A 114,178-nucleotide genomic window follows, 5' to 3' on the forward strand; every position below is an offset into this window, starting at 1 on the left:
CGCCCTTTACAGGGCGGCCCGCACCGGAAGGACAATGGGCTGCCGGGACACCCCCCGCACCCACCGACCCCGAGTCGACGGCTCCCGCCCTCCCCACGCCACCGGTGCGCCCTCCGCCCCGGCCTGCCGGTTCCCGCCGCCCCCCGCTCCCGCCGTCGCCTCTCCGCCCCGACCCGCCGGCTCCCGCCGCCCCCCTCCCCGCCGTCGCCTCTCCGCCCCGACCCGCCGGCTCCCGCCTACCCCCTCCCCGCCGTGCCTCTCCGCCCCCGGGTGCGGGCCTCCTACTCCCCGCCCCCGGGTGCGGGCCTCCTACTCCCCCGCCCCCAGCCGCTCCTCCGCCTCCGCCAGGAGTTCCGTCAGGCGGAGTCCGAAGCGTGCGTCGCACGCGTCCGGTGTGCCGGTTTCGGCTGCCGTCAGCAGCGCATCCACGGCGCGGCCGTAGGCGGCCGGCACGTCCGTCCAGTTGGGGAGCGAGTGAATGCCCTCAGCGCCGCGGAGTTCCAGGCCCACCCCCGCTGCCGCGACGGGGGCGCCCAGGCTGAGGACCGCGGTGCTCGCCGCGCCGGAGGCGTGGCGGAGTGCCAGTTGGACCACGTCGGACGGTCCACGGGACGCCGTGACGGCGGTGACGTCGCCCAGGACCGGGATGAGGACGGACAGGACGTGCGGGCCGACGTCCCACAGCCCGCCCTTGTCCTTGCGCCAGGGCGAGGCCGCGTACGCGCTGGGCGCGCCGTCCGGCGGGAAGACGGCGCCCAGCCAGTGCGCGGCCGCGGTGAACCACCCGTCACGGCCGGTCTGCTCGCGCACCCAGGACGCGGCCGGCTCGGCGAAGCGGAGGGTGAGGAAGACGACGGAGGCGACGCCGTGCCGCTCGGCCGCGTCGGCGACGGCGCGCGCGTCGGCGACGGTCGTGGCGACGGGCTTGTCGAGCAGCAGGTGGCAGCCGGCCGCGGCGGCGCGGACGGCGAGGGGGGCCTGGACGTCGGGCGGGAGGGCGAAGGCGGCGACGTCGCAGTCGGCGAAGAGCGCGTCCGGATCGTCGTACACCTTCACGCCGTACGTGTCGGCGATCTCGGCGGCGGCTTCGGGCCGGCGGCCCCAGACGCCGGCGAAGTCGGTGCCCGCGTGGGCGGCGAGGGCGGGGGCGTGGGTGCGGTGCGCCCAGGGGCCGGTGCCCAGCAGGCCGACACGGGGGCGGACGGGCGGAGGGGTGGGGTCCGCGGGGTCGCCTGCGGCGATCAAATCGTACGAAATGCTCACCCGGCCAGTGTGCCGCACCCGGGCGGCGGCACGGCATGCGACCCGCACGAGCGGCCCGACCAGGGGCGTAAACGCCGGTAACACGGGGTTCACAGTCGGGCAACGGCCGGGAAATCGCGACCGGGCACGCTGCGGTCTGAACCACAGCACAGATCGCAGCACGCAGACGCAGCACGCAGACGCAGCACGCAGACGCGGCACGCCGATCGCGGCACGCCGATCGCACCACACCCGCAGCACCCGCAGCACCCCCGCAGCCCCCGCCGGGTCTGCGCCGGAGCGACGCACCGAAGGATGGGTCCCGTGAGCTACAAGGCCGAGTACATCTGGATCGACGGCACCGAGCCGACGGCGAAGCTGCGCTCCAAGACGAAGATCCTCGCGGACGGCGCCGAGCTGCCGGTCTGGGGCTTCGACGGGTCGAGCACGAACCAGGCCGAGGGCCACGCGTCCGACCGCGTCCTCCAGCCGGTGTTCTCCTGCCCGGACCCGATCCGCGGCGGGAGCAACGTCCTCGTCCTGTGCGAGGTCCTGAACATCGACATGACCCCGCACGAGTCGAACACCCGCGCCCTGCTCCGCCCGGTCGCCGAGAAGTACGCGGCCCAGGAGCCGATCTTCGGCATCGAGCAGGAGTACACGTTCTTCGACGGTCAGCGCCCGCTCGGCTTCCCGGTCGGCGGCTTCCCCGCCGCGCAGGGCGGCTACTACTGCGGTGTCGGCTCGGACGAGATCTTCGGCCGCGACATCGTCGAGAAGCACCTCGACCACTGCCTGGCGGCGGGTCTGGACATCTCCGGCATCAACGCCGAGGTGATGCCCGGCCAGTGGGAGTTCCAGGTGGGCCCGCTCGGCCCGCTGGAGGTCGCGGACCAGCTGTGGGTGGCGCGCTGGCTGCTGTACCGGACCGCGGAGGACTTCAACGTGTCGGCGACGCTGAACCCGAAGCCGGTGAAGGGCGACTGGAACGGCGCGGGCGCGCACACGAACTTCTCCACGAAGGCGATGCGCGAGGACTACCGCGCGATCATCTCCGCGTGCGAGGCGCTGGGCGAGGGCAGCAAGCCGCTCGACCACGTGAAGAACTACGGTGCCGGCATCGACGAGCGCCTGACGGGTCTCCACGAGACGGCGCCGTGGAACGAGTTCAGCTACGGCGTCTCCGACCGCGGCGCGTCGGTGCGCATCCCGTGGCAGGTGGAGAAGGACGGCAAGGGCTACATCGAGGACCGCCGCCCGAACGCCAACGTGGACCCGTACGTGGTGACGCGCCTGATCACGGACACCTGCTGCGCCGGTCTGGAGAAGGACGGCCTGGTCTGACCGGCTCGCACCCGTCGCCCGCCGAACCCCTCGGGGTCCGGCGGGCGTTCGCGTTCCGCCGGGGTGTTGGGACGGGACGCATGCGTCCACCATGCGATACGGCAGCGAGATCCCTGCCACGACCGCCACCTCCCTATGGGCCCGTTTGTCACGATTGAACGCCCCTGTCATCCCGCCCGGTTTGCTGAATATGGGATTCCGCTCCACGAAGTGGGACGCACCCTGCCCGGCCCGGGGTGCGTCTGCTTCAATGGGCCCATGGCCAGCCACTCGCACACCTCGACCGGTCGCAGCGACCTCGAGCCGTTCTGGCCCTCCCGTCAGGACCACGATTTCGACCGGGTGTGTTGCCGCGCGGTGAACGCGCCGGCCCTTTAAAGCCTTCCGGGACCGCCCTGCGCGGCTGCCCTTCCCCGAGGCCTTCGGTCTGCGCGCGGAACGAGGACGTACGCACGTCTCCTGCCGACCACTCGCGTGAAAGAGCCGACCACCCATGTCTCAGACCCGTTCCCTGACGCCCGCCACATCCGCCGCCTCTGCCGCGTCCGCTGCGACCGCCTCCACCCCCGCCTTCCCGCCGCCCGGTGCCCGCCACCGGCTGCGGGCCGTTTCCGCCGACGAGCCGGTCGACGTCGCCGGCCTGCTCCCGCCCGGTGCCACCTGGCTGCCGGCGCCGCAGCACGCGCTGCCGGTGCTGCCGGGGCGGCCGCCGATGGTCGGCTACCTGGTGCTGGTGCCCGCCGACCAGCAGCCCGTGGCGTTCGCCCCGCAGTCCGTCCCGCCCGCCGCCGCGGCCGCCCCGGCGCCGGCCCGCACCGCCGCCCCGGCCGCCTCCCCCGCCACCGGCGACGGCCTCGTCCGCATCGACCCCGCGCGGCGCACCGCCGAGGTCGGGGGACGCGTACTCGACCTGACGTACCTGGAGTTCGAGCTGCTGGCGCACCTGGTGGCGCACCCGTACCGCGTGCACACCCGGGACCAGCTGGTGACGACGGTGTGGGGGTACGGGCACGTCGGCGACGGCCGGACCGTCGACGTGCACGTGGCCCGCCTGCGCCGCAAGCTGGGCGCCGCCCACCGGGGCGCGATCCAGACGGTGCGCCGCGTCGGCTACAAGTACGCCCCCTGACCGACGGCTGCGGGCCCGCACTCCCCCCTGTGGAGTACGGGCCCGCACGGTGCCGGGGCGGCGCGCGGCTAGCCGGCGGCCCCGGCCTCCGCCTTGGCGCGGCGGCCGGCGAGGGCGCCGAGCAGCATGTCGACCGCGAGGAACGCGACGAGGCTGAGGCCGAGCAGCGGCACGAACCAGCCGACGGCTGCGGTCGCGGCGGCGAGCGGCAGCAGCAGCGTCACGGGCAGCTTGCGCCAGGCGCCGCGCGGCTGGGCGCGCCCGGCCGACAGGACGCGGTCCTTGGTGGGCCGGCGCAGCCACCACATGCGGTAGCCCCAGAAGACCAGCAGCATGACCGCGACGGCGAGGGCCGCGAGGACGATCTGGTTGGCGAGCCCGAAGGTCTGGCCCATGTGGAGGTCGATGCCGAAGCGGGTCAGCTTGGCGAGGAGCGGGTAGTCGGAGAAGCGCAGGACGTCCATGACGCGCCCGTCGGCGGGGTCGACGGCGACGGTGTCGAAGTGGACCGGGAACTCCCTGTCCTTCTCCTTGACGACGTAGCCGTGGCCCTTCGCCGGCAGGGTGACCTGGAGGGACTCGGTGGCGCCCGCCTCGCGTGCGGCGGCGACGGCCCGGTCGATGCCGATGTCGGCGGTCGGCGCTGCCGGGGGCATCTCCATGTCCTCGGTCATGACGTGCCCGGCGTGTTCGTCTTCGCCGGCGGCCTGGCCGGGGGTGAGGGAGGCGGAGACGGACGGGGTGGCTCCGCCGAGGCGGTCCTGGAGCTGCCCGATGTTCTCGCCGGCGTACTTCGACCAGGTGAGGCCGGTCGCGGAGAGGGCGACGAGGCCGAGGGCGGCCCAGAGGCCGACGATGCCGTGCCAGGAGAGGGTGCGGCGGCGGCCGGTGGCCTTGCGGTCGGGCAGGACGAGGCGGGCCTTGCTCGTGCGGCGGCGGCCGATCCAGAGGGCGGCGCCGCCGAGGGCGACCACCCACAGCCAGCTCGCGGCGAGTTCGCTGTAGTTCCGGCCGAACTCGCCGAGCTGGAGGCTGGCGTGGAACTCGCTGAGCCAGGCGCGCAGCGGCAGGGCGTCGCCGTTCGTGGTCAGTGCGCCGTCGACCTGGGCGGTGTACGGGTCGACGAAGACGGTGCGGGTCTCGCCCTCGGCGAGGCCCGGCGCCTCCATGATCACGCGCGTGGTGGCCTCGGCGTCGGGCGCGGGCCACACGGCGACGACCTTGCCCTCGGGTTCGGCGTGCCGGGCGGCGGCGACCTGGGTGCTGAGCGGTACGGCGGCCTCGCCGACGCGGTCGACGGTCAGCTCGTCCGCGTAGAGGATCTTCTCGGCCTGCCAGGAGCCCGCGTACAGCAGTCCGGTGGCGGCGGCGAGGAAGAGCAGCGGGGCTATGAGGAGGCCCGCGTAGAAGTGCAGGCGCAGCAGGAGCGGCCGCAGGGCCGCCCAGCCGCCGGCCTTGGCCTCGGGGCCGGGCCGGTCGCCGGTCGGCCGGTCGGCGGCCGGTGCGGGCGGGGGTACGGGGTTTTCGGTGTCGGCGGCGTCCGCGGGGCGGACGGCGGCGCCTTGGGCCTCGTCGAGAGACATGGGTGTCCTGTCGTGTGGGCGAAGACATGGGGGAACCGGCCCCCTGTCCCGCCCGCCCCGCCTCCCGGCATGCGGGAGGCGCGCTGGTCAGGCGCGGGCGGTACGGCCGGGGGCCGTGAAGGTGGTGCTGCGGGCACTGCCGGGCCGGCGGGGCGGTCCGCGGCGTACGAGGGCGTGGGCGTGGACGGCGCCGCGCAGCCGGCGCGGCGGCGCGTGCGCGGGCCTGCGGGGTGCGGGCGGCCGCGGGGTCAGGGCGGCGCGTGCCCGTACGAGGGCGAGGGCGCGGGCGAGCGGGCGGGCCGCGTGCACGGCGGCCGCGCCGAGGGCTGCGGCGAGCCGGAAGACGGCGGCCTCGCCGCGGGCGAGCCAGGCGGCGCACAGGAGCGCGGCGAGCAGGTGGGCGGCGACCATGCCGGGGCCGCCGTGCCCGGCGGTGTCGGCCAGCCGGCCGGCGGTGTCGGCGAGGGAGGCCCCGCCGGCGGCGAGGGCGTCGGCGCCCGCGGCGGCGTGCGGGTCGGCGGCTCCGGCGGGCAGCACCGTGCCGTGGAGGTGGTGGTGGCCGGGCATCGGCTCGGCGGGGGCGGGCGCGGCGGCGTGGTGGTGGCCGGCGGCGGTGCCGGAGAAGGCGAGGTGCAGTGCTCCCTGGGCGGCGAGCAGGGCCGCGCCGATCGGGAGGGGGCCGCGGCGGCGTCCGGCGGCGAGCCAGGCGAGGGCGCCGGTCGCGGCGAAGGCCGCCAGGAGCCCCCGGGGCGGGATGTCGGAGCCGGACATCAGGGCGTGCCCGGCGGCGCCCAGCGCGGTGCACACCGCCGCGAAGAGCGCAGCTCGGGCGGCGCGCAAAGGCGCGGGTTCACCTGACATGGCCGGAACATGTTCGCACAGGCCGCTGCGAGGCGGAACGTCAGCTACCGGACCCGGCGGGGCGCGCCGCGGGCCGTTGGCCGATCATGGGCGGATGAATCCGACGCCTTTGCCGGGGCCGGTGCCGGCGCGGGGGCCGCGCCCCGCGCCCGGGCCGTTGCCGGCCGCCGCCCGGCCCGCCCCCGCCCCGCGCCCGGCGGTGTCCCCGTCCGGCCCGCCGCCCGCCGGGGCGCCGGGCCCGTGGGCACGGCCGCTGCCCGAGGCGTGGCGGTGGCGTCTGCCGGTCCCCACCCCCCTGCCGCTGGGCGGGGCCGCGTACACGGTCGGCGTGCAGCTCGGGGCGTACGCGCTGGCCGCGCTGGAGGCCCCGGGGCGGGAGCGGCTGCTGCGCGGCTGCTCGACGAACGTCGACAACCTCGCCGCGGGCCGCTGGGAGACGCTGCTGAGCAGCGCCCTGGTGGTAGAGGAGCCGCTGCCGCTCCCGTACGCGCTCCTGCTCGTCGCGGTGCTCGGGTACGCGGAGTACGCGTACGGGGCCTGGTGGACGGCGGGGGTGTTCCTGTTCGGGCACGTCACGGCGACGCTGCTGGTGTACGGGGCGCTGCGGGGCCGGGCCGGCCCGGAGACCCGGCGGGCCCTGGACGTGGGGACCAGCTACGGGTTCAACGCCGTGCTCGGCGCGCTGACGTCGGTGCTGCCGCGCGGGCCGGTCCGCACGGCGACCAGGGTGGGGCTGCTGGCGGCCGCCGCGCAGCCGGTGCTGCGGCGCGGGCGGACGTTCACGGACGCCGGGCACCTGGCGGCGCTCGGGATCGGGGTCGGGCTGTCGCTCGCCTTCGATTACCTCTCCACCCGAAAAGCACTGAAAATCGGATGAACCAGCACAGGCAAGCCCCAGCCCCGTCCACTCACCGCCCCCGCCGACCGATTCCCGGAGCCGCCCGATGACCGCCACCGCAACGCCCTCCACCACCGTCGCCAACCTCCGCGACCTCGGCGGCACCCCGCTGGCCGGCGGCCGCACCGTGCGGCCGGGCCTGGTGCTGCGCTCCGGCCAGCTCGACCGGATGGACGCGGCCTCGGACCCGGCGGTGGCCGCCCTCGGCCTGCGCACGGTCATCGACTTCCGGACGGCCGTGGAGCGCGCGGATTACCCGGACCGGATACCGCCGGGCGTGCGCCTGGTGGTGGAGGACGTCCTGGCGGACAAGGTGAGCGCGGGGCGGATGCCGGCCGCGTCGCAGCTGAAGGACCTGCTGGCGGATCCGGTGCTGGCGGAGGAGCACCTGGGCGGCGGCAAGGTGACGGTGCTGTTCGCCGACATCTACCGGTCGCTGGTGAGCCTGCCGTCGGCGCAGGCCGCGTACCGGACGCTGCTGACGGAGCTGGCGGACCCGGAGGCGGGCCCGCTGCTGTTCCACTGCACGGCGGGGAAGGACCGTACGGGCTGGGGTGCGACGGTGGTGCTCGCGCTGCTCGGCGCCGACGACGACACCCTGATGGCCGAGTACCTGTCGGTGAATCCGGCGGTCCGGCAGGCTTTCGCCCGGATGATCGAGGGCTTCACCGTCTCGGGCGGCGACCCGGACATCGCGCTGGGCCTGATCGGGGTGTTCCCCTCCTACCTGCAGGCGGCGCTCGACGAGGTGAGCACGCGGTACGGCTCGATGGAGAAGTACGTGCGCGAGGGGCTCGGAGTCCCGGACGAGACGGTGGAGGCGCTGAGGGCCCGCCTCATCCACTGAGCAAAACGATTCAGCAGCCGGCCCCGCCCCACCCCGTCCCCCCGCCGCCCGGCCGGACGGGTGAGGCGGGAGCGGTGACCATCCGACCATTCGCTCGTTCTGCTGAACGTGACTGCGCCGGACACCGCCACCCGCCACCCGTCCCCCGCGCCGCTCGGCGTCGACGAGGCCGAGGCCGCGATCGTCGAGCACTACCCGCGGCTGGTGCGGCTCGCCTACCTGGTGCTGCCGCCCTCGCTGGGCCGCCACCGGCGCGTGTTCACCGCCCATGCCCTGGCCCAGCGGGCCCTGCCGCGCGGCCCCCGGCGCCCCGCCCGCCGCGGAGGCCGGCGGGGGCGGCAGGGCCTCCCCGGGCAGCGCGCCGGGGCCGCGGCCGGCGGGGCGGGGTACGCGTACGTCCGGCTGCGCGTCCTGCGCTCCGCCCTGGAGGCCGGGGTTCCGCTGACGTTCCGGGCGCTGCCGAAGCGGGCGCAGCTGCCCGGCCTGCTCCCGCAGGTGTGGGGGCTGCGGCTGTTCCCCCGCGCGGGCGGGGCCGAGGAGCTGGCGCTGGACCAGTGGCTGGCCACCCTCGACGGGCCGGGCCGGGCCGCGTGCGTGCTGCGTGCGCTGGAGGGCCTGCCGGAGCCGGAGGTGCTGCGGGTCCTCGCCGAGGCGGGGGTCGCCGATCCGGCCGCGGCGGTCGCGGAGTCGGGGGATCCGGTCCACGACGCGCTGTTCGCCTCCCCCGAGTTCGATCCGTGCGTGCTCCAGGCGCGCCCCACCGACCTGCTGCGCCGGCGCCGCCTCGGGCGGGCCGCGGTGGCGGCCGGCGCCGCGCTCGCGGTGTGCGGGGCGCTGTTCGCCCTGCCCGGCGGCGGGTGGGGCGCGGACGGGGCCGCGGCCCCGCCGTACGCGAAGAACGCCGCGGCCGAGCAGGCCCTGGATCCCGGCAAGCTGATCCGGGTCGTCCCGTCACTGTGGCGTACGTCGTCCCGTACGGGCTTCTCGACCTGGCCGGCCCGCGGCGACCGCATCGGCGACTCCGCGCTGCTGCGCCGCGCGCTGGCCGTCTGGGCGCGGCCCGGCGCGTCCGTCGCCGCGTCGGCGACGCCCGGCACCCCGCCCGGCCCGCCGATGGGCCCGGCACAGCTGCTGTTCGCGGGGACCGTCGACCAGGCGGTCGTGGTGCTGCTGTACGACGGCCTGCGCGTGGTCCGGTACGCGGAGCCGGTCGCGGGGACCTCCGCGGCGGCCCTCGACTTCGCCCGTGCCGACGGCGCGTCCGCGGAGACGGCGTCGGCGCTGGTGCTGGGCCGGGTCGACGGCAACGTCCGCTACCTGACGGCCCCGTGGGCGACCGGTGCGGCGGTACGGGACCTGCTGAAGCCGGACGAGCGTCCGACGGCGCTGAAGCCGGACGCCCACGGCGTCACCCCGCCGGTCCCGAGCCCCGCCCCCGGCGGCACCTGCACCTCCTGGAACGCGCTCGCCGTCACCGGCGAGGGGGGAACCCGGCTGGTCACCGACCTCGGCGAGCTGGTCCCGGCCCGGCTCACCTCGGGCGCGCCGGGCGCCGAGCGGGACGTGGCGCAGGCCGGGGAGCTCGGCGAGTGGTCGAGGATCGCCTGCCTGCTGCCGTCGTTCCGCTCGAACGGGGTCCGGTCGGTGAACGCCTGGGAGTACGCCCGGCAGTCCCTGCCGGAGGGCGGGGGCACGGCGTCGTGGCTGTGCACGCGGGCCGAGACCTGGGCGGGGGTGCGGGACCGGGTGCAGGCGCAGTTCCTGGCGCCGGGCCAGGAGGTGGCTGCTCAGGCCGCGCAGGCGGAGGGGTCGCCGGCCTGCGGCCCGCGGGAGCCGCGCGTCCTGGCGGGCGTGCAGTGGAAGTCGAAGGCGGGCCAGTGGTACGTGCTGGCGGCGGGCAGCGGCCAGTTCGCCTCGCTGTCGGTGTCGGGCGGCGGGGTGAGCGGGGCGTCCGCGAGCAGCCGGCTGGCGGTGAAGGCGCCGGCGGGCGCGCAGGTCACCCTGTCGGGCAAGCTCACGGACGGGACGAAGGCGGCCCCGCTGGGCGGGGCGCCGCAGCACTGACGGCGCGGGCCGTCGCCGGGTCGTCCCCGGGCCCGCGCCTCCCTGCGGGGGCGGTGGCGGTCGCGGCGGTGTGACGCGGGAGAATGCCTGCGGGCTGTGTGCAGCCGTCGCGGGGGTTTTCCCGTCCCGCACCCGCCAGTACATTGACGCCATGTCTAACAAGCCGCTCGCCCCTGCCCGCGTGGCGTCGGAGCACACGGAGCTCAAGGCGCGGAACGTGTCCTTCGGCTGGGAGGACACCCCGCTCCACTGGCTGCCCGGCGACCCCTTCGCCACGCACACCATCAACGTGCTGCACCTGCTCCTGCCCGCGGGCGAGCGCTGGTTCGTGCACGTCTTCAAGCAGGCGCTCCCCCACATCCGGGACGAGCGGCTGCGCGCGGACGTCATCGGGTTCATCGGGCAGGAGGCCGTGCACGCCGCCGCGCACGACGACGTGCTGCCGCACCTGCGGCGGCAGGGCCTGGACCCCACCCCGTACACCGCCCAGGTCGACTGGGTCTTCGAGAGGCTGCTGGGCGACCGGGCCCTGCCGCCCGGCAGGGCCCGGCACTGGTGGCTCATGGAGCGGGTCGCGATGATCGCGGCGATCGAGCACTACACGGCGTTCCTCGGCGACTGGATCCTCAACGCGGACGAGTTGGACCGCCGCGGCGCCGACCCCGTGATGCTGGACCTGCTGCGCTGGCACGGCGCCGAGGAGGTCGAGCACCGCTCGGTGGCCTTCGACCTCTTCCTGCACGTCGACGGCGGCTACCGGCGGCGCGTGCGGACCTGGGCGACCGCGTTCGCGTCGCTGGTGTGGCTGTGGCAGCGCGGCGTCCGCTTCTTCATGGACAACGACCCCGAGCTGGTCGGAGCCAAGGCTTCGCTGGGGCAATTCGTCCGGGCCGGCCGGCAGGGGGTCCTGCCCTCCACCGGGGCGATGCTGAAGTCCATACCGACCTACCTGTCCCGTACGTACCACCCGTCGCAGGAGGGCTCCACGGCCCAGGCGGCGGCCTACCTGGCCTCCTCCCCCGGTGCGAACGGCGGTGCCCGGCCGTGACGCGGGCCCTGAAGGCGGCCGCGGTGGCCGGCGCGGTCCTCGTCGCCCGCCGCGCCCTGCGTGCCCGCATCTCCCGCTCGCCGCTGTGGCCGCTGCCCGCCCTGGCGGAGCCGGTGTCCGGGCACGCACCGCGGCGCCGGCTGCGCGCGCGGATCGCCTCCCGCACCGAGCCCGCCCAGGGCGTGGTGCGGCTGGTGCTGGAGTCACCCGAGCTGCCGGAGTGGACCCCGGGGGCGCATGTGGACGTCCTGCTGCCGTCCGGGCTGGTCCGCCAGTACAGCCTGTGCGGGGACCCGGCCGACCGCGGCCGCTACACGATCGCTGTCCGGCTGGTGGAGGACGGCCGGGGCGGCTCCCGCGAGGTGCACGACCGGCTCGCCGAGGGCGGCGTGCTGGAACTGCGGCCGCCGCGCAACCGGTTCGCGCTGGAGCCGGCCGCCTCGTACGTGTTGGTCGCCGGCGGCATCGGCATCACCCCCCTCCTGCCGATGGTCCGTGCGGCCGCCGCGGCCGGCGCCGACTGGACGCTGCTGTACGGGGGCCGCAGCCGCGCCACGATGCCGTTCCTGCCGGAGCTCGCCGCACTCGCCGCCTCCGCCGGTCGGCCCGACGCCCTCCGCGTCGTCCCCGAGGACGAGGCGGGCCTGCCTGACCTGGCCGCCCTGCTCGCCGCGGCCGCCCCCGGCGCGCTCGTGTACGCCTGCGGCCCCGAGCCGCTGGCGGCCGCCGTCCTCGCCGCCGCCCCCGACCCCTCCCGCGTACGGCTTGAGCGTTTCGCCCCGGCGTCCTCCGGCGGGGCCGGCGACCGGCCGTTCACCGTCGAACTGCGCCGCTCGGGCCGCACGGTCGAGGTCGCGGCCGGCGAGACGGCACTGGCCGCCGTCCGCCGCGAGCTGCCCGACACCCCGTACTCCTGCGGCCAGGGCTTCTGCGGCACCTGCCGGCAGCGGGTCCTGGCGGGCCCCGTGGACCACCGCGACGGACTCCTCACCGACGCCGAGCAGGCGGACTCGATGCTGCTGTGCGTCTCCCGCGCCCGGGAGGAACGCCTGGTCCTGGACCTCTGACCGGCAGGACGGCACCCCAAGGACCCGCGCCGGGCGGGCAGTAGGGTGTTCGGCATGACAACCGGGGTGCGGCGCAGGATGGGTGTCGAGGAGCGGCGGGAGCAGCTGATCGCAGTGGCTCTGCAGCTGTTCAGCGACAGGGCGCCCGAAGACGTGTCGATCGACGAGATCGCGGCGGCGGCCGGCATATCGCGGCCGCTCGTCTACCACTACTTCCCGGGGAAGCTGAGCCTGTACGAGGCCGCGCTGCGGCGGGCCGCCGACGAGTTGGCGCAGCGGTTCGACGAGCCGCTGGAAGGGCCGCTCGGGACACGGCTGCTGCGGGTGATGGGCCGGTTCTTCGCGTTCGTCGACGACCACGGGCCGGGCTTCTCCGCGCTGATGCGGGGCGGGCCGGCCGTCGGGTCCACGCGGGCCAACGCCCTGATCGAAGAGGTGCGGCAGGCCGCGTACGAGCAGATCCTGCGGCACCTGGGAATCGGGGAGCCGCCGGCGCGGCTGCGGCTCGTCGTCCGCTCGTGGGTCTCGCTCGCCGAGTCGACGGCGCTGCTGTGGCTGGACGGGCGGGAGATCCCGCGCGCGGAGCTGGAGCTCCAGCTCGTGCACGACTTCGCGGCACTGGCGGCCGTGAGCGCCGCGTACAACGCGGAGATGGCCGGGGTGCTGGCGCGGATCCTGGCGCACGAGCCGGCGGACGGGCCGTTCGGCGAACTGGTGGCGCGCCTGGCGTCGCTGGTCCCGGGCGACGCGGACCCCGCATCCGGGCCGACGTCCGATCCGGCACCCGAGGCGGCCCCCGAACCCCGGTGATCACCGCGTGATAATACGCGCGTGAGCGTTGACGACATGATCCTGTTCCGGCGGGCCGTGGAGACGGATGCCGGCATGCTGGCGGGCCTGTTCGACCGGGCCGCCCGCTGGATGCAGCAGAACCGCATCGAGCAGTGGAAGCCCGGGGACAGGGACGCCGCGCACTTCGCGGCGCGGATGCGCGACGGCGAGGTGTGGCTCGCGGTCGGCTCCGAGGGGCGGATCGCCGGCGCGTACGAGCTGTGGTGGTCGGACGAGGAGGCCTGGGGCGTGCAGCCCCCGGTCGCCGGGTACGTCCACCGGCTGATGGTGGAGCGCCGGACCGCGCCCGCGGGGACCGGCCGGCGGATGCTCGAACACGCCGAGCGCCGGATCGCCGGCTCGGGCCTGCCGCGGGCGCGGCTGGACTGCCTCTCCACCAACCCCCGGCTGCTCGCGTACTACCAGGACGCGGGCTACCGGGTGGTCGGGGAGTTCCCCCACAAGGAGGGCAGGGACGGCCGCGTCTACGGAGTGGTCCTCCTGGAGAAGCGGCTGGACCGGCTCAGCGTCGTGTGAACACGGCGACGGTCCTGGCCGGGACGGTGAACCCTCCCGTCTTCGCCTCGTACGCGGCCTTCCGGGCCACCGGGTCGGAGCCCGCGGCCTGCACCGGGTGGAGCCGGTAGCCGGTGCCGGCGAGGGCGGGGACGTGCTGCTCCTGTGCCTGCGGGGTGGCGTTGAAGACGACGGCGAGGTCGCCGAGCACCATCGTGATCACGCCGGGCGTCTCCTCCTTCCCGGAGAGCGGGAAGGCGAGTGCCGCCTGCACCTGTTCCGCGGTCCCGAGCCGGAAGGACGGCTCGGTGGTGCGGATGCGCAGCAGGTCGCGGTAGGCGGCCGAGGCGCCGTTGATCTCGGCGCAGCCGGGGGCGGGGCCGGTCAGCAGGGGCTTGGCGTAGGTCCACTTCGGCTTGTTGTCGGCCGCCGGGGGCAGGCCGCGGCCGAAGCCGTTGCCGGCGCGGCAGTCCCAGTGGACGGCGTTGAACCAGTCCCCGCTGTCGTAGGAGTTGCGGTCGAGGGACTTGGAGCGGAGCAGGTCCGTGCCCGCCTGGGACAGGGCGGGGCCCTGGGAGAGGGCGGAGACGGCCATCGCCAGGACCTGCATGCGGGCCCGGTCGGCGGTGGTGGTGTCCTGCGGGAGCTTGAACGCCAGGGCGTCGTAGAGGGTTTCGTTGTCGTGGGCGTCGGAGTAGGCGAGGGCGTCGCCGGGGGCGGCCGCGTAGCCGGCCGGGGCGCCGTTGTAGTCGACCTCGGAGCCCTTGACGCGGCGCCCGGAGGTGTCGGTGAAGGCGTACGAGGCGAGGTTGCCGGAGAGGCCGACCTTGATCAGGTCCTGGTCGTGCAGCAGGCGGGCCCGCTGCTCGGCCGGGCTGCCGTTGGCGGGCGAGCCGTTGGGGGCGGTGAACAGGCCGGAGGCGAAGCCCTGCACGCGCGGGTCCTCGTCGAAGGGGCCGCCGCCGCGGACGGCGTCGCGGGCCCGGTCGGAGAAGGTGGCGATGCCGGTCCCCGCCATGTTGGCCTGGGTGGCCTGGACGAAGCGGGCGTCGTTCGCGACCTCGCCGAAGTTCCAGCCCTCCCCGTAGAGGACGATCCGCTTGCCGTCGACTCCGTCCTTCTCCGTCGTGAGGGCGTCGAGGGCCTTGCGGACGGCGGTGATGTTGTCCTTCGGGTGGTGGCCCATCAGGTCGAAGCGGAAGCCGTCGACCTTGTACTCCTTCGCCCAGGTGGTGATCGAGTCGACGACGAGGCGGCCCATCATGGCGTTCTCGGGCGCGGTGTTGGCGCAGCAGGTGGAGGTGGCGACGCTGCCGTCCGGCAGGAGCCGCTGGTAGTAGCCGGGGACGATCCGGTCGAGGACGGACTTGCCGTCCTGGCCGGAGGCCACGGTGTGGTTGTAGACGACGTCCATGACGGTGCGCAGGCCGGCGCCGTTCAGCGCCTGGACCATCTTGCGGAACTCGACGGTCCGGGCGGTGCCGTCCGGGTTGCTGGCGTAGCTGCCCTCCGGGACGGTGTAGTGCAGCGGGTCGTAGCCCCAGTTGTAGGAGTCCTTCGCGGCCGCGGCGGCGATGCAGGCCTGCTGCTCCTCGGAGTCCGGTGCGTACACCTTCAGGTCGCAGGCGGGTTCGGTGCGGTCGCCGGGCTTCTCGGGGATGGTGCCGATGTCGAAGGCGGGCAGGAGGTGGACGTAGGAGGTCCCGGCGGCGGCGAGGTCGCGCAGGTGCCGCATGCCCTTCGAGTCGGCGTCGGTGAAGGCCAGGTACTGGCCGGGGTGCTTGCTGGTGGGGTCGGCGACGGAGAAGTCGCGGATGTGGAGTTCCTGGATCTGCGCCGAGGTGAAGGGGACGGCGGCGGGCTTGCGCAGCTGCCGCCAGCCGGGCGGGGCGAGCTTCGGGTCGGCGAGGTCGACGGCGAGGCTCGCCGCCGAGTCCGCGGTCAGGGCGGTGGAGTAGGGGTCGGTGACCAGGTTGCGGACGATCTGCCGGGGGCCGGGCGCCCAGACCGTTACGGCGTACCGGTAGGGCTTGCCGGTCCAGGAGCGCTCGCCGCGCGCCGACCAGACGCCGGTGGCGTCGTCGCGGCGCATCGGCAGGATGCGGCCGTCGAGTTCGAGTTCGACGGTGCGGGCGGTCGGCGCCCACACGGACAGGGTGGGCCGGCCGTCCTTGAAGACGGGGCCGAGGGCGCTCTTGTTCGCGTACAGGTCGTCGAGGACTCCGGCGAGCTGAACGCCGGTGGCGGCGAGGACCGCCCCGTTGGCTGCCCGGGCGGAGGCCACGAGCTGGCCGCGCAGGGCCTCCCGGACGCGGTCGCGGTCGCGGGCGTCCACGCGGTGCGCGGTGTATCCGGCGAGGTGGGGGAACTTCTGCTTCTGCGCGTCCGTCAGGGTGCCCGGGGTGAGCCGGATCCACTGCGCCGTGCCGGTCAGGGTGCCGTTCTCGGCCTTGACCGACCCGTCGGCGGAGGCGAGGAGCTGGACGGACGCGGCGGACGCGGGGGTGTTCCAGGCGACGGTGTCCCGGTCGATCCAGACGGCGTGCGCCTTCGCGAGGTCGAGGGCGGCGGCCGAGCCCGCGGGCTGCGGCAGCAGGTAGGGGGCCCGTCCGCCGAGCATCCACACCTCGTGGCCGACGGCCTTGAGGTCGAGGGACTGGTCGGTCGGGAGGTCCTTCTCGTCGCCCTTGTGGACGATGTAGCTCAGCGACTCGGCCCCGGCGGCGAGCGGCACCTCGAAGACGGCGCCGTAGGAGTCGGTGCGGGCGGGGGCCAGCGGCTTCGACCAGTCGGTGGGGGTGGCCGCGCCGGTCCAGACGTGCAGGCCCCAGCCGTCGTGGTTGCCGTCGGCGCGCTGGTAGTGCAGGACGGCCTTGGAGCGGTCCTGGGGCGGGTACGCGGGCCGCTCGGTGCGGACGGCCTCCTGGCCCTGCTCCAGCCAGACCTCGCCGGTGCGGGTCACGTCCAGGGTGCGGTCCGCGGCGACGTCCTTGTTGCCGTCCTTGTCGATGACGAGGTAGCCGATCGAGGACGCGCCGGGCTTGAGGCGGACGTACGCGAACGCCCCGTAGGCGTCGCGGCCGGTGAAGGCGTGGCCCTCGGGCCAGGGGGTCGCCTCGCCCTCGGCGAGGTCGCCCCAGGCGTAGAGGCGCCAGTTCGTGTAGTCGCCGTCGGGGCGGCGGTAGTGGACGACGGCGTACTCGCGCTGCGTTGCGGTCGGCACGCCGACGGGCGGCAGCTGCCCGGCGGTCGATGCGGCGAGCGCGCTCGCGGTGCGCCCGGCGGCGTCGACGACGACGGCCTTGTACCGCAGCGGGGTGCCGGGCTCGGCGTCCACGTGCTGGGTGACCTTGTAGGGGGCGTGGTCGGCGGAGCCGAGGACCTGCCAGGGGCCGTTGCCGGCCTGTGCGGCGAAGACGACCCGGTTCAGGCCGCCGCCGGTGGCCTCGGCGGACACCTCGACGGTGCCGGCGGCTCCGGCGGCCGGGGCCTTCAGCGTCAGGGCCGGCTTGGCCGCCGGGGCGACGACCGGTTCGAGGGCCTTGAGGACGACCGTGCCGAGGGCGGGCAGCGGGACGGTCAGCTTGCCGTCGGCGGTGGCGCGGATGGTCGCGGTGCCGCCGTACAGCATGCGGTACTGGGCGCCCGCCGGGGCGTCGAGGCGGACGGTGCGCTCCTCGCCCGCGTTGTTCGCGGCGACGAGGTACTCGTGGCGGGGGGCGGGGCGGGCCTTGTCCTTGCCGCCCTTGCCCTTGCCGGTGGCGGCGGGGGCGTCGGTGCGGGCGAAGGCGTATACGGAGCCGTCGTTGAGGCGCTCGCTCTGGACGCCGTCGCGCAGTGCCGGATGCTCGCGGGTGAGCTTGGAGAGGGCGGCGATCTGCCGGTACAGGGGGTGGCCGGGGTCGTAGGCGTCGGCGGCGTGGGTGCGGTCGGTGCCGAGCTGGTCGTCGTCGAGGTAGTCGGCGGCCTTGGAGGCGAAGAGGGGCTGGCGGGCGTCCTTGTCGCCGCCGGCTCCGGTGAAGCCCTGCTCGTCGCCGGAGTAGACGACGGGGTTGCCGCGGTTGAGGAACATCAGCTCGTTGGCGAGCCGGTAGCGGGCCAGGAGCTCCTGCTCGCCGGCGCCGGGCCGGTCCTGGCGCAGGAAGGTGCCGAAGCGGCCCATGTCGTGGTTGCCGAGGAAGGTGACCTGCTCGTAGGCGTTCGCCTTGTCGGTGGTGTACCGGTGGTCGTCGGCGAGGACCGCGGAGAGGCGTCCGGCGCCGGCGCCCTGGGAGGCGTAGGCGCGGATGGCGTCCTGGAGCGGGAAGTCGAGGGTGGCGTCGAGGCGGCCGCGGGTCACGTAGGGGGAGGTGACGGCGGTGTCGGCGGAGTAGACCTCGCCGAACATGAAGAAGTCGTCGCGGCCCTGCTTGGCGGCGTACTTGTCGAGGGCGGTGGCCCACTGGGTCCAGAAGCCGGTGTTGACGTGCTTGACCGTGTCGATGCGGAAGCCGTCGATACGGAAGTCCTTGACCCACTTCTCGTAGATCTTCTGCATGCCGCTGACGACCTCGGGGCGCTCGGTCCACAGGTCGTCGAGGCCGAAGAAGTCGCCGTGCTCGGAGGACTCGCCGGCGAAGGTGGAGTCGCCCCGGTTGTGGTACATCGCCGGGTCGTTGAGCCAGGCCGGGACCTTCAGGTTCTTCTTGCCCTCGGGGACGAAGGGCGTGCGGGGGAACGTGGAGGCGTTGGTCGCGGGGAACTTGCGTCCGCCGGCGGCGTAGTCGGCGTCGTCGAAGGGGACGCCGTCCTTGGTGAGGTAGGGGAAGGCGCCCTTCGACAGGTAGGAGTAGGACTGCTCCTTGTAGTCGACGACGTCGGCGGTGTGGTTGGTGATGACGTCGAAGAAGACCTTCATCCCCTTGGCGTGCGCCTTGTCGATCAGCCGGGTGAGGTCGTCGTTGGTGCCGAAGTGCGGGTCGACCTGCGTGAAGTCGGTGATCCAGTAGCCGTGGTAGCCGGCGGAGACGTCGTCGCCCTTGCCCTGCACGGGCTGGTTCTTGAAGATCGGCGCCATCCAGATGGCGGTGGTGCCGAGGCCCTTGATGTAGTCGAGCCGGTCGGTGAGGCCCTTGAGGTCGCCGCCCTGGTAGAAGCCCTTGTCGGCGGGGTCGAAGCCGGTCTGCAGGCGGGTTCCCGTCAGGCCGCCGGTGTCGTTGCGGCGGTCGCCGTTGGCGAACCGGTCGGGGAGGACGAAGTAGAACTGCTCGCGGGTGAGGTCGTGCCGTGCGGGTTCGGCGGCGAGGGCCGCGTCCGACGGCGGGGCCGGCGGCCGGGCCGGTCCGGCGGCCGCGGCGGGCAGGGCGGGCAGGAGCGTCGCTGCCAGGGCGGCGGCGATGACTCCTGCGGCTGGGCGGTTCAAGGCGTCGTCTCCTCGGGTGCGGGGCAGCGGGCCGCCCGGCGCGGGCGTTCGGACCGGTGGGGTCCGGTGCGGCGCCGGGCGGCCCTGGGCCGTGGGGGTGGGTCAGTTGCGCCAGGTGTCGAACAGGGCGACCTTGCCGTCCGCGGGGACGGTGGCGGTGCGGTTGGCTCCGCTCTCCCAGGCGGTGTTCCCGGCGGCGTCGCGGCGGACGTACTTGTACGAGAACACCGTCCCGGGCGGCAGCTGCACGTCGAGCTTCCACACCGGGTAGGCGGAGGGGTCGAGCTTGGGGGCGGCGGCCGGGTTCCAGCCGCCGAGCTCGGGCCGGTCGCCGGCGACGTGGATGTTCTGGCCGGGCACGGTGGTCGCGTCGACGGCGAAGGAGGCCCCGGCGCCGCTCGACGCGGCCGTGCAGGTCCGGGCTCCGGCGTGCAGGGCGAGGGCGGTGCCCGGGGCGACGGTCGCGGTGAACCGGCCGTCGGAGCCGACGGTCACGGCGCGCCCGCTCTGCACGTCGCAGTAGGCGCCGCCGGGCAGGGAGGTCTGGAAGGTGCGGGTGAGGGGCGCGCCCTCGTGGTTCAGGGCCACGTACGCCTTGCTGCCGCGGCCGAAGGCGATCTGGTCGCCGCCGTTGTCCCACCAGTTGGTGACGGCCTGTCCGCGGGCGGTGTTGCGGAAGGCGACCATGGAGGAGATCTCGCGCCAGGCGTGCTGGCACTTCCAGCCGTCGCTGTAGCAGGCGTTGACGGTGCCGCCGTTCGGCGGACCGGCGTCCTTGTCGGTCCACTCGTAGCCGGAGTGGATGTCCGGGGAGCCGTAGGGCCAGGCCAGCATGAAGACGTTGGCGAGGGTGTAGGCGGACCCGTTCTTGTAGTTCAGGGTCTCGCCGTTGCGCTCGGTGTCGTGGTTGTCGACGAAGACGCCCGACTTGCCCGACGGCATGTGGCCCCAGGCCTCGCCGAAGTTCTTCAGGTAGGCGAGGTTCTCGCCCTGGAAGACCCGCTTGAGGTCGCGGGCGTAGCGGAACTCCTGGACGTCGCCGTTGCCGAGGTACTCGGCCGGGTCGACGGCCTCGCCGGCGCCGAAGATCGCCTCCTGCTTCCAGTAGGCGCCCGGGTTGGCCAGCCGGGACTTGATGTTCGCGAGGTCGGCGGCCGGCATGTGCTTGGCGGCGTCGATGCGGAAGCCGTCGACGCCCAGCGACAGCAGGTCGTTCAGGTAGCCGGCGATCCGCGCGCGGACGTGTTCCTCGCCCGTGTCGAGGTCGGCCAGCTTGACGAGTTCGCAGTTCTGGACGTTGCCGCGGTCGCGGTAGTTGTCGCCGATCTCGCTGCGGCAGTCGTCCATGTCGGCGCCGGAGTACAGGCCGGGGTAGTCGTACTTGCGGTAGCTGCTGCCGCCGGTGCCGGTGAGGGTGGCGTTCGGATCGGCGGGGCCGGCCATGTGGTTGATGACGGAGTCGGCGACGACCTTGACGCCGGCGGCGTGGCAGGCGTCGACCATCGCCTTGAAGGCGGCGCGGTCGCCGAGCCGTGAGGCGATCTTGTAGCTGACCGGCTGGTACGAGGTCCACCACTGGCCGCCCTGGACGTGCTCCTGGGGCGGGGAGACCTGGACGTAGCCGTATCCGGCGGGGCCCAGGGTGTTCGTGCAGGCCCGGGCGACCGAGTCGAAGCGCCACTCGAACAGGACGGCGGTGACGTCCTTGTCGCCGGGTGGTGAGGCCTGGGCGGGGGGTGCCTGTGCGGTGAGGGTCGCGGCGGCGAGGGCGGTGGCGGCGAGCAGCGCTGCGGCGCTCGCCCGGCGCGTGGGGGCGGCGGGCGGTCTGACGTCGGTGGCAGACATGCGGGGACCTCCTGGCGGGAGAGGTGGGGATTGCACGCGACCGTAGGGGCCGCCCCCGCGTGTTGCAAGACTTTGCGCAAGAGATTGCAGAATTGTTTCCGGCCAGTAGGTCCCGTGGCCCGGACCCGGGCCGCCCGAAACGGCCCCGGACATGGCGGCGCCGGGACCCCGTGATCGGGGCCCCGGCGCCGGGCGGGGTCTCGGGGGTCGGCCCCGAGCTTTCAGGTGCGCAGCGGCGGCGGGGCCGTCGAGCCCCGGACCACCAGCTCCGGTTGGAAGACGTATTCGGTTCTCTGGACGGGCGTGCCGCCGACCGCCTCCAGGAGGGCGCCGACCGCGGCGGTCGCCATGGCGCGCACCGGCTGGCGGACGGTCGTCAGCGGCGGGTCGGTGAAGGCGATCAGCGGCGAGTCGTCGAACCCGACCACCGAGACGTCCTCGGGGACGCGCAGCCCGCGCGCCCGGGCCGCCCGTATCACGCCGAGCGCCATCGGGTCGCTGCCGCAGACGATGCCCGTGCACCCGCGGTCGAGGAGGGCGACGCCGGCGGCGTGCCCGCCCTCGACCGTGAACAGGGTGCGCTGGATCAGCCCCTCGGCCTCCGCGCCCGGCACGGCCGCGGTGAAGCCCTGCTCCTTGCGGGCCGACGGCACGTACCGGGTCGGCCCGATGGCGAGGCCGATCCGCCGGTGTCCGAGGGCCTCCAGGTGCCGGACGGCCATGTCGGCCGCGGCCCGGTCGTCCGGGGAGATGAACGGGGCGTTCACCTGGTCGTTGAAGCCGTTGATCATCACGAAGGGCACGCCGCGGGAGGCGAGCCGCTGGTAGCGGGCCGGGTCGGCGTGCGAGTCGGCGTGCAGACCGGACAGGAACACGATCCCGGTGACGCCGCGCGCCTCCAGCTGCTCGACGAGCTCGTCCTCGGTGGCCCCGCCGGGCGTCTGCGTGCACAGCACCGGCGTGTACCCGTGGCCCGCCAGTGCCTGCTCGATGACCTGCGCGAACGCGGGGAAGATCGGGTTGGTCAGCTCGGGTATGAGCAGCCCGACGAGCCCGTTGCTGCGGCGCCGCAGCCGGACGGGCCGCTCGTAGCCGAGCAGGTCCATCGCGGCCAGCACCTTGTGGCGGGTGCCGGCCGCGACGCCCGCCTTGCCGTTGAGGACCCGGCTGACGGTCGCCTCGCTGACCTGGGCCTGCGCGGCGATGTCCGTCAGCCGGAGGGGTGTGTCCCCGGTGGTCACTCCTCCCACCACACCGCCGTGTCGGCGGGCAGAGTGCCCGGGCTTTCGAGGACGGCACTGGCCAGCAGCACGGTGCCCGGGGCGGGCAGTGCGACCGGCTCGGCCGTCGTGTTGACGGTGCAGACGAAGCCGCCGCGGCGGAACGCCAGGACGCCGTCGGGCGCGGGCAGCCACTCGACCGCGTCGCCCGCACCGAGGTCGGCGCGCTCGCGGCGGATCCGCAGCGCGGCCCGGTACAGCTCCAGCGTGGAGTCCGGGTCGCCGGTCTGCGCCTCGACGCTCAGCTGCGCCCACTCGGCGGGCTGGGGCAGCCAGCTGCCGCCGTCGCCGAAGCCGTACGCGGGCTCGGTGCCCGACCACGGGATCGGGACGCGGCAGCCGTCGCGGAAGCCGTCCTGGCCCGCCGCGCGGAAGAACGACGGGTCCTGGCGCACCTCGTCGGGCAGGTCGGTGACGTCGGGCAGGCCGAGCTCCTCGCCCTGGTAGACGTACGCGGAGCCGGGCAGCGCCAGCATCAGCAGCGTGGCGGCCCGGGCGCGGCGCAGGCCGAGCTCGCGGTCGCCCTGCTCGCGCAGCTGGGTGCCGAGGCCGGGCGGGTTCGCGAAGCGGGTGGCGTGCCGGGTGACGTCGTGGTTGGACAGCACCCAGGTGGTGGGGGCGCCGACGGGGCGCATCGCGGCGAGCGAGCCGTCGATGACCTTGCGGAGCTCCCCGGCGTTCCAGTCGGCCGTCAGGTACTGGAAGTTGAACGCCTGGTGCATCTCGTCCGGGCGGACGTACAGGGCGGTCCGCTCGACGGTCGGGGTCCAGGCCTCGGCGACGAGGACGCGGTCGCCCTCGTACTCGTCGAGGATCCGCCGCCAGGAGCGGTAGATCTCGTGGACGCCGTCCTGGTCGAAGAACGGCATGATGTCGTTGCCGAGGAGCTTCAGCTGGTCGCCGGAGCCGATGTCGGGCAGGCCGGGGGCCTTGACGAGGCCGTGGGCGACGTCGACGCGGAAGCCGTCGGCGCCGAGGTCCAGCCAGAAGCGGAGGATGGAGCGGAACTCGTCCTGGACGGCCGGGTGCTCCCAGTTGAAGTCGGGCTGCTCCGGAGCGAAGAGGTGCAGGTACCACTCGCCGTCCGGGACGCGGGTCCAGGCGGGGCCGCCGAAGATGGACTCCCAGTCGTTGGGCGGGAGCTCGCCGTCCTCGCCCTTGCCGGGGCGGAAGTGGAAGCGCTCGCGCAGCCGGGAGCCGGCGCCTTCGCGGACGGCCTGCTTGAACCAGTCGTGCTGGTCGGAGCAGTGGTTGGGCACGAGGTCGACGATGATCCGCAGGCCCAGTTCGTGGGCGTCGCGGATCACGGCGTCGGCGTCGTGCAGGGTGCCGAACATGGGGTCGATGGCCCGGTAGTCGGCGACGTCGTAGCCGGCGTCGGCCTGCGGGGAGGCGTAGAACGGGCTGAGCCAGACGGCGTCGACGCCCAGCTCCTTCAGGTACGGCAGTCTGCTGCGGATGCCTTCGAGGTCCCCCATGCCGTCCCCGTTGGAGTCGGCGAAGCTGCGCGGATAGACCTGGTAGATCACCGCTTCTCTCCACCAACCGGGCAGGGTGCCGGTCGGGGTGTGGAGTGTTTCGGCGAGGTGCTGGGTCATGACGTCCTTGTGGGTCGGGCCGGGGGTGTGCGGGGGCGGGTGCCGGGTGGTCAGCCCTTGGTGGCGCCCGCCGTCATCCCGGCGACGAGGTGACGCTGGGCGAAGACGAAGAAGATGGCGGCGGGGATCGCGATGAGGACCGAAGCGGCCGTCATGGGACCCCAGTTGGCGGTGTACTGCGTGACGAAGGTCTGCAGGCCGCCCGCGAGGGTGAGGTTCTCGTCGCCGACCATGAACGCGGAGGCGTACGCGACCTCTCCCCACGCGGTGATGAAGGAGTAGAAGGCGGTCACGGCGAGGCCGGGGCGGGCCAGCGGCAGGATGAGCCGCCAGAAGGTGCCGAAGGGGGTGAGCCCGTCGACGCGGCCGGATTCGTCGATCTCCGCGGGGATGGTGTCGAAGAAGCCCTTCATCATCCAGGCGCAGAAGGGCACCGCGATGGTGAGGTAGGTGATGATCAGGCCGACGGGCTGGTTGAGCAGTCCGAGCTGTCCCATGAGGTTGTAGAGCGGGACGATGAGGATGGCCATGGGGAACATCTGCGTGATGAGCAGGGTCCACATCAGGGGCTTCATGCCGGGGAACCGGAACCGGCTGACGGCGTAGCCGGTCGTCGCGGCGATGAACACGCCGAGGACGGTGGTGATGCCGGCGACGAGGAGGGAGTTGCCGAACCAGGTGAAGAAGGAGGTCTCCTCCACCAGGTAGCGGTAGTTCTCCAGGGTGGGGTCCTTGACGAAGTCGGTCGTGATCGCGTGCTGGGCGGGCTTGAGCGAGGTCAGCAGGACCCACAGCACGGGGAACACGGCGACGACGGCGGCGACGGCGAGCGTCGCGTGGAGCCCGAAGGAGGCCAGCGGCGAGCGCTGCCCGCGTGCGCGGACCTTGCCGGGGGCCTTCCCGGGGGTCGCGGCGGTCTTCCCGGCCTCGGTCGGGGCCGTGGTCGTGGAGGCGGCCATGGTCACCACACCTCTCCCTGCTTGCGCAGCGCGCGCCGGTAGACCAGCGCGAAGATCATGAGGAGGGCGAGGATGAGCACGCCCCAGGTCGCGGAGCCGGCGAAGTCGCGCGGGCTCGCCACGAAGGCCTCGCGGAAGGCCTGGGTCACCAGGATCTCGGTGGAGTCGCCCGGGCCGCCCCGCGTCAGCAGGAAGATCACCGGGAACATGTTGAAGGTCCAGATGGTGGAGAGCAGGATCACCGTCATGCTGACCGAGCGCAGTCCGGGCAGGGTGATGTGCCGGAAGCGCTGCCAGGTGGTGGCGCCGTCCATCTCGGCGGCCTCGTAGAGCTCGCCCGGGATGGACTGCAGGCCGCCGAGGAGGGCGACCATCATGAAGGGGATGCCGAGCCACACGTTGACGGTGATCACCGAGAGCTTGGCCCAGGTGGGGTCGTCGAGCCACGGGATCGCGGCGATGCCGCCGCCGTCGAGGAGCTTGTTGAGGATGCCGTTGTCGCGGTTGAAGAGGAACCGCCAGGCGAAGACCGAGACGAAGCCGGGGACGGCCCAGGGCAGGATGAGCGCCATGCGGTAGAGGGCGCGGCCCTTGAACTCGCGGTTCAGCATGTTCGCCAGGGCGAGGCCGAGCGCGAAGGTGACGGTCACGCACGCGACGGTCCACACCACCGTCCACACCAGCCGCTGCCAGAACACCGGGTCGCTCAGCACGGCCGCGTAGTTGTCGAGTCCGACGAACGCGTACGTGGCCTCGATGTGGTTGGCGCCGATCGTGCGGGCGACGTTCCGCTCGTTGGCGTCGGTCAGCGACAGGTAGACGCCGCGGACGAGCGGCCAGCCGATGATGATGCCGAGGACGAGCACGACCGGGGCGACCATCGCCCAGGCGTACCAGTGCGTGGCGAAAGCACGCTTGAGCCCGCCGCGGTTCGCGGCGCGCTGGGGCCCGTCAGTCCTGCGGCTCCGGCCGCGGGCGACGTCGGTCTCGTCGCCCGCGGCCTTCGCCACAGACTGGCTGGTGTGAGCAGCCATGGTCTTCTTTACTTCCAGCCCTTGAGGATCTTGCGGAACTCGGCGCCGGCGGCCTTGGCCGCGTCCTCGGGGCTCGAAGCCCCGGTGATCGCCTTCGTGTACTCGACCTTCAGCGGCTCGAAGAGGGAGCCGTTCTCCGGGATCCAGGCGCGCTCGACGGCCTTGTCGACGGCCGGCTTGAAGAACTGGACCATCTCGCTGGACTTGACGTCGGGCTGCTCGTAGGCGGCGGTCCGGGTCGGGAGCAGGCTGAGGTCCTTGGCGGACTGGACCTGCACGTCCTGGGAGGTCATGTACTCGACGAAGGCGTGCGCGGCGGCGCGGTTCTTGGAGCCGGCGTAGACGGCGAGGTCGTGGCCGCCCTGCGGGGCGCCGGCCTTGACGGAGCCGGCCGGGACGGCGGCGACGCCGAGGTTCGACTTGTCCTTGAACTGCTCGCCGGAGTAGCTGTCGGCGACGGCCCACGGGCCGTTGATCATCATGGCGGCCTCGCCGGACTTGAAGGCCGTCTGCATGTTGTTCCAGCCGTCGGTGGCGTTGGTGATCGCCGCGCCGGAGGTGACGAGGTCGCGGGCCGTCTTGAAGGCCTTGACGCCGGCCTCGTTGTCGACGGTGACCGTCTTGTTCTTCGCGTCGACGAGGTCGCCGCCCTCGCCGTAGATCAGCGGGAGGAACCAGTAGGAGTCGTCGCCGCGCAGGTACAGGCCGGCCTTGCCGGTCTTCGCCTTGATCGCGGCCGAGGCGGCCTTCAGCTCCTCCAGGGTCTTGGGGGGCTGGACGCCGGCGTCGGCGAGCATCTTCTTGTTGTAGAAGAGGCCGAGGGTGTCGATGACCTGCGGGACCGCGTAGGTCTTGCCCTCGTACTTGCCGCTGGCCGCGGCCTGGGGCAGGAACTCGGCGTCGATCTTCTTCGCGGTCTCGGCCGGGACCTCGTCGAGGTAGCCGAGGGAGGCGAAGTCCGCGACCCAGCCGACGTCGGCGCGGATCACGTCCGGGGCCTCGGCGCCGCTGCTGAAGGCGTTCTTCACCTTGTTCTGGGCGTCGCCGTAGGGCACGTTGACGTACTTGACGGTGACCTTGGGGTGCTTCGCGGTGAACGCCTCGGCGATCTTCTGGAAGCTGGCCTTCTCGGCATCGTTCGAGGTGTCCCACCACGTGACCGTGCCGGAGAGCTCCCCGCCCGCCTTGGTCGCGCCGCCGTCGTCCTTGGTGTCACCGCCGCAAGCCGTCGCCGCGAGCGCCAGGGTCGCGACCAGCGCGGTGGCCGCTATGCCACGCCGCATATGAACTCCTTCGATGATCCCGGCCGCGCCCTCGCGGTCCCGAGTTGCAGGGAACGTAACAAGCCTGAAAGCCGACCGAAAGAGCTTGCGGCAATTTTCTGCAAGGACGGGGGATCGTTACATCCATGTGTCCGGACGGTTGCCGCGCCTTGCTGGCCGTTCGAACGTCCTTCGGGTCGTCAGGCCCGCAACCAGGGGCGGTGTCGCCGCGTTGACCCCGTTATGACCCATGAGCTGACCGCCCCCCGGCTTGCAAGCGCTTCCAGCAAGACCACCGAAAGCGTCGGCTGGTGGCGCGATGCCGTCATCTACCAGGTGTACGTCCGCTCCTTCGCCGACAGCGACGGCGACGGCGTCGGCGACCTCCGCGGGGTCCGCTCCCGGCTGCCGCACCTGGCCCGGCTGGGCGTGGACGCGGTGTGGCTGACCCCCTTCTACGTCTCCCCCCAGGCCGACGGCGGCTACGACGTCGCCGACTACCGGACCGTCGACCCCCTCTTCGGGGACCTCTCCGACGCCGACGAGCTGGTCCGGGCCGCGCACGCGCTGGGCCTGCGGGTCATCGTCGACGTGGTGCCCAACCACACCTCCGACCGGCACCCCTGGTTCCGCGAGGCGCTCGCGGAGCCCCCCGGCGGCCCGGCCCGCGCCCGCTACCACTTCCGCCCGGGCCGCGGCCCCGGCGGAATGCTGCCGCCCAACGACTGGGAGTCCGTCTTCGGCGGCCCCGCCTGGACGCGCGCCGCCGGCGGCGAGTGGTACCTGCACCTGTTCGCCCCGCAGCAGCCCGACCTGAACTGGGAGCACCCGGAGGTCGCCGAGGAGTTCGCCTCCGTCCTGCGGTTCTGGCTCGACCTCGGCGTCGACGGCTTCCGCGTGGACGTCGCCCACGGCATGGTCAAGGCCCCCGGCCTCCCCGACATCGGCCGCGGCGCCCAGGCCACCCTGATCGGGACCGAGCCGCTGCCGTTCTTCGACCAGGACGGCGTCCACGACATCCACCGCTCCTGGCGCCGCCTCCTCGACGAGTACGGCGGCGACCGCATCGGCGTCGCCGAGGCCTGGGCGCCGACCTCGGAGCGCCTGGCCCTTTACGTCCGCCCCGACGAACTGCACCAGGCCTTCAACTTCCGGTTCCTGACCTGCCCCTGGGACCCGGCCCTGATGCGGACCGTGATCGACGAGTCGCTCGCCGCGACCGCCGCGGTCGGCGCCACCACCACCTGGGTCCTCTCCAACCACGACGTCGTCCGGCACGTCACCCGCTACGGCGGCGGCGCGCAGGGCCTGGCGCGGGCGCGGGCCGCGGCCCTGCTGATGCTGGCGCTGCCCGGGTCGGCGTACGTCTACCAGGGCGAGGAGCTCGGCCTGCCCGAGGTCGCCGACCTGCCCGCCGAGGTCCGCCAGGACCCGGCGTTCCTGCGCACCGCCGGGCAGGACGGGCTGCGCGACGGCTGCCGGATCCCGCTGCCCTGGTCGGGACAGGAGCCCCCGTACGGCTTCGGCCCGGCCGGGACCTGGCTGCCGCAGCCCCGGGACTGGGCGGGCCTGAGCGTCGCCGCGCAGACCGGCGACCCGCACTCCACGCTGGAGCTGTACCGGGCCGCCCTGGAACTGCGCCGCGCCCTGCCGGGCCTCGGCTCCCCCGACGCCGGCCCGCTGGTGTGGCAGCCGTCCCCGGAGGGGGTGCTCCTCTTCACCCGGCCCGGCTTCGCCTGCACCCTCAACGGGCGGGGCACGGTGGTGGAGCTGCCGTCGCCGGGACGCCCGGTCCTCTCCAGCGCCCCCGTCGAGACGGACGGCCGCTCGGTCCGCCTGCCGCAGGATTCGTGCACCTGGTGGGCTTTGTGACGTGCGACCGGTACAGTCCAATGCCGTGACCGCACGGCTTGCCGACATCGCAGCCCAGGCGGGGGTCAGCGAAGCCACAGTCAGCCGCGTGCTCAACGGCAAGCCCGGTGTGGCCGCAGGCACCCGCGAGTCCGTGCTGGCCGCGCTCGACGTCCTCGGGTACGAGCGGCCCGTGAAGCTGCGGCAGCGCAGCGCCGGGCTCGTCGGGCTGATAACCCCCGAGCTGGACAACCCCATCTTCCCGGCGCTGGCCCAGGTCATCGGCCAGGCGCTGACCCGCCAGGGGTACACGCCGGTCCTCGCGACGCAGACCCCCGGCGGGTCCACGGAGGACGAGCTGACCGAGATGCTCGTCGACCGCGGGGTCTCCGGGATCATCTTCGTGTCCGGCCTGCACGCCGACACCACCGCCGACACCGGCCGGTATGACCAACTTCGTGCGCAAGGCGTACCTTTCGTCCTCATCAACGGCTTCTCCGAGAAGGTCCAGGCCCCCTTCGTCTCCCCCGACGACCGGGCGGCGATGCAGCTGGCCGTGACCCACCTGACCGCGCTCGGCCACACCCGCATCGGCCTGGCCGTCGGCCCGAAGCGGTTCGTGCCCGTCCTGCGCAAGATCGAGGGCTTCCGCCTCGGGATGAAGGAGCGCCTCGGCCTCGGCGAGGACGCCGTCGAGGAGCTCGTCCAGCACTCCCTGTACTCCCTGGAGGGCGGCCAGGCCGCCGCGACCGCGCTCATCGCCCGCGGCTGCACCGCCGTCGTCTGCGCGAGCGACATGATGGCGCTCGGCGCGATCCGGGCCGCCCGCCAGCAGGGCCTGCGGGTCCCGCAGGACGTCTCCGTGGTGGGCTTCGACGACTCCCCCCTGATAGCGTTCACCGACCCGCCGCTGACGACCATCCGCCAGCCCGTACAGGCCATGGGACAGGCCGCCGTGCGCACGCTGCTGGAGGAGATCGGCGGCACCCCGGCACCCCACACCGAGTTCGTGTTCCTGCCCGAGCTGGTGGTCCGCGGGTCCACCGCGTCCGGCCCCGGGCAGACCAGGGGTCCGTCTCGTCCTCAGGGCTGAGCGGCCGCGGCAAGGATGCTCCCGCGGGATGATCGTAGGCGGGAGGGCATCTGGCAGACTCTCGTCCCATGGCTGAAGCGAGCGTGAAGACACTGGAAACCCGGACGGATGTCTCGACGCCCGCTGCCGTCGACGCGGCCCCGCCGCAGACCCGGCCCGACCTCCTCGGCCGCCTCCGGGCACCCCGCCGCCCGCGGATCTGGTTCGAGATCCTCCTGATCGCGGTCAGCTACTGGACGTACTCGCTCATCCGGAACGCGGTGCCCGAGCAGAAGGCCGTCGCCCTCGCGAACGCCGACTTCCTGTGGCGCCTGGAGCAGGCGCTCGGCATCGCCGTGGAGAAGACCGTCAACCACACCGTGAACTCGGTGACGTGGCTGATCGTCGGCATGAACTACTACTACGCCACCCTCCACTTCGTGGTGACCCTCGGCGTGCTCGCCTGGCTCTACCGCCGCCACCCCGGCCGGTACGCCCCGACCCGCCTCGTCCTCTTCGCGACGACCGGCGTGGCGCTCGTCGGCTACTACTTCTACCCGCTGGCCCCGCCGCGGCTGATGGAGACCGAGCACTTCATCGACACGGTGCTCGTCCACCACACCTGGGGCTCGATGGCCTCCGGCAACCTCAAGAACATGTCGAACCAGTACGCCGCCATGCCGTCCATGCACATAGGGTGGTCGCTCTGGTGCGGGCTGACGATCTTCGCGGTGGCGACCGTCCCGTGGGCCCGGGTGCTCGGCCTCCTCTACCCGACGGCGACCCTCGTCGTCATCGTCGCCACCGCCAACCACTTCTGGCTCGACGCGGTCGGCGGCATGATCTGTCTCGCGTTCGGCTACGCGGTCTCCCGCGCCTGGTACGGCGCCATGCCGCACCGGCTGCCCCGCCACCCCCTCCACACCGGCCCGCACCCGGCCACGGCCGCCCTGCTGAACCGGTTCCGCGGGCAGCGCACCTGACGCTGCCGGGCGCCTACTGCTGCCCGAGGGCCATCCACTTCTGCGGGAAGGCGAGCGGCTCGAAGCCCTGCCGGGCGTACACCTCGTGCGCGTCGGCGGTGGCCAGGAGGATCCTGCGCAGCCCGAACGGCTCCAGGTGCGCCCGCACCGCCCCCACCAGCGCCCCGCCGAGGCCCTTGCCGCGGACGGCCGGGTCGACGTACACGTCGCACAGCCACGCGAAGGTGGCCCGGTCGGTGACCACCCGGGCGTACGCCGCCTGCTCCCCCGAGGCGCTGTCGTACACCCCGAAGTTCAGGGAGCCGGCGATGGCGGCCTCCTGCTTCTCCCGGCTGCGGCCCAGCGCCCAATAGGCGTCCTCCGACAGCCAGCGGTGGATCCGGGGCACGTCCAGGCGGGAGGGGTCGGCGGAGATCTCGTACCCGTCGGGCAGCGGTTCAGTGCTCATCCGGCCATCCAAACAGGCCGCGCAGGCGCGGCGCAGCGGATATCCCGGGATCCGAGACGGGCACGGGCCGCCTGCCCGTGACCCAGGGGAGGACGGCCGGCGGGGTGGCGTCGGGGACGCTGCCCGTGATCCGGGTCAGGGCCTCCGCGAGGGCGCGGGTGAAGTCGTCGTCCACCAGGATCCGCTTCCGCTCCCACGGCTCCCGGACCCGCTCCTCCCGCTCCAGCAGCCGGACCAGTACCGGCACCGCCGCGGCGGCGGCCGGGCCGATCGCACCCAGGTGCCGGACCGCGGTCGGGGTGACGTCCGCGGGGTGGCCGTCGAAGTCCGGATCGACTGCCTCGAGGAGCACCGGCACGGCGGGCTCCGGATCGCCCGTGATCCGCCACCAGGCGTGCGCAGCGGCGACCCGGGTCCAGGCGCCCGGCGAACCCGTCAGGCCGCGCACCGCGTCGGCGTGCCCGGCGGCGGCCGGGCCGAGGTCCGCGAGGTAGGGCAGGACCCGGCTGCCGCGCCCCGCCGCCAGGTCGGCGGTGCAGGCCCGTCGGAGGAGGGTGTCGTCGCCGGTGGTGCGCCAGTGCGCCCAGGCGGCCATGCGGACCCCGTGCCAGGCGCCGGCGGCCTCCCGGCCGTACGGGCCCTCCGGGCGCGCGGCGCCCGTCGCGAACTTCGCCAGCCGGCCCGCGGCCGCGGCGGCGGGCGGCCCGATCCGGCCGAGGACGCGCGCGGCGTCGTAGGCGCGCTCCTGCTCCAGGTGCGGGACCACCTCGGGCAGGGCCGGGGCGGCGGTCGCGCCCAGGTCGGCGAGGACGCGGAGCAAGTCGGAGGTCGACAGGCGGGTGTGCCGCAGCTCGGCCCGCACCAGCGGGAGCAGGTCGGCGGCGGGCAGCACGGCGAGGGGGCGTGCGTCGATGAGGAACCAGTCCGCCGCGGACAGGTTCCTCAGGGCCGGCATGGCTCGCACATCGCCCGTCCCGGCCAGGGCGAGGGCCAGCATCTGGACGTCCCACTGGGATTCGTTGCCGGCCCCGAGGTGGCCTCGGCCGAGGCGGCGGGCCAGGCGGTCGGTGTGCGGGGCGAGTGCGAACCGGCCCTGCATGACCGCGTCCCCGGCCCTCCACCGGTCCTCGGGCGGGCCGCAGGCCGCCTCGGCGACCGCCGCCCAGGCGGCCGGATCCGGCCGCCGCTCGCGGAGGACGGCCTGCACGGCCGCCTCCGCGCCGCGGGGCTCGCGCAGGCGTCTAAGCAACGGCGGACGCCAGGAACCCGGCCCAGGCGGCCGGAGCCACGGCGAGCCGACCGCCGTCGGGGACCTTGGAGTCCCGGACGAGGACGGTGCCGGTGAGGTGGGCTACCTCTACGCAATCGGGGCCGTCGTTGGTGCTGTAGCTGCTCTTGATCCAGGCGACTTCGACACACTCGTTGCTGTCGCTCGCGCTGTAGCTGCTCTTGACCCACACCAACGCAGCGGGGTCCGCTGCAGAGCGTTTGATGCTCATGTCTCTCCCAGCGCTTTCTCGATGAAGGCTCGTGACTCCCGGGGACTGAGAGCCTGGGAACGGATGATCCCATAGCGCAGTTCGAGGAGTTGGATGTCCCTGGGATCAGTGATCAAGCGGCTTGCCACTTGCGACTCGCAGTAGGCAGCCGCAGAGCCGTCCTCCAGCTTCACGACCTGAATGTGACCCCCCATCCCCGCGTGGTCCTCGCACTGAGTAGGCATGACCTGAATCTCGACGTTGCGCAGGGCACCCACCTCCAGCAGGCGCTTCAACTGGCCTTGCAGCACACCGGGACCTCCGATCGGCCGCTCAAGCGTGACCTGCTCCAAAACGAACGTCAGCGCAGGAGCCGGCTGGCGGTGGAAGATCTCTTGACGCGACATGCGTGCGGCGACATGGCGGTCCACCTCGTCCACGGAGTAGGCCGGACGCCGAATCTCATACAGTGCCCGCGCGTACGCCTCGGTCTGAAGCAGTCCGTGCAGGTTGTGGTTCCCGTATGCCCCCAGCTCAACCGCTCTCGCCTCCAATTCGGCGAGATCCCGTACCTTCTTGGGGTAGCGGGCCTTTTCCACATCGGCCTTCATCGCCGCGATTTTCCCGCCCGCCTCAAGGACCTCGTCCGCCTTGTCCAGGAACTCCGGGCGGGGAATGCGGGTGCCGCGTTCGATCTTGTAGATGAGGTTCGGGCCGTAACCCATCCGCTGGCCGAACTTGGCGCGGTCGAGGCCCGCGGCCTCGCGCCACATTTTCAACTGGCGTCCCACCGCGGCGATCACCGCCCCCGATTCGTCCTCCGGGTCGAGTTCCCAACTCGACTCGTCGGCGCCGTCTGTGTTCACTTCCCACCTCCGCGGGGACCGTCAGGACAGCACGCAACCGCCGTGGACAGCAGCCGTACACAGCCGCCTCGGCACTGTTCAGGTTACGCAGGGGCGGCCACGCTGAGTCACGTGAATCAGGAAATCTCCCTCGTCGCGACCCTCCCCGCGACCCCGCGCGGCGCTCGCGCCGCACGTTCCCTCACCGTCTCCCAACTGGTGGAACATCGACTTCCGTTCGCGGACGCGGCGCAGGTCGTCGCCGAGCTGGCCGCGAACGCGGTGACGCACGGGAGGGTGCCGGGGCGCGGGTTCCGGCTGCGGCTGCGGACGGGGCCCGGGCCTACGCTCCGTATCGAGGTGTCGGACACGCGCGCCGAGGCGGGCCCGCCCTGCGAGCCGGCCGTTCCCGACCCGGCGGCGGAATGCGGGCGGGGGCTGCTGCTGGTGTCCGCGCTCGCCTCGCGGTGGGGAATCGACCGTGGGCCGGTTCCCCTGAAAACGGTCTGGGCGGAAATGGATTTCGTGAATCCGTTTTCACCGGATCGAGGTTCTCACGACCCGGTGGACCGCGTTCCGGCGACGCACGACGCCTAATGACATAACCGGGGGTACAACGACCTCACCCAACCTCCCCCCTCCCCCTCTCACCCGGTCGGGTGAATGGCGCCAACGCCACTGGCGGGTACGCCAATTCCCGGTGCACGATTTCCCCACAACCCCAGAAACGCGAACGGCCCTCGACCGGGACTGCCATCCCGAACCGAGGGCCTGACCACAGTGGAAGTGAGCCCCTTCCCCATGGCTGACCAGCAGCCTAGCGCGCCCGCGTGCCCCATGCCGGGCATCCGGCACATCAACCGCGACCACCACCGGCGGTACGTCAAAGTCGGCAACCACCTCGCCCAGCACCGCGAGTTGAGCCTGACGGCGATCGGTCTCGCCGTGCACATCCAGTCGCTTCCCAGCGGCGCGCGCGTCACCATCAAGAGCCTGGCCGGGCGCTTCCCGGAGGGCGAGGTGCGCATCGCCGCCGCCATGCGGGAGTTGGAGCACCACGGCTACCTGCGCCGCCACCAGCAGCGCGCGGCGTCGGGGCGGGTCGTGACCTGCACGGAGTCGTACAACAACCCGCCCGCCCTGTGGGCGGAGGCCCGCGCCGCCCGCGAGGCCGCACCCCTGGAGCCCGCCGCAGCCCGCCCGCAGGAGGCCGCCCCGGGACCGGATCCGGCCCCCACCTCCGACGAGGAGGAGCCCGACCCGGAACCGGCCCCCGGGAACGCCGAACAGAAGGCGCCCGCACGGCCGGAGGCGTACGACCTGCTGGCCCGGCTCCGCCTGCGCGACCCGCGACTGGTCCTCTCGAAGCGGGACGTGGAACGCCTCGCGCCCGCCGTGTCGGAGTGGCTGGACCAGGGGCTCCCCGTGGCCGCCGTCAGCGCCTCGCTGACCAACGGGCTGCCGCTCGCGCCGATCCACTCCCCGTACGGGCTGCTGCTCCACCGCATCCGCGAACTGGCCCCCGCCCGCCTGCCCGCGATCCTGCCGGTCGGCGCGGCCCGCCCCGACCGGGTGGTACACCCCCTCCGCACCTGCCCGACCTGCGACAAGGCCCACCGCTCCCCCACCCCGGGCGAGTGCCCGCCCTGCACCCGCCGCCGAGCGGCCGCCTGACGCGTCAGGCTCCGGCCGGCCGGACGGCCGCAGTCGCCGCCGCGCGCTCGTCGGCCGCGGCGAGCCAGAACCAGAGGGGCGGCAGCACCAGCTCGATCACCGTCAGCACGAGCTGGAACCAGTGCGGCCGGCCGTGCACCGCCAGGGACAGCAGCCGCCCCGCACCACCGAGCAGGAACACCGCGGCCAGCCACCGCACCGCGGCCGCCGGGACCGGCGACTGCCGGGCCGCCCAGATCCAGGCGAGCCCGTACCCGGCGAAGACCGCACCGAGGAAGCGTCCCAGACTGTCGACGGTGGCACCGGCGTCCCCCTCGCCCGGAATGGCGGCGTTGCCGCCGACCACGTGCAGCAGCCCGATCGCCACGCACGCGATCCCCATCACCCACGCGGATCCCCGCAGTACCCCGGCCATGCGCAAGCCACCCCGCCCCGCTGTTGGTTGACATCCGTCTACCAACGATGAGAAGCCACCAGTAGACACATGTCAACTAATCTGGGGGGCGTGCCTCCCCACTCCCTCCCCCGCCGGCGCCTCGACCCGGCCGAGCGCCGGGCCCAGCTCCTCGCCGTCGGCGCCCGCTCCTTCGCGGCCCACCCGTACGACGACGTCACGATGGAGGAAGTCGCCCGCGAGGCAGGCGTCTCGCGCGCCCTCCTGTACCGCCACTTCCCGAGCAAGCACGCCCTCTTCGCCGCCGTCTACCGGCAGGCCGCCGACCAGCTCCTCGCGGCCACGCGCCTCGACCCCGGGGCCACCCTCGTCGAGCAGCTCGCCCAGGGCCTCGACGCCCACCTCGACTACTTCATCGCCAACCGCCACGCCGTACTCGCCGCGAACCGCGTGCTCGCCGGCGACCCGGTCATCCAGACGATCATGACGAACGAGCTCGACGCCCTCCGCTCGCGCCTGCTCGACGTCCTCCCCCTGGCCGACGACCGCACCCGCGACGCCGTCTCCGCCGTGCTCAAGGCGTGGCTGGTGTTCGTCCAAGTCCTCTGCGTGGACTGGCTCGACCGGGAGACCTGCCACCGCACCGAACTGCGGGACGCCTGCATCGGCGCCGTCGTCGGTGCGCTCCGCCCCCTCCTTCCCTCCGCACTGCCCGGCGCGGACGCCTCCTAGCGGGGCGGCGCCGGGCGGTGCGAGCCTGGCCCGTATGGCCGTCGACATCGTCTACGAGACCCACGCGCTCACCGAGGACAACGAGAACGGGATCGCCACCGGATGGCTGCCCGGCCGGCTCTCCCCGCAGGGCCGGCAGCTCGCGGCCCGCCTCGGCGAACGCCGCCGCGGCGACGGCATCGCCGCCGTATTCACCTCCGACCTGCACCGGGCCGTGGAGACCGCCCGCATCGCCTTCGCGGGGACGGACGTCCCCCTCCACGAGGACCCGCGCCTGCGGGAATGCGACTACGGCACCCTCAACGGCACCCCGGTCGCCTCCCTGGCCCGGCTCCGCTCCCGCCACATCGACACCCCGTTCCCGGGCGGCGGCCAGAGCTACCGCGAGGTCATCGCGAACACCGCGGCCTTCCTCACCGACCTGTCCGCCGCCTGGGACGGCCACCGCGTCCTGCTGATCGCCCACTCGGCGAACAAATGGGCGCTGGACTGCCTCCTGACCTGCGCGGCGATCGAATCCCTCGTCGACGCCCCCTTCGCCTGGCAGGAGGGCTGGCACTACACCCTCCCCACCCGGGCGGGCACGCCCTGAGCCGACTGCGCCGCTCGGGACTTCCTTGAGCGGCAGGACGCGGGACCGTACTCCCCCCTGTGCCCGATCGCGCACGGCACGCTGCCCGCCCGCCCCTGGTGCCGGCAGCCGCGACCGCATATCCAGGAGCAGTCGCTACCTCCGCATCTCGGGAAGGCCGCCGTGCACGAACACGACCACGCCCACCGCGCCGGGCCGGACGCCGGCAGCCGCCTTCCCCAGCGCGCGCCGGCACCGCCTCCCGCGCGGCCCGGCGGCCTGCCCGGGCTGCAGGCCGCGGCGGGAAACACCGCAGTCGTCCAGATGCTCCGCCACGCCGGCCACACCTGGGCCCAGCCCGAGCAGCACCAGCACACCGCCGACTGCGGCCACCAGCAGACCGGCCTGCCCCCGGTCCAGCGCTCCGCCGTCCACGACGTCCTCCAGAGCCCCGGACGCCCGATGGACGAGGCCACCCGCACCGACATGGAATACCGGCTCGGCGCCGACTTCTCCGACGTCCGCATCCACGACGACGGCGCGGCGAAAGCCTCCGCCGCAGAGGTCGGCGCCCGCGCCTACACCAGCGGCAACCACATCGTCATCGGCGACGGCGGCGACGACCTGCACACCCTGGCCCACGAGCTGACCCACGTCATCCAGCAGCGTCGCGGTCCCGTCGCCGGCACCGACAACGGCGCCGGCCTCAAGGTCTCCGACCCCTCCGACCAGTTCGAGCGCGAAGCCGAAGCCAACGCCACCCGGGCACTGCAGCGGGCACCCGCACCGGCGCCCGTCGAAAAGCAGGCGCCGCCGCACCCTGGCGGGACGGAACACCACGGGGTGCCGATTCAGCGCATCCTCCACCGAAAGGACTTCAACGCCACCACCAAGCAGGTCGTGGCCGTCGCCCCGGGACAACACCGGCGCCATGTGATCGACCACGCTCTGATGAGGGACGCCCTGGCCAACTGGTGGACCGCGCACAGCGCCAACGCGGCCGCCCACACGTACCTCCAGTCCGTCAACCACGTGCAGCAGATGCTGAACGACATGAACAACAACCCCAACAACCTCTGGCCCGGTGACGGCCCCGACAACAGCGCGATCGGCATGCTGTCCCATCACATGACCGCGCGCATCAATACGATCCAGGCCCAAGGGCTCACCGGCCAGGCAGCCTTCGACACCATCAACCAGTTCCACGGATTCGAGCAGATCCGGCAGGCGCAACTGGCGCGCCCCTTCTACGAAGCGGTCAGGGGAATGACCAACACCGGCGAAATCGTGCGCTACCTCCGCGATGTCCAGTCGAACGCGGGACTGGACCTCCCCTACGCGACAGGACGCGACTTCAGCGAATGGGAATTCCTCTACCAGAGGTTCGAACACCTCCGCGACAACCCGGGGGCATGGAGCGAGGCCCTGGTCCTGGAACTGTTCTCGGCGTTCATGAACTGCCCGATAGCCCAGTAGGAGCCGTGTCGCCGCCCGCCCCCCGTTGGGGCGCGGGCACAAAGGACACGATGGAATGGGTGAGGGCCGAGAGAGCCGCCGACGAGTGACCCGACCGGAGCGGGCACGGGATGTCGGGTGCGGCAGGCGGGGGCGCCCTTAGCGTGGCGGTGGAAAGGGAAGGAGGCCGGACGTGCTGGAGCGGCTGAACCAGGCCATGGGGTACATCGAGGACCACCTCGACCGAGAGGTCGACGTATCCGAACTGGCCCGGATCACGGCCACGTCGGAGTACCACTTCCGGCGGCTGTTCTCGTCGCTGGCGGGGATGCCGCTGTCGGAGTACGTCCGGCGCAGGCGGCTCACCGTCGCGGGGGCCGACGTACTGGCCGGGACGCCGTCCCTGCTGGAGATCGCCGTCCGCTGCGGCTACACCTCGGGCGAGGCGTTCGCCAGGGCGTTCCGCGCCGTGCACGGCGTCGGCCCCGGCGAGGCCCGGCGCACCGGCGCGGCCCTCAACGCCCAGCCCCGGCTCTCCTTCCGCCTCACCGTCGAAGGGAGCAGCACCATGCGGTACCGCATCGTCGAGAAGGAAGCGTTCCGGATCGTGGGCAGGAAGGCCCGCGTCCCCCTGATCCACGAGGGGGCCAACCCGCACATCGCCGAGCACATCCGCAGCATCCCGCCGGAGACGCTCCAGCGGATCGCGGCCCTGTCCGACCAGGACCCGCGGGGCGTGGTGTCGGCGACGGTCCGCGTGTCGGACGGCTTCGAGGAGGGCGCCGACCTGGACTACTACCACGCGGCGGCGACGTCGGCCGAGACCGCGCCCGAGGACCTGGACGTCCTGGAGTGCCCGGCGGGCACGTGGGCGGTCTTCGAGAACACGGGCCCGTTCCCGCAGGCGCTCCAGCAGATGTGGGCGGACGTGGCGGCCCACTGGATGCCGTCGAACCCGTACGAGTACCGCCCGGGCCCGGAAATCCTCCGCGTCACCCCGCCGGACTCCGAGCCGCCCCAGGCGACGGCCCACCTGTGGATCCCGGTGACCCGGACCACCGCGCCCTGACTCAGGCACCGCCGCCGGCGGCGGCCAGGACGACGCGGGACCGCTCCGGATCCACGGAAACGATCCGCACCTGCACGTCCTGGCCCTCGCGGACGCCCTCCGCCGAGCCGCTCACCGGAACGAGCCCTTCAACACAGTCGGCGATGCGCACGAAGTACCCGATCGACGCGATCTTCGTGACACGCCCGGCGACGGTCTGACCCACACGGTCGACGAACCCGGGCAGCAGGTCCTCGTGCTCCGCCCACTCGCGGAGCGAGATGCGCACCTGGCGGTTGTGCTCCTCGTGCCAGACGACCGTGCCGGCGACGAGCTGTCCCACCACCGGCAGTTCCATGCACCTGGGCATCCTGACGATCTCGGCCAGTCCGGCGGCTTCGGGCCGGCCGTCGATGGAGAGGAAGACCCCGAAGGGCCGCCTCCCGACGACCTCCCCGGTGATCGGAGACCCGACGGGCAGCGCCCGAACCGTCTCAGGCCAGACCGCGGCGGCGGTGAATGCCCGGTAGCCACCGCTCTCGGAAGGCCGGGAGTACTCAGTCACGCGTTGATCATCACACGGAAGCCCGCTCGGGCGGGTCTCCGCATATCTGTCTGATTCTGTGCGTGTCGGAAGAGCAAAACCGGGCGTACACCAGCGCATCATGCAGAATCACGTTCGATTGCAGAGGGCTGCGGGGGGCGCAGCCCGGTTGGTGGCGAGAAGGCTTCGGGGTGGGGGTCGACGAGGAGTGGGGCGCCCTGCGCTCCGAGGCCGCAACACGGCCTGCGACACCGGTCGTTGATGCGTACGAGGTGGCGCGAGCGGCGGCGCTGCAGCGTCTCGCGGATGACCCCACCCTCAGCCCGGAGCCAATTGCCCTAGGAGACTATGAGCGGGCCCTGAGATCACAGAACAACGAACGAGTCATACGGCGGGAGGGCGGGAGGGTGCCGCCCCCAGCTGTCTGCATTGATGGAACTGGCAAGGACCAGAAAATGGCGGTGACCAACACGGGGAATCCGATGCCGCGCTTCGAGCGAGCCAGGACCGCACTTGAGCGATTCGCGCCTTTGGCATGGCTCAAATGCACCCCCGAAATCGATCACACAGGGCGCATCCAAGCACCTTTGCCGGGTTGGCGTTTCAGCGAACCGCATCCCGAGCTCAAAGAGATGTTCATGTCGGTGGTAAAGGATGCACCACAAAACGTCACCTGGGTTTTCAAGGAGAGGCGGAATTCGCTGATCGCGCCGTCGCGGCTGACGCAACACGAGCAGGGCGGCGAAGACCACCCCGATCTCGCGATTGCCCCAAGTGGAAATGATCAGCAGTTCTGCATCGCCGCCTCCCATGACATCGACCTCATCATCCATGCGATCGCCGCACAGCCTGCATTGCCGACCGCAACACGGCTGTACGTGACCCAAATAGCCAAAGTTTCACCCGACGAGTTGGTGTGCATCGTGAAAAGCTTCACGGGTGAGGCGCGGGTTGGCATGCTGTTCCGGGCCGTCGGTGCGCCCGACATCGAGGTCCGGCTGGCCGCGCTCCACTGGTACCCGCTCAGGCCGGAAACCGTGGGGCGTGCCCCTCTCGCCAAGGTAACCCTCGTCGGCCACGGTGCTGGGCGCATCGACCCCAAAGAACTACTCGTCAGCTTTCCCGACCACTGAGGCAGGATTTTGTTCCGTGAACATGGAATTCAGCGTGCGCCCCGACCAGGGCGATCCCAGCGGGTTCAATCTCGGGGACATGCTGTGGTGTGGGGAGTTGGGGCAGGCCGGGTCGGCGGGGCATAGGCCCGATCAAGGGATGATGATCTACGTCTCGGTGACCGAACTGATGGACTGCCTCGGAGGGCTGCTCCAAGGACGTACCAGGTCTGCATCCTTCACTGGTGCCGATACGTCGTTCGGGCTGGCGTTCAGGATGACGACAAAGGGAATCCGAGTCGCATCTTCATCCGGGCCGGTCGCGGTCGTCAGTCCTGCGGCGCTTGCACTGACGGCGCTCTCCGCAGCCGAAGAGTTGGCGCGCCTCCACCTGGACGGCCTGCCTCCCGACGGGGTTGCGGACGACTACGTGGCCGCGCTGCGGAAATTCCGGCTCACCGCACACGCCTGTTGAGGGGTCGCACACGCGTCGTCCCGGCCTGTTGGTACAGCGGATGCGTGCCGGCCGTGCTGCCGGTGGAGTGGGAGGTCTGGGGTCTGCCGGTCGGCAGCATCGAGGACGATCTCACCGCGGCGATCGGCCCGAACGTCGGCCTGGTCAACTGGCAGTCCCTGCAATGGCCGGCCGCACCCGAGGCGGGCTTCCACGGCGAAGCCACGCACGCCGAGGTGACGCTCCTCTTCAACACCCGTACCCGCGAGCTCGACGGGCCCACCGGCGACCACACGGTGCTCGTCCACGTCCGCAGCATCGTCTGCGACGGCCGCCAGGCGGGAGAGCCGTACGCCCACTGGGTCGCCGCGCAGGTCGGGCTCGCGGTCACCGGGCCCGCTCAACGGTCCTGAAGGCGGTCCGCAGCCTGTACGCCGCGGCCCGCCCAGGCGGTCACTCCGCCAGGCGGAAGTGGACCACCGAGACGTCGTCGGTCGGCTTGATGTCCGGGTAGTGGAACCTCAGCCTGTCCTGCAGCTCGGCAAGGTCCCGGAAGCCGTCGGCGACGGCGTCCTCCTCGGTCAACTCGGCGACGCTCTTGGAGGTGGTCTGCGTGATGACGCCCGGCAGCACCACGTCCTCGTCCAGCTCGAACACCATGTTCACCGGGCCCGGTTCCACCGGGTCGCGGAACCGTACCGTCGACGTCTTCCGCCCGGCGCGTACGGCATCGAGGTATGTGCGGTGGAAGTACAGGATCTGCGTCGCAGCCGGGCCCGGCGCCCCGTCGGGGTCTGCCGACTGCTCCTCCCAGACATAGGCATGGGGCAGCAGGTCGGTGATCGCAACACTGCGGATGCCGTCGGCCACCGGTACGAGGACGCGGATGCCCGGGTGCTGGTCCAGCAGGATCTGCCGGTCGCGGCCGCACGGTGCGAGCACCCCGCGGCCCCTGTCGCCGACGGCGACGATCGCCGTCAGGTCGCGTGCCCCCTCGGCGCGCGCATGCCCGAGCGCGACCAACTCCGCGCAGGGGCCGCCCGTGAAGTGGTAGAGGTTGATGCCGCCGAACATCCGGCCCTGCGCGTCGCGCACGGCCGCCCCGACGGTGTGGACCTCGCCGTCGCCGTTCGCCTCGACGATGCGCCGGGCGAACTCGACCAGCTCCAGGTCTTCTTGCGGTAGATGCATCGTGTTGTCCATCCGACAGACATTACGCACAGGGCGTTAGCCGCCGTAGAAGAGGTCGTCGACGATGGCGCGGGCGCGGCGGGTGGTGCGGCGGTAGTCGTCCAGCATTTCGCCGACCGTGCCCTCCGCGTAGCCCAGGTAGCGGCCGACTGCGGCCAGTTCGCGGGCCTCGGACGGGAACGTGTCCCCGGCGCGGCCGCGGACCAGCATCACCGCGTTGCGGACGCGGGAGGCCAGCACCCACGCCTCGTCCAGGACCTGCGCCTCCTCCCTCCCGATGAGGCCGGCCGTGCGGGCCGCGGCCAGGGCTTCGCGGGTGCGGGTGGTGCGCAGGCCCGGTTCGGTCCAGGCGTGCCGCATCTGGAGCAGCTGCACCGTCCACTCGACGTCGCTGAGTCCGCCGCGGCCCAGCTTCGTGTGGAGGGTGGGGTCGGCGCCGCGCGGCAGGCGTTCGGACTCCATGCGGGCCTTCAGGCGGCGGATCTCGCGGACCGCGTCGTCGCCGAGCCCCCCGGCCGGGTAGCGCAGCGGGTCGACCAGGTCGATGAAGCGTCGGCCGAGGTCGGGGTCGCCGGCGACCGGCACGGCGCGCAGCAGGGCCTGGCTCTCCCAGGTGAGGGACCAGCGGCGGTAGTAGGCGGCGTACGAGGCGAGCGTGCGGACCAGCGGCCCGGAGCGGCCTTCGGGGCGCAGGTCGGCGTCGATGAGGAGCGGCGGGTCGGCGGTGGGGAGCTGCAGGAGCCGGCGCATCTCGGCGACGACGGCCTGGGCGGCCTTCGCGGCCTCCTGTTCGTCGACGCCTTCGCGGGGCTCGTGGACGAAGAGGACGTCGGCGTCGGAGCCGTAGCCGAGCTCGTGCCCGCCGAAGCGGCCGACGCCGATGACGGCGAACCGCGTCGGGAGGGTCTCGCCCCACTGCTCGCGGACGGCGGCGCGCAGGGCTCCGCCGATGGTGGCGGCGGTGAGGTCGGTGACGGCCCGGCCGACGCGGTCGACGAGGGCGCCGAGGTCGGTCTCCGCGGGGCTGTCCTCCGTACCGTACGAGCCGATGATGTCGGCGGCGGCGGTACGGAACAGCTCCCGCCGCCGCACCCCGCGGGCGGCCGTGACGGCGGCCTCGGCGCTGTCGGCGCGCCCGACCGCGGCCAGCACCTCCTGCTCCAGGGCGTCGGCGGTGCGCGGCTGGAGGCCCTCGGGGTCGCCGAGGAGGGCGACGGCCTCGGGGGCGCGCAGCAGCAGGTCGGGCGCGAGGCGGCCGGCGGACAGGACGCGGGCCAGGTTCTCGGCGGCGGCGCCCTCGTCGCGCAGGAGGCGCAGGTACCAGGGGGTCTTGCCGAGGGCGTCGGAGACCTTCCGGAAGTTCAGCAGGCCGGCGTCGGGGTCGGCGGAGTCGGCGAACCAGCCCAGCATGACCGGCAGCAGGGTCCGCTGGATGGCGGCCTTGCGGGTGACGCCGGAGGCGAGGGCCTCCAGGTGGCGCAGGGCGGCGGCCGGGTCGGCGTACCCGAGGGCCTCCAGGCGCTGGCCGGCGGCGCGCGGGGAGAGCCGGGTCTCGCCGGGGGTGAGCTGGGCGACGGCGTCGAGGAGCGGCCGGTAGAACAGCTTCTCGTGCAGGCGGCGGACCACGGAGGCGTGGCGGCGCCAGGCCCGGTTGAGTTCGGCGACGGGTTCGGTGCGCAGCCCGAGGGAGCGGCCGAGGCGGCGCAGGTCGGCCTCGTCCTCGGGGACGAGGTGGGTGCGGCGCAGCCGGTAAAGCTGGATCCGGTGCTCCATGGCGCGCAGGAAGCGGTAGGCGTCGCCGAGCTGGGCGGCGTCCGTACGCCCGACGTACCCGCCGGCGGCGAGGGCGTGCAGGGCGTCGAGGGTGGTGCGGGAGTGCAGGGTGGTGTCGCTGCGGCCGTGGACGAGCTGGAGCAGCTGCACCGCGAACTCGACGTCCCGGAGCCCGCCGGGGCCGAGCTTCAGCTCGCGGTCGACGTGGGCGGCGGGGATGTTGTCGACGACGCGGCGGCGCATGTGCTGCACGTCGGCGACGAAGTTCTCCCGCTCGGCGGCCTGCCACACGAGCGGCGTTATGGCCTCGACGTACTGGGCGCCGAGGTCGGGGTCGCCGGCGACGGCGCGGGCCTTGAGGAGCGCCTGGAACTCCCACGTCTTGGCCCAGCGCTGGTAGTAGGCGAGGTGGGAGGGGAGGGTGCGGACGAGGGGGCCGTTGCGGCCCTCGGGACGCAGGTTGGCGTCGACGGGCCAGATGGTGCCCTCGACGGTGGTCTCGGAGCAGATCCGCATCAGGTGGGAGGCGAGGCGGGTGGCGGCGCGGAGCGCGGCGGACTCGTCGGCGCCGTTCGCGGCGTCGCCGACGAAGATGACGTCGACGTCGGAGACGTAGTTCAGCTCGTCGCCGCCGCACTTGCCCATCGCGATGACGGCGAGGCGGCACTGCGCGGCGTCCTCGGGCGCGGCGGCGGTCGCGATGCGCAGGGCGGCGCGGAGGGTGGCGGTGGCGAGGTCGGCGAGCTCGGCGGCGGTCTCGGCGACGTCGATGGTGCCGCAGACGTCGCGGGCGGCGATCGACAGCAGGCAGCGGCGGTAGGCGACGCGCAGCCGTACGGGATCGTGGGCGTCGGCGAGGCACTGCTCGAAGTCGGCGAGGCCGGGGTGGAGGTCGGCGGGCTCGTACGTTTCGAGGGCGTGCCAGTCGGCGGAGTGGCGGGCCAGGTGGTCGGCGAGGGCTTCGGACGCGCCGAGCACGCCGAGGAGGCGGTCGCGCAGCGGCTTGGACCGCAGGAGGGTGTCGAGGAGGACGCGCCGGCCGGGCTCGTCCTCGGCCTCGGCGAGGCGGACCAGACCGCGCAGGGCCAGGTCGGGGTCGGCGGTCGCGCCGAGGGCGTCGAGGAGCACCGGGTCGTTGCGTACGGCGGCCAGCGCGTCGGAGTCGAGCAGCGCGGCAGCGGCCGACGGGTCGGTGAAGCCGCTGCGGAGCAGCCTCGTGAAGGTACTGCTCCTGCGTCCGGGGACCGTCATCCCGCTGCCTCCCGCGCACGTTCACGCCGCTGTGCCGACTGACCTCGTATGCCTTGAGGGGGAGCCTAGCCGGAGCAGGCGTTCGACTCACGGGCACCTCACGGGCACACCCGGCACGTATCATGAGGCGGAATTGTCGGGTTATCCGAGGAATGCCGCAGGCCGAACCGCCGGAAACCCGTCGAACCCCTGCACAGGCACCGCCGCCGGGCCACCGGCCCCGGCACCGCACCCGCCTGCGCGCACCCAAGCCAACCCGCCCCCGACAACCGGCCCGCCTCCGCCCGCGGAGGCGGGCACCCGCCGAACGGACCCGCCCCAGAGGACCCCCATGCCCGACCACCACCCCGGCCAGGGCCACCGCCATGCGGGCGGCACGGCGCCGGCCGGAACGGGAGCCGGGGCGGCGGAGGCGGCCGCAGCGGCCGGAACCGGGCCCGAGACCGGAATCCGGGTGACCAAAGCCACAACGCCCGGGGCAGGCACGACGGATACGGCGGATTCCAGCACTGCGGGGACGGCCGCGGCCGGCGCGACGGGGACGGCCGGGCGGCAGGTGCCACCACCCCCCGGACCCCCGATCCCGGCCCCGCGCCCGGAGGGCGGCCGAGGCCTGCCCCCGCGCCCCGGCTCCCAGCCGGGGCAGCCCACATCCCCGCGCCCCGGCCCGTACGCACACTCGGGCCCCCGCCCCGCGACCGCCCGCCCCCGGCTGCGAGCAGAATCACACCCGCAGGCCCAGCCTCTGACATCCCCGCACCCCGTCCCCGGACCGCGCCCCGAGGGCGGCCAAGGCCTGCCCCCGCAGGCCGTATCGCAGCGCGGGCCCCAGCCCCTCGCGGGCCCGCACCTGGACACCGCCCCGACCCCGGAAGCCCCCCGGCCGCGTCCCGTTCAGGGTCCGCGCCACGAGGGCGGCCAAGGCCTGCCCCCGCAGGCCGTATCGCAGCGCGGGCCGCAGCCCCTCGCGGGCCCGCACCCGGACACCGCCCCACCCCCGGAGACCCCCCGGCCCCACCCCCTCCCCGGTCCGCGCCCCGAGGGGGGCCGAAGCCTGCCCCCGAACGCCGGATCACAGCGCGGGCCGAAGGTGCAGCCGCCCGCGCCGCCGTACCCGTACGCCGTCCCGGACCGCGAGGGCGCCCGGCCGCACCCCGAGGCCGACGGCGCTCCGGGCGGGCTGCCCGGTCAGGCCCCGGCGTGGGTGCCCGGGCAGGGTCCGGGTCGGGAGGTAGGCGGGCTGCCGGGCGAGTGCGCGCCCGCGGTCGGCGAGTCCGAGGGCCGGCCCCTCGATGCCGCCCGGGTCAGGCCGGGCGACCCGGAGGGCATATCCAGCACAACGGACATACCGGGCCAGCGGGTTCCGTCGCCCGAGCACGGCTACGGGGACCCCGACGACGCGTTCGGGAGCGGGGCCGCCCCGCACCCCGACGACGCGGCGACAGACGGCGGGGGCTCCGCCTCCGCCGAGGCGGCCGACCCGGCGACGGCCGGGCCTCCCGGCATCCCCGTGCAGCGGCCCGGCAGCCGTCCCACGGGCCGGCGGCGCGGCCGAACCGTCCCCGGCCCGCGGCAGCCCGCCACCCCGGCCGCAGCCCCGGCCGCGGCCACCACCGCACCCGGCGCCGCGGCCACCGCAGACCCCGCGGCCGCGGCGACAGCAGACGCCCACGCCGAAGCCCAGTCCGAAACCCAGGCCCACGCCCAGGCTGCCGCCGCCCGCCGCCTCGCGCGCCGCGTCGTCAAGGCCGCCGGGTTCTGCGCGGCCGTCACCGCCGGCACGATGCTCCTGCTCCGCGGCAACGAAGCCCTCACCGGCCTCGCCACCGCCCCCGCCGCCCCCTCGGCGGCCAAGGCCCCGGCCATACCCGCGGCGGCCCCCGACCCCGGACGCGTCGTCCAGATCGTCGCCCACCCCGACGACGACCTGTACTTCATGAACCCGGAACTCCGGCACTCCCTGTCCGCCGGCACCGGCCACAGCGTCACGTCCGTCTACCTCACCTCCGGCGAGGCCGACGGCGTCAACGCCGGCGCCGCCGGGCGCGCGTCCGCCCGCCCCGACAAGCGCGCCTACGCCGAGGCACGCCAGAACGGCATCCGCGCCGCCTACGCCAAGATGGCCACCGGCGACCGCACCAGCGCCTGGAAGCGCACCTCCGTCCCCACCCGCGGCGGCGGCCGCGCCGAGGTCGACGTCCTCGTCGCCCGCCCCGAGGTCCACCTCGTCTGGCTGCAGCTCCGCGAGGCCGGCACCGTCCACGCCGAGGTCCCCGACAGCCTGCGCGGCCTGTGGGACGGCAAGACTCCCCGCCTGGAGTCCGTCCTCGCCTCCGGCAGCCCCGTCACCGAGCCGTACGCCTACTCGCGCGACGATCTCGTCCGCACCCTCGTCGGCGTACTCGACCACTACCGGCCGACGACCGTCCGCGTCCAGGACCCCACCCCCGGCCGAGCCCCCGCCACCGGCCGGTTCACCGACCACCAGGACCACTTCTACGGCGCCCGCTTCGCCCAGGCGGCGCTCGCCGCCTACGCGGCGCAGGTCAAGGACCGGCCGCACTTCGCCGTGCAGAACTACCTCGGCTACTCCAACGGCTCCCTGCCCGGCACCCTCGACCCGCAGACGTCCGCGGACAAGCTGGACATCATGGACGTCTACGCCTGGGTCGACCGCGAGAACCACTGCGGCAGCAGCGCCGGCTGCGGCGACCTCAAGGTCGCGGACCACCCCGCGGGCAACAACTGGACCTCCAACATCAACCACGCCCGCGGCTCCGGCACCACCTGGCTGGCCTCCGACCGCCGGCACGGCCTGTGGGCGTTCCAGGTGCTCGACGGCCAGGTCGCGCTCTGGCACCGGGCCGGCCCGATCGGCCCGTGGAGCGGGCCGCACCTGCTGCCGGGCACCGGCATCGACCCGGGCGTGTCCACGGTCACCCTCCCGGACGGGCGCATCGCGGCGTTCGCGACGCGCACCACGCTCGGCGAGCAGCCGTCGGACTACCGGCGCGAGGTCGTGTACGCCGTTCAAAGGGCCCCCGGCGCACGGGAATTCGGCGCCTGGCGATCACTGGGCACCCCGGAGGCGTCCGACGCGGACCGCACCTCCGACATCAGCGCGCCCGCGGTCTCCGTGGACGGCGCGGGCCGGCTCGCGGCGTACGTCCGCGACGGCGGCCACACCCTGCGCGGCCGCGAGCAGCGGGCGGACGGCACCTGGGGCCCCTGGGAGGCCCACGGCGGCGCCGGCCTGCTCGGCACCCCGGTGGCGGCCACCGACGCGGCGGGCCGGCGCACGGTGTTCGCCGCGGCCGCGGCCTCGGTGACGGCCTGGGCCCAGCCGGCCCCGGGCGCCCCCCTGGGCCCGGCGACCCCGACGGGCCTCCCGCAGACGGCCCTCCCCCTGACGGCGGACGCCCGCGAGGGCGGAGTCCGCCTGTGGCTCCGCAAGCCGGGCTCGGGCGACGTTCGCACCGCCCTTGCGACGACCACCCCCGACGGCACCCCGGCGGTACGGGGCCTCACGGACCTCGGCGGCCTCCAGGGCTTCGGCGCGGTCGCCGCGGGCGGCCACGTCCTGGCGGCCCGCGCGGCCGGCGGCCAACTCGGCGCGGAACTGGGCGAGGGCCGCCCCTGGGAACGCTCCCCCCTCCTCTTCGTGGGCGACCCCTCGGCCGCGCTCACGGCCAACGGCAAAACGGTCAACCTGGCGGTCATGGGCCTGGACGCCCGCCTGTACACGACGTCCTCCCCGGACACCCCGAAGGCGTACCTGACCCCCTGGCAACCAATAGGCCCGAGCAACACGGGCCGGCCGCAGCGGTAGCGCCCGCGCTCAGTACGGCGGTGCGAGCGCGACGACCCGGCACACGTGGTCGGCGTCCTCCGCCCACCCGAGCAGCGCCTTCCGGTCGACCAGCAGGATCCCGTGCCGTTCCCCCCAGGCGGCGGCGTCACGGGTGAACGACCCGTTCGTCACGACCATCGACTGCGCGGCCCCGTACACGGGCCCGGCCGTCCCGTTGATCCGGTACAGCACCTCGGCACCGACCCTGCGGCCGCCGACGGTGTGCTTGCACTGCACTGCGAGTCTGCGGCCGGCGGCGTCGACCGCGAGCACGTCGACCGCCTGGTCCCCGCGGCCGCCGACGACCTCGGCCCGCAGGCCGTCCCGCTCCAGCAGACGGCGCACGATCTCCTCGAATCCGGCGGGCGACGCCCCGTCCACCTCACGGGCGTCGGGGCTGTACTCCGCCTTGCGGGCCCTCCGGCCGGCCTCGACCCCCGCCTCCCACGCCTTCCGCTGCAGCATCAGCTGCGCCTCCTTCTCCCGCACCCGCGCACGGCGCAGCAGCTCCTTGCGCCGCCGCAGCTCGGCCTCCAGGCTCCGCTCCCGCTCCCGGAGCCGATCCGCCTCCGCACGCAGGCGGCCGGCCTCCTCCTCGTAGCGCCACACCCGGCGCCGATATGCGGCGCGGGCGGCGAACTCGACGGGCAGGGCCAGCAGCAGACCCAGCGTCAACGCGGCGGACACGTCCTGGATCCGCATCGCCCCGCCGGCCAGATTGTCGAGCACGGGCACCGCGAGCGCCCCGAGCACGATCAGCCACAGCCTCAACCCGGCGACCAACCCGTACGGAAACCCCGGCCTGCCCCGCCCCACGCCCGCCTCCCCGAAACCCCCGTCAACTCCGGGGAACCCTGAGGTCCCGCACCGACACCGTCACCGCCCGCCGGAGCGCACATCGCGGCCACCTGCCCCCCCAGCTCCCTCAAGGACCGCGATCAGCCGCGCCCGCCCTCCACGGGTCCGGTGACGCGCCGGGCGGTCACCAGGTAGCCCGCGAATCTCACGTCCGGCCTGGCCTTCGCCCACCCGTCCGCCTGCTCGACCGGAACCAGTACGGTCGTGCCCGGAACGGCACATTGCACCTTGTCCGCTGCGCCCGGTGGGACGCCGTTGCGGCAGTGCACCTCGGTGATCGACACCACCTCCACCGACGTGGGTCCATGTCCGCCCTCCTGGCCGTGGTGCTCCTCGCGGAAGTCGATCCCGTCCGCGCGCTCACGGCCGACGGTGTCGGCGTAATCCTCCGGATCGGCCTCCAGCAGCGTCCAGGAAACGACGTCCCCCCGACCGAAGCTCTCCCCACAGCACTGCATCTGCCAGTCATCGACCCAAATGGTCACCGTCATGCAGCCATTGTCCGCCGAGCGCCTTCGGAAGCGGCCTGAACAATCCACCCTCCCCCACAGGCCGCCGGCACCCGCCACCGACGACTCGGGGCCGGCGGCTGTGTGCCGCCGGCCCCGAGTGCCGGTAGTGGTGCAACCACGGATGACCTGCGGTTACAGCACCGGCAGGTTCTTCCGCAGCTCGAAGGCCGTGACCTCCGAGCGGTATTCCTCCCACTCCTGCTTCTTGTTGCGCAGGAAGTGGCGAGCCTCCACGTCGGCCTCGGGCGCCTGCTGCTGATCCAGGTCACAGCGACCGTAGATCGGTGACTGTTGGCGGGTGTTGGTCGCCCTGGGCCGCCCTCAGACGGCCCAGGGACGGCCCGACTCTCCACTGCCCGTCAGGCTTGCCGCTAGCAGTGCTTCGCCTCGACACTTCGTTCGTCAGCTTGAGTCGCATGATTTAGCAGTGGACCCATGCCGATGTTTCATCTAGATAGTCAAGCACCATGGATGATAGGGGGCCTATTTCCGGGCTCCTATCACCATTCCTGATGCAAGGTCCCACGCGCCTCGTGCCCTATAGAGAAGGTCTCTGCGTCAGGAACGGCAGGCTTGTCGGACGAATCTTTTCCAAGCCTCAGGGTGTTGCTCTCTGAAGGCACTGAAGAGCGAATCTTCTCGCCCTTCCCATCGGGCGAACCATTCTCCGATGCCGTATTCGTCTTCGCGTATCTCTCGAACAATCTTCCCTACATGGCGTTCCGGGCTTGAGCTACTCAGAACAGAATCGACGGCGTCGTAGTATCGCTTAATCACACGCCTTCGCCCCTCGATCACCGCTTCGTGATTCACGCACGGCAGTACGTCGATTGTACATTCACCCTTTGGGTCGAAATCATCTTCCAAGAACCTGGCTGCGATATAGCCGGTCTTTGTGTCAAGGATCAGAAATTCCCATGGATCCTCCAGGGTTGGGTCGATTACGAGGGGGGACCCCTGGGCATCAAGGGGAAACCGTGCCGACTTCCTCCTGTTGCACTCGGGGCAGACCAGGATGAAGTTTCTCCAGGCGAACGTCTTGGAGAAGTCAATGGCGATCGGCGTGAAGTGATCCACGTCAGCGGATCGAGAATCGCAGCAATAAACGCATCTCTGTCGCCGTCCATTCATTCCTTTTAGCGCATCAAGGACAGGTCTACTTCGCGCCGATCTGCGATAGGCGTTCCACTCGATTCGAGCGGCTTCTTTGTCGATGACTTTTTTCTGCGCTGCCGCGAGAACGCGACGGGTAGCGAGGTCGATATCCGTCCGGTGAACTCTTCGCATCGCTACTCCGCATCGGCAAAAAGAGAAAGCTGCTCCAGTTCCTTCGATTCATCCCTCGACAGCTTCCCGGCGATTTGCTTGGCGCGCAGCCTCGAATGCCGCTTATTGGCATCTACCGCCCTAGGTGACCTAGTGTGATGCATACCGAAGGCAGGGGATAGCAGAATCTGATCCGGCTTTCCGGCGATGACGCGCGCGAAGTCCGTGCGGTCTAGCTGAAACGGCTCACCCGTACCCGGTTGCGGCATGTGATAAATGCGACCACCATCGGCGGCCTGACATACGAGCGGACTGTGAGTGGTGACGATGAATTGGACCAGCGGGAAGTGCTTCTTTAGCCAGAATCCGATTTCACGTTGCCAGGCCGGGTGGAGATGCGAATCGACTTCATCGATAATAACTAGGCCGGGCCGATTGACGTAAGTACTGCCGTCTTCACGCTTCTCGATTAGATCGAAAGTTCCGTATACATCCACCATATGACGGAAGATATCAATCAGCATTGCTAGTGCCGATCGGTACCCTTCACTCATGTCGGATAGAGGCATACGGCGGCCCGCTGGATCTCTTAGCCAGATCCCTTCAGAATTGACCTCGCTTACGACTACACCTTGACGCAGGAAGTCGTCGTTGAGCAGATCGATGAGATAGTCTAGAGCGACCCGCTCGGATTCTTGCTGCTCAAGCTTCTTGTAATTCAGCTGTTTCACCCATTGTTCGCACTCCGCAAGCGTGGCGTCTTCCTTGAAGAGAGTGGCGAATCGAGGGACGCGGCCAGGAATGACCATCAGGCGCTGGGCGTCCGGGGAGCTTCCATATAGTCGACGGAAGGGGCCATAGCCGAGCGAGAACCAACCCTGCGTGCCGGGGGCCCAGGGGCCATTGAAGGCCCCTCGCTTCTTGTGTCTAAAAACGTCTACTGAACCAGAAATTACCCAGGCGTTAGCCTCTTTCGAGAACCCGATTTCTGCCCAGAATGTATTCTGGACTGGGAACCCTCCCCTCTTGGTTCGATCCAACTCCTTGTAGGGTTTAATCTCCACGGAAATTGTCCCGGAATCTTTCCCCTCTGCGACCCATCCTCGGGTATCAGTTAGCAATACCCGTGAGTCGTCTGGACCAAGGATCGCCATGCAGATTGACTTGAGGAGTGCCGTCTTTCCGGATCCGTTATCTCCAGTGATCACAGCCCAGCCGGCATGTGTCCCATCGTCGGACGAGAAGTTTAGGTCGGAGTTCTCGAACCCCTTGATGTTCTTGAGTACGACTCTTTCGATGTACAAGGTTGATCTCCATGGTGGCCGGACCCGGTGCAGGAAGACTCCTGCGAGAAGCATAGGGATGAAGCTCGTCCGGCGGCAGGAGGGCGCCGTGGACACTGGCAATCAGAGGCTGCCGAGGCGGGTTTGACTGACGGCCTGCCCGGGGCGAGGTCGAGCATGAGCAGGGGGCCGCACGCTGGTTGGTGTCTCGGCAGGCCTTGAACCTGTCCGTCATAGGCACGCGTGGCCCCCTCCCCTGGTGCTACTCAACGCGGTTCCCCGACCCTGGAGGGGACCAAGCCGTGGAGCCGGCCGCCCCAGCCGCAGAGGGGTCCTCCGCCCCTCAATCCGACCCGAAGGCCTGCGGTTGGGCTGGAACGGGCGGAGACAGGAAGTCCGGAACACCCCTCCCGGTGACCCCTCGCTCTGGCAGGCACCGGGACGAGCATCTACGGAAGCGAGAGAGCCCTATGGCTAAGTCATCTGCACTCCTCCCCCGTTACGCTGACCACCAGCAGCCGACGATCCGGGAGTGTGCGCCGAGGATGGGACCCAAGACGCAGAGGGTCTACGAGACAATCCGATCGTGGATCGAGTCGGGCCGGTATGGCCCCGGTGACAAGCTGCCGTCCGAGCGGACGCTGAGCACAGAGCTTGAGATCGGCCGTACTGCGCTGCGCCAGGTGCTCGCCCGTCTGTCGAGCGAGCACTTCATCAAGGCTCACGACCGCAGCTCCTACCGCGTCCTCGGCGGCGAGAGCGCTCCGACGCCGGCGCAGATGGAGCCGTGGAAGATCCATGGGTCCCGCCACGTGTACGAGAACCGATGGGTGACTCTGGACTTGGTCGACGTCGAGCCTCCCGGTGTCGACCGTTTCGAGCACCACGTCGTTCGGCTCTTCCGCGTAGCGGTCACCGCCGTGATCGACGACCAGGACCGCGTACTCATGCTGTGGCGGTACCGCTTCGTGCCCCAGCAGTGGGGGTGGGAGCTGCCTGGCGGGATTGTGGACGTGGGCGAGGACGCCGCCCGCACGGCAGCCCGCGAAACAGAGGAGGAAACAGGGTGGCGTCCAGGCCCTGTGGAGCACGTCGTCAGCTACCAGCCGATGATTGGCATGGTCGACTCACCGCATGAGATCTTCGTGGCGCGTGGCGCCGAGAAGGTCGGCGAGCCGACCGACGCCGAGGAAGCGGGGGAGATCGCCTGGATCCCCCTGGACGACGTCCCGCGCCTGATGGCCGAGGGCAAGCTCATGGGGTCGGGCACTCTCGTGGCCCTGCTCCACATCCTCGCGTCCCGGTCTAGAGGCGCCCGGTAAGAAGCTCAACGCGCCGGCGGTACCGCACGGATCCCGTGCGGTTCGCAAGCAAGCGCGCCTTCTGGAGATGCGTCCGCGCTTCGTCCAGCTCGCCGCGAGCGAGGTGCGCCTGGGTGAGGTCGCAGTGGATGCCGGAGTTCGCGCGTACGAAGGTCTCATCAGCGCTTCGGAGGGACGCGTACAGTTCCTCCATCGCTGCAGCGTCGCCGAGCTTGGCCAGGACGTTTCCCCTCCACCTCGACAGGTGGCCGGTGTTGAGGAAGATGCTCAGCATGTCGGCGTCGCGGACCTCTCCGTCGTCCGGAAGGAGCGCGGTCGCCCGCTCAAGCGCCGCCCTAGCGGCCGACTCCATCTCCGGGCCGCCGGCGGCAGCGCACAGCTCCGCCTCTGCCGCCGCCAGCCACGCCCTCAGGCGGGGTGACTGGCGCTCGGGGTGGGTGCACTGCGCGTCTCGCACCAGCTCGACTGCCAGCTGAGGCCGGCCGGCGTCCGCGAGAACGTACGCCTGCTCCCCCATGGCGTGCGCCAGGTACAACGGGGACTCGGCGTCTTGAGCAGCCTTCTTGGCGAGTTCGTACCGGCGCCATGCCCTATCCACGGCGCCGGCGTCCAATGCCTGCCAGGCGGCGAGGGTGGATGCTCCCGCAAGAGCGGTTGCGATAGGCCGTCGCGCCCCTGGCAGCACGGCGAAGGTCAACGCTTCCTCCATCGCCGCCAAGTGGCCGTTCATCTGGTCGACCAAGCCGGTTGCCCCCATCTGGCGGTCCATGGTCCGGAGCAACTCAGTCTGGGCAAGGAACGACGGGACCATGGACTGACTCAGGCTGCCAGATGCATCGATCCTGCTCAGGAGGTCCGCGTAGCCATCCGCCTGCGGCTCCGGGGTATCGCCCTCACCCCACAACTCGCCATCCGTGGCCCCCAGGAGTGGCCGTAGGATCGCGGCGTAGCGATCCGTGATGGTGCGTCGCCCGTTCTCCCACTCCGACACGTAGGTCTTGAGGCTGGCCGCTGAGGCGATGTCGATCAGCCGTTGTTCCGCGAACCGACGCATCTCGTGAATCAGTCGGTCCTGAGACCACCCCCGTGCGGTCCGGATCGCCCTTAACCCCTTAGCCACGCCGCCTCCGCAAATCCGCAGGTGAGAGCTGGTTAACACCTGTGAGGTTAACCCCAGTTGGCTACCGAGGTACCCCGCTTTGGCCGTTCTCTGGAGGAGCACACCGACATGCAATCCGAACCGAGGGTTGCATCTGGTGCGCACCAGATGTCAAGCTACTGGTGCGCACCAGATAGATCCCTTAGGGGGTCGGCGGTGGGCGCAGGGCGGCCCTTCTTCGGGCTGCCTTGGGGACGCCCGGAGGGCCCTCGACAGGGGCTCGATGGAAGCGCTTGGTGGCTTGAGAACTGAACAGAGGACGCACCGCAACCTGCGTTAGGGGAGAGCGGCCGTCAGCAAGGCAAGAGCCAGGCATCTGCGACAAGCCGCAGGCCCTGCCGCACGGGCAGCAAGCACCTTGCTCCGGACCGCCCTTCGGGCGGGTCGAGGAGTCCTCTAAGTGCGGTGAGACAAGGGCAGAGATCGCGATCTACGCCAGGTACCCATGTCCGTCCTCTGGGGGCGACGTGAAGCGATTAAGACCTTGGGCGCCGCCTCGCTGGACCGGCGAGGCAGGCCACGCCCACGGCGTCACCTGATCTCCGTAGCCGCTCGGCGGTTGCGGCCGGTTGCCTCCTCCGCCCGTCCGGGCCCCTCTGCGGGGTGCCGTACGGGCGGGGTCGAGGGGAGCCGGATGGTTCCAACGGCGAGAGGCCCCGGTGCGGGAACACCGGGGCCTCGGTTCGGGCCGTTCCTACCCCCTTGGTGTGAAGGGAGCACGACCCAATGAAGTCCATCGTTGCACTTCAGGCCGTTGTTACGGCCGCCCCGTTCGACGGTGAGCCGTCGGACGCGGAGCTAGTGGCGATCGAGCGGGAAATGCCGCTGATCCTGGCGGAAGTCGACCTCCTCGACGCCCGCATCATGATCCTGGACCGAGCTGTCACAGTGCTGGACGCCCGGCGGATCCGGCGGGCGCACAACCGGGTGTTGGCGGCCCGGCGGGACCTGGCCAACCGGCAGGGCCCCAAGGAGGCGGCGTGAGCACCGGCCGGGTGCTGACCCGGCCGCAGAAGCTGGTTCTGGGGGCGGCGTTCGTGCCGATGCTCGCCACCGGCGCGGCCGGCGGGGCGGGCACGTTCTCCAACATCAAGGGCGCCTACGGCTCCGGAACCGCGCTCGGCGCGGTCGCCGCGGGCGAGGGCGCGACCGCGGTGCTGGCCCTGGTGCTGCTGGGCCTGACCATGCTCGGGCAGGCGGCGCCGCTGGTGGTGCGGGCGGGGCTGTGGCTGCTGCCGGCCGCCGCCTCCGCCATGTCCGCGATGGCCGCTGACGGCCCGGGCCGCACCGTCATCTACGCGGTCACACCAATGGGCATGTGCGTGGCGGCGGAGGGCACGGCGTTCCTGGCCCGGCGGATCGTGGTCCACACCGACGGCCGTGACGCCGAAGCCGAACACCGCGCGGCCGCCGTGGTCCGCTCGTTGGCCTTCCACCGGGCCCGCGCCGCGAACCACCCCGACGCCCGAGTCCGCAGGTACTCGGAGCGGGCATCGTGGCGCCTGGCCCGGAAGGTCGGCGGCGGGGACACCGCGCTGGGAGCACGGCTGCTGCAGGTGCAGCGCCAGCGGGTGACCACCGGCGCGGAGGTCGCGCTGGCGGACATGTTCGCCGTGGCCGTCGCACCCGAGCGTCACGCCGTCACGCCGCCCGTCACACCCGCCCTCCCCCCGGCCCCCGCAACCGGCCCGGCGCCCACGGCGCCGGCCGCCACGGACACGGTGGGCGAGGCACCCCGTGACGGGGAAGACACGCAGGTCACCACCCCGATGCCCGGGGACGGGGCCGGGGGCGTCACGGACGCCGTCACACCCGTGACCCTGGCAGAAGTCGCGGCCGTCGCAGGCGTGCCCACCCCGCAGCCCGCGGAGCCGCTCACGGACGCTCAGCTTGTGGTGGTGCTGCGGCACCTGCGCTACACAGCCGACCCGCCGCTGTCCTACCGGCAGGCCGTCACGGCCTTCCGCGACGGCGGGTTCGTCGGCGGCGAGCAGCGCATCCGCACCGCCTGGAGCACCCTCATCACGCAGGAGGAGACCGCGTGATGGGCGCCGTCCCCGTCTACCGGTGGCGCCTCGCCCCCGACGGACTGGCCACCCGGCGGCAGCTCCGTGCCGCCGGGCTTCGGCCCGGCGGACAAGACGTCGTCGCACAGCTTGAGCGGCCGCGCCGTCGGCGCGGGCCGCTGGTCGCGTTCCTCTACCGGATCGACCTTGCCCTGCCGGTCCGGCCAATGACCACGGCCCGGCGGGCCGCGCTTGCCGCGGCGAACCAGGCCCGCCGCACCTGCCCCACCTGCGGGCGCGACGCCGGCTACGTCATCCCGACCCGGCTGGGCGAGTGCACGCCGTGCGCCTTCCCCAACTCCGAACAGTGCGCCGCCTGAACCCCACCGTCGTAAGGAGTTCTGCTGTGTCTCGTCGTATACGGCCTTCGGCCGGTTCGACCGTGCGCATCCCGCGGCGGCGGGGTGCCGAGCCGGTCATCCTCGTCATGAGCCACGAACCGCCCACGCTGACCGCCCGCGCCGCTACGGCGACCGGCCGGTGGGCGTGGAAGCACCGCCGCACCTGGGCCCCCACCGGCGCCGCTACCGCCCTGCTGGCCGTGACCGGGGTCGTTCACCTGATCGAGCCCCGCACGGCATGGGTGTTCGCCGCGCTCGCGCTGGCCCCGGCTGGCGTCTGGGCGTGGGGGATGCTCCGCCACCGCCCCCTCTCCCGGCAGGCCGCCCTGTGGCGTGCGCTGCTGGCCGTCTCCGCCACGGCCGGCGCGGCGTGGATCGCCGTCGCGGCCGGGTTCGGCCCGGCGCGCCCGCCGGTGTTCACCGCCTGGATCGTCCTGACCGCCGCGGCGCAGGTCGGCTGGGTCCTCGCGCGCCGCCTGACCGCCACGACCATGAAGGAGAACCGCTGATGGCCGACACGACCCCGGGCGGCAACTGGGGCGCCGGAGCCGGATGGAACCCTGCCGGCGGCCAGGCGCGCACGCAGCGGCCGCGGACGACGCCGCGGCCGGGTGCGAACGGCTCGCAGAGCAAGACGTTCAACAAGTCGTTCTCGCCCGGCTTCACCCTGAACGTCAACGCCGGCGGCGGCCGCGGCAACGGTGGCGGTGGCCGTCATGCCGCGCCCGCCGCGGGCGGGCAGGGCGGCGGCCGGTCCCTGCTGCCCGCGCCGGAGTTCACCTCCCCTGCGCAGGTCCGGCAGTACTGCAACGCCGTCCGCGCGGCCGGCGTGGCGCTGTCGATCGAAGTGGCGATGGGCGCGGAAATCCTCAAGGCCACGCTGGTGCAGGTCCCCGACCCCGACGGCCGTCTGGGCGGATCGCGGATCCGGGCGGCGAAGGTGGCGCGGAAGATGCAGCGCGCCGCGGACGCCTTGCGGGACGCGGCGAAGAACGCCGCCGCCACCTACGCCGCGTTCCAGCAGGAGTACGAGGAAGAGATCAACCGCGTCCGCCACCGCGCCCGCCGCCCGCAGGCGCCGCGCATGGACTGGGGCCAGCTCTAAAGGAGGAGTGATGGCAACAACTGAACGCACCACAGCTGAGCAACAGTACGAGGACCAGCTCCGCGGCTCCTCCGACGGCGCCGGCCTCGGCGCGTACGTGCTGCACCGGGCCAAGCCGCACCTGCCGCCGTGGCTGTGCGCGGGCGGGATCGGGCTGGCCGGCCTGCTGGGCAGCACCCAGTGGGAGGGCAGTGCCGCGGCCGGCGTCGGCCTCACCCTCGCCTCCGTCGCCCTCACTGGGGTGACGTGGTGGGCGGGCAAGAGCACCGGGCCGCAGCGCCGTCTGCACTCGGCCATCACCGTGGCGGCGGGGTCGGCGTGGCTGACCGGGGCCTGCCTCGCCGGCCCCATCACCGGCCCCCTGCCCGACCTCTACCTGATGGGCGGGCCCGCGCTCGCCCTGTCGTGGAACATCCGCATGGTCCTGCGCCGCAACGTCGACGGCACCACCGCCGGCGGGACGGACAAGGGCCTGCTGGAAAAGGTCGGCCTGGCGCGAGCGCAGATCGGGGCGACGTCGGTGGAGCCGAACCGGGTCACGGCGAAGATGGCCCTGGAAGCGGGCGAGCAGACCAACGACGACGTGGCGAAGGTGCTGCCGCGGATCGCATCCGCCCTGGACCTGCCCAAGTCCGCCGTCCGCTACCTGCCCGATGCCGACTCCGCCCGCCGCGGCGAACTCGTCATCGTCCCCGAAGACATGCTGGCGCACGTCGCCGAGTGGCAGGGGCCGTCCAACCTCGGCGGGTCGATCGCCGAACCGCTGGTCATCGGCCGCTACGACGACGGCGCCCCGCTGCTGCTGTGGCTGCCCGGCGACCCGGAGACTAAGCGGAACAGCACGCACCTGCTGATCGCGGGCGGGACCGGCTCCGGCAAGGGCGAGACCGCCCTGAACCTGATGCTGGAGATCCTCTCCCGCCGAGACGTGCTGCTGTGGGTGTCCGACCCGAAGATGTTCCAGGACTTCCGTCCCCTGCTGCCCGGCCTGGACTGGGCGGCCGAGGGCGGACCGGACACCGAAGTCATGGTGGAGGCCATCAAGGCCGTCATCCCCGCCCGCACCCGCTGGCTCGGCGCCCACGGCTACCGCCAGTGGATCCCCGAAGCCGCCGAGCAGCAGACCAACCACGAGCACACCTGCCGCCCCGACGGCGCGCCCTGCGGATGCGCGGGCATGCCGTTCCTGGTCACGTGGATGGAGGAGGCCGCGAACACGCTGCGGCTGATGGGCGACGACGCGTTCACCGGCATCGCCCAGGAAGCCCGCTCCGCCGGCGTCGCCCTGATCGTGTCCCTGCAGCGCCCCTCCTACGACCAGATGTCCACCTCCACCCGCGCATCCCTGCCGTCGGTGATCGCCCTGGGCTGTGACCCCCGCGACGAAGGGTTCTCCCTCCCCGAAGCGGTCATCGACGCGGGCGCGCACCCGGGGGCGTGGGGGAACCGGCGGCCCGGCTACTGCTACGTCGTCTCCCCCGGCATCCCGGAGGACCGCTACCCCTCCCCGGCCCGAACCTTCGCCGTCCCCCACACCGCGGTCCCGACGATGGAGGCGCTGGCCGGGTGGGCGCAGGGCAACGGCGCGGCCGCCGACCCGGTCACCGCCGGCGCGGCCCGCGCGGTGGCCGGGCAGAACTACCCCGGCCGCACCGCGGCCGGCGCCGCGCCGGCGCTGCGGCCCGTCGCCGACGAGGAGCACGCCGGAGCGGAAGCGGAATCCTTCGGGCTCCTCGTGGACCAGGAGGACGCTGGCATCGACCCTGAGGCCGACCTGCCCGACGACGAGGTGGGCGACGACATTCCGTTGTGGGAGTCGCCGGGGCACAAGCCGTCGCCGGAGGAGGCGCGGGGGCTGTTCGCGGCCGCGCTGGACGACTTCGAGGCGGCCGGGCAGATGGTGGTCGGGCCGAAGGACTTCCTCGACTGGTGCGACCGCCACCACCTCTCCCGCCCCTGGGTCTCTGCCCGACTGAAGGACGCCGCCCTGGACGGCCGGCTGGAGCCGACCTCGGTCACCGGCCGGTGGCGCATCGTCCCCACCCTCAAGATCGCCTGACACCTGACACCCCCTGACACCGTCACGCCGCCCTGACACCCAAACCCCTAGGCAAACCCGCTGTCAGACCCCGTGACACCCACCTCTGACACCCCCTGACAGTGACGCCTGACACCTCACCCTCGGGCCCGCGCCACCCACCCTCGGCGCGGGCCCGACCCACACCCGGAGGCATCGCTATGCCCCACCACCCCGTCATCCACCACCCGACCCCGACCGGCCCGACGCCCACACCGCCCGCCGTCCCGATGCCGCTGCGGCCGGCGATACCGCCGACGGCGGACATCCGGCTGGTGACCCTGCCCGACGGAACCCGCACCCTCGCCTACACCCACCCCACCCCCACCGAACCCGCCCCCAACCCGGCCCCCACGGCCGGCATCCCCGGGTGGGCGAAGACCACCGCGCTGCTCGCCCCGACCGTCGGCGGGGGCATCGGCGCGGCCGGAATCGGAATCTCCTACGCCGCCCCGGGAGTCCTCGCCATGGCCGAAGCCCTCTGGGCCCTCGTCGCCCTCCTCGCCGCCGGCGCCGCCCTCCCCCTCCTCGCCCGCACCGGCCGCCCCCGCGGCCGGACCGGCACCACCACGACCCACATCACGCAGCACGTCACCGCGACCGGCCTGTTCGGCCGCGCCACCGGCACCATCCACCACCGCTGAAAGAGAGCGCCCGATGAGCCAGCCCCTGCCCAGCCGCATCGGCGATGCGGCTGCCCTGCTGCTGGGCCAGCACACCGTCCGCTGCCCCCACCCCGGCTGCACGGTCCGCATCCGCTACCGCGCCGTCACGGCGGACGAGGCCAAGCGACTGACCGCCCTGGCCACTGACCACACCCGCCACGGACCGGAGCAGCAGAGCACGTGAAAGGGCGGCCCCCTCACGCCAATGAAACGGGGCCGCCCTGCACTCCATGGCCACTCAAGACTTGGAGGACCTCCAGCATGACCCCTCGCACCGACATCCGACGAGACCACAACCGCAACCTGCCGTTACTGCCGGCTCTCTCCCGCACCCGCGGTGGCGGCGTGACCGGGATTCTCGACACCGCTCTGGCGCTGACCACCGCGGGCGTGCCAGTGCTGCCGCTGAGCGCGGACAAGCGACCGTTCGCCAACTGCCCCGCCTGCCGGCTGAACTTCTGCGGTGGACGACCCGGGATGAAGACGCCCGGCCCGTGCGCCTGCCCGGCGCCGTGCCACGCCTGGGCCGCTGCCACCACCAACCCGACCGTCATCACCTCGCCGCTCTGGCGAAGGGCCTGGGACCGGGCCGGAGCCATCGGCTACCACCCCGGCGGCGCCGGCGTTACCGTCGTCGACCTCGACAACCCCGCCGCCGTCGACTGGGCCCGCGCCACCCTCCCGGCCACGACGACCGTGGCGACGACGCGTGGGGAGCACTGGATCTACTCCGGCACCGTCCGGTCGGTGAACCGGGTCCGTGACAGCGTGGACATCAAGTCAAGCATGTCCTACGCCCGGTGGCTCGGCCCCGGCACCGGCGCCATGGCGGCGGTGCCCTCACTCGTGCACGAGCTGGTCGAGAAGAAGCCCGCCGCCGGGCCGGCGCCCCGCCCGGTCACGGTGCCCGCTCAGGCCGGGGGCGGACGGTGCCCGCACCGCTCGCCCGTCTTCCTGGAACGGGGCATCGCGATGGCGGAGCAACGGATCACCGCCGCCACCAGCGCGGTACACAACACGGTGTACGCCACGTTCCTCGCGGTGCTGTCCGCCCACGGCCGGTGCGGCTGCCTCACCGACACCCACATCGGCCGCCTGTTCGCCGCCGCGCAGGCCAAGGGCGAGTCCCCGCGGCACTGCACGGCCGCGTGGTCCAACGCCGCCACGACGCTGGGGATGTAGCGGTGTCCGAGGACGAGAAGAACCCGGCCCGCGAGGTCATCACCGACTACGCCCAGGCCCACTTCCGGTACTTCCGCACCGTCGACGGCACCGTCTACGCCCAGCGCAACGGCCACCCCGTCGCCCGCCCCATCCGCTCCCAGGGCACCACCGGCAGCCACCGGCAGGAACTCATGGTCGGCCTGTTCCGCGACGGGCTCGGCGTCTTCAACGGAACCGCCTTGAAGGAGGCACTCGACTTGATCGAAGCACTCGCGCTCACCGAGGACGTCCAGCCCGTCCACATCCGCGTCGCCCCCGGCTTCGACGGCGCCACCTGGCTCGACCTCGGGCGCGACGACGGCCGGTCGGTCCGCATCCACCCCACCGGCTGGAACATCACCGTCCCCGACCCGCGTGAGGTCTGCTGGCGCCGCACCCAGCTCACCGGCGAACTCCCCCTGCCGGTCAAGGACACGAACGGCAAGGGCATCGACCTGCTGATGCGGCTGTGCAACTTCTCCGACGCCCGCGCCGAGTCCCTGGCCCTCGCCTGGCTCGTCGGCTGCCTCGGCCCCGACGTCCCCGTCCCCGCCCCCTTCCTCACCGGCCCCCAGGGCGCGGGCAAGTCCACCGCCGGCAAGATGCTCGTACGGATCATCGAGGGCATGAGCGGCGACCTCCGCCGGGCGCCGAAGGACGAGGAGAACCTCATCACCGCCGTCGCGGCCGGGTGGGTCACCGGCCTGGACAACCTCTCCCACCTCGGCCCCGACCTCTCCGACCTGATGTGCTGCATCGTCACCGGCGCCGAGAACATCAAGCGCGCCCTGTTCACCGACGGCGACGTCGTCCGCGCCCGCTACCGCCGGCCGATGCTGCTGACCGGCATCGACGTCGGCGTCATCCGCCCCGACCTCGCCGAACGCCTCCTCCCCCTCCGCCTGGAACGGCCCCGGGTACGGCGGACCGAAGCGGAGCTGTGGGCGGAGTTCGCACGCGACCTGCCCGTGATCCTCGGCTCCGTGCTCGACCTGGCCGTCACGGTCCGCGCCACGCAGGCCGACATCCCCACCGACCTGCGCATGGCCGACTTCGCCCACCTGTGCGCCCAGCTCGACGCCGCCCGCAGCCTCGGCGCCCTCGACGCCTACCGGGCGAGCCTGGACGACCTCAACGACGACGTCATCGAGGGCGACCTCCTCGCCCAGACCATCCTCAAGCGCGCCGTCGACATCGAGCCCGGCACCGACGTGCGGATGACGTCCGCCGAATGGCTGCACGGCCTCACCCAGCTCTACACCGGCGAGGGAGAGTTCCGGCCCCTGCCCAAGGGGTGGCCCACCACCGGCAAGGTCCTCTCCGACCGCCTCAAGCGCCTGCAGCCCGTCCTCGCCGCCCGCGGCGTTCTCGTCGACTGGGGCCGCACCCGTACCGCCCGCTACATCGAGATGGCCCGCCCCGCACCCCCGGTCGACGCGCAGCAGCAGGCGTTCTGAACCCCGCCACGCGGACCCGACCGCACAGGCAAGAAGAGCACCCCGCCCCGCGCCGGCGGTGCTCCTCTTGCACTTCGGCGGCCTCGCCGCCGCTCAAAGGGCGTGCCGCTCCGCGGCTCCCCATTCACGACTGAAGGCGCACCCAACAACAGAACACAGGCCCCTTTCCTTCCTAAGTAGGAAGACGCTGCGTCACCTGCGTCACCGGGGCCCCGCAAACCGCTCCCCACCTGCACAGACAAGGGTGACGCAGAGCCCAAATCTCTGCGTCACCCCGCGTCACCTGCGTCACCCCGTGACAGACGGCTGCGTCACCGGTGACACAGCGCCCAAGCCCGTGCGTCACCCGAACCCGCAGGTCAAGGGGCCATATGACGCGGATGACGCCGTGACGCAGAAATCCCCACCTCGGACACACGCCGCCTGCGTGACGCTCGCGGCAGACAGCACGACCAGCTGTCGCTCGAACCTAGGGAGGGCACCGAGTGAAGTCCATCTCCGACCCACAATCCGTGCTCCGGGGCGGTCTCCCCGACCGATACCTCACCCCCGAGGACATCTCCGCGATGTTCTCCGTGCCGATCGAGACCGTCTACCACTGGCGCAAGCAGCGCACCGGCCCGCCCGGCTTCCGCGTCGGCCGGCACGTCCGCTACGACCCCGAGGCCGTCCAGGCGTGGGTCGCCCAGCAGAGCGAGCTTGACGCCGCCGCTTGAACCCGCCTCTCACCGGCCGGTGCGCGCCCCGTCACGGGGCGCGCACCGGCCTTCCCCGTACACCGAAAGGAACCACAGCCACCTATGGCCGGCCACGTCCAGGACCGCTGGTACAAGACCGAGACCGACGACAACGGCAAGGAAATCCGGGTTAAGAGCGACCGCTACGGCATCGGTATGCGTTATCGGGCCCGCTACGTCGGCCCCGACGGCGCCGAGAAGTCCAAGAGCTTTCCGGACAAGCAGAAGCGGCTCGCGGAGAAGTGGCTCTCCGCCATCGAGGCCGATATGTCCCGAGGGCAGTACATCGATCCGTCCGCTGGGCGGATCACGTTCCGGCAGTACGGTGCGAAGTGGCTCGCCTCCCAGACCACGGACCCGACGACGCGCACGACGGTGGGAGTCCACCTTCGGCTGCACGCGTTCCCCTACCTCGGGACTCGGCCGATCGACTCGTTCCGGCCGGAGCACATCCGCGATTGGCTCGCGGAGCTGGAGAAGTCTCTGCCAGTGTCCTCTTACCGCCGGGTCATCTTCGCCAGCGTCTCCGCGGTGCTCGCCGCGGCCGTGGACGACGAGCTGCTCGCCAAGAACCCGTGCAAGTCCCGTTCGGTCCGGCCGCCGGCGCCGGTCGCACCGCGGGTCCGGCCATGGACGTTGGACCGGGTGTTCGCCATCCGCTCGGCGCTCCCGAAGCGCTATCAGGCGATGGTCGACATCGGAGGGGGGTGCGGTCTCCGCCAGGGCGAGATTTTCGGACTGGCGGAGGAGCACGTCAGGTTCGACACCGGATGGCTCCACATCGCGAATCAGGTGAAGGTCGTCAACGGGCATCTCGTCTTCGGGCCGCCGAAGCGCGGAAAGGAGCGGGACGTCCCGCTCCCCCGCCAGGTCGCCCGCGTGCTCCGCGAGCACGCCGAGGAATTCCCGCCCGTCGACGTCTCTCTGCCTTGGCTGAAGCCGGACGGGCCGCTCGTAACGAAGCGGCTGTACTTCTCGCTCACCGGCGGCGGCGCCGTGCGCCGGACCGACTTCAACACCCGCGTGTGGAAACCCGCCCTCGTCCAGGCCGGCGTGATTCCCGAGCCCAGGGAGGGCGCGCGTCACCAGGCAGCCCGCGAGCACGGAATGCACGCGCTGCGGCACTTCTACGCGTCCGTCCTCCTCGACGCCGGCGAGAACATCAAGGCGCTCAGCTCGTACCTCGGTCACGGCGACCCCGGGTTCACGCTCCGGGTCTACACGCACATGATGGCGAGCAGCGACGGACGGGCCCGCCGGGCCGTGGACGGGCTCTACGAGGGCCCCAGTTCAACGTCTGACGGCCCAGAGACGGCCCCGGCCGAGTAGGACGGCTGAGGGCCCACGGTTCACGACCGTCGGCCCTCAGACTCAGTTCCAGGGTCTACCTGCACTGACCTGCGCTTACAGCACCGGCAGGTTCTTCCGCAGCTCGAAGGCCGTGACCTCCGAGCGGTACTCCTCCCACTCCTGCTTCTTGTTGCGCAGGAAGAAGTCGAAGACGTGCTCGCCCAGGGTTTCGGCGACCAGTTCGCTGCGTTCCATCAGGGAGATCGCCTCGCCCAGGTTCTGCGGGAGCGGCTCGATGCCCATCGCGCGGCGTTCCGAGTCCGACAGGGCCCAGACGTCGTCGTCGGCGCCGGCCGGGAGTTCGTAGCCCTCCTCGATGCCCTTCAGGCCCGCCGCGAGCAGGACCGCGTACGTCAGGTACGGGTTGGCGCCCGAGTCGATGGAGCGGACCTCGATGCGCGAGGAGCCCATCTTGCCCGGCTTGTACATCGGGACGCGGATCAGCGCGGAGCGGTTGTTGTGCCCCCAGCAGATGTACGAGGGGGCCTCGCCGCCGGAGCCGGCCGTGCGGGTGGAGCCGCCCCAGATGCGCTTGTACGAGTTCACCCACTGGTTCGTGACCGCCGAGGTCTCCGCCGCGTGCCGGAGCAGGCCCGCGATGAAGGAGCGGCCGACCTTCGAGAGCTGGTACTCGGCGCCGGACTCGTAGAAGGCGTTGCGGTCGCCCTCGAAGAGGGACAGGTGGGTGTGCATGCCGGAGCCGGGGTACTCCGAGAACGGCTTCGGCATGAAGGTGGCCTGGACGCCCTGCTCCAGCGCGACCTGCTTCATGACCAGGCGGAACGTCATGATGTTGTCGGCGGTGGACAGCGCGTCGGCGTACCGCAGGTCGATCTCCTGCTGGCCGGGGGCGCCCTCGTGGTGGCTGAACTCGACGGAGATGCCCATCGATTCGAGCATGGTGATCGCCTGCCGGCGGAAGTCCATGCCGACGTTCTGCGGGGTGTGGTCGAAGTAGCCGGAGTTGTCCGCGGGGACGGGCCGGGAGCCGTCCAGCGGCTTGTCCTTCAGCAGGAAGAACTCGATCTCCGGGTGGGTGTAGAAGGTGAAGCCCAGGTCGGAGGTCTTGGCGAGGATCCGCTTGAGGACGAAGCGGGGGTCCGCGAAGGACGGCGACCCGTCCGGCATGAGGATGTCGCAGAACATCCGGGCCGTCCCGGGGGCCTCGGCGCGCCAGGGCAGTATCTGGAAGGTGCCCGGGTCCGGCTTGGCGATCATGTCGGATTCGTAGACCCGCGCGAAGCCCTCGATCGCCGAGCCGTCGAAGCCGATGCCCTCGTCGAAGGCCTGCTCCAGCTCGGCCGGCGCCACCGCGACGGACTTGAGGAAGCCCAGCACGTCGGTGAACCACAGGCGCACGAAGCGGATGTCGCGCTCCTCGAGCGTCCGGAGGACGAATTCCTGCTGCTTGTCCATGCCTTCATCCTCGCAGTTCAGACGGCCTGTGCACCACCGCCGTCAGGGGTGGGCGCGGGGGCGGGCGGACCCAGTATCGCCAGCCGCGGTTTCCGCCACATTACGCACCATCGAAACCTCGTGGCACCCCTGCACTGACCGCGGGGGCGTCCTGGCCACTACCATCTGCCGCCATGGGGGGCTGGGAGCACATACGGCAGGGGCGCGGCGCGGGCCGCCCGCCCCGGCGTGCCGTGTTCGCGGTGGCCCTGGCGGTGCTGCTCGGGGCGTTGCTGCTGTGCGTGCGCCCCGGTGAGCCACACGCTTCCGCCGCCTCGCCCGCCGCCGTCGCCGCACCCGTCACCGCCTCGCCCGCCGCCGTCGCCGCACCCGTCACCGCCGCGCCCGCCGCCGTCACCGCCGCGCCCGCCCCCCACGGCCCCCGGCACGCCGTGTGCGCGGATCCGGGGCACCGGCCCGGCTGCTCGCCGTTCTCGCACGTCACCCCCGCCGTCCTGCCCGCCCCGCCGCCCGCGCTGCCCGTCACGCCGGGCGCCGCGGATCCGGCAGGGCAGGCCGCCGCCGGGCGCGGGGCCCGGCCGTACGACGCCCCGGCCCGGGCCCCCGACCTGCACGCCCTCCAGGTGCTGCGGACCTGACGGGTCCCGGCGCGCCGCGTACGACGCCCCGCGCCGCCACCAGACCCACCCCACCCCCCTCACGAAGGAACCAGGTCACATGGCCGGCACCAACCCGACCCCCAACCCCTCCCGCCAGGCGCGCATAGCCGAGATGCGCCGCGCCGAACGCGCCCGCGAGCGCCGCAACAAGATCCTCGCGATCTCGGTCTCGACGGCGCTCGTCGCGGGCCTCGTCGGCTTCGGCGCGTGGGTGCTGCTGCAGCAGAAGGCCGAGGAGAAGGCGGCGGCCCGCGCGGCCGAGACCGCCCGCACCACCCCCGTGGCCGCCGAGCAGTCCTGGGACGCGAAGTCGCTCGGCCGCAACCACGTCGAGACGCCCGTCTCGTACCCGATGAACCCGCCGGTCGGCGGGGACCACCACCCGCGCTGGATGAACTGCGACGGCAACGTCTACAAGGAGCCGGTCCCGCGCGAGAACGCCGTGCACTCGCTGGAGCACGGCGCGGTGTGGGTGACGTACAACGACAAGGCCCCCGCGGCGGACGTCGCCGAGCTCGCCCGCACGGTGGAGAACACCCCGTACTCGCTGATGAGCCCGGTCGCCGACCAGCCCGGGGCGATCATGCTGAGCGCGTGGGGCAAGCAGGTCACCGTCGACAGCGCCTCCGACCCGCGCGTGAAGCAGTTCTTCACCAAGTACGTGCAGGGCCCGCAGACCCCCGAGCCGGGCGCGGCCTGCACGATGGGGGTGGCCGGCAAGTGAGGCGCACGTACTGGGCGGCCGGCTCCGCGGTGCTGCTCGCCCTGCTCTTCGCGGTGGCGGCCACGGTCGCCGCCGCGAGCGGCGGGCGCACCGCCGGCGCCGGGGCCGCCCGTACGCCCGCCCTGTACTCGCCGGACGCGGGCTTCGCCCGGGACATGGCGGTGCACCACCAGCAGGCGGTGGAGATGTCGTTCCTGGTGCGGGACCGCACGCAGGACGAGGCGGTGCGCAGCCTCGCCTACGACATCGCCAACACGCAGGCGAACCAGCGCGGCATGCTGCTGGGCTGGCTGGACCTGTGGGGGCTGCCGAAGGTGCTGGCGGGCGAGCCGCCGATGTCCTGGATGGCCCCCGGCAAGGACGCCCCCGCCGACGGCTCCCACGGCGGCCACGCCATGGACGGCGTCGCGGCCAAGCCGGGGGCGCTGATGCCCGGCATGGCCACCAAGGAGGAGATCGCCGCGCTCGGCGCCGCGCAGGGCCGGGACGCGGAGGTGCTGTTCCTCCAGCTGATGACCGACCACCACAAGGGCGGGGTGGCGATGGCCCGCGGCTGCGCCGTGCAGTGCGCGACGCCCGCCGAGCGGACGCTGGCCCAGGGCATGGTCGAGGCCCAGCAGTCCGAGCTGACGCTGATGGCGGACATGCTCCGCGCCCGCGGGGCTGCGCCGCGCGGGTGACGGGGCGCGACCGTACGGTGGGTGGGAGGGCGCCACTCGCGGCCCTCCCACCCGCCGGCCGGCCCCGCCGCAGCTCCGTGGCGGGCGGGCGACGCGCCCGCGCCGGCCGTATCAGCGGCATGCTCAGGAGGTTGACGCCATGACCACCGCGGCAGACATCATGCACCCCGGGGCCCAGTGGATCCCGGCGACGGAGACCCTGGACCGGGCCGCCGAGCTCATGCGCCGGCTGAACGTCGGCGCGCTGCCCGTCAGCGACGCGGACGAACGGCTCTGCGGCATCGTCACCGACCGCGACATCGTCGTGAAGTGCGTGGCGACCGGCCACGACCCGGCCCAGGTGACCTGCGGCGACCTGTGCGAGGGCACGCCCCGCTGGATCGCGGCGGACGCGGACGTCTCGGACGTGCTGGACGAGATGGAGTCCCACCAGATCAAGCGCCTGCCGGTCATCGAGAACAAGCGCCTCGTCGGCATGATCAGCGAGGCGGACCTCGCGCAGCACCTGTCGGACGAGCAGCTCGCGGGCTTCGTCGAGAAGGTCTACGCCCGCCGCTGACCGGCGGGGTCCCCGAGGACGGCCCGGGCCACCTGCTGCGGCCGGTCCAGCATGACCAGGTGGCCCGCGGGCTCGGCGGCCTCGAAGCGGGCGCCGAGTTCGGCGGCGAGCGCCCGCTGCCGGGCGAGCCAGCGGGCCGCGGACCGGCTGCCGGAGCCGTCGTCGCCGGCGAGGACGGTCGTCGGCGCGGCCAGCGGGTGCCGGGCGCGCAGCGCGAGGACCTCGGCGGCCATGTCCGGGTAGCGGGAGTTCTCCAGCAGCACCCCGCGCCAGACCCGGCCGGTGCGGTAGCAGCGGCGTACGAGGTCCCGGGGCGCGGGGTCGGCGCCGCCGGTCCGGGAGAGGCGTACGGCGGCCCTGCGGGCCGCGGGGCCGAGCGCGGCCGGCAGCCCGGCGGCGGTGAGGGCCCGGCCCGCGGCGCGTGCGGCGCCGGTGCGCAGGGCGGGGGGCAGGAGGGTTCGGGGGTCCTCCTCGACGCTGCCGTCGAGGAGGACGAGCGCGGCGGTGCGCAGCGGGTACAGGCGGGCGAAGGCCTCGGCGTGGAAGGCGGCGATCGAGTGTCCGGCCACGGTGGCGGGGGCGCCGCCCAGGCCGAGGGCGTCCAGCAGTCCGGCGATGCGGCGGGCTTCGCCGGCGGCGGTGGGCGGGGCGGTCGCGGGGCCGCTGAGCCCGTGGCCGGGGCGGTCGAAGCGGATGACGGTGCGGCCTGCGGCGGCGAGGAGGGCGGCGACGGGGTCCCAGTCGAACCAGGCCATGGCGAGCCCGGCGCTCAGCACGACGGGCGGCCCGGCGCCGTCGACGACGACGTGCAGTGCGGTGCCGTCGACGCGGACGAAGCGCGGCTCACGCGTCCCGTACGCCTCGTACGTCACGTACGCCGCTCCTTGTGCACCGACCAGGCCAGCAGGCCCAGCCACAGCGCGACGAGGAGCACCTGGAGGCGCTGGCCGGCGCCGAGGGCCCAGGTGCCGCGGCCGGCGGTGAACATCGCTATGGCGGTCAGCGTCCAGGCGGTGGCGATCAGCTCCAGGACCACGAGGGCGGGTCCGTGGCCGGCGAGGGGCGCGAAGATGCCGTAGCGGCGGGCGGCGACGGTGAGGGCGATGATGCCGACGAGGGCGCCGGTCATGGCGAGGCTGCTGCTGACGGCGTGGGCCTGGTGCGTGGCGGGGACGAGCCCGGCGGTCTCGCGGGCGGCGCACACCGGGTCGGCGGTGGGCGTGCAGCTCAGCGGCAGCCAGGCGTCGGCGGCGGTCGCCGCACCGAAGAGGGTGACGCCGGCCCAGCCCGTGACGGACCAGAAGCGGCGGGACTCGGGGTGGCTGCGCAGCCGGAGGAGGGCGAGCAGGCCGCCGGTGAAGGCGAGGACGCCGGCGGTGAAGTCGGTGGCGCGGAAGAGGCCGCCGAGCGGCTGGTCCTGGGCGGCGAGCTCGCTGACGTACGTCTCGATGGGGTTGAGGCCGGTGGAGAGCACCACCTCCAGCACCCAGGCCGTGTACGCGGCCGCGCCGAGCCCGATGAGGAGGGCGACGAGCCAGGTACGGCCCGACCGGGCCGCGGGGGCCGCGGCGGTCGCCGGAGCCGCGGCGGGGTCCAGGGGCCGCGCGGGGCCGGGGCGTCCCGGCCGGCCGGCCTGCCCTGCCTGCCCTGCCTGCCCGGCGTGCCGCGTGTGCCCCGTCCGTGCCGTGTGCCGCGTGTGGCCTGCGCGCCACGTGTGGCTCGTGCGTCCCGCGCGCCGGTCATGGTTCGTGCGCTTTTCAGCCCGTATGGCCATGTTTACATCATCCTCAAGACTGCGGTCCCCGTAATCTGCGCGGACGCCCGGCCCGGGTACGGGCGCGACGGGATCCGCTCCCCCTCCGCACTCCCCCGGCCACCCGGCGGCGCTGCTGCGGCGGCAGCCGCGCCGGTCATGCGCGTCGTCGCCGTGCAGGTGCCGTGTCCCTCCGGGGGTGGCTCCACGGCCTGGAAGACGTGCGCCGGGGCGAAAGCGTTGCCTGCGGTCCGCGTGCGGCGGGCCACACCGCGCCGCCCCCGTGGGGAACTCGTTTGGCGGGCATCCCGCCCCGTGGCAGTCTTTCGGATCATCAGACCGCATGACATGAGGACGACCGCCACTCCATGAGCACGCCTCCGAACCCGCCCGGCACCCCCTCGGAGCCGGAGCACGAGGGCACACCCGTTCACCGGCCGGAGGCGGAGCCGACTCCTGCACCGGCCGCGAAGCCGTCGCTCCGGAAGACCCCGGAGCCCGGGGCAGGGGCCCCGCAGCCCCCCGCCCCGACCGAGCCCGCCGGGCCGTCCCTCAGCAAGGAGCCCGCCCCGGCCGAGGCGCCCGCGCCGGAGGCGGCGGCCCCCGCCGCGCCGTCCCTCCGCAAGGAGCCCGCCCCGGCCGAGACGGCCGCGCCGGAGGCAGCGGCCTCCGCCGCGCTGCCCCTCGGCCAGGAGACCGCCGCAGGCGCAGCACCCGCGCCCAAGGCGGAAGCCCCGGACGAGCCCGCCGGGCCGTCCCTCAGCAAGGAGCCCGCCCCGACCGAGGCACCTGCCCCGGAGGCAGCGGCCTCCGCCGCGCCGTCCCTCCGCAAGGAACCCGCGCCGGCCGAGACGGCCGCGCCCGAGCCGGCCGATCCGGCCCTTGGCCAGGAGCCCGCCGCAGCCGCGGCGGCCGCGCCGGAGGCAGCGGCCCCGGGCGAGCCCGCCGGCCCCTCCCTCCGCAAGGAGCCCGCCCCGGCCGAGGCACCCGCGCCGGAGGCAGCGGCCGCCGCCGCGCCGGAGCCGACCGCGCCGTCCCTCAGCAAGGACGCTGCCCCGACCGAGGCACCTGCCCCGGAGGCAGCGGCCTCCGCCGCGCTGCCCCTCGCCCAGGACCCCGCCGCAGGCGCAGCACCCGCGCCCAAGGCGGAAGCCCCGGGCGAGCCCGCCGGGCCGTCCCTCCGCAAGGAGGCCACGCCGGCCGAGACGGCCGCGCCGGAGCCCACGGCCACCGCCGCGCCCGAGCCGGCCGATCCGGCCCTTGGCCAGGAGCCCGGCGCAGCCGCGGCGGCCGCGCCGGAGGCAGCGGCCCCGGGCGAGCCCGTCGGCCCCTCCCTCCGGAAGGAGCCCGCCCCGGCCGAGGCGCCCGCGCCGGAGGCGGCGGCCCCCGCCGCGCCGTCCCTCCGCAGGGAGACCGCCGCGCCCGAGCCCGTCTCGGGCGAGGCACCCGCGCCCGAGGCGGACGCAGCCGCCGAGCCGTCTCCGGCCCCGGCGGCGCATCCGGCCGACGCGGCCGAGGCGGCCGTCGCAAGCGCCGGATTCGCCTCGCCCGCGCCGGGCGCCGCCCTCGCCGCGGACGCGCCGCCCGCGGCGGCCGCGCCGGGCCGGACGCCGCCCGTGGGCCCGGCCCCCGGCGCCTACGCCGCCCCCGGCATGCCCGGTGGTGCCCAGCTGCCGCCCGGGCCGCCGCCCGCGTACCCCGGCGCGCCCGTTCCCCCGCCGGCCGGCAACCCGTGGGCGTACCACGGCGCCGGGGGGACGTGGGGGGCGCCCGTCCAGGAGAGCAACGAGCTCGCCGTGGCCTCCCTCGTCCTCGGCGCCTGCGCGATCTTCTTCGGCCCGGTCCCGCTCCTCTTCTGGGGCGGCGGCATCCTCGGCCTGATCGCCATCGGCACGGGCCTCGGCGGCATCAAGCGCGCCTCGGCCGGGCTCGGCCGGAAGGCCATGGCCGTCGCCGGCGCCGCCCTCGGCGTCCTCGGCCTCCTCTGCTCGGTCGGCGGGTACTTCCTGACCGAGCGGCTCGTCGACAGCGCCCGCCACGGCATCGAGCGGGAGATCGACTCCTGGCCGGAGCCCGACACGGACGGCCTGGAGATCGACCCGGAGGAGTTCGGGTCGGACGACCCGTGGCCGGCGCGCCCCGGACGGCCGACCCCCGCCCCGTCCCCGTCCCGCAGCGACGTGCCCGGCATGACGTCCCCGCTGCCGTTCGGCGAGACGTTCGCCTACCCCGACGGGATCAAGGTGAGCCTTTCGCAGCCGAAGCCGTACAAGACGAAGAACCGCTACGCCGACATCGGCAACGCGGTCCAGATGACGCTGACCATCACCAACGACTCGGCCAAGAACCACAACGTCATCTACGCCGTCCCGAACGTCCGCGACGACAAGGGCATGACCGCCAAGCTCGTCTTCGACGGCGACGTGCCGAAGCTCATCCGGGGCGACATCCTGCCGGGCCAGTCCGCCAGCGGCGTGGTCGTCTTCGAGGTCCCCGAGGGCACCACCAGCCTGAGCGCCGACATCTCCCCCGGCACCCTCATGCAGAGTGTGAAGTTCAGCGGCAAGATCGGCTGACCGGAGCCGCTGCGAACCGCCCGGGCACGGGGCCGCCACCCCATAGCGTCAGAAAGACGATTACACTGGCCCCGTGCCCCAACTTCGCCTCGCTCTCAATCAGATCGACTCGCACGTGGGCGACATCGCCGCCAACGCCGACTCGGTCGTGCACTGGACCCGGCACTCCGCCGAGCAGGGCGCCCACCTCGCGGCGTTCCCCGAGATGATGCTCACCGGCTACCCCGTGGAGGACCTCGCGCTGCGCGGCTCCTTCGTGGAGGCCTCCCGCTCCGCCCTGTCCGCGCTGGCCGGCCGACTGGCCGACGAGGGCCTCGGCGAGCTGCCGGTCGTCGTCGGCTACCTCGACCGCAGCGAGCGGGCCACCCCCCGCCTGGGCCTGCCCGCGGGCTCCCCGGAGAACGCGGCCGCCGTCCTCCACCGCGGGGAGGTCGTGCTCCGCTTCGCCAAGCACCACCTCCCGAACTACGGCGTCTTCGACGAGTTCCGCTACTTCGTGCCCGGCGACACCCAGCCGGTGGTCCGGGTCCGCGGCGTCGACGTCGCGCTCGCGATCTGCGAGGACCTCTGGCAGGAGGGCGGCCGCGTCCCCGCCACCCGCTCGGCCGGGGCCGGGCTGCTGATCTCGGTCAACGCCTCCCCGTACGAGCGGAACAAGGACGACGTCCGCCTGGAACTGGTCCGCAAGCGGGCCCGGGAGGCCGGCTGCACCCTCGCCTACCTCGCGATGATCGGCGGCCAGGACGACCTCGTCTTCGACGGCGACTCGATCGTCGTCGGCGCGGACGGCGAGGTGATCGCCCGCGCCCCGCAGTTCTCCGAGGGCTGCGTCCTGGTCGACCTCGACCTGCCGGCGGCCCGGCCCGACGCGCCCGAGGGCGTCGTCGACGACGGGCTGCGCATCGACCGCGTCGTCCTCTCCGAGGAGCCCGTGGAGCCGTACGAGCCGGTCGCGGCCGGCGGCGGCGGCGCCGAACGGCTCGACGACGACGAGGAGGTGTACGACGCGCTGGTCGTGGGCCTGCGCGCGTACGTCCGGAAGAACGGCTTCCGCTCGGTCCTGATCGGGCTGTCCGGCGGCATCGACTCCGCGCTCGTCGCCGCCATCGCCTGCGACGCCGTCGGCGCGCAGAACGTGTACGGCGTCTCCATGCCGTCGAAGTACTCCTCGGAGCACTCCCGGACGGACGCCGCCGAACTGGCCCGGCGCACCGGCCTCAACTTCCGCTCCGTCTCCATCGAGCCGATGTTCGACGCCTACACGGGATCCGTCACCCTGACCGGCCTCGCCGAGGAGAACCTCCAGTCCAGGCTGCGCGGCACCCTGCTGATGGCCCTCTCCAACCAGGAGGGCCACATCGTCCTCGCGCCGGGCAACAAGTCGGAGCTGGCCGTCGGCTACTCCACCCTGTACGGCGACTCCGTCGGCGCGTACGGCCCGATCAAGGACGTCTACAAGTCGGACGTCTTCCGCCTCGCCCGGTACCGCAACCGGGCCGCCGAGGAGCGCGGGGAGACCCCGCCGATCCCGGAGAACTCCATCGCCAAGCCGCCGAGCGCCGAGCTGCGGCCCGGCCAGGTGGACACCGACTCGCTGCCGGACTACCCGGTGCTGGACGCGGTCCTCGCCCTGTACGTGGACCGCGACCAGGGGCTGGAGGAGATCGTCGCCGCCGGCTTCGACCGCGGGCTGGTGGCCAGGACGCTGCGGATGGTGGACGCGGCGGAGTACAAGCGGCGCCAGTACCCGCCCGGTACGAAGATCTCCGCGAAGGGCTTCGGCAAGGACCGCCGCCTGCCCGTCACCAACGGCTGGCGCGAGCAGGCCTGACGGCCGCGGCGCGGGCCGCCCCTGCCCGGCGGCCCGCCCCCTCCGCCGGGCTACTTGCCGACCGTCACCCGGGCGGCCACCGGAAGGTGGTCGCTCGCGGTGCGCGGCAGCGTCCAGGAGGCCTCCGGCCTCATCCCGCGGACCATGATCTGGTCGATCCGCGCCATCGGGAACGCGGCCGGCCAGCTGAACCCGAAGCCCTCGCCGGCGGCGCCCTGCGTGGAGCGCATCTGCGAGGTGACCTCGCGCAGCGAGCGGTCGTTCATGGTGCCGTTGAGGTCGCCGAGGAGGACGACCTTCCCCAGCGGCTCGGCGGCGAGCGCCGCGCCGAGCGCCCCGGCGCTGTTGTCGCGCTGGTTCGCGGTGAAGCCGGCGTTCAGCTTCACCCGGACGGACGGCAGGTGGGCGACGTAGACGGCGATCGGGCCGCGCGGGCTCTCCACGGTGGTGCGCATGGCCCGCGTCCAGCCCATCCGGATGTCGACGGGCGCGCTGGCGGCCAGCGGGTACTTGCTCCACACTCCGACCGTGCCCTCCACGGCGTGGTACTTGTACGTCCCCGCCAGGGCCTTCTCGTACGAGGGGACGGCGCTGCCCTTGAGCTCGGTCAGGGCCAGCACGTCGGCCCCCGAGCGGGCCACCGACTCGGCGGTGGCCCGCGGGTCGGGGTTGGCGGCGTCGACGTTGTGGGTGGCGACGACGAGGTCGCCGCCGGAGCCGGACTTGCCGAAGACCAGGCCGCCGAAGAGGTTCACCCAGACGACCGCCGGCAGCAGGCAGGCGATCAGCGCGGTCGCCGAGCGGCGGAACGCGGCGCAGGCGACGAGGACGGGGACGAACAGCCCCAGCCAGGGCAGGAACGTCTCGGTGAGGCTGCCCAGGTTGCCGATGTCGTTCGGCAGCTGCGCATGGAAGATCATGACGAGGGCGAGGACGACCGCCAGGGCGGCGGTGGCGATCCCACGCCGCCAGATCCCTCTGTCGCGGCACAGTTCGGCCAGGCGGCGCCCGAGGCCGGATCCGGAGGGCTCGCGCTCCGAACCGCCGTTCCCGGTCTCCGCCATGTACGCCTGTGCCATCCCACTGCCCTCGCTGCCCTGCTCGCGCTCCGTTCCCGCACCATGACCCTAGGCGATGGACGGAGCCTTCGGTGCCGGTGTCCCGGCCGTACGTCCGGGAGGACGAACGGCCGTGCGGCGCGGGTTCCTGTTGTCACGAAACGCGCACATTCGCTCGGACGCGTGCCGTTCGCGCCCCCGAACGGACGCGCCGGAACGCTTGCGGGCGCCTCGGGGCCGCCTCGGGGCCGGCTCGCCCGCGCGGGGAGTGTGACGCACCGGTCACCCCACCACTTTCGCGGCGGCCCGGCCAGGTGCCACCATGGTGGATGAGTCCGGGGACGCCGTCAGGGCGCCTCGAGATGACACAAGGAGCAGTTGCCATGACGCATGCCGTTTCGCCTGCCCGCGAAGCAGCCTCCCCCACCCTGTACGGGGGCACGGGGACCCGGCGGATCACCGTCCGCGACCTCATGCTCGCCAAGGAGCGCGGCGAGAAGTGGCCCATGCTGACCGCGTACGACGCGATGACCGCGTCCGTGTTCGACGAGGCCGGCATCCCGGTCATCCTGGTCGGCGACTCCATGGGCAACTGCCACCTCGGCTACGAGAACACCGTGCCCGTCACGATGGACGAGATGACCCTGCTGTCCGCAGCCGTCGTGCGCGGCACCAGCCGGGCCCTCGTCGTCGGCGACCTGCCGTTCGGCTCGTACCAGGAGGGCGCTGTACAGGCGCTGCGCAGCGCGACCCGGCTCGTGAAGGAGGCGGGCGTCGGCGCGGTGAAGCTGGAGGGCGGCGAGCGCTCGCTGCACCAGACGGAGCTGATCGTGCAGGCGGGCATCCCGGTCATGTCCCACCTGGGCCTGACCCCGCAGTCCGTCAACGCGATGGGCTACCGGGTGCAGGGCCGCGGCGACGAGGCCGCGCACCAGCTGCTCCGCGACGCCAAGGCCGCGCAGGACGCGGGCGCGTTCGCCGTGGTGCTGGAGCTGGTGCCCGCCGAGCTGGCCGCCGAGGTCACCCGCTCCCTGCACATCCCGACGGTCGGCATCGGCGCGGGCGCGGACTGCGACGCGCAGGTGCTGGTGTGGACGGACATGATGGGCCTGACCGGCGGGAAGATGCCGAAGTTCGTCAAGCAGTACGCCGCCCTGCGCGCCACCATGACGGACGCGGCGAAGGCGTTCGCCGAGGACGTCGTCGGCGGGGCGTTCCCGCAGGAGCAGCACAGCTTCCACTGATCCGCCGACCGGCGCCGGACCACCGGGCCGGCAGGCCGCCGACCGCCCCGCGCGGCCGGCGGGCTGCCGGCCCGCCGGCCTCTGTCGGCCCTGCCGCCATTCGCTGTCGGCACCGCTGTCGGTGGTCTGTCGGTGATCTGTCGGTGGCCGCTGGTCCCATGGGGCCATGACGCGAACCGACAACAACCCCCAGCACGGCCCGAACGCCGTCGAGGTCCGGGGACTGGTCAAGCACTTCGGTGAGACCAAGGCCCTGGACGGAGTCGACCTGGACGTCCGCGAGGGCACCGTCCTCGGCGTCCTCGGCCCCAACGGCGCGGGCAAGACCACCCTGGTCCGCTGCCTTTCCACCCTGCTCGTCCCGGACGCCGGAACAGCCCGCGTCGCCGGGTACGACGTCGTCCGCCAGCCGCGGCAGCTGCGCCGCACCATCGGCCTGACCGGCCAGTACGCCTCGGTCGACGAGAAGCTCTCCGGCTGGGAGAACCTGTACATGATCGGCCGGCTGCTGGACCTGTCCCGCAAGGACTCCCGCGCCCGCGCCGACGAGCTGCTGGAGCGGTTCTCCCTCACGGAGGCCGCCCGCAAGCCCGCCACGACGTACTCGGGCGGCATGCGCCGCCGCCTCGACCTGGCCGCCTCCATGATCGGCCGACCGGCCGTGCTGTACCTGGACGAGCCCACCACCGGCCTCGACCCCCGCACCCGCAACGAGGTGTGGGACGAGGTGCAGCGGATGGTCGCCGAGGGCGCCACCGTCCTGCTCACCACCCAGTACATGGAGGAGGCCGAGCACCTCGCGCACGAGCTGACGGTCATCGACCGCGGGCAGGTCATAGCGGGCGGCAGGATCGACGAGCTGAAGGCCCGCGTCGGCGGCCGCACCCTGCGGATCCGGCCCGCGTCGGCCTCCGACCTGCCGGGCATGGCGCGGGCCCTCGCGGAGGCCGGCCTGGACGGCATCGCCGGCACGCAGGCCGTGCCGGACGAGGGAGTCCTGCTCGTCCCGATCCTCAGCGACGAGCAGCTGACGGCGGTGGTCGGCCTGCTGGCCGCCCGCGGCTACGCGATCGCCGACCTCGGCACCTACCTGCCGAGCCTGGACGAGGTGTTCCTCGCCATCACCGGCCACCGGACCGCCGACGCGCAGGACGCGCCGCCGGCCGACGGGCAGCAGACCGGCCGCGCGGGCCGGACCGACCGGACCGATCAGAACACGGAGGTCGCGGCATGAGCACCGCCACCACGAGCAAGCCCGCCGCGGCCGCCGCGGCCGCCGCACCGGCCGGGACGGGCCCGCTGCCCGGGGAGGGCCGCATCGGCCTGCGGGGCAACCTGCGGCACATCTCCGCCCTGGCCCGCCGCAACGTCATGCAGCTCAAGGCCGACCCGCAGTCGATGTTCGACGTCGTGTTCATGCCGATCGTGTTCGCGCTGCTGTTCGTGTTCGTCTTCGGCGGCGCCATCTCCGGCAACGGCAACCAGGACGCGTACGTCAACTACGTCATCCCCGGCCTGATGGCCATGATGGGCCTGAACGTCGCCATGGGCGTCGGCGTCGGCGTCAACGACGACTTCAAGAAGGGCGTCATGGACCGCTTCCGGTCCATGCCGATCGCCCGGTCGTCCGTCCTCCTCGCGAAGATCGTCGTCGAGCTGGGGCGGACGCTGATCGCCATCACGATCCTGCTCGGGGTCGGCTTCCTGCTGGGCCTGTCCATCGAGACGTCGTTCACCGACCTGCTGCTGGCCATCGGGCTCTCCGCCGTCTTCGGCGCCTCCCTGATGTGGATCTTCATCCTGCTGGGCCTGACCCTGCAGAACGCCCAGGCCGTCCAGGGCGTGGCGATGATGGTCCTGATGCCGCTCCAGTTCGGCAGCTCGATCTTCGCCCCGCCGTCGACGATGCCGGGCTGGCTGCAGTCCTTCACCGACTACAACCCGCTGTCCCAGCTCGCCGACGCGGCCCGCGGGCTGATCAACGGCGGACCCGTCGCCCACGCCGTGTGGGTGACCCTGGCCTGGTCGCTGGCCATCACGGTCGTCACCATGCCGCTCGCGGTGCGCAAGTTCCGCCAGAAGACCTGATCCGGCCGGACGGTCCGCTCCGGATCGCGTCCCGGACGGGCCCCCGGCGGGGGGCCGGGTCAGACGAGGGCGGCGGCCTCCTCCAGGGTGAGGCCGCCGCCCTCGGCGTACGCGGCCCCGTACGCGGCGTCGTCCAGCTCCCCCCGGACCAGCTCCTCGGCGCGTTCCCGGTCCTCCCGCTCGGTAGCCACCGGGACGTGCCCGTCCGGCAGCAGCGCCCGGTACGCGCCCAGCAGCCGGGCGGCGCGCAGCGCCTCCTCACGGCCGCCGAGCCCGGCCCGCGCGCGGGCCGCCGTCACCATGCAGACGGCGGGCAGCTGCGGGGCGACCATGTCGGCCAGCGGGTCCCGGGCGGACTCCAGGGCCTGCCGCAGCGCGCCCAGCGCCTGCTCGTGGCGGCCGTCCTGGTTGTCCAGCCAGGCCACCGTGGCGAGCAGGTAGCAGTCGAAGACGGCGTACGCGCCCATGGCGAACTCCTCGCGCAGCTGCGTGATGTGCGCGCGGGCCTCCGCGATGCGGCCCCTGCGCCCCAGGCACACCGCCATGAACAGATGGGCGGCCGGCATCGCCTCGTTGCCGTAGCCGCGGGGCACGCCGCGCAGCACGTCGGTGAGCAGCTCCTCGGCCTCGGCGTGCTGCCCGCTCTCCACCAGCACCCCGGCCATGCGCACCCGCAGCACCGTCACCTGCGAGGGCGCGCCGAGCCGCTCCGCGTACCGGATCGCCGCCCGGAAGTCCTCGGCGGCGAGCGCGTACAGGCCGCGCTTCTCGCGGGCCTCCGCGCGGGCCGACAGGGCCTCCGCGCAGCCCCAGTCGTCGCCGAGCGCGGTGAACAGCGCGAGGCTCTCCTCGGCGTCGCGGGAGGCGTCGCCCGCCCATGCGGCCCGGTTGGCGAGCACGTTCGCCCGCAGCTGCAGGGCGCCGGCGAGCTCCCAGCGGTAGTCGAGGGCGCGGGCGGTCTCGACGGTGGCGTCGATGGTCCGGCGCAGCATTTCCGGGTCCCCGCCGATCATCACCGCGTAGATCCACAGCGAGCCGGGGGCCCGGCAGGTCTGCGGCAGGCCCGGCCGGTAGGCGGCCAGGACGCCCTCGATCAGCGGGCGCACCTCCGGCGAGTTCCAGTTCTCGCTGTTCTGGTCCCGCGCGGCGAGCTGGAGGAGCCGGATGCCGCGCCAGGCCTCGGTGAGCGCCTCCCCGTGGTACGGCGGCGGCGTGTCGGCGATCCGGTCGTGCACCGGCCCGGCGGGGGCGACGGGCGCGCGGAAGGGGTCGGGGCCGAGCTCCGCGACGGCGTTCGCCCAGTGCCGGCACTCGGCGCGGAGGTCGTGCATCTGCCAGTACCAGACGAGGCAGTGCACGAGGCACAGCGCCTCCCCGGCGTCCCGGGCCGCGACGGCCCGGCGCAGCGCGCTGCGGATGTTCTCGTAGTCGGCCGCGAGCCGCTCCCCGGCCTCCCGCTGCCCCGCCCCGCGCAGCAGCGGCTCGACGGCCCGGGCGAACTCCCGGTAGTGCACGAGGTGCCGCGCCTCGGCGGCCTCCGCCTCCCCCGCCTCGGCGGAGAGCCGCTCCCCGGCGTACTCGGCGACGGTCTCCAGCATCCGGTACCGCATGCCGCCGGGCCCGGGCGCGGCGATGACGAGCGACTTGTCGACGAGCGACCCGACGACTGAGGCGACGTCCCCGGTACGGACGACGACGCGCCCCCGCCCGCCGGCACCGGCGGCGGGTGCGGCTCCGCCGGCACCGGCCGCGGGGGCCCCCGCCGGGAGCGGGCCGGCGGCACCGGGCACGGCCCGGCCGAGGGTGTGCCCGGCCGCATCCACCGGCCCCGGGACGGACGCGTCGTGGGGGGTCGCGGCCGGCGGCGGCGGGGGCTCGGGGTCGGCGCAGACGGCTTCGGCGGCGGGAAGGTCGCAGCCGCCGGCGAAGACCGACAGGCGGGCGAGGACCCGGCGTTCCGCCGCGTCGAGGAGCTCCCACGACCAGTCGACGACCGCGCGCAGCGTCTGCTGCCGCGGCAGGACGGTGCGCGCCCCGCCCGTCAGCAGCCGGAACCGGTCGTCCAGCCGGTCCGCGATCTGCCGGAGCGTCAGCAGCCGCAGCCGCGCCGCCGCCAGCTCGATCGCGAGCGGGAGGCCGTCCAGGCGCCGGCAGATCTCGGCCGCCGCGCCGGGGTCCTCGGCGACGGTGAAGCCGGGGCGGGCGGCGGCGCCGCGGTCGTCGAGGAGCCGCAGCGCGGCGGGGTCCGGCAGCGGCTCCACGGGCCGCAGGAACTCCCCCGGCACGCCGAGCGGTTCGCGGCTGGTGGCCAGGATCCGCACGCCGGGGCAGTGCGTGAGGAGCCGTTCGGCCAGCTCGGCGGCGGCCCCGACGACGTGCTCGCAGTTGTCGAGGACCAGCAGCATCGCGCGCCGGGCGCAGTGCTCGGTGAGGCGGGCGAGCGGCTCGTCGCCCGCCCGTTCGGTCAGGGCCCGCAGCTCCTCCGCGGAGGCTCCGCGGAGCTTGGTCTCGCGGGCGCCGAGCGCGGTGAGGACGGCCTCGGGGACGTCGTCCGGGTCGGTGACGGGTGCCAGTTCGGCGAACCACACGCCGTCGGGCCACCGCTCCCCGCCGGCCGCGCCCGCGGCGTGGGCCTCGGCGGCCTCCTGCGACAGGCGGGTCTTGCCGGCGCCGCCCGGCCCCAGCAGGGTGACGAGCCGGGCACGTCCGAGGTCCGCGCCGATGGCCCGGATGTCCTCCTCGCGCCCGACGAACGTCGTCAGCCGCGCCTTCAGGTTCCCGGGCCGCGCCTCCGGAACGGCCGCGGGCCCTGCGGCCCGCACGGGCTCCCCGCCCGGTACGGGCTCCCCGGCCGCCTCGCCGGGAGGCCCGGGCGGCGGCGCGAGGAGTTCGGCGTGCAGGGCGCGCAGGGCCGGCCCGGGGTCCGCGCCGAGCCGGCCGGCGAGCTCCTGCCGGACCTCCTCGTAGGCGGCGAGCGCCTGCGCCGCCCGCCCCGCGTCGCGCAGCGCGCGGATCCGCAGCGCCTGGAGCGGCTCGTCCAGCGGGTGCCGCCCGCACAGCTCGGCGAGCTCGGGCAGGACGCGCTCCGCCTCGCCGAGGGCGAGGGCCGCCGCGAGCCGCCCCCGCCGCGCGTCGGCCCGTACGGCCTCCCAGCGCGCGGCCTCCGCGCCCGGCTCGGGCAGGTCGGCCAGGGCCGGGCCGCGCCACAGCGCGAGCGCCTCGTCGTACAGGGCCGCCGCCCGCGCCGGATCCCGCTCGACGGCCGCGGCGGCGGTGCGGGCGAGCCGCTCGAAGCGGTACGCGTCGACGTCCTCGCGGGCGGCCGCGAGCGCATAACCGCCCTCCGCGGAACGCACCGCATCCGGCCCCAGCGCCCGCCGCAGCCGCCCGACCAGCGCCTGCAGCGCGGCCGGCCCGTCGGCGGGGGGCCCGCCGGCCCACACGTCGGCGACGAGCAGGTGCACCGGCACGGCCCGCCCGGCCCGCAGCGCGAGCGCGGTCAGCAGGGCGCGCAGCCGCGCCCCGCCGACGGCGACGGGCGTCCCGTCGCCCCGAACGACCTGAACGGAACCGAGGATCGCGTAGCGCACCGCCCCATTGTCCCCACCCCGGCGCCCACCCCCGCCCCGATTTTCCCGCACGGCCCCACCCCGCTCCCGGGGCCTCCTCAGCCCGTCGCGTCCCTGCGTGGAGCCCCGGGCCCCCTCCCCGGCCGCCGGCAGCGGGAGGTAGGTTTCGCGGCATGGTTCATCAGGGGACGCGCAGTGAGCGCCAGGTCAGTTCCGTTTTCCTCGGCATAGTCGCGATCATGGCGGTCACGGGGTGGGCCGTGTGGACGGGCTACTCGCAGAGCGCCGGGCTCGCGGTGTTCCTCTTCGTCACGTCGGCGTGGCTGGTCTCGCTGTGCCTGCACGAGTACGCACACGCCCGGACGGCCCTGCACGGCGGCGACCTCACCGTCGGCGCCAAGGGCTACCTGACGCTGAACCCCCTGAAGTACACGCACGTCCTGCTCAGCGTCGTCCTCCCGCTGATCTTCGTGATCATGGGCGGCATCGGCCTGCCCGGCGGCGCCGTGTTCATCGAGCGGGACCGGATCCGGGGCCGCTGGAAGCACAGCCTGATCTCGGCGGCGGGCCCGCTGACGAACGTGGCGTTCGCCGTCGTCTGCACCGCCCCGTTCTGGCTGGGCGCGCTGGACGGGGTGCCGCAGCCGTTCCGCTTCGCGCTGGCGTTCCTCGCTCTGCTGCAGGTGTCGGCGTCGATCCTGAACTTCCTGCCGGTGCCGGGCCTCGACGGCTACGGGGTCATCGAGCCCTGGCTGTCGTACCGGGTGCGCCGGGAGCTGGCGCCGCTGGCGCCGGTCGGGCTGATCGCGGTGTTCGCGCTGCTGTGGATCCCGGCCGTGAACGCGGTCTTCTTCGACGTGGTGCACGGCGCCCTGTCGGCGCTGGGCGTGCAGGACCTCGACACCTACTGCGGCTTCGAGCTGTACCGCTTCTGGGAGGACACCGAGGGCTTCTGCGCGGCACCCGAGTCCTGACGCCGGGCGGGCCGGCGGGTCAGCCGGCCTGGCGGGCGGCCTTGCGGGCCCGCTCGCGGCGGATGTAGTACCAGGCCATGTTGGAGGACAGGCCGGCCAGCAGCACCCAGACGATGCCGAGGAAGCTGCCCTCCACGAAGGCGACCACGGCCGCCGCCACGGACAGCACGCAGACGAGGAGGGCGAAGACGGCGAGGCGGGGCATGGGATACGTCTCCTAGACGGGGCACGGAACGGCATCGAGCCCCTCCAGTGTCCCCCACACCCCACCCGGCCCCGCGCCGCCACCCCCCACCCCGCCAGGGGCGCCCTCGGTCCTTTTCCCCGTTCGCCGGATCGGGGGCCTCCAGCGCCGCTAGGGTGCGCCCGACGGTGTGTCGCGCATCACGCGCCGCGAGCACAGAGGCAAAACGACAGCCCGGCCCGCTCGGCCCGCCGCAGCGGAAGCGGGCGACTGGGGGGTACGCGTGCAGGAAATCACCAAGGGCGGAAACACCAGCCTGACCGCCCTCAGCGAGGATTCCGGATCCGTGGTGGTCAGCCTGGGCTGGACGAGCGCTTCGGGGGCCGGAGACGCGGACGTCTCCGTCCTCCTCCTCGACGAGGGCGGCAGGGTCCGCAGCGACGGCGACTTCTACTTCTACAACAACCCGGCCGCCGCCGACGGCAGCGTGCAGTTGCTGGGGAAGACGCCGACGGACAGCGGCGACGAGGACCGGATCAGCCTCGACCTCACCGCCGTCCCGCAGGACGTCGTACGGATCGTCGTCGCGGCCAGCCAGTACGGCGACTCCCGCTTCGGCGACCTCGACGACCTGCGGATGACGGTCTCGGACCGGTCCGGGGAGCCGCTCGTCGGCTTCTCCATCGACGACGCCGGCGCGGAGACGGCCTTCATCTTCGGCGAGCTGTACCGACGCGGCCCGGAGTGGAAGTTCCGCGCGGTCGGCCAGGGGTACGAGACCGGCCTCGCAGGTCTGGCCACGGACTTCGGCATCACCGTCGACGACGGTGATGACGCCCCCGTCCCTCAGGCTCTCCCGGTCCCCGCCCCGGTCGGGGCCGCGGTCGCCGCAGCCCCCGCAGCCGTGCGGGCGGCGGCGCCGGCCGCGCCGGCCGCCCCTGCGGCCCCCGCCGTGCCCGCCCTGCCCGTGCAGCGAACGGCCCGCAGCCCGCGGACGACGAAGAAGAAGACCACGCTGCCGAAGGCCGCCGGGAAGTCCCTTGCCGAGGGCGACACCTGGCGGCAGGCCTGCCTGTTCCCGGCGCCGACGCTGAAGAGCGACCGCGAGCGGGAGGTCCGCGCCACCTCGATCCTGCTGTCCGTGATGGCACAGGTCCCCGAGCTGGGCCGCCGACTGACCGCCGGCTTCGGGGCGCCGGCCGGGCGGATGCAGACCTTCACCGAGGTGTCCCTGCCGCACGGCGACACCCCGCGCCGGCCCGACGGGGTGATCCGCGTGGAGCGGGCGGGCCGGATCTGGACCGCCCTGCTGGAGACGAAGACGAACGGCAACCCGCTCAAGCCGGAGCAGGTGCAGGAGTACATGGACATCGCGGCGCGCCGCGGCTACGAGGCGGTGATCACACTCTCCAACGACGTGGCGCTGGACGGCGCCCCGATCGTAGACGTCAAAATCGACGGACGGCGCAAGCACAAGGTCGGCCTGTGGCACCTCTCCTGGGCGGAGGTGGCGCACCAGGCGCAGATGCTGCTCCTGCACGAGGGCGTCGGGAACCCGGCCCACGCCTGGCTGCTGCAGGAGCTCCTCGCCTACCTCCGGCACGAGCAGTCCGGCTGCCACGGCTTCCACAACATGGGGCCGGCCTGGGTGCCCGTACGCAAGGGGGTCGAGGACGAGACGATCTCCGCGGGCGACGAGCGGGCCGTCGGCGTGGTGGAGAGCTGGGAGCGGCTGATCCGCCAGGTGTGCCTGCGCCTCGGCGGCGAGCTGGGGCAGAAGGCGCTGCCCGTGCAGCGGGCCCGGCGCGGCAGCGACCCGCACGCGCGGCGGGTCGCCGCGGCCGAGCGGCTGTGCCGGGAGGGCAGGCTCTTCGCCGAGCTGCGCATCGACGGCACGAACAGCGTGGTCGCGGTGACCGCGGACCTCCGCACGGGCCGGATCCGGACGTCGGCGGAGGTGGCGGCCCCGGAAGGCGCCTACCCGCTGCCGACGGTGAAACGGCTGGTGCGGATCCTCGCGGAGGCACCGGCGGACCTGCACGTCGAGAGCATCGTCGACGGCGACAACGGCCCCCGGGGCACGCTGGAGCGGCTGCGTCCGGAACCGGGCGACCTGCTGCCCGCGAACGGGGCGCCGATCACCGGGTTCCGGCTGACCCTGATCAAGGGCATGGGCAGCGGCCGGGGCAGCGCCGAGACCGGCTTCGTCCGCAGTGTCGACGCCGCGGTGAGCCGCTTCCACAGCGGCGTCCTCGCCCACCTGGCCGGCTTCGAAGGGCGTTCGGGCCGTCGCGGCTGACGGCCGCTGCGGCCGGGCCGGCCTCCCCGGCGGCCGGCCGGGCCGCGGCGGCCGCGGTGGGGTCGGTCAGACGTCGGTGACGCGGAGGGCGGCGTGGGCCTTGTAGCGGCGGTTCGTGGAGATGAGGTTCGCCACGAGCGCCTCGACCTGGTGCGCGTTGCGCAGCCGGCCCGCGAAGACGCCCCGCATGCCCGGGATGCGGGCGGCCAGCGCCTGGACGACGTCGGTGTCGGCGCGGGAGTCGCCGAGGACCATGACGTCCGTGTCGATCTCCGCGACGGACTCGTCCTGGAGGAGGACCGCCGACAGGTGGTGGAACGCGGCGGTGACCCGCGAGTCGGGCAGGAGGGCGGCTGCCTGCTGGGCGGCGCTGCCCTCCTCGACCCGGAGGGCGTACGCGCCCTGCTTGTCGAAGCCGAGGGGGTTGACGCAGTCCACCACGAGCTTGCCCGCGAGGTCCTCGCGGAGGGCTTCGAGGGTCTTCGCGTGCCCCTCCCACGGCACGGCGATGATCACGACGTCGCTGCGGCGGGCGGTCTCGGCGTTGTCGGCGCCCTCCACGCCGAGGCCGATCTCGGCTGCGGCCTGGCGGGCGCGGTCGGCGGCGCGGGAGCCGATGACCACCTTCTGGCCGGCCTTGGCGAACCGGTAGGCCAGGCCGCGGCCCTGGTCGCCGGTGCCGCCGAGGACGCCGACGACGAGGCCGGAGACGTCCGGCAGGTCCCACGGGTCCTTGGCGGGCGCCTTGGCGGGCGCGGGCGGCTTCTGCGTGCTGTCGCTTGAGGTCATGGGGGGAGCGTAGTGCGGGGATCCGCACGGGCGAACGGGTACCGCCCGGCGCGGCCGCCCGGCCCCGGGTCTCCCCGGCGGCCCCCGCCGCTCCCCGCCCCACCCGGACGGCCCCGCGCCGCGCCCCGCGGCCCCTCCTCCGCCCGGCGGTCCGGGGCCCGCCCGGCGGTCCGGGGCCCGTCCGGCCACCCGGGGCGAACCCGGCCGTGACCCGCCGGGCAGGCCCTACGCGCTCGGGCCGCCCCCCTCGCCCGGCTCGCCGTCGCCGGACTTGTCGTTCCACCGGGGGTCGTTCTGCCATTCGAGGTTGCGCTCCTGCGCCGTCTCCATGGCGTGGGCCGCCTCCTCGCGCGAGCCGTACGGGCCGAAACGGTCCTTCGCCGGGCAGTCGGGGCCCTCTTCGACCTTCTTGTGGACCAGGCAGTAGTACCACTCGCCCGGCTTGCCCGTCTGGCGCTTCTTGAACAGGGCCATCGTCCCCGGCTCCTTCCTCCGCGGCCGCGTGCCGCCTCCGTAGCGTCCTGTCTGCCGCCATGCTGCCCCAGGAGCGCTGGATACACTCGCTTGCATGTCTGGCCAGTCGCTGCTCGTACCCGGCGAGCTCTCTCCGACCCGTTCCGTTCCCGGCAACATCCGCCGGCCCGAGTACGTGGGCAAGCCCGCGCCCACTCCGTACACCGGGCCGGAGGTGCAGACGCCCGAGACCGTCGAGGCGATGCGCACCGCCGGCCGGATCGCCGCGCGGGCGATGGAGGAGGCCGCGAAGCTGATCGCCCCCGGTGTCACCACCGACGAGCTCGACCGCGTCGCGCACGAGTACCTGTGCGACCACGGCGCCTACCCGTCGACGCTGGGCTACCGCGGCTTCCCGAAGTCGCTGTGCACCTCCGTCAACGAGGTCATCTGCCACGGCATCCCCGACTCGACGGTGCTGCGCGACGGCGACATCGTGAACCTGGACGTCACCGCGTACATCGGCGGCGTGCACGGCGACAACAACGCCACCTACCTGTGCGGCGACGTGGACGAGGAGTCGCGCCTGCTGGTGGAGCGGACCCGGGAGGCGCTGAACCGGGCGATCAAGGCCGTCAAGCCGGGCCGGCAGATCAACGTGATCGGCCGGGTCATCGAGTCGTACGCGAAGCGTTTCGGCTACGGCGTGGTCCGGGACTTCACGGGGCACGGCATCAACTCGGCGTTCCACTCCGGCCTGATCATCCCGCACTACGACAGCCCGCACGCCACGACCGTCATGCAGCCGGGGATGACCTTCACGATCGAGCCGATGCTGACGCTGGGCACCCACGAGTACGACATGTGGGAGGACGGCTGGACGGTCGTGACCAAGGACCGGAAGCGGACCGCGCAGTTCGAGCACACACTGGTCGTGACGGACTCGGGAGCCGACATCCTCACCCTGCCGTAGCCGGTTCAGGCCTCGGGGACGTTTTACCGACAACGCGTCGGGAACACATTGACTTAGGTTTGCCTAAGCAGGAGGATCGGGCGTGGCGGCCGTGCCGCCACGCCCGGTCCGCCCGTCCCCGGAGGTCTGTCTTGGACGCCTTCTCCACTGCCATCCGCGTCGCGTCGCACGAGCAGCACACCGAGGCCGAGTCCTCCTCCTTCATGGGCGACCTGCTCGGCGGCCGGCTCGGAGTCGACGCGTACGCCCGCTACACCGAGCAGCTGTGGTTCGTGTACCGGGCCTTGGAGGACGCGGCCGAGGCCCTCGCCGACGATCCGGTGGCGGGGCCGTTCATCCGTCCGGAGCTGCTGCGCGTCGCCGAGATCGAGCTCGACCTGGCACACCTGCGCGGCCCGTCCTGGCGCGAGACGCTGGTGGCGCTGCCCGCCACTCGGGCGTACGCGGCGCGGATCGCCGAATGCGCGGCCACCTGGCCCGGCGGGTACGTCGCCCACCACTACACCCGCTACCTGGGCGACCTCTCCGGCGGCCAGATCATCCGCGACAAGGCGGAGCGGGCCTGGGGCTTCGCGCGCAAGGGCGACGGCGTCCGCTTCTACGTCTTCGCGGACATCTCCAACCCGGCCGCCTTCAAGCGCGAGTACCGCGGGCTCCTCGACGCCATCGCCGCGGACGACCTGGAGAAGCAGCGCATCATCGACGAGTGCAAGCGGGCCTTCGACTACAACGGGGCCGTCTTCCGCGAGCTGGGCGCGGAGTTCCCGCTCAGCGCCTGACCGGCTGCGGCGGGGAGTCGAAGCGGACGCGCCCGCCGATCTCGACGGTGCCGTCGGGTCCGGGCGCGGTGAGGATCTGCGAGCCCGCCCCCTGGTTGATGTTCAGGGCGCGGTTCAGCTGCGCCGTCAGCAGGGCGGCGGCCGAGCCGGTGGCCTCGTCCTCGGTGATGGCCCCGTCGGGCCGCCGGGGGAAGCCGCGGGCGCGGATGCGGCCCGCGGCCTCGTCCTCCCACGCCCACGCGTACAGCCAGCCTTCGCCGGGCGGCGGGGCGGGCAGCGCGTCGACCTCGCCGGGGCTCGCGTACTGCTCCGTGCGCTTGCCCTCGACCCACTCGGGGCGGACCGTGATCCAGGTGAACTCGCCGTCGTCGCGGGCCCACACGGTCCCGGCGGGCGGCTGGAGCTCCTCGATGTCCAGCAGCCAGGCGAGCCCGACGAGCGGGTGCCCGGCGAACGCCATGCGCGTGCCCGGGGTGCGGATGTCGACGATCCCGCGCTCGGGGTCGTCGACGAACACCGTCTCGCTGTAGCCGAGTTCGGCGGCGAGCGCCTGCCGCGACGCGTCGTCCGGGCAGGTGCGGCCGTCGCGGACGACGCCGAGCAGGTTGCCGAACCGCCCGTCGCCCGCGCAGAAGACCCTGAGTACGTCGAGATCGTTCACGCGGGCATTCAAACACGGCTCGGCCGCGGGCCGCGCGCCGCCGCCGGGCCGCCCCGGGGCCGGTCACCAGAGCCGGTCGACCGCCCCCGGGTGCAGGGCGATGCGGCTCCCCGCGAAGTCCTCGGGCCTCCCGGTGCGGCCGCCTGCGCGGGGCGGGAAGTAGCCGAGCACCTCCTTGTCGAAGCCCGGCGCGTCCGTGGCGAGGGGCTCCGCCGGCGTGCCGCCCACCAGAACCGCCCCGGGCAGGCGGGTGAACCCGGCCGCCTCGTAGAAGCCGGCGAGCGGCCGGTCGCAGCTGAACAGCACGACGTCCACGGCCGGGTCGGCGGCCAGAGCCGCCCGGGCGGCCGCGACCAGCCGGCGCCCGTACCCGCGGCCGCGCACCGACTCCCGGGTGACGACGGCGCTCAGGCCGGCCGCGCGGTAGGTCCGCCCCGCGTGCCGGAGCCGCTTGTACAGCAGCGCCAGCGACGCGAGGACCGTCCCGGACGGGTCGAGCAGCAGCAGCGCCCGCGGGGCGAGCGCCGGGTCGTGCCCGGAGGCGGCGCCCGGCCAGGCCTGCGCCTCCAGCTCGGCGACCTGAGCGGCGAGCTCCGCGGGCAGCTCGGCCTCCGGCCAGGCGGCGACCACCGCCGTCATGCGGGGATCCGGACGCCCGAGCCGCCGACCCGCACCCGGGGGTCGCCGGGCCGCAGCTCCACCGTCAGCACGCCCGGGCGGCCCATGTCCTCGCCCTGGTGGAGGGTGAGGACCGCCTCCTGCGGCACGAGCCCCAGCTCGCGGGCGTACGCGCCGAAGGCGGCCGCGGCGGCCCCGGTGGCCGGGTCCTCGACGACGCCGCCGACGGGGAAGGGGTCCCGTACGTGGAAGGTGTCCGGGCCGGCCCGGTGCACCAGCTGCACGGTGGTCAGGTCCAGGCGCTGCATCAGCGCCTCCAGCCGGGCGAAGTCGTAGTCGAGGTCGGCGAGGCGCTCGCGGGTGGCCGCGCCGAGGACGAGGTGGCGGGCCCCGGCGAAGGCGATCCGCGGCGGGAGGGCCGGGTCCAGGTCGGCCGCCGGCCAGTCCAGGGCGGCGAGCGCCTCGGCGAGGTCGGCGCCGGCGATCTCCTCGGTGTGCGGCTCGACGCTGGTCAGGACGGCCCGCAGGCCGCCGCCGGTGTCGGAGACCGAGACGGGCACGGTGCCCGCCGGGGTGGCGAAGACCAGCTCGCCCGGGCCGATCCGTTCCGCCAGCGCGACGGACGCGGCGACGGTGGCGTGCCCGCAGAAGGGGACCTCGGCCTTCGGGCTGAAGAAGCGGAGCGTGAAGGCCCGGCCGGGCGGGCCGTCGAGGCCCTGCGGCGGGCCCGTCAGGAACGCGGTCTCGCTGTAGCCCAGTTCGGCGGCGATCCGCAGCATCGCGGAGTCGTCCAGGCCGCTCGCGTCGAGCACGACACCGGCGGGGTTGCCGCCCGCCGGGTCGTCGGAGAAAGCGGTGTAGCGCAGTACCTCGGTCGTCATGCTGTGGCTCAACTGCGGTGCGCCGCGGCGCATTCCCGGCCCGCAGCGCCCCCGGCGGGGCCGACTCAGCCGCGCCCGATGTACGGCATGGCCGTCGCCATCACCGTGGCGAACTGCACGTTCGCCTCCAGCGGCAGCTCCGCCATGTGCAGCACGGTGCGGGCCACGTCGGCGGCGTCCATCACGGGCTCCACCGCGAGCTGCCCGTTGGCCTGGAGGATCCCGGTCTGCATCCGCTCGGTCATCTCGGTGGCCGCGTTGCCGATGTCGATCTGCCCGCAGGCGATCCGGTACGGGCGCCCGTCCAGGGAGAGCGACTTCGTCAGGCCGGTCATGGCGTGCTTGGTCGCCGTGTACGCGACCGAGTGGGGCCGGGGGGTGTGCGCCGAGACGGAGCCGTTGTTGATGATGCGGCCTCCCTGCGGGTCCTGCTCCTTCATCTGCCGGAAGGCGGCCTGCGCGCACAGGAAGGAGCCGGTGAGGTTGACGTCCACGACGCGCCGCCAGTCCTCGTACGCGATGTCCTCCAGGGGAACCCCGCCGGGGCCGAAGGTGCCCGCGTTGTTGAAGAGGAGGTCGAGGCGGCCGTACCGCTCTCGGACGGCCGAGAAGAGCGCGGCGACGTCCTGCGGGGAGCTCACGTCAGCGGGGACGCACAGGACGTCCGCCCCGGGCCCGGCCGCCCGCGCGGTCTCCTCAAGAGGTGCGGCCCGGCGGCCGGCCGCGGCGACGGCCCATCCGGCGCCGGCGAGGGCGAGGGCGACGGAGCGGCCGATGCCGGAGCCGGCCCCGGTGACCACGGCGATCTTCTTGCCAGGTGCGTTCATGGGGCCGCAGGGTACGGCAGGAGCCGGGCGCGCCGGAGGACGTTCCGACAGCTGAGAGCATGGACCGGTCAGGGGTGTGAAAAGACGACGAGAAGACTGGAGTCCGCATGCCGGAGACAGGCCCTGCGACGGCTGCGCACGAGCCGTCGCCGAAGACGCCGCCCGCCGAACCGACCGCTTCCGCCCCCGACACCCGCCAGGCCCCCGCCCCGGGCCCGGACTCCGGCTCCGGATCCGACGCGGCCGCCGTCCCCGCCCCGCGGACGGAAGCCGCGCCCGCGGCGCCGCGCGGCGCCGCGGCCGCCGCCCGCCGCACCGGGCTGCTCGTCATGGTCGTCCTCGGCGGGCTCAGCGCCCTCCCCCCGCTGTCCATGGACATGTACCTGCCGGCCCTGCCGGAGGTCGCGTCCGCTTTGGCCAGCCCCGCCGCCACCATCCAGCTCACCCTGACCGCCTGCCTCGCCGGCATGGCCCTCGGCCAGCTCGTCATCGGCCCGATGAGCGACAAGTGGGGCCGCCGCCGGCCGCTCCTCGCCGGCATGGCCCTGTACGTCCTCGCGACCGCCGTCTGCGCGTTCGCGCCGACCGCCGAGCTGCTGATCGGCTTCCGCCTGCTCCAGGGCCTGGCCGGGGCCGCCGGGATCGTCATCGCCCGCGCCGTCGTCCGCGACCTGTACGAGGGCGTGGAGATGGCGAAGTTCTTCTCCAGCCTGATGCTTATCTCCGGCGTGGCCCCCATCGTCGCCCCGCTCATCGGGGCCCAGGTGCTCCGCTTCGCCGACTGGCGCGGCGTGTTCGTCGTCCTCGCCGCCGTCGGCCTCGCCCTCACCCTGCTCGTGTGGCGCCGCCTCGACGAGACGCTGCCGCCGGAGCAACGGCACACCGGCGGCGTCGGCACCGCCCTGCGGACCATGCGCGGCCTGCTCGCGGACCGCGTCTTCGCCGGGTACGTGCTGGCCGGCGGCTTCGCCTTCGCGACGCTGTTCGCGTACATCGCGGCCTCCCCGTTCGTCGTCCAGGAGATCCACGGGGCCTCCGCGCAGACCTTCAGCCTGCTGTTCGGCCTGAACTCCGTCGGCCTGATCGTCGTCGGGCAGGTCAACGGCAAGCTGCTCGTCGGCCGGGTCAGCCTCGACAAGGTCCTGGCCTGCGGGATCGCCGTGGTCGCCGCCGCGTCCGCCGCGCTGCTGCTGATGTCGGCGGGCGTGTTCGGCCGCGTCGGCCTGGCGCCGGTCGCCGCCGCCCTGTTCGTGCTCATGTCCGCGATGGGCCTGGTCCTGCCGAACACCAACGCGCTGGCCCTGATGCGCACCCCGCACGCCGCCGGGTCGGCGTCGGCGCTGCTCGGCACCTCCTCGTTCCTCGTCGGCGCGGCCGCCTCGCCGCTCGTCGGCATCGCCGGCGAGGACACCGCGGTGCCGATGGCGGCCGTCCAGGTCTGCTGCTCGCTGCTCGCCGCGGGCTGCTTCCTCGGCCTGTGCCGGCCCTGGCGCGGCCGCGGGGCGGCCGCCGCGGCGTGAGCCGGGCACCGGGGGCGCCGTAAACTTCCGAGGTGAACGCCTCCGCCCCCACCACCGCCGAAACCCTCCGGTCCGCGCTGGCCGGACTCCTCGACGGGCTGCCGCCGAAGCAGGCCGCGGCCGCCGTCGAGCGGCTGATCGCCAACTACCGGGGGCGCACCCCCACCGACGCCCCCGTCCTGCGGGACCGCTCCGACGTGGCGGCGTACGCGGCGTACCGGATGCCCGCCACCTTCGAGGCGGTCCGCTCCGCGCTCGCCGGCCTCGCCGACGCCGCCCCGGACTGGACGCCCGGCTCGCACGTCGACGTCGGCGGCGGTACCGGCGCGGCGACCTGGGCGGTCGACGCCACCTGGGACGGCCCGCGCGCGACGACCGTCCTGGACTGGGCGGAGCCCGCACTCGCCCTGGGCCGCGAACTGGCCGGGGCGTCCGGCTCGCCCGTGCTGCGGGGCGCCGAGTGGCGGCGGGCCGTCATCGGCTCGGCCCTCGCCCTCCCCGCCGCGGACCTCGTGACCGTCTCGTACGTGCTCGGGGAGCTCACCCCGGAGGCCCGGCGCGCCGTCACCGCCGAGGCGGCCCGCGCCGGGCAGGCCGTCGTCCTCATCGAGCCGGGCACCCCCGAGGGCTACCTGCGCATCCGGGAGGCCCGCGACCAGCTGATCGCGGCGGGCCTGCACGTCGCCGCGCCCTGCCCGCACGACGGGACCTGCCCGATCGGCGTCGGCGAGGACTGGTGCCACTTCTCGGCGCGCGTCAGCCGCTCCTCCCTGCACCGGCAGGTCAAGGGCGGCTCGCTGCCGTACGAGGACGAGAAGTTCAGCTACGTGGCGGCGACCCGCTTCCCGGCGGAGCCGGCGGCCGCACGGATCACGCGCAAGCCGCAGATCCGCAAGGGCCTCGTCCTGCTCGACCTGTGCGGACCGGAGGGCGAGGGCCTGGTCCGGGCCACCGTGACCAAGCGGCACGGCGACCTCTACAAGCGGGCCCGGGACACCGAGTGGGGCCGGGAGTGGCCCCCGGCCACGGGCTGACGCCCGCGGCCGGGAGGCGGGGGGAGCGGCGGCCCGCGGGCGGACCGCCGCCCTGCCGCCGCCCTGACTACATCCGCAGCTCCTGGGTGCAGCACTTCACGCTGCCGCCGCCCTTGAGCAGCTCGCCCAGGTCCATCGGCACCGGCTCGAAGCCCCGGTCCCGCAGCGGGCGGAACAGTCCGGCGGCCGCCTGCGGCAGCAGGACGTGCCGGCCGTCGCTGACCGCGTTCAGCCCGAGCGCGGCCGCGTCCTCGGCGCCGGCGATCAGCGCGTCCGGGAAGAGCCGCCGCAGCACGGCCCGGCTGCCCGGCGAGAAGGCCTCCGGGTGGTACATCACCTCGTCGCCGTCCAGCACGCACAGCGCGGTGTCGAGGTGGTAGTACCGCGGGTCGACCAGGTCCAGTCCGATGACGGGCCGGCCGAAGAACTCCTGCGCCTCGTCGTGCGAGAGCGGGCTGGAGCGGAAGCCCCGCCCGGCCAGGATCCAGCTGGCCGTGACGGCGAAGTCGCCCTCGCCCTCGTTGACGTGGGCCGGCTCGTGGACGTCCCGGAAGCCGTGCGAGCGGAACCAGGCGCGGTGGATCTCCGCCTCGCCGGTGCGCTCCGCGTGCGCGAACCGGGCGCCGAGGACCCGGCCGTCGATGACGAGGGCGCCGTTCGCGGCGAAGACCATGTCGGGGAGGCCCGGGTCCGGTTCCAGGGTCTCGACGGTGTGCCCGAGGGCGAGGTAGCGGTCCCTGAGGTCTTCCCACTGGGCCATGGCCAGGGGGAGGTCCACCGGTTTCGCGGGGTCCATCCACGGGTTGATGGAGTACGTGACCTTGAAGTGTGCCGGTGGGCACATCAGGTAGCGCCGGGGTGTGGCGTCTCTGCGCAAAGAAGGCTCCTCACGACTCACGGACTGGTGGGTGAATCGTCTCTCCTCCAGGGTCACCGCGCAGTGGACTGACCGAGTGATGTGCACATTGACTGAAAGACGAGACGTTCCGGTTGGTAATTTGTCCGAATGACCAGCAAGAACCCTGACGCGAAGGCCCCCGACGCGAGCCGCCGCAGCGAGCGCTCCCGGCGGGCCATCCTCGACGCGGCGCTCGCCCTGGTCGGCGAGGTGGGCTACAACAGGCTGACCGTCGAGGCGATCGCGGCCCGCGCGGGGGTGGGCAAACAGACGATCTACCGGTGGTGGCCCTCGAAGGCGGCCGTCCTGCTCGACGCCTCGCTCGCGCTCTCCGGCGACGCCGCGGACGGGGGCGGCTGGACAGGCTTCCCCGACACCGGCGATCTCGCCGCCGACCTGAAGACCGTCATGCGGGCGACGGTCGACGAACTGTCCGACGACACGTACGCGGCCCCCGCGCGCGCCCTCGCGGCCGCCGGAGCCACCGACCCCGAGCTCGGCGCCCGCTTCACGGAGCAGCTGCTGGAACCCCAGCTCGCCCTGTACGAGGCACGACTGCGATCCGCCCTCGAATCCGGGCACATCGACCCCGGTACGGACCTCCGGGTGGCCGTCGAAATGCTGGTGGCCCCCCTCACGTACCGCTGGCTGCTGCGCACGGGCCCCCTCACCCACGCCTTCGCGGACGAGGTCGTCGACCGCGCCCTGGCGGGCATCGCCACGGCCCGGGAACCGGACTGACGGGGAGGGGGTGGCGAACGTCACCGACGCCGCCGCCCACATCCCCCGGCCTACGAATGGCCGGATTTAAGCCGCTATGTGGCGACATTCCGGGTGCCGAGCGGGGACCCGTCCTTGGGGAGAGCGGTCACCCGGACCGCAGGATGGTGGGACGATGTCAGGGTCTGCCGGGGCCAACGCTGAGGTGAGGGGATAGATGGGGTCTGAGTCCGGCCGCGTCAAACGCGGCGAGCAGAGCAGGATTTCGCAGTGGCTGCGCCGACGCCCGAAGTCCGCACCGGAGGACCCCGGCCGCGTACGCGAGGCACTCCTGCTCTCCGCGGCCGCGGCGGGCCTGCCGCTCTCCCCCGCCGCCCACCCGGTCGGCTACCGGTGCTCCTGCGACCGGATCGGCTGCCCGACCCCCGCGCGGCACCCCCTCTCCTTCGCCTGGCAGACCCAGTCGACCACCGACCGGGCACAGATCGAACGCTGGGCGCGCAACCAGCCCCAGGCCAACTTCATCACCGCGACCGGCATGGTCCACGACGTCCTGGACGTCCCCCTGGAAGCCGGCGCCAAGGCCCTCGAACGCCTCCTCGCCGCCGGCATCGACGTCGGCCCGGTCGCCGAGTCGGGCGGCACGGGCGACCAGGCCCGCATGCTCTTCTTCACCGCCACCCGCGGCACCCCCGAGGACGAGGACGAGTGGTGGCCGTGCGAACTGGACTGCCACCCGGAAACGATGGACGAACACCCGGGCCTCCGCTGGCACTGCCGCGGCAGCTACGTCCTCGTCCCCCCGGCATCTCTCCCCGGCGACCAGGCGGTCACCTGGATCCGCGGCATGGAGCACCCCCTCCCGGACCCGCTGACCCTCTTGGAAACCCTGACGGACGCCTGCGCAGAACACGCCACGACCCCGGCAACGGCCTGGCCCCTCCACCACTGACTGCCGACGGGGGCCAACCCAGCCCCGCCGGCCAATCCAGCCCCGCCGGTGTTTGAGGCGCGGGGCCCAATCCGGCCCCGCCGGCGTTCGAGACGGGGGGCCCAATCCAGCCCCGCCGGCGTTCGAGACGGGGGGCCCAATCCAGCCCCGCCGGCGTTCGAGACGGGGGGCCCAATCCAGCCCCGCCGGCGTTTGAGGCGCGGGGGTCCGGGGGCGGAGCCCCCGCAACGGGTCCGGGCAGAGCCCGGGAAACGGAGAAGGGGCGGGGCGGGGAGCCGGCTCCGCGCAGCGGCAACCCTCACCCGCCCCCCGCCCCCGGCACCGGCACCGGCACCCCGTCAGTGGATCTGCGTCACGACGACGTCGAGCGCCCACGCCCGCCCGCCCCGCGCAGGGGCCTCCCCTTCCACCACGTACCCCAACTCCCGCAGCACCTCGACCAGCTCCGCCGGCCCCGCCGGCTGAACCCCCGCGACGAGCAGATCCCGCACCAGCCTCCCTTTGGTCGCCTTGTTGAAGTGGCTCACGACAGCCCGCTTCTCCACCCCGTCCACGACCTGCGAGTGCAGCACCCGCACGGTGGCGGTCCTCTCGGCGAGCTCTCCCTTCGGCTTCCAGGCGGCCGCGTACGCCGCCGACCGCAGGTCGAGTACGAGCCCGTCCCCGGCGGCTTCCGGCATGGCCTCCGCCATCGGCTCCCGCCAGTACGCGCCGAGCGCGCCGAGCCCGGGCAGCTTGACCCCCATGGAGCACCGGTAGGACGGAATCCGGTCGCTCACCCGTACGGCCCCCCACAGCCCGGAGAAGACGAGCAGAGACCGCTCGGCCCGCGCCCGCGCCGCGGCGGGCAGTTCCCCGAGCCCGAGCGCGTCGTACAGCACCCCGGTGTAGAGCTCGCCGGCGGGCAGCGCGGCCGCGGTCCGCAGTCCGGCGTTCTTCGCGACCTCCCCGCGGAGCCCTTCGCTGAGCCCGAGCACCTCGCGCGCCTTCAGCTCGTCCCCGGCGCACAGGTCGACGAGCTCGGCGAGTACGGCTTCGCGCGCCGCGGCCAGTCCCGGCAGCGACAGCGTTCCCGCGTCCATGGGTGCGCCGGTCCCGCCGGCGGCCTTTCCCTCGGACGGCGGCAGCAACACGAGCACGGCGTATCTCCTCAGACCAAAGCGAAAAGGGGGGGTGCGGCCCCGCCCCAGCGTAGACGGCTCGCCGTGCCGCCCCCGCCGTCCGGCCCTACGCTCGATCCATGCCACGCCGTCATCTGCACATGACCGGCGCAGACGGGGCTGCCCTGCGGGCGGCGCTGCGCGACCTGCGGACCGGGCTGGACGTGCCGCGGGAGTTCCCGCCACCGGTGCTGGCCGAGGCGGAGCAGGCCGTACGGACGCCCCGGCTCCCGGACGAGGACGCAACCGACGTCCCCTTGTTCACGATCGACCCGCCGTCCTCCCGCGACCTGGACCAGGCGATGCACCTGGCGCGCCGAGCCGGCGGCGGGTACGCCGTCCACTACGCGATCGCCGACCCGGCGGCGTTCGTCACTCCGGGCGGGCCCGTCGACGCGGAGGCGCACCGCCGGGTCACGACCCTGTACTTCCCGGACGGGCGGATCCCGCTGCTTCCGCCTGCCCTGTCCGAGGGCGCGGCGAGCCTGCTGCCGGGCCAGACGTGCCCGGCACTGCTGTGGCGGCTGGACCTGGACTCGGCGGGCCGCGTGGAGCGGACGACGATCCGCCGGGCCCTGGTGCGCAGCCGGGCCCGCTACGACTACGACGGCGCCCAGCAGGCGATCGACTCCGGCACGGCCGAAGAGCCCCTGACCCTCCTCCGCGAGGTGGGCCGCCTCCGAGAGGAGCAGGAACGCGAGCGGGGCGGGGTGTCCCTGAACGTGCCCGAGCAGGAGATCGTCGCGCACGACGGCTCGTACGGCCTGGCCTACCGCGCGCCGCTGCCCGTGGACGGCTGGAACGCGCAGGTCTCCCTGATGACGGGCATGGCGGCCGCCGACCTGATGCTGGCGGCCGGGACGGGCGTCCTGCGCACCCTGCCGACGGCTCCGGACGGTGCGGTGGGCCGGCTGCGGCGCGCCGCGCAGGCGCTGGGGATCGACTGGCCGCACCACGTCCCGTACGCCGAGCTGGTCCGCTCCCTGGACGCGCACCGTCCGGCGCACGCCGCGTTCCTGCAGGAGTGCACGGCGCTGCTGCGGGGCGCCGGGTACACGGTCTTCACGGGCGGCGCGCCCGCCGGCCCGGTCGTGCACGCGGCGGTCGCGGCGCCGTACGCGCACTGCACCGCTCCCCTGCGCCGGCTCGCCGACCGCTACACGGGCGAGCTGTGCCTGGCGGCGGCGTCGGGGGCCGGGGCGCCGCAGTGGGTGCTGGCGGGGCTGGAGGAGCTGCCGCGCCGGATGGCGGGGGGCATGCGCCTGGCGAACACGGTGGAGCGGGAGTGCGTGGACCTCGTGGAGGCGGCCGTGATGAAGGACCGCGTCGGGGAGGCCTTCGACGCGGTGGTGATCGACGTCGACGACCGCGACGCCCGCTCCGGGACGGTCCACCTGGCCGAGCCGGCGGTCGTCGGCCGCGTGGAGTCCCCGACCGGCGACCTGCCGCTGGGCGACCGCATCCGCGTCCGCCTCACCCGCGCGGACCCCGGCTACTCGAAGATCCTCTTCACCCCTGACGGGGCGGCGTGACCGCGGCGCCGCGCAAGGCCGCGACGACGGCGCCAGGATCATCGGCGTGGAAGCGCAGGAGCCGGGCCTCGCCCCGTGCACCCAGCGGCCGGGTGAACCCGACGGCCCGGGAGAGTTCGACGGTCACGGTGGTCTGGCCGCCGACGATCAGGTCGAGCACCCCGTCCCCGGACAGGCTCACCAGCCGGCCCTCCGGGTAGCGGCGGTCGACGCGGGCCGAGGCGATGGCGTCCGCCGGGACGGCCAGGTCGAACAGCGCACCGTAGCGCAGCCGCAGGCTTCCGTCGGGGCGGACGACGTGCGGCCGGGTCACGCAGGCGGCGTGCATCGCCAGCAGCAGCGCCACCCCGTACACGTCGAGGACGAGCACCACGCGGTGCACGGCAGGCCAGGGGATCAGCAGGGCGAGCACCGCGGTCTCAACGACCGAGACGAACACCATGCCGTACATCATCGCGGTCTGCGGCCCCGTGTACGCGGCGGGCAGGTCGCCCGCGGCGACGCCGTGAGGCGGGCGGCGCAGCATCCACCGCACCAGGGAGGCCCCGGCCCGCAGCTCGTGCAGCAGCAGCCGGCGCGCGGCGGCGGGGACGGCGGCCCGCACCGCCGCCCGCAGGGCCTCGCCCGGTACGGCTCCGCGGGCGCGCTCGGCGGCGTACAGCGACCGCAGCACCCACGCCTCCAGCAGCAGGGCGGCGGCGACGAGGACCTCGCAAGCGGCGAGCACCGCCGCGGGCGGGCGGACCCCGGCGGCGACGACGAGGACGAGCAGCAGCTCGCCGGGTATGACGACGGCGGCCGCGAGGCGCGCGGCCCGCACCCGGCTCACCGCCGGCCCCGCCGCACGAAGGCCTCCATCACTCGCCGTACGACCTCCGCCTGGGCGGGGGCGTACTCGGCGAGCAGCGCCTCGACGACGGCGGGCGCGACGGCGCCGGTCCCCCCGTCTCCCGGGATCGCGTCGAACACGGCGTCCGGCACCGCCGCGACGAGCGCGTCGGCCAGCCCCGGGATCCGCGGGTCGTCGGGCGGGGCGTCGGCCAGCTCGTCGAGCCGCTCGTACAGCGCGAGGACGGCCGGGTCGGCGGCGATCGGCCCGAGCGCCGCGTACACGTCGGCGCCGCCCTCGCCGGCCGTGTCGAGGAGGGTGAGGAGCTCGCGGTCAAGGGCGGCGGACGGCGAACCGGTGGCCGGCGCCTTGGCGAACAGGTCGGCGAGCGCGGGCGACACGGGCTCGGTCGCGCCGGGCGGCGCGGCCCGCAGCGCGGCGAGCCGGCTGCGGCGTTCCCGGATGTCGGCCTCCTGGCGGGCGAGGTCGGCGTCGAGCTCCTCGAGCACCTCGGCGAGGTCGCGCCCGGCATCGTCCGCGAGTACGTCCCGCACTTCGTCGAGGCCGAGCCCCAGCTCGGTCAGCCGGCGTACGCGCGCCAGCAGGACGGCGTCGCGGACGGTGTAGGTCCGGTATCCGTTGGGCAGCCGCACCGGCTCCGGGAGCAGGCCGACATGGTGGTAGTGCCGGATCGCCCGGGTGGTGAGCCCGACGAGCGCGGCGATCTCTCCGATCCGCATGCCGTCCAGTAGAAACCCTGCCGTTGCGGCAAGGTCAAGCGGCGGCGCGGGGCCGGGTAGCATGGTCGGCACGGCAGACGAGCCGGCCGGACGGCCGCGTCGGGATCCCCGGATCCCGCCGAGGAACGTCCGGGCTCCACAGGGCAGGGTGGTGGGTAACGCCCACCCGGGGTGACCCGCGGGACAGTGCCACAGAAAACAGACCGCCGGGGGCTTCGGCCTCCGGTAAGGGTGAAACGGTGGTGTAAGAGACCACCAGCGCCTGGGGTGACCCAGGCGGCTAGGTAAACCCCACTCGGAGCAAGGTCAAAAGGAGTCGTCCCCGGACGGCTCTGCGCGGACGATCGAGGGCTGCCCGCCCGAGTCCGCGGGTAGACCGCACGAGGCCGGCGGCAACGCCGGTCCTAGATGGATGGCCGTCTCCCCGGCGGCCGCGAGGCCGCCGGGTGACAGAACCCGGCGTACAGGCCGACTCGTCTGCCGCCTGTGCCTCCGGCCCGGGGTGGAGCCCCGCCGGCTTCGCCTGCCCGAAACCCGGGGAGTCCCCGGGGAGCTCCGGTTCGAGGTGTCACCTGCCTGCCGCGTGCCTCCGGGCCTCGCCGCCGCTTCCCCGAATCCACGCCTTTGCCCTCCCGTTCCCCCGCCCGGCGCGCGGGTGCGCGCCGGGCGGGCGGGTCAGCGGAGGTGGGACGTGTCGTTGAGGAGGCGGAGGGAGGCGTTGCCGTCGCCGTAGTAGGCGACCGCCGAGAGGGACGCCGCCGCCAGTTCCATGCGGAACAGGGACTCCGGCGGGGCGCCGAGGGCCAGGCGGACCAGGATCTTCACCGGGGTGACGTGCGTGACCAGCAGCACGGTGCGGCCCCGGTGCGCGGCCAGCAGCCGGTCGCGGGCCGCGGAGATCCGCCGGGTGGCGGCCGCGAAGCTCTCGCCGCCGCCCGTCGGGGCGGCCTTCGGGGATTCCAGCCAGGCCTGGAGGTCGTCCGGGTGGCGTTCCTGCACCTCGCCGAAGGTCAGCCCCTCCCAGGCGCCGAAGTCGACTTCGCGCAGGCCCTCTTCGACGGTGACGCCGAGGCCGAGCCGGTCCGCGACCGTCTGCGCGGTCTCCCGGCAGCGGCGCAGCGGCGAGCTGACGACCGTCTGGATGGTGCCGCGCGCGGCCAGCGCCTCGGCCACCGCGTACGCCTGCCGGCGGCCCGCGGGGGACAGTTCGGGGTCGCTGCCGCCGCTGCCGGAGAAGCGCTTCTGCGGCGTGAGGGCCGTCTCGCCGTGCCTGAGCAGGACGAACGTCGACGGGGGGCCGAGGTCGGCGGGGCCCCAGCCCCGGCCTGCCTGCGGCGCCGCGGCGACCGGCGCGCCCTCGGCGGGAGCCGGCGCCCCTTCGGCAGCCGGGGCGGGGACCACGGCCGGTGCCGGAGTGGCCGTGGCCGGCGCGGTGGCGGCCTGTGCCTCCGCGGGCGCCGTCGCCGCTGTCGCCGCGGCAGCGGACCCCGCGGTCGCCGTCGAGGCGGCCAGGGCTGCGCGGACCGCGGCCGCGCCTGCCGCGGCGTCGCCCGGGGGGCCCGACGGCGGCGGTGCGGCCAGGGTGCGGGCCGCCGACGCGTCCAGGGCGGCCGCCGAGGCGGACGGCTCCCACTGCCGGCCGGCCCGCCCCGCGTCCATCGCCTCGTTGGCGAGCCGGTCCGCGTGCCGGTTCCGCTCGCGCGGGATCCACTCGTAGGTGACCCGGCCGCGCGGCAGGACCGCCGCCGCCTCCGCCGCGAGCGGCTTCATGTCGGGGTGCTTGATCTTCCAGCGGCCCGACATCTGCTCGACGACGAGCTTGGAGTCCATCCGGACCTCGACCGCCGCCTCGGGGTCCAGCTCGCGGGCGGCCTTCAGCCCGGCGATCAGCCCCCGGTACTCGGCCACGTTGTTCGTGGCGACGCCGATGTACTCGGCGCGCTCCGCCAGCGTCTGTCCCGTCTCCGGGTCCAGGACGACCGCGCCGTAGCCGGCGGGCCCCGGGTTGCCCCGGGATCCGCCGTCCGCCTCCACGACCAGCCGGGGCATCAGATGCCCGAGTCCGCCGTACGGACCAGGATGCGGCCGCAGTTGTCGTGCCGGACGACCCGGTTCGCGGCCGCCGCCTTGATCTCGTTGACCTCGGCCATGTCGAGCTCCAGCCGGCAGCCCTCGCAGCGGCGCTGGTACAGGCGGGCCGCGCCGACGCCGCCCTGCTTGGCGCGGATCTTCTCGTACAGGGCCACCAGGTCCGCGGGGAGGGAGGCGGCGACGAGCTCGCGCTCCTTCGTGATGCGGGCGGTCTCCGCGTCGAGCTCGCCGGTGGCGGCGTCGCGCCGGGAGGTGGCGTCCGCGAGCTTCGCCTCCAGGGCGGAGACGCGCTCGGTGAGCTCACCGACGCGCTCCTGCGCGGCCTCCAGGCGCTCCATCACCTCGAGGACGACGTCCTCCAGGTCGGCCTGGCGCTTGGCGAGCGAGACGACCTCGCTCTGCAGGTTCGCCAGGTCGCGCGGGGACATGCCGGCGCCCGAGTCGAGCCGCTGCTGGTCGCGGGCGGCCCGCTGGCGGACCTGGTCGACGTCCTGCTCGGCCTTGGCCTGCTCGCGGGCGGCGTCGCTCGCCTGCGTCTGCGCCGCCACGAGCAGGTCGCGCTGCTGGGACAGGTCCTTGGTCAGCGAATCGACCTCGGCGTGCTCCGGCAGCGACGTCCGCTTGTGGGCGAGCTGCGACAGCCGCACGTCCAGGGCCTGGACGTCGAGGAGTCGGATCTGGTCGGCGGGCTCGGCGTTCAGTTGGGGGCTCCAGGGGTAGTCGGGGAGGTTGCGGACGGCGCGTGCGCCGTCCAGGGGTCGGTGACCTTGCGGGACACGTGGGTGCGCAGGCCCCATCCGTGGCGCTCGGAGACGGCGTCGAGCTGGGCCGCGGCCTGCTCGCACCAGGGCCACTCGGTGGCCCAGTGGGCGGCGTCGACGAGCGCGAGGGGGCTCTGCTCGCGGGCCTCGGACGCCGGGTGGTGGCGCAGGTCGGCGGTGAGGAAGACGTCCACGCCGGCCGCCCGCACCTGCGCGAACAGGCTGTCGCCGGAGCCGCCGCTGACGGCGGCGGTGCGGACGGTCATGTCGGGGTCGCCGGCGACGCGGATGCCCTGCGCGGTCCGCGGCAGCCGGGCGGCGGCGCGGGCCGCGAACTCGCGGAGGGTCTCCGGGCGGTCGAGTTCGCAGATCCGGCCGAGGCCGCGGCGGCCCTGCGGGTCGGTCGGGTCCGGCACCAGCGGGCCGGTGATCCGCAGGTCGAGTGCACCGGCGAGGGCGTCGGAGACGCCGGGGTCGGCCGTGTCGGCGTTGGTGTGGGCGACGTGCAGCGCGATGTCGTTCTTGATCAGCGTGTGCACGGCGCGGCCCTTGAACGTGCCGGCGGAGACCGTGGTGGTGCCGCGGAGGTAGAGGGGGTGGTGGGTGACGAGCAGGTCGGCGCCCAGCTCCACCGCCTCGTCGACGACCTCCTGCACGGGGTCGACCGCGAACAGGACCCGCGCGACCTCGGCATCGGGGTCGCCGCAGACGGTTCCGACCGCGTCCCACTCCTCGGCCCGCGAGGGGGGCCAGAGAGCGTCCAGCGCGGCGATGACTTCAGAGAGACGTGGCACAGGCCAAGGCTACCGTCCGTACGGAATCGGAAAGCTCCGCCCGCGGCGCTCCCGCCGCGGGCACCGGGCGGGCAGCACAGGCGGCGGCGCGGCCCGGCGCGAAACGCCGCCGGGCCACCCTTAAGGGTGAAGCGTGGGAGGTCGTGTTGTTCGGCTGGAAGTGCGAAAACTAGCTTCCTCACCGGAGGTGACGCACGGATGACTGTCTGTGCCATCGAGATCACGACGGCTGCCCCGTTCACCATCGCCGCGGACGGCTCGTACGCGGCCCGGCTCGCCGGGAGCGGCGAGGCCCGCTACCCGGAGCGCTGGACGCTGGCCGGCCCCGAGCCGTACGCGGTGCCGCTGCCGCTGGCCCAGCCCGAGGAGGCCGACAGCGAGGTGCAGCCGCTCGCCGACGGGCGGGTCCTGATCCACCGGCGGGTCGCGGACCGGCACGCCTTCGCCCTGCTGTACCCGACGGGCGGCGCCGGGGCCGGGCCGCGGACGGGCGAGCTCGCCCTGGGCTCGGTGGTCCCGGGCCGGGAGGGCGTACGGGTGTCCCTGCTGCCCCCGCCGCCCGGCGGGGCGGCCGCCTACGCGCTGGCCTCCTCGGTCGGCGGCTCCGCCGTCTGGCGGGTGGCGGGCGGCCCCTTCGGGCCCGTGGCCCGGATCCCCGGCCGCTGCACCGGCGGCGTCTGGCTGGACCGCGGCGGCCGCATGCTGGCCCTGGACCGCGAGCGGGAGGGCACGGTGAAGGCCGTCGCCGTGGACCTGGGGCGCGGCGAGGCCACCCCGCTGCTGCAGATCGCGGACGGCAGCGAGGACCGGCTGCTGTTCGCCGACCCCGACAGCGGGCTGGTGCTGGTCCGGTCGGACGCGGCGGGCGAGCCCCGCCTGGGCTGGGGCGTCCTCGGCAGCGCCCGGCCGGTCCGCTTCCCGGAGTGCCTGCGCGGCCTGCCGGCGGTCCCGTTCGCGGTCCAGCCGGGCCGGGCGCTGATGCCGGAGACGTGCGGGGTCGCGTTCCGGCTGGAGGAGGGCGCGGGCGGCTGGGGCGACGTCGCCCTGTGGCGGCCCGCCGACCGGCGCGTCTTCCGTCTCGCCGCGCCGGCCGGCTGGCTCGGCACCGGCGTGTGGGGCGCCGACGGCCGCCTCCGGCTGCCGTACTCCACGTCCGAGGTGCCCTGCGGGATCGCCGGCGTGGCGATGCCCGACGCACCTCCGAGCCCGCTCCGGGTCGAGGCCCCGCCCACCGCCGCCCCGGCCGCGCCGGGGGCGGTGCCGGGGGCGGCGGCCGAGCCGGTGCCGCCCCGCCCGGTGCCGCTCCAGCAGGCCCCGCTCCGGACCGCCGCGCCCTGACCGGCCCCGCGCCCGGCCGGTCCGCTCCTACCCGGCCGCCGCCTGGCCGTGCCGCAGGCCGAACACCTCGGCCGCGGCGAAGGTCTCGCCGTCCGGGCGGCCCGCGTAGTGGGGCGTGAGGAGCGCGTCCAGCTCCTCGTACGAGAAGACGTCCTTGGCGGTGTCGAACACGGCCGCCACCCGGGGCCGCTCCATCACGGCGACGATCCCGCCGTGGACGACGAGCAGCTGCCCGTTCACCCGCCCCGCGGCCGGCGAGGCCAGGTAGCCGACGAGCGGGGCGACGTGCTCGGGGGCCAGCGGGTCGGGGCGGCCGTCGTCCGGCACGCCGAACCCGGCGAAGACGTCCTCCGTCATCCGGGTCCGCGCCCGCGGGCAGATCGCATTGGCCGTGACCCCGTACTTGGCGAGGGCGAGCGCGGTCGAGGTGGTCAGGCCGACGATGCCGCCCTTGGCCGCCGCGTAGTTCGGCTGGCCGGCCGAGCCGCCGAGGAAGGCCTCGGAGGAGGTGTTGACGATCCGCCCGAAGACCGGGCCGCCCGCCGCCTTCGACCGCTCCCGCCAGTGCGCGGCGGCGAAGCGGGTGGTGTTGAAGTGGCCCTTGAGGTGGACGCGGACCACCGAGTCCCATTCGTCCTCAGACATGGAGAACACCATCCGGTCGCGGAGGATCCCGGCGTTGTTGACCAGGACGTCCAGCTTGCCGAAGGTGTCGACGGCCAGTTCGACGAGTTCGCGGGCCTGCCCGAAGTCCGCCACGTCCCCGGCGTGCGCCACGGCCCGGCCGCCCGCCGCGCGGATCTCCTCGGCGACCTCCTGTGCCGGGCCGGCGGACGCGTCGCCCGAGCCGTCGCGGCCGGTCCGGCCCAGGTCGTTGACGACCACGGCGGCGCCGAGGCGGGCCAGTTCCAGCGCCTCGGCGCGGCCGAGGCCCCGGCCGGCGCCGGTGACGACGGCGGACAGTCCCTCAAGCGGAAGCGGCATCTGCGGGTTCCTCTCCGACGGGCGTACGGGCGTACGGGCGCGGGCGTGTGGGGAGCTAGAGCTCGATGCAGGTGCGCAGGGCCGTCCCGGTGCGCATCTGGTCCAGGGCGTCGTTGACCTCGGCGAGCTGCACCCGGTGCGTGATCAGCCCGGCGAGGTCGACACGGCCGGCCCGCCACAGGGCGATGGTGCGCTCGTAGGACCGCAGCACGTCCCCGCCGCCGTACATGGACGGCAGGATCCGCTTCTCGTCGAAGAAGAGGGAGAACATGTCGACGGAGTACTCGTCGTCGAGGGCGCCCGCGCCGACCACGACGACGGAGCCGCCGCGCCGGGTCATCTCGTACGCGGTCCGCACGGTCGCGGACCGGCCCACGACCTCGAAGACGTAGTCGAACCCCTCGCCGCCGGTGATCCGCTGCCGGGCGTCGGCGAAGGCGTCGGGTGCGACCGCCTCGGTGGCGCCGAACCGCAGCGCCGCCTCGCGCCGGGCGGCGACCGGGTCGACGGCGACGACCTGAGCGGCGCCCTGCACCTTGGCGCCCTGGACGACGGAGATGCCGACGCCGCCGCAGCCGATGACGGCGACGGACGACCCGGCCTCGACCTGCGCCGTGTTGATCGCCGCGCCGAGCCCGGTGGTGACGCCGCAGCCGATGAGCGCGGCGATGTCGTACGGCACGTCGTCGGGGATCTTCACCGCGCAGGCGGCGGGGACGACGAGCTCCTCGGCGAAGGTGCCGGTGCCGGCGAACCCGAAGACGTCGCCGCCGGCGGCGCGCCGGAAGTTCGGGGTGGCGGCGTTCCCGAAGGCCGCCAGGCACAGGTGCCCCTGGCCGCGCCGGCACGCCGGGCAGTCCCGGCAGGGCGGCAGCCAGCAGACGAGGACGCGGTCGCCGACCGCATGGGTGGTGACGCCGTCCCCGACGTCGGTGATCTCGCCCGCGCCCTCGTGCCCGGGGACGAACGGCGCGGGCTGCGGCAGCACCCCGCTCATCGCGGACAGGTCGGAGTGGCACAGGCCGGTGGCCCTGATGCGGATCCGCACCCGGCCGGGCCCGAAGCCCACGGCCTCCATGTCGTCGACGACCTCGAGCTTGTCCTGGCCTATCTCGCTCTGCAGCGCTGCGCGCACGGTGCGGCTCCTCGGCTTGGGGCTACTGGGGTGCGGGTGGCTGGGGGGGCAGGGGCGGCTGTGCGGCTAGCCGTGCTCGACGACGGTGTCGGCGAGGACGGGGGCGTCGCCCCGCTCGGCCGCGCCCACCTCGACGCGCACCCGGCCGGGCTCCTCCCACATCCGGATCCGCAGCGTCTCCCCCGGGTAGGCGACGCCGGCGAACCGGGTGCGGTAGGCGCGGACGCGGGTGACGTCCCCGCCGAGCGCGGTGTCGACGACGGCCTTGAGGGCCATCCCGTACGAGCACAGGCCGTGCAGGATCGGGCGGTCGAAGCCGGCCGTCTTGGCGAACTCGGGGTCGGCGTGCAGCGGGTTCCAGTCCCCGGAGAGCCGGTAGAGCAGCGCCTGCTCCTCGCGGACGGGGCGCTCCACGACCCGGTCGGGGGCCCGGTCGGGGGTCTCGGAGCGGGCGGAGGGGCCGCGGTCGCCGCCGAAGCCGCCCTCTCCGCGGACGAAGATCTGCGCGTCACTGGTCCACAGGGGGCCGTCGGCGTCGGCGACCTCGGAGCGGAGCACGATGACGGCGGCCTTGCCCTTGTCCCAGACGGCCGCGACCTTGGACGAGGCGGTCGCCCTGCCCGCCACGGGGATGGGCCGGTGCAGCTCGATGGAGTGGCCGCCGTGCAGGACGGCGGCGAGGTCGACCTCGATCCCCGGTGCGGAGAGCCCGCCGAGCATGGCCATGCCGGCGCCGGCGACGGTGGCGAAGCTGGGCAGGACGTGGAGCCGGGACTCCAGGGTGTAGCGGAGCTCGTCGGGGTCGGTGGCGGGGATGCCGGCGCCGAGGCCCAGGTGGTAGAGCTGGATGTCCTTGTGGTCCCAGGCGATGTCCCCGCGGCGGGGGTCGGCGGCGAGGGCCCTGGCGGCGTCGATCGGCATGGGGATGGTGCTCCTTGTCCGTGGAAGACCTCGGCGCGGTCGTCCGCACCGTCGGCCGCACCGAGGTCGCATGCGGGACCGGTTCTAGAACGCGTTCCAGTGTCCACCGGTGAGGCATGTATAACGCACGCCCCACCACATGGGAAGGCTGCTGACTGCGTGTCAGATGGACGTGTCCGGGAGCGTGTTGCAACCGCCGGCGCGAGGCTGCGCCCTACGCTGGCGGCGTGGACGAACTGCCGGCGGACCGCCGCCCCGCCGGGTCACTGCGGGTGCTCCTCTTCCCGCCGGACCCGGCGCTCGCACTGCGGCTGGGGCTCCAGCCGGACATCGAGATGGTCGCCTCCGCGACGGCCCGGCCCGCGGTGGCGCTGGTCCAGGAGCTGTCGGCCGTCACCGCGCTGCGGGAGGAGGACCCCGAGTGCCGGGTGCTGGTGATGGCCGGCTCGGCGCGCCCCGGGCTGCTGGACGCAGCCCTGGCGGCGGGGGCGGCCGGGCTGGTGGTGCGGGACGGGCCGCTGGAGGAGCTGGCGGACGCCGTCCGGCGCGCCTCCCGCGGCGAGACGGTGGTCGACCCGGCCCTGGCAGCCCCCGCCCGCCCCGACCCCGGCTCCGGCGGCCTCAGCGGCGCAGCAGGGTGACGACGGCCGCGCCGCCCAGGCCGATGTTGTGGGCCAGCCCGACCGCGGCCCCGCGGACCTGCCGGTCCCCGGCCTCCCCGCGCAGCTGCCAGACCAGTTCGGCGGTCTGTGCGAGCCCGGTGGCGCCCAGCGGGTGGCCCTTGGAGATCAGCCCGCCGGAGGGGTTGACCACCCAGCGTCCGCCGTACGTCGTCGCGCCGCTCTCCACGAGGGGGCCCGATTCCCCGTCGGCGCACATGCCGAGGGCCTCGTAGGTCAGGAGCTCGTTGACGGAGAAGCAGTCGTGGAGCTCGATGACGTCGACGTCGTCGACGCCGAGGCCGGCGGCCGCGAAGGCCTGCCGGGCCGCGGCCGCCGTCACCGGCTTGCCGACGACGTCGATGCAGGAGCCGGAGGCGAAGGTGGCCGGGGTGTCGGTGGCCATCGCCTGCCCGGCGATCTCGACGGCCTCGGCGTGCAGTCCGTGCCGTACGAGGAACCGCTCGGAGACGACGACGGCCGCGGCGGCGCCGTCCGAGGTGGGCGAGCACTGGAGCCGGGTCAGCGGTTCGTGGACGGGCTTCGCGGCGAGGACCTCCTCGACCGTGTACACGTCCCGGAACTGGGCGTACGGGTTGTCCGCGGAGTGCCGGTGGTTCTTCGCGGCGACCGCCGCGAGCTGCTCCGGGGTGGTGCCGTACCGCTCCATGTGCTCGCGGGCGGCGTTCCCGAAGAGCTGCGCGGTCGGCGGCGACTGCCCGAAGCCGTGCCGGGCGGCCATGATCCCGTAGTGCCGGGCGACCGGGGAGGCCCCGAAGTCGCCCGCGCCGGCCCCGGAGCCGAGGGAGCCCTTCTTCATCTTCTCGAAGCCGAGGGCCAGCACGCAGTCGGCGAGCCCGCCCGCGACGAGCTGCCGGGCCACCACCAGGGCGGTGGCGCCGGTCGCGCAGTTGTTGTTCACGTTGTAGACGGGGACGCCGGTCAGCCCCAGCCCGTACGCGGCACGCTGCCCGGCGGTGGAGGGCTGGAAGCAGTAGCCGACGGCGACGTGCTCGACCTGCTCGTAGCCGATCCCTGCGTCCGCGAGGGCGGCCCGGCCGGCCTCCTCGGCGAGCTCCCAGTACGGCCGGTCGGCCGTCTCGGGCTTCTCGAAGCGGGTCATCCCGACTCCGGCGACGTACGACTTCATGCCCGTCCCGTCCCTTCCTTCAGTCCCTGGGGAGGCCGAGGATCCGCTCGGCGACGACGTTCAGCTGGACCTGCGTGGTGCCCCCGGCGATGGTCAGGCAGCGGGACAGCAGCATCCCGTGGACGGCCCGCTCCCCCGGCCCCTCCCGTACGGCGCCCTCGGGGCCGAGGAGCTCCAGGGCCAGTTCGGCGACCCGCTGCTGGTGCGCGGTCTGCACGAGCTTGCGGATCGAGGCGCCGGCGCCCGGCTCCAGCCCGGAGACCTGCCGGAGCGTGGTGCGCAGCCCGATGCAGGCCAGTGCGTGGGCTTCGGCGGCCAGTGCCCCGAGGCGGGCTCGGCGGGCGCCGTCGAGTCCGGGGGCGCGGGCGAGGAGCGCCTCCAGGCCGGTGCCGAAGGCGACCTGGTCGGCCATGTGGACGCGCTCGTTGC

Annotated in this window: 101 protein-coding genes, 1 other RNA gene and 2 pseudogenes (1 of these 104 cut by a window edge); 56 read left to right on the plus strand and 48 right to left on the minus strand. The window is 73.7% G+C overall.

Annotated elements, in window-relative coordinates; translation table 11 throughout:
• Positions 1–309: 309 nt before the first annotated feature.
• Positions 310–1,257: a Gfo/Idh/MocA family protein gene (locus tag IE170_RS19685; RefSeq protein ID WP_373299024.1), complete on the minus strand. Its 948-nt coding sequence runs from the start codon at positions 1,255–1,257 to the stop codon at positions 310–312.
• Positions 1,258–1,566: 309 nt separating this feature from the next.
• Between IE170_RS19685 and glnII the strand changes: the two genes are divergently transcribed.
• Entirely contained in the window at positions 1,567–2,586 is a 1,020-nt protein-coding gene (gene glnII, locus IE170_RS19690; RefSeq protein ID WP_189810734.1) for a glutamine synthetase, read from the plus strand.
• 493 nt (positions 2,587–3,079) lie between these two features.
• Positions 3,080–3,715 (plus strand): winged helix-turn-helix domain-containing protein, encoded by a 636-nt coding sequence (locus IE170_RS19695; RefSeq protein WP_189810735.1) that lies wholly within the window; start codon positions 3,080–3,082, stop codon positions 3,713–3,715.
• Between the two features lie 68 nt (positions 3,716–3,783).
• Here the strand turns inward: IE170_RS19695 and IE170_RS19700 are convergent, their stop codons facing one another.
• Together IE170_RS19700 and IE170_RS19705 are read right to left on the minus strand one after the other, a co-directional pair.
• Positions 3,784–5,298: a PepSY-associated TM helix domain-containing protein gene (locus IE170_RS19700; RefSeq protein WP_189810736.1), complete on the minus strand. Its 1,515-nt coding sequence runs from the start codon at positions 5,296–5,298 to the stop codon at positions 3,784–3,786.
• Positions 5,299–5,385: 87 nt separating this feature from the next.
• Entirely contained in the window at positions 5,386–6,159 is a 774-nt protein-coding gene (locus IE170_RS19705) for a hypothetical protein (RefSeq protein ID WP_223856498.1), read from the minus strand.
• Between the two features lie 328 nt (positions 6,160–6,487).
• Here IE170_RS19705 and IE170_RS19710 point away from each other — a divergent pair, with 328 nt between their 5' ends.
• From IE170_RS19710 to IE170_RS19740, 7 genes are all read left to right on the plus strand, one after another.
• The gene (locus IE170_RS19710) at positions 6,488–7,036 is read left to right on the plus strand and encodes a rhomboid-like protein (RefSeq protein WP_229884980.1); all 549 of its coding nucleotides are present in this window, start codon (positions 6,488–6,490) and stop codon (positions 7,034–7,036) included.
• A 67-nt stretch (positions 7,037–7,103) separates the two neighbouring features.
• Positions 7,104–7,904 (plus strand): tyrosine-protein phosphatase, encoded by an 801-nt coding sequence (locus tag IE170_RS19715; protein ID WP_189810737.1) that lies wholly within the window; start codon positions 7,104–7,106, stop codon positions 7,902–7,904.
• A 108-nt stretch (positions 7,905–8,012) separates the two neighbouring features.
• The gene (locus IE170_RS19720; protein WP_189810738.1) at positions 8,013–9,968 is read left to right on the plus strand and encodes a hypothetical protein; all 1,956 of its coding nucleotides are present in this window, start codon (positions 8,013–8,015) and stop codon (positions 9,966–9,968) included.
• Positions 9,969–10,119: 151 nt separating this feature from the next.
• On the plus strand, positions 10,120–11,016 hold the full coding sequence (locus IE170_RS19725; protein ID WP_189810739.1) for a metal-dependent hydrolase: 897 nt from the start codon (positions 10,120–10,122) through the stop codon (positions 11,014–11,016).
• Complete coding sequence (locus IE170_RS19730) at positions 11,013–12,083, plus strand: PDR/VanB family oxidoreductase (protein WP_189810740.1); 1,071 nt, start codon at positions 11,013–11,015, stop codon at positions 12,081–12,083. The genes IE170_RS19725 and IE170_RS19730 overlap by 4 nt, the downstream gene beginning before the upstream one ends.
• A gap of 54 nt (positions 12,084–12,137) precedes the next feature.
• Complete coding sequence (locus IE170_RS19735; protein ID WP_189810741.1) at positions 12,138–12,893, plus strand: TetR/AcrR family transcriptional regulator; 756 nt, start codon at positions 12,138–12,140, stop codon at positions 12,891–12,893.
• A gap of 36 nt (positions 12,894–12,929) precedes the next feature.
• Entirely contained in the window at positions 12,930–13,451 is a 522-nt protein-coding gene (locus IE170_RS19740; RefSeq protein WP_189810897.1) for a GNAT family N-acetyltransferase, read from the plus strand.
• Here the strand turns inward: IE170_RS19740 and pulA are convergent.
• The 7 genes from pulA to IE170_RS19775 form a co-directional block, all read right to left on the minus strand.
• Positions 13,438–18,831: a pullulanase-type alpha-1,6-glucosidase gene (gene pulA / locus IE170_RS19745; RefSeq protein WP_223856499.1), complete on the minus strand. Its 5,394-nt coding sequence runs from the start codon at positions 18,829–18,831 to the stop codon at positions 13,438–13,440. The genes IE170_RS19740 and pulA overlap by 14 nt on opposite strands.
• A 102-nt stretch (positions 18,832–18,933) precedes the next feature.
• On the minus strand, positions 18,934–20,676 hold the full coding sequence (locus IE170_RS19750; protein ID WP_189810742.1) for a carbohydrate-binding module family 20 domain-containing protein: 1,743 nt from the start codon (positions 20,674–20,676) through the stop codon (positions 18,934–18,936).
• A 221-nt stretch (positions 20,677–20,897) separates the two neighbouring features.
• Positions 20,898–21,926 carry a LacI family DNA-binding transcriptional regulator gene (locus IE170_RS19755; protein ID WP_373299018.1) on the minus strand — a complete coding sequence of 343 codons (1,029 nt, stop codon included), beginning with the start codon at positions 21,924–21,926 and terminating at the stop codon, positions 20,898–20,900.
• Complete coding sequence (locus tag IE170_RS19760) at positions 21,914–23,554, minus strand: glycoside hydrolase family 13 protein (RefSeq protein WP_189810744.1); 1,641 nt, start codon at positions 23,552–23,554, stop codon at positions 21,914–21,916. The genes IE170_RS19755 and IE170_RS19760 overlap by 13 nt, the downstream gene beginning before the upstream one ends.
• Before the next feature lie 50 nt (positions 23,555–23,604).
• Complete coding sequence (locus IE170_RS19765; RefSeq protein ID WP_223856500.1) at positions 23,605–24,513, minus strand: sugar ABC transporter permease; 909 nt, start codon at positions 24,511–24,513, stop codon at positions 23,605–23,607.
• A gap of 2 nt (positions 24,514–24,515) precedes the next feature.
• On the minus strand, positions 24,516–25,547 hold the full coding sequence (locus IE170_RS19770) for a carbohydrate ABC transporter permease (protein ID WP_189810745.1): 1,032 nt from the start codon (positions 25,545–25,547) through the stop codon (positions 24,516–24,518).
• Positions 25,548–25,555: 8 nt separating this feature from the next.
• A complete protein-coding gene (locus IE170_RS19775; RefSeq protein ID WP_189810746.1) occupies positions 25,556–26,830 on the minus strand; it encodes an extracellular solute-binding protein in 1,275 nt (424 codons plus the stop codon).
• Between the two features lie 222 nt (positions 26,831–27,052).
• Here IE170_RS19775 and IE170_RS19780 point away from each other — a divergent pair, with 222 nt between their 5' ends.
• The 3 genes from IE170_RS19780 to IE170_RS19790 all read left to right on the plus strand — a co-directional run bounded on the left by IE170_RS19780 (position 27,053) and on the right by IE170_RS19790 (position 30,715).
• Complete coding sequence (locus IE170_RS19780; RefSeq protein ID WP_189810747.1) at positions 27,053–28,681, plus strand: glycoside hydrolase family 13 protein; 1,629 nt, start codon at positions 27,053–27,055, stop codon at positions 28,679–28,681.
• Between the two features lie 25 nt (positions 28,682–28,706).
• Positions 28,707–29,753 carry a LacI family DNA-binding transcriptional regulator gene (locus tag IE170_RS19785; protein WP_189810748.1) on the plus strand — a complete coding sequence of 349 codons (1,047 nt, stop codon included), beginning with the start codon at positions 28,707–28,709 and terminating at the stop codon, positions 29,751–29,753.
• 68 nt (positions 29,754–29,821) lie between these two features.
• Complete coding sequence (locus IE170_RS19790; RefSeq protein WP_189810749.1) at positions 29,822–30,715, plus strand: phosphatase PAP2 family protein; 894 nt, start codon at positions 29,822–29,824, stop codon at positions 30,713–30,715.
• A gap of 13 nt (positions 30,716–30,728) precedes the next feature.
• Here the strand turns inward: IE170_RS19790 and IE170_RS19795 are convergent, their stop codons facing one another.
• The 4 genes from IE170_RS19795 to IE170_RS19810 are packed head-to-tail and all read right to left on the minus strand — an operon-like array spanning position 30,729 to position 33,507.
• Positions 30,729–31,163: a GNAT family N-acetyltransferase gene (locus tag IE170_RS19795; protein ID WP_189810750.1), complete on the minus strand. Its 435-nt coding sequence runs from the start codon at positions 31,161–31,163 to the stop codon at positions 30,729–30,731.
• Complete coding sequence (locus IE170_RS19800) at positions 31,153–32,412, minus strand: hypothetical protein (RefSeq protein ID WP_189810751.1); 1,260 nt, start codon at positions 32,410–32,412, stop codon at positions 31,153–31,155. Before IE170_RS19800 ends, IE170_RS19795 begins: the two co-directional genes overlap by 11 nt.
• Positions 32,405–32,662: a DUF397 domain-containing protein gene (locus tag IE170_RS19805; RefSeq protein WP_189810752.1), complete on the minus strand. Its 258-nt coding sequence runs from the start codon at positions 32,660–32,662 to the stop codon at positions 32,405–32,407. Before IE170_RS19805 ends, IE170_RS19800 begins: the two co-directional genes overlap by 8 nt.
• A complete protein-coding gene (locus tag IE170_RS19810; protein WP_189810753.1) occupies positions 32,659–33,507 on the minus strand; it encodes a helix-turn-helix domain-containing protein in 849 nt (282 codons plus the stop codon). Before IE170_RS19810 ends, IE170_RS19805 begins: the two co-directional genes overlap by 4 nt.
• 111 nt (positions 33,508–33,618) lie before the next feature.
• On the opposite strand from IE170_RS19810, the gene IE170_RS19815 reads away from it, so the two are divergent.
• Positions 33,619–34,083 (plus strand): ATP-binding protein, encoded by a 465-nt coding sequence (locus IE170_RS19815; protein WP_308428419.1) that lies wholly within the window; start codon positions 33,619–33,621, stop codon positions 34,081–34,083.
• 204 nt (positions 34,084–34,287) lie between these two features.
• Positions 34,288–35,160, plus strand: a complete 873-nt coding sequence (locus IE170_RS19820) for a helix-turn-helix domain-containing protein (protein ID WP_223856501.1) — start codon at positions 34,288–34,290, stop codon at positions 35,158–35,160.
• A 4-nt stretch (positions 35,161–35,164) separates the two neighbouring features.
• On the opposite strand, the gene IE170_RS19825 is transcribed toward IE170_RS19820, so the two are convergent.
• Positions 35,165–35,575: a DUF4345 domain-containing protein gene (locus IE170_RS19825; protein ID WP_189810754.1), complete on the minus strand. Its 411-nt coding sequence runs from the start codon at positions 35,573–35,575 to the stop codon at positions 35,165–35,167.
• 90 nt (positions 35,576–35,665) lie between these two features.
• Here IE170_RS19825 and IE170_RS19830 point away from each other — a divergent pair, with 90 nt between their 5' ends.
• The 4 genes from IE170_RS19830 (at position 35,666) to IE170_RS19845 (ending at position 39,381) form a co-directional block, all read left to right on the plus strand.
• Entirely contained in the window at positions 35,666–36,286 is a 621-nt protein-coding gene (locus IE170_RS19830) for a TetR/AcrR family transcriptional regulator (protein WP_229884986.1), read from the plus strand.
• Positions 36,287–36,320: 34 nt separating this feature from the next.
• Positions 36,321–36,878 carry a histidine phosphatase family protein gene (locus IE170_RS19835; protein WP_189810756.1) on the plus strand — a complete coding sequence of 186 codons (558 nt, stop codon included), beginning with the start codon at positions 36,321–36,323 and terminating at the stop codon, positions 36,876–36,878.
• Positions 36,879–37,040: 162 nt separating this feature from the next.
• Positions 37,041–38,333 (plus strand): eCIS core domain-containing protein, encoded by a 1,293-nt coding sequence (locus IE170_RS19840; protein ID WP_373299019.1) that lies wholly within the window; start codon positions 37,041–37,043, stop codon positions 38,331–38,333.
• Between the two features lie 172 nt (positions 38,334–38,505).
• Entirely contained in the window at positions 38,506–39,381 is an 876-nt protein-coding gene (locus IE170_RS19845) for an AraC family transcriptional regulator (protein ID WP_189810757.1), read from the plus strand.
• A 1-nt stretch (position 39,382) separates the two neighbouring features.
• Here the strand turns inward: IE170_RS19845 and IE170_RS19850 are convergent, their stop codons facing one another.
• Positions 39,383–39,925 (minus strand): S1 RNA-binding domain-containing protein, encoded by a 543-nt coding sequence (locus tag IE170_RS19850; RefSeq protein WP_229884988.1) that lies wholly within the window; start codon positions 39,923–39,925, stop codon positions 39,383–39,385.
• Between the two features lie 434 nt (positions 39,926–40,359).
• Here IE170_RS19850 and IE170_RS19855 point away from each other — a divergent pair, with 434 nt between their 5' ends.
• The 3 genes from IE170_RS19855 to IE170_RS19865 are packed head-to-tail and all read left to right on the plus strand — an operon-like array spanning position 40,360 to position 41,883.
• Positions 40,360–41,037, plus strand: coding sequence for a hypothetical protein (locus IE170_RS19855; protein ID WP_189810758.1), 678 nt, complete (start codon positions 40,360–40,362; stop codon positions 41,035–41,037).
• A 16-nt stretch (positions 41,038–41,053) separates the two neighbouring features.
• Complete coding sequence (locus IE170_RS19860; protein WP_189810759.1) at positions 41,054–41,491, plus strand: hypothetical protein; 438 nt, start codon at positions 41,054–41,056, stop codon at positions 41,489–41,491.
• Between the two features lie 44 nt (positions 41,492–41,535).
• Positions 41,536–41,883: a hypothetical protein gene (locus tag IE170_RS19865; protein WP_189810760.1), complete on the plus strand. Its 348-nt coding sequence runs from the start codon at positions 41,536–41,538 to the stop codon at positions 41,881–41,883.
• A gap of 40 nt (positions 41,884–41,923) precedes the next feature.
• On the opposite strand, the gene IE170_RS19870 is transcribed toward IE170_RS19865, so the two are convergent.
• Together IE170_RS19870 and IE170_RS19875 are read right to left on the minus strand one after the other, a co-directional pair.
• Positions 41,924–42,673, minus strand: a complete 750-nt coding sequence (locus IE170_RS19870) for an ASCH domain-containing protein (protein ID WP_223856503.1) — start codon at positions 42,671–42,673, stop codon at positions 41,924–41,926.
• Between the two features lie 24 nt (positions 42,674–42,697).
• On the minus strand, positions 42,698–45,685 hold the full coding sequence (locus IE170_RS19875) for a bifunctional [glutamine synthetase] adenylyltransferase/[glutamine synthetase]-adenylyl-L-tyrosine phosphorylase (protein ID WP_189810761.1): 2,988 nt from the start codon (positions 45,683–45,685) through the stop codon (positions 42,698–42,700).
• Positions 45,686–46,775: 1,090 nt separating this feature from the next.
• On the opposite strand from IE170_RS19875, the gene IE170_RS19880 reads away from it, so the two are divergent.
• Positions 46,776–49,514 carry a PIG-L family deacetylase gene (locus IE170_RS19880; protein WP_229884990.1) on the plus strand — a complete coding sequence of 913 codons (2,739 nt, stop codon included), beginning with the start codon at positions 46,776–46,778 and terminating at the stop codon, positions 49,512–49,514.
• A gap of 9 nt (positions 49,515–49,523) precedes the next feature.
• On the opposite strand, the gene IE170_RS19885 is transcribed toward IE170_RS19880, so the two are convergent.
• From IE170_RS19885 to IE170_RS19905, 5 genes and pseudogenes are all read right to left on the minus strand, one after another.
• Entirely contained in the window at positions 49,524–50,306 is a 783-nt protein-coding gene (locus IE170_RS19885) for a restriction endonuclease (RefSeq protein ID WP_189810762.1), read from the minus strand.
• A 167-nt stretch (positions 50,307–50,473) separates the two neighbouring features.
• The gene (locus IE170_RS19890; protein WP_189810763.1) at positions 50,474–50,884 is read right to left on the minus strand and encodes a DUF6578 domain-containing protein; all 411 of its coding nucleotides are present in this window, start codon (positions 50,882–50,884) and stop codon (positions 50,474–50,476) included.
• A 153-nt stretch (positions 50,885–51,037) separates the two neighbouring features.
• A pseudogene (locus IE170_RS19895) lies at positions 51,038–51,124 on the minus strand (glutamine synthetase); the annotation flags it as partial.
• A gap of 339 nt (positions 51,125–51,463) precedes the next feature.
• A complete protein-coding gene (locus IE170_RS19900; RefSeq protein ID WP_308428420.1) occupies positions 51,464–52,192 on the minus strand; it encodes an HNH endonuclease in 729 nt (242 codons plus the stop codon).
• A gap of 2 nt (positions 52,193–52,194) precedes the next feature.
• Positions 52,195–53,475: an AAA family ATPase gene (locus IE170_RS19905; protein WP_189810766.1), complete on the minus strand. Its 1,281-nt coding sequence runs from the start codon at positions 53,473–53,475 to the stop codon at positions 52,195–52,197.
• A 524-nt stretch (positions 53,476–53,999) separates the two neighbouring features.
• Between IE170_RS19905 and IE170_RS19910 the strand changes: the two genes are divergently transcribed.
• Positions 54,000–54,776, plus strand: coding sequence for an NUDIX domain-containing protein (locus tag IE170_RS19910; protein ID WP_189810767.1), 777 nt, complete (start codon positions 54,000–54,002; stop codon positions 54,774–54,776).
• On the opposite strand, the gene IE170_RS19915 is transcribed toward IE170_RS19910, so the two are convergent.
• Positions 54,760–55,896 carry an NsdA family TPR-like regulatory protein gene (locus tag IE170_RS19915; protein WP_189810904.1) on the minus strand — a complete coding sequence of 379 codons (1,137 nt, stop codon included), beginning with the start codon at positions 55,894–55,896 and terminating at the stop codon, positions 54,760–54,762. The genes IE170_RS19910 and IE170_RS19915 overlap by 17 nt on opposite strands.
• 765 nt (positions 55,897–56,661) lie before the next feature.
• Between IE170_RS19915 and IE170_RS19920 the strand changes: the two genes are divergently transcribed.
• The 12 genes from IE170_RS19920 (at position 56,662) to IE170_RS19975 (ending at position 66,915) form a co-directional block, all read left to right on the plus strand.
• A complete protein-coding gene (locus tag IE170_RS19920; protein WP_189810768.1) occupies positions 56,662–56,919 on the plus strand; it encodes a DUF6284 family protein in 258 nt (85 codons plus the stop codon).
• Positions 56,916–57,980 (plus strand): hypothetical protein, encoded by a 1,065-nt coding sequence (locus IE170_RS19925; protein ID WP_189810769.1) that lies wholly within the window; start codon positions 56,916–56,918, stop codon positions 57,978–57,980. The genes IE170_RS19920 and IE170_RS19925 overlap by 4 nt, the downstream gene beginning before the upstream one ends.
• Positions 57,980–58,321, plus strand: a complete 342-nt coding sequence (locus IE170_RS19930; RefSeq protein WP_189810770.1) for an RRQRL motif-containing zinc-binding protein — start codon at positions 57,980–57,982, stop codon at positions 58,319–58,321. Before IE170_RS19925 ends, IE170_RS19930 begins: the two co-directional genes overlap by 1 nt.
• 107 nt (positions 58,322–58,428) lie before the next feature.
• Positions 58,429–58,851 (plus strand): hypothetical protein, encoded by a 423-nt coding sequence (locus tag IE170_RS19935; RefSeq protein ID WP_189810771.1) that lies wholly within the window; start codon positions 58,429–58,431, stop codon positions 58,849–58,851.
• Complete coding sequence (traA, locus tag IE170_RS19940; RefSeq protein ID WP_189810772.1) at positions 58,851–59,447, plus strand: plasmid transfer protein TraA; 597 nt, start codon at positions 58,851–58,853, stop codon at positions 59,445–59,447. Before IE170_RS19935 ends, traA begins: the two co-directional genes overlap by 1 nt.
• A gap of 10 nt (positions 59,448–59,457) precedes the next feature.
• On the plus strand, positions 59,458–61,506 hold the full coding sequence (traB, locus tag IE170_RS19945; protein WP_189810773.1) for a plasmid transfer protein TraB: 2,049 nt from the start codon (positions 59,458–59,460) through the stop codon (positions 61,504–61,506).
• A gap of 179 nt (positions 61,507–61,685) precedes the next feature.
• Positions 61,686–62,168 carry a hypothetical protein gene (locus IE170_RS19950; protein WP_373299020.1) on the plus strand — a complete coding sequence of 161 codons (483 nt, stop codon included), beginning with the start codon at positions 61,686–61,688 and terminating at the stop codon, positions 62,166–62,168.
• A 13-nt stretch (positions 62,169–62,181) separates the two neighbouring features.
• On the plus strand, positions 62,182–62,373 hold the full coding sequence (locus IE170_RS19955; RefSeq protein ID WP_189810774.1) for a hypothetical protein: 192 nt from the start codon (positions 62,182–62,184) through the stop codon (positions 62,371–62,373).
• Positions 62,374–62,450: 77 nt separating this feature from the next.
• Complete coding sequence (locus IE170_RS19960; RefSeq protein WP_223856504.1) at positions 62,451–63,371, plus strand: bifunctional DNA primase/polymerase; 921 nt, start codon at positions 62,451–62,453, stop codon at positions 63,369–63,371.
• 2 nt (positions 63,372–63,373) lie between these two features.
• Positions 63,374–64,849: an AICE element replication initiation protein gene (locus tag IE170_RS19965; protein ID WP_189810775.1), complete on the plus strand. Its 1,476-nt coding sequence runs from the start codon at positions 63,374–63,376 to the stop codon at positions 64,847–64,849.
• A gap of 494 nt (positions 64,850–65,343) precedes the next feature.
• Positions 65,344–65,565 carry a helix-turn-helix transcriptional regulator gene (locus IE170_RS19970; protein WP_373299025.1) on the plus strand — a complete coding sequence of 74 codons (222 nt, stop codon included), beginning with the start codon at positions 65,344–65,346 and terminating at the stop codon, positions 65,563–65,565.
• A gap of 84 nt (positions 65,566–65,649) precedes the next feature.
• A complete protein-coding gene (locus tag IE170_RS19975; RefSeq protein ID WP_189810777.1) occupies positions 65,650–66,915 on the plus strand; it encodes a tyrosine-type recombinase/integrase in 1,266 nt (421 codons plus the stop codon).
• Between the two features lie 75 nt (positions 66,916–66,990).
• Here the strand turns inward: IE170_RS19975 and glnA2 are convergent, their stop codons facing one another.
• Positions 66,991–68,352 carry a gamma-glutamylpolyamine synthetase GlnA2 gene (gene glnA2, locus IE170_RS19980; RefSeq protein ID WP_114057339.1) on the minus strand — a complete coding sequence of 454 codons (1,362 nt, stop codon included), beginning with the start codon at positions 68,350–68,352 and terminating at the stop codon, positions 66,991–66,993.
• Between the two features lie 173 nt (positions 68,353–68,525).
• Here glnA2 and IE170_RS19985 point away from each other — a divergent pair, with 173 nt between their 5' ends.
• From IE170_RS19985 to IE170_RS20000, 4 genes are all read left to right on the plus strand, one after another.
• Positions 68,526–68,990, plus strand: a complete 465-nt coding sequence (locus IE170_RS19985; RefSeq protein ID WP_189810778.1) for a hypothetical protein — start codon at positions 68,526–68,528, stop codon at positions 68,988–68,990.
• Positions 68,991–69,069: 79 nt separating this feature from the next.
• Positions 69,070–69,735: a thioredoxin-like domain-containing protein gene (locus tag IE170_RS19990; RefSeq protein WP_189810779.1), complete on the plus strand. Its 666-nt coding sequence runs from the start codon at positions 69,070–69,072 to the stop codon at positions 69,733–69,735.
• Entirely contained in the window at positions 69,732–70,415 is a 684-nt protein-coding gene (locus IE170_RS19995) for a DUF305 domain-containing protein (RefSeq protein ID WP_229884991.1), read from the plus strand. Before IE170_RS19990 ends, IE170_RS19995 begins: the two co-directional genes overlap by 4 nt.
• 139 nt (positions 70,416–70,554) lie before the next feature.
• Positions 70,555–70,974: a CBS domain-containing protein gene (locus IE170_RS20000; protein WP_189810780.1), complete on the plus strand. Its 420-nt coding sequence runs from the start codon at positions 70,555–70,557 to the stop codon at positions 70,972–70,974.
• Here IE170_RS20000 and IE170_RS20005 read toward each other — a convergent pair.
• Positions 70,959–71,846, minus strand: a complete 888-nt coding sequence (locus tag IE170_RS20005) for an alpha/beta fold hydrolase (protein WP_229884992.1) — start codon at positions 71,844–71,846, stop codon at positions 70,959–70,961. The two genes, IE170_RS20000 and IE170_RS20005, sit on opposite strands and share 16 nt — an antisense overlap.
• Entirely contained in the window at positions 71,843–72,493 is a 651-nt protein-coding gene (locus tag IE170_RS20010; RefSeq protein ID WP_229885001.1) for a DUF998 domain-containing protein, read from the minus strand. Before IE170_RS20010 ends, IE170_RS20005 begins: the two co-directional genes overlap by 4 nt.
• Positions 72,494–73,095: 602 nt before the next feature.
• On the opposite strand from IE170_RS20010, the gene IE170_RS20015 reads away from it, so the two are divergent.
• Together IE170_RS20015 and IE170_RS20020 are read left to right on the plus strand one after the other, a co-directional pair.
• A complete protein-coding gene (locus IE170_RS20015) occupies positions 73,096–75,303 on the plus strand; it encodes a DUF4190 domain-containing protein (RefSeq protein ID WP_189810781.1) in 2,208 nt (735 codons plus the stop codon).
• A gap of 73 nt (positions 75,304–75,376) precedes the next feature.
• Complete coding sequence (locus tag IE170_RS20020; RefSeq protein ID WP_189810782.1) at positions 75,377–77,134, plus strand: NAD+ synthase; 1,758 nt, start codon at positions 75,377–75,379, stop codon at positions 77,132–77,134.
• 50 nt (positions 77,135–77,184) lie between these two features.
• Here the strand turns inward: IE170_RS20020 and IE170_RS20025 are convergent, their stop codons facing one another.
• Entirely contained in the window at positions 77,185–78,213 is a 1,029-nt protein-coding gene (locus IE170_RS20025) for an endonuclease/exonuclease/phosphatase family protein (RefSeq protein ID WP_189810783.1), read from the minus strand.
• A 362-nt stretch (positions 78,214–78,575) separates the two neighbouring features.
• Here IE170_RS20025 and panB point away from each other — a divergent pair, with 362 nt between their 5' ends.
• From panB to IE170_RS20040, 3 genes are all read left to right on the plus strand, one after another.
• Complete coding sequence (gene panB / locus IE170_RS20030; RefSeq protein WP_189810784.1) at positions 78,576–79,436, plus strand: 3-methyl-2-oxobutanoate hydroxymethyltransferase; 861 nt, start codon at positions 78,576–78,578, stop codon at positions 79,434–79,436.
• 166 nt (positions 79,437–79,602) lie between these two features.
• Entirely contained in the window at positions 79,603–80,670 is a 1,068-nt protein-coding gene (locus IE170_RS20035) for an ATP-binding cassette domain-containing protein (protein WP_189810785.1), read from the plus strand.
• Positions 80,667–81,524 (plus strand): ABC transporter permease, encoded by an 858-nt coding sequence (locus IE170_RS20040; RefSeq protein WP_189810786.1) that lies wholly within the window; start codon positions 80,667–80,669, stop codon positions 81,522–81,524. Before IE170_RS20035 ends, IE170_RS20040 begins: the two co-directional genes overlap by 4 nt.
• A gap of 59 nt (positions 81,525–81,583) precedes the next feature.
• On the opposite strand, the gene IE170_RS20045 is transcribed toward IE170_RS20040, so the two are convergent.
• Positions 81,584–85,114, minus strand: a complete 3,531-nt coding sequence (locus tag IE170_RS20045) for an AfsR/SARP family transcriptional regulator (RefSeq protein ID WP_189810787.1) — start codon at positions 85,112–85,114, stop codon at positions 81,584–81,586.
• A 152-nt stretch (positions 85,115–85,266) separates the two neighbouring features.
• On the opposite strand from IE170_RS20045, the gene IE170_RS20050 reads away from it, so the two are divergent.
• Entirely contained in the window at positions 85,267–86,067 is an 801-nt protein-coding gene (locus IE170_RS20050) for a site-2 protease family protein (protein WP_189810788.1), read from the plus strand.
• Positions 86,068–86,086: 19 nt separating this feature from the next.
• Here IE170_RS20050 and IE170_RS20055 read toward each other — a convergent pair whose 3' ends face one another.
• Positions 86,087–86,272 (minus strand): hypothetical protein, encoded by a 186-nt coding sequence (locus tag IE170_RS20055; RefSeq protein ID WP_114057351.1) that lies wholly within the window; start codon positions 86,270–86,272, stop codon positions 86,087–86,089.
• 262 nt (positions 86,273–86,534) lie between these two features.
• Between IE170_RS20055 and IE170_RS20060 the strand changes: the two genes are divergently transcribed.
• Positions 86,535–88,550 carry a TerD family protein gene (locus tag IE170_RS20060; protein WP_373299021.1) on the plus strand — a complete coding sequence of 672 codons (2,016 nt, stop codon included), beginning with the start codon at positions 86,535–86,537 and terminating at the stop codon, positions 88,548–88,550.
• Between the two features lie 66 nt (positions 88,551–88,616).
• On the opposite strand, the gene npdG is transcribed toward IE170_RS20060, so the two are convergent.
• Both npdG and IE170_RS20070 read right to left on the minus strand, forming a co-directional pair.
• Positions 88,617–89,339: an NADPH-dependent F420 reductase gene (gene npdG, locus IE170_RS20065; protein ID WP_189810789.1), complete on the minus strand. Its 723-nt coding sequence runs from the start codon at positions 89,337–89,339 to the stop codon at positions 88,617–88,619.
• A gap of 225 nt (positions 89,340–89,564) precedes the next feature.
• The gene (locus tag IE170_RS20070) at positions 89,565–89,813 is read right to left on the minus strand and encodes a hypothetical protein (protein ID WP_189810790.1); all 249 of its coding nucleotides are present in this window, start codon (positions 89,811–89,813) and stop codon (positions 89,565–89,567) included.
• Positions 89,814–89,907: 94 nt separating this feature from the next.
• Between IE170_RS20070 and map the strand changes: the two genes are divergently transcribed.
• Both map and IE170_RS20080 read left to right on the plus strand, forming a co-directional pair.
• Entirely contained in the window at positions 89,908–90,765 is an 858-nt protein-coding gene (gene map, locus IE170_RS20075) for a type I methionyl aminopeptidase (protein ID WP_189810791.1), read from the plus strand.
• A gap of 131 nt (positions 90,766–90,896) precedes the next feature.
• Positions 90,897–91,544, plus strand: a complete 648-nt coding sequence (locus tag IE170_RS20080) for a biliverdin-producing heme oxygenase (RefSeq protein ID WP_189810792.1) — start codon at positions 90,897–90,899, stop codon at positions 91,542–91,544.
• Here IE170_RS20080 and IE170_RS20085 read toward each other — a convergent pair.
• From IE170_RS20085 to IE170_RS20100, 4 genes are all read right to left on the minus strand, one after another.
• Positions 91,534–92,205, minus strand: coding sequence for a PhzF family phenazine biosynthesis protein (locus IE170_RS20085; RefSeq protein WP_189810793.1), 672 nt, complete (start codon positions 92,203–92,205; stop codon positions 91,534–91,536). The two genes, IE170_RS20080 and IE170_RS20085, sit on opposite strands and share 11 nt — an antisense overlap.
• 63 nt (positions 92,206–92,268) lie before the next feature.
• Positions 92,269–92,844, minus strand: coding sequence for a GNAT family N-acetyltransferase (locus tag IE170_RS20090; protein WP_189810794.1), 576 nt, complete (start codon positions 92,842–92,844; stop codon positions 92,269–92,271).
• A complete protein-coding gene (locus IE170_RS20095; protein WP_189810795.1) occupies positions 92,841–93,704 on the minus strand; it encodes a PhzF family phenazine biosynthesis protein in 864 nt (287 codons plus the stop codon). The genes IE170_RS20090 and IE170_RS20095 overlap by 4 nt, the downstream gene beginning before the upstream one ends.
• Positions 93,705–93,769: 65 nt before the next feature.
• Complete coding sequence (locus IE170_RS20100) at positions 93,770–94,531, minus strand: SDR family oxidoreductase (RefSeq protein ID WP_189810796.1); 762 nt, start codon at positions 94,529–94,531, stop codon at positions 93,770–93,772.
• A 107-nt stretch (positions 94,532–94,638) separates the two neighbouring features.
• Between IE170_RS20100 and IE170_RS20105 the strand changes: the two genes are divergently transcribed.
• Positions 94,639–96,051, plus strand: a complete 1,413-nt coding sequence (locus IE170_RS20105; protein ID WP_189810797.1) for a multidrug effflux MFS transporter — start codon at positions 94,639–94,641, stop codon at positions 96,049–96,051.
• Positions 96,052–96,083: 32 nt separating this feature from the next.
• Positions 96,084–97,085 carry a small ribosomal subunit Rsm22 family protein gene (locus IE170_RS20110; protein ID WP_189810798.1) on the plus strand — a complete coding sequence of 334 codons (1,002 nt, stop codon included), beginning with the start codon at positions 96,084–96,086 and terminating at the stop codon, positions 97,083–97,085.
• Positions 97,086–97,152: 67 nt separating this feature from the next.
• Here the strand turns inward: IE170_RS20110 and ddaH are convergent, their stop codons facing one another.
• Positions 97,153–98,049 (minus strand): dimethylargininase, encoded by an 897-nt coding sequence (gene ddaH, locus IE170_RS20115; RefSeq protein WP_373299022.1) that lies wholly within the window; start codon positions 98,047–98,049, stop codon positions 97,153–97,155.
• 42 nt (positions 98,050–98,091) lie between these two features.
• On the opposite strand from ddaH, the gene IE170_RS20120 reads away from it, so the two are divergent.
• Both IE170_RS20120 and IE170_RS20125 read left to right on the plus strand, forming a co-directional pair.
• Positions 98,092–98,724 (plus strand): TetR/AcrR family transcriptional regulator, encoded by a 633-nt coding sequence (locus tag IE170_RS20120; RefSeq protein ID WP_189810800.1) that lies wholly within the window; start codon positions 98,092–98,094, stop codon positions 98,722–98,724.
• 196 nt (positions 98,725–98,920) lie between these two features.
• Positions 98,921–99,655, plus strand: coding sequence for a bifunctional DNA primase/polymerase (locus IE170_RS20125; protein ID WP_189810801.1), 735 nt, complete (start codon positions 98,921–98,923; stop codon positions 99,653–99,655).
• Positions 99,656–99,993: 338 nt separating this feature from the next.
• On the opposite strand, the gene yaaA is transcribed toward IE170_RS20125, so the two are convergent.
• Positions 99,994–100,794, minus strand: a complete 801-nt coding sequence (yaaA, locus tag IE170_RS20130; RefSeq protein ID WP_189810802.1) for a peroxide stress protein YaaA — start codon at positions 100,792–100,794, stop codon at positions 99,994–99,996.
• A gap of 101 nt (positions 100,795–100,895) precedes the next feature.
• Between yaaA and IE170_RS20135 the strand changes: the two genes are divergently transcribed.
• On the plus strand, positions 100,896–102,347 hold the full coding sequence (locus tag IE170_RS20135; protein WP_189810803.1) for an RNB domain-containing ribonuclease: 1,452 nt from the start codon (positions 100,896–100,898) through the stop codon (positions 102,345–102,347).
• On the opposite strand, the gene IE170_RS20140 is transcribed toward IE170_RS20135, so the two are convergent.
• Positions 102,325–103,176 (minus strand): hypothetical protein, encoded by an 852-nt coding sequence (locus tag IE170_RS20140; protein ID WP_189810804.1) that lies wholly within the window; start codon positions 103,174–103,176, stop codon positions 102,325–102,327. The genes IE170_RS20135 and IE170_RS20140 overlap by 23 nt on opposite strands.
• Positions 103,173–103,916, minus strand: coding sequence for a MerR family transcriptional regulator (locus tag IE170_RS20145; protein WP_189810805.1), 744 nt, complete (start codon positions 103,914–103,916; stop codon positions 103,173–103,175). Before IE170_RS20145 ends, IE170_RS20140 begins: the two co-directional genes overlap by 4 nt.
• A gap of 78 nt (positions 103,917–103,994) precedes the next feature.
• Here IE170_RS20145 and rnpB point away from each other — a divergent pair.
• Positions 103,995–104,396: RNase P RNA component class A (rnpB, locus tag IE170_RS20150), an RNA gene on the plus strand.
• A gap of 195 nt (positions 104,397–104,591) precedes the next feature.
• On the opposite strand, the gene IE170_RS20155 is transcribed toward rnpB, so the two are convergent.
• The 3 genes from IE170_RS20155 to IE170_RS20165 are packed head-to-tail and all read right to left on the minus strand — an operon-like array spanning position 104,592 to position 107,562.
• Positions 104,592–105,965 carry a bifunctional RNase H/acid phosphatase gene (locus tag IE170_RS20155; protein ID WP_189810806.1) on the minus strand — a complete coding sequence of 458 codons (1,374 nt, stop codon included), beginning with the start codon at positions 105,963–105,965 and terminating at the stop codon, positions 104,592–104,594.
• Positions 105,965–106,708: a zinc ribbon domain-containing protein gene (locus tag IE170_RS20160; protein WP_223856527.1), complete on the minus strand. Its 744-nt coding sequence runs from the start codon at positions 106,706–106,708 to the stop codon at positions 105,965–105,967. The genes IE170_RS20155 and IE170_RS20160 overlap by 1 nt, the downstream gene beginning before the upstream one ends.
• Complete coding sequence (locus IE170_RS20165) at positions 106,705–107,562, minus strand: Nif3-like dinuclear metal center hexameric protein (protein WP_189810808.1); 858 nt, start codon at positions 107,560–107,562, stop codon at positions 106,705–106,707. The genes IE170_RS20160 and IE170_RS20165 overlap by 4 nt, the downstream gene beginning before the upstream one ends.
• A 198-nt stretch (positions 107,563–107,760) precedes the next feature.
• Here IE170_RS20165 and IE170_RS20170 point away from each other — a divergent pair, with 198 nt between their 5' ends.
• Positions 107,761–108,900 carry a hypothetical protein gene (locus IE170_RS20170; RefSeq protein WP_189810809.1) on the plus strand — a complete coding sequence of 380 codons (1,140 nt, stop codon included), beginning with the start codon at positions 107,761–107,763 and terminating at the stop codon, positions 108,898–108,900.
• Between the two features lie 27 nt (positions 108,901–108,927).
• Here IE170_RS20170 and IE170_RS20175 read toward each other — a convergent pair whose 3' ends face one another.
• The 3 genes from IE170_RS20175 to chsH3 all read right to left on the minus strand — a co-directional run bounded on the left by IE170_RS20175 (position 108,928) and on the right by chsH3 (position 111,940).
• Entirely contained in the window at positions 108,928–109,884 is a 957-nt protein-coding gene (locus tag IE170_RS20175; RefSeq protein ID WP_189810810.1) for a 3-oxoacyl-ACP reductase, read from the minus strand.
• 55 nt (positions 109,885–109,939) lie between these two features.
• Complete coding sequence (locus IE170_RS20180) at positions 109,940–111,019, minus strand: Zn-dependent alcohol dehydrogenase (RefSeq protein WP_189810811.1); 1,080 nt, start codon at positions 111,017–111,019, stop codon at positions 109,940–109,942.
• A gap of 66 nt (positions 111,020–111,085) precedes the next feature.
• A complete protein-coding gene (gene chsH3 / locus IE170_RS20185) occupies positions 111,086–111,940 on the minus strand; it encodes an enoyl-CoA hydratase ChsH3 (protein WP_189810812.1) in 855 nt (284 codons plus the stop codon).
• 227 nt (positions 111,941–112,167) lie between these two features.
• Between chsH3 and IE170_RS20190 the strand changes: the two genes are divergently transcribed.
• The gene (locus IE170_RS20190) at positions 112,168–112,581 is read left to right on the plus strand and encodes a response regulator (RefSeq protein ID WP_189810813.1); all 414 of its coding nucleotides are present in this window, start codon (positions 112,168–112,170) and stop codon (positions 112,579–112,581) included.
• On the opposite strand, the gene IE170_RS20195 is transcribed toward IE170_RS20190, so the two are convergent.
• Both IE170_RS20195 and IE170_RS20200 read right to left on the minus strand, forming a co-directional pair.
• Complete coding sequence (locus IE170_RS20195) at positions 112,562–113,749, minus strand: thiolase C-terminal domain-containing protein (protein WP_189810814.1); 1,188 nt, start codon at positions 113,747–113,749, stop codon at positions 112,562–112,564. The two genes, IE170_RS20190 and IE170_RS20195, sit on opposite strands and share 20 nt — an antisense overlap.
• Positions 113,750–113,768: 19 nt before the next feature.
• A pseudogene (locus IE170_RS20200) lies at positions 113,769–114,178 on the minus strand (acyl-CoA dehydrogenase family protein); it runs 1,743 nt beyond the window's last position.

It is taken from the genome of Streptomyces toxytricini, from assembly GCF_014649915.1.
In the GTDB taxonomy this organism is placed as follows: domain Bacteria; phylum Actinomycetota; class Actinomycetes; order Streptomycetales; family Streptomycetaceae; genus Streptomyces; species Streptomyces toxytricini.

What these genes read in the sequence shown, in the direction of transcription:
- IE170_RS20095 (WP_189810795.1), bottom strand. Translation starts at nt 93,704, where the DNA reads ATGACGACCGAGGTACTGCGCTACACCGCTTTCTCCGACGACCCGGCG.
- IE170_RS19935 (WP_189810771.1), top strand. Translation starts at nt 58,429, where the DNA reads ATGAGCCACGAACCGCCCACGCTGACCGCCCGCGCCGCTACGGCGACC.
- IE170_RS20105 (WP_189810797.1), top strand. Translation starts at nt 94,639, where the DNA reads ATGCCGGAGACAGGCCCTGCGACGGCTGCGCACGAGCCGTCGCCGAAG.
- IE170_RS20015 (WP_189810781.1), top strand. Translation starts at nt 73,096, where the DNA reads ATGAGCACGCCTCCGAACCCGCCCGGCACCCCCTCGGAGCCGGAGCAC.
- IE170_RS19875 (WP_189810761.1), bottom strand. Translation starts at nt 45,685, where the DNA reads ATGACGGTCCCCGGACGCAGGAGCAGTACCTTCACGAGGCTGCTCCGC.
- IE170_RS19735 (WP_189810741.1), top strand. Translation starts at nt 12,138, where the DNA reads ATGACAACCGGGGTGCGGCGCAGGATGGGTGTCGAGGAGCGGCGGGAG.
- IE170_RS19985 (WP_189810778.1), top strand. Translation starts at nt 68,526, where the DNA reads ATGGGGGGCTGGGAGCACATACGGCAGGGGCGCGGCGCGGGCCGCCCG.
- chsH3 (WP_189810812.1), bottom strand. Translation starts at nt 111,940, where the DNA reads ATGCCGATCGACGCCGCCAGGGCCCTCGCCGCCGACCCCCGCCGCGGG.
- IE170_RS20040 (WP_189810786.1), top strand. Translation starts at nt 80,667, where the DNA reads ATGAGCACCGCCACCACGAGCAAGCCCGCCGCGGCCGCCGCGGCCGCC.
- IE170_RS19950 (WP_373299020.1), top strand. Translation starts at nt 61,686, where the DNA reads ATGCCCCACCACCCCGTCATCCACCACCCGACCCCGACCGGCCCGACG.
- IE170_RS20055 (WP_114057351.1), bottom strand. Translation starts at nt 86,272, where the DNA reads ATGCCCCGCCTCGCCGTCTTCGCCCTCCTCGTCTGCGTGCTGTCCGTG.
- IE170_RS19955 (WP_189810774.1), top strand. Translation starts at nt 62,182, where the DNA reads ATGAGCCAGCCCCTGCCCAGCCGCATCGGCGATGCGGCTGCCCTGCTG.
- IE170_RS20025 (WP_189810783.1), bottom strand. Translation starts at nt 78,213, where the DNA reads ATGGCACAGGCGTACATGGCGGAGACCGGGAACGGCGGTTCGGAGCGC.
- IE170_RS20100 (WP_189810796.1), bottom strand. Translation starts at nt 94,531, where the DNA reads ATGAACGCACCTGGCAAGAAGATCGCCGTGGTCACCGGGGCCGGCTCC.
- IE170_RS20000 (WP_189810780.1), top strand. Translation starts at nt 70,555, where the DNA reads ATGACCACCGCGGCAGACATCATGCACCCCGGGGCCCAGTGGATCCCG.
- traB (WP_189810773.1), top strand. Translation starts at nt 59,458, where the DNA reads ATGGCAACAACTGAACGCACCACAGCTGAGCAACAGTACGAGGACCAG.
- IE170_RS19825 (WP_189810754.1), bottom strand. Translation starts at nt 35,575, where the DNA reads ATGGCCGGGGTACTGCGGGGATCCGCGTGGGTGATGGGGATCGCGTGC.
- IE170_RS20155 (WP_189810806.1), bottom strand. Translation starts at nt 105,965, where the DNA reads ATGCCCCGGCTGGTCGTGGAGGCGGACGGCGGATCCCGGGGCAACCCG.
- traA (WP_189810772.1), top strand. Translation starts at nt 58,851, where the DNA reads ATGGCCGACACGACCCCGGGCGGCAACTGGGGCGCCGGAGCCGGATGG.
- IE170_RS19770 (WP_189810745.1), bottom strand. Translation starts at nt 25,547, where the DNA reads ATGGCTGCTCACACCAGCCAGTCTGTGGCGAAGGCCGCGGGCGACGAG.
- IE170_RS19835 (WP_189810756.1), top strand. Translation starts at nt 36,321, where the DNA reads ATGGCCGTCGACATCGTCTACGAGACCCACGCGCTCACCGAGGACAAC.
- IE170_RS19740 (WP_189810897.1), top strand. Translation starts at nt 12,930, where the DNA reads ATGATCCTGTTCCGGCGGGCCGTGGAGACGGATGCCGGCATGCTGGCG.
- IE170_RS20195 (WP_189810814.1), bottom strand. Translation starts at nt 113,749, where the DNA reads ATGAAGTCGTACGTCGCCGGAGTCGGGATGACCCGCTTCGAGAAGCCC.
- IE170_RS19960 (WP_223856504.1), top strand. Translation starts at nt 62,451, where the DNA reads ATGACCCCTCGCACCGACATCCGACGAGACCACAACCGCAACCTGCCG.
- IE170_RS19910 (WP_189810767.1), top strand. Translation starts at nt 54,000, where the DNA reads ATGGGACCCAAGACGCAGAGGGTCTACGAGACAATCCGATCGTGGATC.
- IE170_RS20175 (WP_189810810.1), bottom strand. Translation starts at nt 109,884, where the DNA reads ATGCCGCTTCCGCTTGAGGGACTGTCCGCCGTCGTCACCGGCGCCGGC.
- IE170_RS19820 (WP_223856501.1), top strand. Translation starts at nt 34,288, where the DNA reads ATGGCTGACCAGCAGCCTAGCGCGCCCGCGTGCCCCATGCCGGGCATC.
- IE170_RS19975 (WP_189810777.1), top strand. Translation starts at nt 65,650, where the DNA reads ATGGCCGGCCACGTCCAGGACCGCTGGTACAAGACCGAGACCGACGAC.
- IE170_RS19765 (WP_223856500.1), bottom strand. Translation starts at nt 24,513, where the DNA reads ATGGCCGCCTCCACGACCACGGCCCCGACCGAGGCCGGGAAGACCGCC.
- IE170_RS19930 (WP_189810770.1), top strand. Translation starts at nt 57,980, where the DNA reads ATGGGCGCCGTCCCCGTCTACCGGTGGCGCCTCGCCCCCGACGGACTG.
- IE170_RS20035 (WP_189810785.1), top strand. Translation starts at nt 79,603, where the DNA reads ATGACGCGAACCGACAACAACCCCCAGCACGGCCCGAACGCCGTCGAG.
- IE170_RS19805 (WP_189810752.1), bottom strand. Translation starts at nt 32,662, where the DNA reads ATGAGCATCAAACGCTCTGCAGCGGACCCCGCTGCGTTGGTGTGGGTC.
- IE170_RS19855 (WP_189810758.1), top strand. Translation starts at nt 40,360, where the DNA reads ATGGCGGTGACCAACACGGGGAATCCGATGCCGCGCTTCGAGCGAGCC.
- panB (WP_189810784.1), top strand. Translation starts at nt 78,576, where the DNA reads ATGACGCATGCCGTTTCGCCTGCCCGCGAAGCAGCCTCCCCCACCCTG.
- IE170_RS19750 (WP_189810742.1), bottom strand. Translation starts at nt 20,676, where the DNA reads ATGTCTGCCACCGACGTCAGACCGCCCGCCGCCCCCACGCGCCGGGCG.
- IE170_RS20120 (WP_189810800.1), top strand. Translation starts at nt 98,092, where the DNA reads ATGACCAGCAAGAACCCTGACGCGAAGGCCCCCGACGCGAGCCGCCGC.
- map (WP_189810791.1), top strand. Translation starts at nt 89,908, where the DNA reads ATGTCTGGCCAGTCGCTGCTCGTACCCGGCGAGCTCTCTCCGACCCGT.
- IE170_RS20145 (WP_189810805.1), bottom strand. Translation starts at nt 103,916, where the DNA reads ATGCGGATCGGAGAGATCGCCGCGCTCGTCGGGCTCACCACCCGGGCG.
- IE170_RS19870 (WP_223856503.1), bottom strand. Translation starts at nt 42,673, where the DNA reads ATGGACAACACGATGCATCTACCGCAAGAAGACCTGGAGCTGGTCGAG.
- IE170_RS20170 (WP_189810809.1), top strand. Translation starts at nt 107,761, where the DNA reads ATGACTGTCTGTGCCATCGAGATCACGACGGCTGCCCCGTTCACCATC.
- IE170_RS19890 (WP_189810763.1), bottom strand. Translation starts at nt 50,884, where the DNA reads ATGACGGTGACCATTTGGGTCGATGACTGGCAGATGCAGTGCTGTGGG.
- IE170_RS19990 (WP_189810779.1), top strand. Translation starts at nt 69,070, where the DNA reads ATGGCCGGCACCAACCCGACCCCCAACCCCTCCCGCCAGGCGCGCATA.
- IE170_RS19705 (WP_223856498.1), bottom strand. Translation starts at nt 6,159, where the DNA reads ATGTCAGGTGAACCCGCGCCTTTGCGCGCCGCCCGAGCTGCGCTCTTC.
- IE170_RS19790 (WP_189810749.1), top strand. Translation starts at nt 29,822, where the DNA reads ATGGCTGAAGCGAGCGTGAAGACACTGGAAACCCGGACGGATGTCTCG.
- IE170_RS19700 (WP_189810736.1), bottom strand. Translation starts at nt 5,298, where the DNA reads ATGTCTCTCGACGAGGCCCAAGGCGCCGCCGTCCGCCCCGCGGACGCC.
- IE170_RS19920 (WP_189810768.1), top strand. Translation starts at nt 56,662, where the DNA reads ATGAAGTCCATCGTTGCACTTCAGGCCGTTGTTACGGCCGCCCCGTTC.
- npdG (WP_189810789.1), bottom strand. Translation starts at nt 89,339, where the DNA reads ATGACCTCAAGCGACAGCACGCAGAAGCCGCCCGCGCCCGCCAAGGCG.
- IE170_RS20125 (WP_189810801.1), top strand. Translation starts at nt 98,921, where the DNA reads ATGGGGTCTGAGTCCGGCCGCGTCAAACGCGGCGAGCAGAGCAGGATT.
- IE170_RS19715 (WP_189810737.1), top strand. Translation starts at nt 7,104, where the DNA reads ATGACCGCCACCGCAACGCCCTCCACCACCGTCGCCAACCTCCGCGAC.
- IE170_RS20070 (WP_189810790.1), bottom strand. Translation starts at nt 89,813, where the DNA reads ATGGCCCTGTTCAAGAAGCGCCAGACGGGCAAGCCGGGCGAGTGGTAC.
- IE170_RS19725 (WP_189810739.1), top strand. Translation starts at nt 10,120, where the DNA reads ATGTCTAACAAGCCGCTCGCCCCTGCCCGCGTGGCGTCGGAGCACACG.
- IE170_RS20090 (WP_189810794.1), bottom strand. Translation starts at nt 92,844, where the DNA reads ATGACGGCGGTGGTCGCCGCCTGGCCGGAGGCCGAGCTGCCCGCGGAG.
- IE170_RS19795 (WP_189810750.1), bottom strand. Translation starts at nt 31,163, where the DNA reads ATGAGCACTGAACCGCTGCCCGACGGGTACGAGATCTCCGCCGACCCC.
- IE170_RS19695 (WP_189810735.1), top strand. Translation starts at nt 3,080, where the DNA reads ATGTCTCAGACCCGTTCCCTGACGCCCGCCACATCCGCCGCCTCTGCC.
- IE170_RS19780 (WP_189810747.1), top strand. Translation starts at nt 27,053, where the DNA reads ATGACCCATGAGCTGACCGCCCCCCGGCTTGCAAGCGCTTCCAGCAAG.
- IE170_RS19775 (WP_189810746.1), bottom strand. Translation starts at nt 26,830, where the DNA reads ATGCGGCGTGGCATAGCGGCCACCGCGCTGGTCGCGACCCTGGCGCTC.
- glnA2 (WP_114057339.1), bottom strand. Translation starts at nt 68,352, where the DNA reads ATGGACAAGCAGCAGGAATTCGTCCTCCGGACGCTCGAGGAGCGCGAC.
- IE170_RS20135 (WP_189810803.1), top strand. Translation starts at nt 100,896, where the DNA reads ATGCCACGCCGTCATCTGCACATGACCGGCGCAGACGGGGCTGCCCTG.
- IE170_RS20050 (WP_189810788.1), top strand. Translation starts at nt 85,267, where the DNA reads ATGGTTCATCAGGGGACGCGCAGTGAGCGCCAGGTCAGTTCCGTTTTC.
- IE170_RS19900 (WP_308428420.1), bottom strand. Translation starts at nt 52,192, where the DNA reads ATGCGAAGAGTTCACCGGACGGATATCGACCTCGCTACCCGTCGCGTT.
- IE170_RS19760 (WP_189810744.1), bottom strand. Translation starts at nt 23,554, where the DNA reads ATGACCCAGCACCTCGCCGAAACACTCCACACCCCGACCGGCACCCTG.